Here is a 113,438-nt window from a genome sequence, read left to right as displayed (position 1 = left end):
CGCTCGCGATCGCGCACTGGCCGGTGGCGACGCGCTGGGAGATGATCATCGACCGCTGCATGAGCAGCCGGCTGGTCTCCACGACGTGGCGCGCCTCGAACTCGTCGATCGAGCTGAGGCCCTCGCGACGGCCGACCAGGATCGACGGCGTGACGCGTTCGACCACGCTGCGGATGAAGCCGCCGGGTACCTCGCCGCCGTCGAGCGCGTCGATGGTGGCCTTCACCGCGCCGCAGCTGTCGTGTCCGAGGACGACGATCAGCGGCACGTCGAGCACCTCGACGCCGTACTCGATCGAGCCGAGCACCGAGCTGTCCACCACGTGACCCGCGGTCCGCACGACGAACATATCGCCCAGACCCTGGTCGAAGATCAGCTCTGCGGCTACCCGGGAGTCACCGCAGCCGAACACAATGGCGTGCGGATGCTGGCCGCTGACGAGCTTGGCTCGGTCGGCGGCGCCCTGGCTAGGATGCAGCAGGGTGTCGTTGACGAAGCGCTCGTTGCCTTCGCGCAACGACTTCCAGGCGCTTATCGGATTGGAACCAGGCATACCGATCATTGTGCACAGGCCATGGGTTACCAGCGAGTCCGCCGCGTTACGCGTCGGCAAAGATGGCCTGGCTGAGGCGGAACGGGAACAGTGAGTATCGACGCGGAAGTCTTGGTGGATTGGTTCACCGAAACGGCACGTGACCTGCCGTGGCGCAGGCCGGAGGCGACCGCCTGGCACATCCTGATGAGCGAGATCATGCTGCAGCAGACCCCCGTCGTGCGGGTCGAGCCGATCTGGCGGGAATGGGTGGCGCGGTGGCCGGTGCCCTCGGCGATGGCCGCGTCCTCGCAGGCCGAGGTGCTGCGGGCCTGGGGCAAGCTCGGCTATCCGCGCCGGGCGCTGCGGCTGCACGAGTGCGCGCGGGTGCTGGCCACCGAGCACGGTGACGTGGTGCCGACCGAGGTCGACCTGCTGCTGAGCCTGCCCGGCATCGGTGACTACACCGCCCGCGCAGTGGCCTGCTTCGCCTACGGTCAGCGCGTCCCGGTCGTCGACACCAATGTCCGCCGGGTGGTCGCGCGGGCCGTGCACGGGCGCGAGCCGGGCAACCCGTCCTCGCGCGATCTCGCCGAAACCGCGGCGCTACTGCCGATCCCCGTGCCGCGCGCCGCGAAGTTCTCGGCGGCGTTGATGGAGCTGGGCGCGCTGATCTGCACCGCCCGCAATCCCGACTGCGCGAATTGCCCGCTGCCCGCGTGCGCGTGGGTCGACGCGGGCAAGCCCGCCGCCGCGGTGGTCCGCAAGGCGCAGAAGTACGAGGGCACCGATCGTCAGGCGCGCGGCAGGCTGCTCGACGTCCTGCGCGACGCGTCGGGGCCGGTCGAGCGGGTTCGCCTCGATCTGGCGTGGACCCGCGACCCCGGCCAGCGGGCCCGGGCACTCGATTCGCTCCTGGTCGACGGCCTGATCGAGCAGACCGACGACGGACTGTTCGCGCTGGCCGGAGAAGGCGCGGCGGCGAGCTAGCCACCCGGCTGCGGACCGGCCACGCGCCCTTCGCCCCGCCGAGCACAGCCACGGCTGGCCCGCTTCGGCCGAGCCATCGGGCCCACCGACCGCGCTGACCTCGGGCGATTCAGCCCACCACGCGGCGCAGGAATCGGCCGACGTGGTCGCGGTACACCTCGGGCTGTTCGTCGTGCACCAGGTGCGCGGCCCCGGCGACGAGGACGTACTCCGCGTCGGGGTGCACCTCGGCCATCGTCCGCATCTGCCCCGGCGGGGTGATGGTGTGTTCGCCTTCGATGAGCAGCACGGGGACCGCCAGCGACTTCCACTCGGTCCAGAAGTCCCTGGTCCCCCACTCCTCGGAGATGGCGCGGAAGGTGTCGACCTCGCCGTGCAGCCGGTAGCCGTCGGGGCCCGCGGTGAACGCGCGCAGGAAATACGTGCCGGCGACCGGCCCGAAGTAGTCGAGCACCGCCCGATCGTCGGCGAACGGCTGCGGCCAGGAGTGGACCAGCTCGGCCCAGTGCGCGGCGGTGCGGCCGGTGAAGTCGGGGGCGATGTCCTCGACGACGAGGGCGCGGACGCGCTCGGGGTGGGTGGCGGCGAAGACCCAGCCGTGGATCGCGCCCATCGAATGCCCGACGATCACCATCGGCTCGGTGATCGCGGCGGTGAGCTCGGCGAGATCGGCGACGAACGCCTCGGTGGTGAGCTCGGCGGGCGGCACGCGACCGTGCCCCGCGGCGTCGACGGTGTAGAGGTGGCCGTATTCGCGCAGCCACGGCAGCTGATCGGTCCAGGTGCGCGCGCTGCCCATCAGCCCGTGCAACAGCAGGATCGGGACGCCGGTCCCGCCTTCGTCGTACAACACCCTGCCGATTGTGCCCCACACCGGGATGTTTCCCGCGCGGTCGTATTGTCGGCTCATGGCTGTTGTGAAGATCAATGCGATCGAGATCCCTGAAGGTGCCGGCCCGGAGCTGGAGAAGCGGTTCGCCGCCCGCGCGCACGCGGTGGAGAACTCCCCCGGTTTCCTCGGCTTCCAGCTGCTGCGCCCGGTGGCCGGCGACAACCGGTATTTCGTGGTGACGCAATGGGATTCGGAGGAATCCTTCGCCGCGTGGCGCGACGGTCCGGCTCGCGCCGCGCACGCGGGACACGGTGGCGAGGGCGAGCGCCCGAAGCCGGTGTCGACCGGTGCGTCGCTGCTCGAGTTCGAGGTCGTCCTCGACGTCCCCGCGAAGGCCTGACGCCGGCGTTTCCGCTGGACATACGGATGCGCGTATTGACGTGGGCGCCTGGTGACTGTCACAGTTCGAGGGAACATACGCGAGGGTGCGCGGTAATTCCGGTGAGAGTCCGGAGCGGTCGCGCCACTGTATCCACGTACCGGGTCCCCGGTGCCGGAGAGCCAGACACCGGCACCTTCGCACCACACTTCGACCATGGGACGCGTATCCCTGAGGAGGACCCGAATGGCTATCGCGCATTCACCCAGCCGGTCTACGGGCCTGGACACCCTGGCAACCGTGCTCGTCACGGTCGGTGTCGTTCTGCTTGCACTGCTCGCCCTGTACCTGGTCGGTTTCGACCAGGGGGCCGTCTCGCGTAGCGGGATGTTCCTGCACGAGCTGATGCACGACGGACGTCACCTGCTGGGCGTTCCGTGCCACTGACCGGATCACTCAAGACCCTGCTGTTACGTGGCCTGCTGGCCGGCTTGATCGCCGGCCTGCTGGCCGCGACAGTGGGCTATTTCGTCGGCGAGCCCCAGGTGGACGCCGCGATCGCCATCGAAGAAGCCGCGGCCGCTCCGGCCGATCATCCACACGAGGCGGCCGAGCCCCAGGGCCATTCACACGGCGACGGGGAAGAACCGCTGGTCAGCCGGACCGGTCAGAAGGCGGGTCAGTTCCTCGCTCTCGGCCTGGCCGGGATGGCGTTCGGCGCGTTGTTCGCCTCGGCCGTCAATGTCGCCCGCCGGTTCACCACGCTGTCCGGAGTCCAGTTGTCGCTGGCCTCGGCGGGATTCGCGTGGGCCGCGATCGTCGCGGTGCCGTTCTTCAAGTATCCGGCCAACCCACCGGCGGTGGGCGATCCGGAGACCATCGACAATCGCACCTGGCTGTGGGTCGCCGCCGTCGTGCTCGGCCTGCTCGCCGTCGCGGCGTCGGTCGCGGCGTACCGGGCGCTGGCCGGACAGCTGGACACGCTCCGGCTGATCGCGGGTGTGCTCGCGTTCGTGCTGGTCACCACGGTCGGCTACGTGCTGCTGCCGGGGGTGAACGAGGTGGCCGACGACTTCCCGGCGACACTGCTGTGGCAGTTCCGGGTTGCCTCGCTGGCCGAGACCACCACGCTGTGGGTCGCGTTGGGTCTCGCGTTCGCCGCGCTGACCGAATTCGCTTCCCGGCGTAGCACTCCGGTAGCAGGGCAGGTCGCTACCGCAGGGTGATCCTCGCGGGTATCGCGTCCGGGCAGTGTCGGTGTCATGACCGGCACTGCCTTTTCCGTTTCCGTTCCCGACTCCCGGCCGCGCGCGGTGAGTGTCGCGTTCGGCGGTCTCGTCACCGCGCTCGCCGCCGGTGCCGCCGAAGGACTGCTGCGTGCTGTACGTGGCGGTGGTGAGTTCGCCGCGACCGCGTCGGGGCTGCTGCCGCGGCTGGCCATCTACCTGATCGTCGCGGCGGTGGCGATGTACATGGTGCACGGCAGCCGCGTCGCGCGTGCGCTGCTCACCGTCGGTATCGGGGTGGTCGGCCTGCTCTCGCTGATCATCGAGCCGCTGGCGGTGCTGCTGTCCACCGACGACTTCGGCGCGCTGTTCGCCGGGCTGTCGCCGTCGTCGGCCGTGCTGGCCGGCTGTCGCACCGTCCACATCCTGGCCGTGGTGATCGCGATTCCGGCCATGTACACACCGGCGGCCCACCGCTGGTTCACCCAGCGCTAGCCGGACAGACGCGCCGGTGGGCGGCATCTCGGGAACCAGATGCCGCCCACCGGGGTGATCAGATCAGTTCGGCGTCCAGCTCGACCTCGGCCACGCCCGCGAGGGCCTTGCTGACCGGGCAGCCGTTCTTCGCGGCGGTCGCGGCGGCGGAGAAGCCCTCGGCGTCCAGGCCCGTGGCCACGGCGCGCACGGTCAGCTTGATCTTGCTGATCCGGAAGCCACCGGCCGGGTCCGGACCCAGCGTCACGTCGGCGGTGACGTCCAGGCTCTCCGGCGTACCGCCCGCGTTGGCGATTTCGGCCGACAGTGCCATCGAGTAGCACGACGAATGCGCGGCGCCGATCAGCTCTTCCGGGCTGGTGCCCTCGGCGGTGTCGGCCACTCGGCGCGGGAAGGTCACATCGAACTTGCCCGCACCGGAGCTGACCAGTTCGACCTGCCCGGAACCATCCTGCAGTCCGCCTGCCCAGAGGGTGCGTGCGCTACGAGTCGGCATGCCGATCCTTTCGATTCGTTGGGTGTTGCGTCCGATGACGAACCTACTCGGATCCCGGCCGGTCTCGGCCCGGGTTCACGCCTCAGGCGACGGTGCCGGTGACCTCGTCCAGGCGTTCCAGCATCTCCGGCCACACCTGCTGGTGCAGGTCACGGATGGCGGCGGTGGGGAACCCGGAGTGCCGCAGGCGCAGCCGGATACCGCGGGGCTGCTTGAGGAATTCGGCCGCGACCACGGTCTCCACGCCGTCGGTAGCCGCGGTGACCCAGGTGAACTCGACCCGGCGGTTCTGTTCCAGCAGCAGGATTCGGCCGTAGTGCGGGTTGCGCTTGTCGGCCGTGCCGGTGTCGAAGTACAGGGGTTCGTTGACGCCGGGTCGCCCGAGCACCGATCCGGGAACGGCCAGCCACAGGTCCAGGCCCTGGGTCCAGGCCGCGTAGAGCAGGCTGGGCGAGGCTTTCATCACGCGCTCGACCGTGAGCTCGTGCGGTCGCGCAGACAGGTCCGGGGGGCGAACTGGCTGGTCCATCAGCCGACCTTACCGGCTCGGACCGGCCGTTCGCCGCATCGGGTGCGCGACAGCGTCACTCGGGATTGGTGACCCTGGCCAGCACGATCCCGCCGAGAATCAGCGCCAGCGCCAGCATCCGGCCAGCGCTGAGCGGGTCCTTGTGGACGAGGACGCCGAGGCTGATCGCGCCGAGCGCGCCGATGCCGGTGAACACCGCGTACGCGGTGCCGACGGGCAGGGTGTGCATGGCCCGCGAGAGCAGGTACACCGCGAGCGAACCGAGGGCGATGCAGAGCAGGGTCGGACCAGGTTTGGTGAAGTTCTCGGTGGGCTTGATGGTCTGCGACCAGATGATCTCGACGAGGCCGGCGAGGCCGAGGACTACCCAGCTCATTTCACGTAATCCTTCGCGAGCAGGCGAACGTCGGTCAGCGCCGCGGCAAGCGAGGCCTCGTGCGCGTCGCGCAGGTGGGCCAGGTTCGGATCCTGGACGGCGTTGGCGAGTTCGGCGTTGACGAACACGGTGTCGGTCACGGCGTAGTGGCCGGCGAAGAAGTCGCGCAGGTAGCGCTCCTGATAGTCGAAGGCGGCCTTCGGCGCACCCGCCGAGTAGGCGCCGCCGCGCGCGCTGACCACCACGAACCTGCGCTCCCCCAGCGACATTCGCGGGAAGGTGATCTGGTCGAGCCAGGCCTTGAGCGCGGCGGGGATCGAGTAGTTGTACATCGGGGTGCCGATGAGGATGACGTCGGCGGCGAGTACCTGCGCGAGCAGCGGTTCGACGATCGCCACGGCGGCCAGGGCCGCGGGCGTCACGGCCAGTTCCGGGAGCCGGTCGAGGTCGGTGCTGCCCGCGGCGAGGACGGCGTCGCAGAGCTCGGTCCAGCCCTCGCCGATGAACGGCACCGGCTCGGCGGCCAGATCGCGGTAGGTGTACACGCCGTCCGGCTCCGCGGCGCGCCACGACTCGACGAATTCCGCGCCGAGCCGACGGCTGACCGACCGGGTGCGAGCGCTGGCGTCGAGGTGCAGCAGGTGTGTCATGGTCGAGCCTTTCCAGAAATGGACATCATGTCCGTTTGTCGATACCCCTCGACCATAGGATATAAATGGACACACTGTCCACATAATCGTTTCTGGGCTACAGTCGAGACCATGGAGCCTCGATCCGACCTGCTCACCGGCACGGCGCTGGACGCACCGCAGCCCGCCGAGCGCACCGACGCGGCCCGCAACCGGGCCAAGGTGCTGGCGGCCGCCGCGGAACTCTTCGCCACCCGTGACCCACGCACCGTCACCATGGACGACATCGCCAAGGCGGCGGGCGTCGGCCGCGGCACCCTCTACCGCCGCTATCCCGACCGCACCGCCATCGCCGTCGCCCTGCTCGACGAGCACGAGCGCACACTGCAGGAACACCTCCTGCGCGGCGACCCGCCGCTGGGCCCCGGCGCACCACCGGCCGACCGGCTCGCGGCGTTCTACGCCGCGATGATCGAATTGCTCACCGCCCACGCGCATCTGGTCCTCGGCGCCGAGACCGGCGGGGCCCGCTTCGCGACCGGCGCGTACGGGTTCTGGTCGGCGCACGTGCGGGCGCTGCTGGCCGAAGCCGGTGTCGCCCAGCCGGATTCCCTGGTCGACACCGTCCTGGCGCCGCTGGCCGCCGAGGTCTACCTGCAGCAGCGCGAGCGCGGGTTGTCGGCAGAGCAGATCATCGACGGACTGACCTCGCTCGCCCATCGGCTGCTCGACCGGCCCTGATCTGTCGGCCCCCGCCGCTAATGTCACGCGGGTGACGACACTTCCGACCGACACCGAAACCGCCCGATTCTGGGCCCTGATCGAAACCGCCTGGGAGCGCACCGGTTCCGCCGATGCTCGCGACGCCCTGCTCGGCGGCGATTACGACCACGACCTCCTCGACCGGTTCATCGACGCCCTGCGCTCGTTGAGCACCGATTTCACCAGCGCCGAGCTGACCGCCCTGGACCGGGTCGCCGAGCGGGCGCTCTACGAGATCGACCGCGCCGATATCCAAGCGATCACCGACGGCTCCGACGACGGTTTCCTGTATGCCCGCGGCTTCATCGTCGCCATGGGCCGCGAGCACTACGACGCCGTGCGCGCCGACCCGGAGGTCGCCGTGCCCGACGCCGAGTGCGAGGAGCTGTGCTACTTCTTCGCCCACCTGCACGACAAGCTCTACGACGGGTTCCCCGAGACGGGTTCGGGCATCTCCCGCGAGTCCGCGTCGAACCCGCTCGGGTGGCCCTGAGGGTCAGATCAGGTCGCGGCGCGCCATCAGCCAGATCGTGGCGCACGCGAAGACCAGGACATCCGCGCCGAGCACGGCCAGTGACTCGCCGCGGCCGAGGATGTCGAGGACACCGGGGGTGGCGGGGCCGTCGACCGTGCGCATCGCGCCCGCCAGCGAACCCGCGGCGGTGCCCGGCAGCAGGTCGGTGACCGTCTCGAGCGGACCGAGGATGCCCGCCACCCCGCGCAGCAGGTTCTCGACGACGAGCACCCAGATCAGACCGAGGCCGACGGCGAGCGCCGGACCACGGGCGATGGTGCCGATGAGCGCGCCTGCCAGCGTCCACATACTCAGAATGGCCGCGCCGGAGCCGATGCCGAGCACGGATCGCGTCAGCGACGGCAACACGAGCGGCCGGCCCTCGCTCACCGCGATGAGCGAGGCCACGCCGAGGTCGACGGCGAACGCCACACAGACCAGCGCGACCACCACGACCAGCAGGCTCAGCAGCAGACCACCGACGGCCGCCGGACGGCTCGGGCCCTGGGTGAACACGGTCTTCCAGGTGCCCCAGCCGTAGCCGCTGCCCACCGCGAGCGCGCCGAGGACGAGCATCAGCGCGCCGCCGAACATCGCCATGCCCTGGGTGAAGACCTCGGGAACGGCGGCGGGCAGGAGCTGGCCGAGCAGGACGTCGCGGGGCAGGCCGTCGGACATGGCGCCGCTCTCGCCCGAGGTGTAGGCGAGGTAGTTGAACAGGTAGGCGAAGGTCAGGTTCAGCAGGATCCAGACACCCAGGACGATCCAGAACGCGGGCCAGCGACCCAGCCGCACCGACTCCGCGCGCATGCTCGCCCACAGATCCCTTGTCACACCGGTCATTTCGCTACCTCCACAGCTGTCATCTCGAAGAACACCGCTTCCAGGGATTTCTCGTCGACCCGCAGTTCCAGCAGATCGGCGCCCGCCGCCAGCACCGCGCGCGCCACCTCGGGCGCGGTGGCGGCCGTCGTCTCGACCCTGATGCCGTCGGCGTTCGCCCGGGCGGGCGCGACGGCGCGGATGGCCGTGAGCGCGATGTCCGCGGGCTCGGCGCGGACGACGAGCGTTGCGCTGCCGCGCAATTCGGCCACCGTCGATTCGGCGAGCAGGCGGCCGCCGGAGATCACGCCGACCCGATGGCAGATCTCCTGCACCTCGGCGAGCTGATGGCTCGACAGCAGCACGGTGTGCCCGTCGGCGGCCAGATCGACGATGAGCGTGCGCATTTCGGCCAGCCCGGCCGGGTCGAGGCCGTTGGTCGGCTCGTCGAGGATCAGCAGATCGGGGTCGCCGAGCAGGGCCGCGCCGACGCCGAGGCGCTGTTTCATGCCGAGTGAGTAGGTGCGGAAGCGGTCGTCCGCACGGTCGGCCAGGCCGACGCGGGCCAGCGCCCGCTCGACGTCGGCGGCGCCGTGACCGCGGTAGTGGGCGAGCACGCGCAGGTTCTCGCGGCCCGAGAGGTAGGGATAGAAGCCGGGGCCCTCGATGAGGACGCCGATGCGGCGCAGGACCGCCGGGTCGCCCGGGGCCAGGCCGCGCACCAGGGCGGTGCCCGCGCTGGGCCGGATCAGGCCCGCCAGCATGCGCAGTGTGGTGGTCTTGCCCGCGCCGTTGGGGCCGAGGAAGCCGTAGATCTCCCCCGCGGCGACTCGCATGCTCACCGCGTCCACCGCGAGGTACTCGCCATAGCGTTTGGTCAGCCCGTCGGTGACCACGATCGAATCGTTCATGGGAATCAGAATCCGCGTCACGGGGGTCGCCGGACATCCGTCCCGGAGCGTCTCCCGCACTACGTCGCGCGGACTACCCGAGCCGTCGCCGACGCCCGGAATTCGCCTCGCCGCGCCCGCCGACCGGCCGATCCGGCGCCCTACAGGGGTTCGCACCGGAAATACGGGCGCAGGCCGACGCGGACGGCGTGGCTACGCAATAGGGTGAGGGAGGTGAGAGCGTCTGCGAAGTGGGAGCGTGGCTCGGTCGTTCAGGACTGGGGCCTGGCAGGGGTCGTCGCGCTGATCCAGCTGGCCGGGAGTTCCGGTGCGAACGCGAATCAGACCGGGGTGCGTTCGCTCGACGCGTTCGCGTATCTGCTGCTGCTCGCGGGCCCGATCGCGCTCGGCTTCCGGCGATTGCTACCGGAGCCGGTGCTGCTGGTCGCGCTGCTGGCGGCGGTGGCGTATGTGCTGCGCGATTACGGGTACGGGCCGATCTTCCTGTCGTTGGTGATCGCGTTCGTGAGCGCGGCGGTCAACGGATCGCGCTGGCGTACCTATCCGTTGGTCGTGGTCGGCTATCTGACCATGGTGTGGCCGGTGCCCGCGCTGCTCGGGCGCGAGACCGGTGCCTGGCAGATCTTCGGGCTGCTGGCCTGGATGGGGATCCTGGTGGCGATCGCCGAGGGGGTACGGCAGCGCCGGGCCGTCGTGGTCGCCCGCAGGCAGCGCGCCGAGGCCGCGCGCCGTGACGAAGAGGCGCAGCAGGCCAGGGCCGCCAGCGAGGAACGGCTGGCCATCGCCAGGGAGCTGCACGACGTACTCGCGCACAGTCTTTCGCTGATCAATGTGCAGTCCTCGGTGGCGCTGGAGCTCTTCGACCGCAAGCCACAGCAGGCCGCGGCCGCGCTGGCCACCATCAAGACGACGTCCAAGGAGTCGCTGGCCGAGGTGCACACCCTGCTGCACGCCATCCGCAGCGGTGCCCCGGTCGCGCCGGTGGTGACCGAACCCCTCGATTCCGGTGCCGCCGTGGCCGATTCACCGCCGCCCGGCGCGCCCGCACCGCCGCCTCGGCCCGCGCCCCGCGCGCCGGTGCCGTCGCTCGACGACCTCGACACTCTGCTGGAACGCACCCGAGCGACCGGGCTCGCCGTCGACACCAAGATCATCGGCACGCCCAAGAAGCTGCCCAGTGTGATCGACGTGGCGGCGGCCAGGATCATCCAGGAATCGCTGACCAATGTGGTGCGGCACGCGCCGGGCGCCACGGCGCTGATCACCCTGCGCTACACGCCCGAATCGGTCGACATCACCGTCGACAACACCCGGCCCACCGGCGCCGCGGTCCGTACCGGGGCGGGCGGCAACGGGATCATCGGGATGCGCGAACGGGCGCACGCGCTCGGCGGTGCGCTGACCGCGGGCCCGCGGCCCTCCGGTGGGTTCCGGGTGGCGGCCCGCTTGCCCGCCCGGCCGGCGTCGGCGGGTGCCGCGTCCGGCGGCAAGGAGGCGACGGCATGAGTGAACAGCCCGGCGAGGCGAAGACGCGGGTGCTCGTCGCCGACGATCAGGCGCTGGTGCGCGGCGGGTTCGTCGCGCTGCTCGATGCCCAGGACGACATCGAGGTGATCGGCGAGGCCGAGAACGGCGAGCAGGCCGTCCGGATGACCCGCGCGCTCGTCCCCGATGTGGTGCTGATGGACATCCGCATGCCCATCCTCGACGGGCTGGCCGCCACCAGGATGATCGCCGACGACCCGAAACTCGCCGAGGTCCGCGTCGTCGTGCTCACCACCTTCGAGCTCGACGAATACGTCTTCGAGGCGATTCGGGCCGGCGCGGCCGGGTTCCTGGTCAAACACACCGAACCCGCCGACCTGCTGCGCGCGGTCCGGGTGGTCGCCGCGGGCGACGCCCTGCTCTCCCCCGGCGTCACCCGCCGCCTGCTGGCCGAGTTCTCCACCCACGCCAAACAACCCCCACCCGCCGCCCTCGCCGACCTCACCGACCGCGAACGCGAGGTGATGACCCTGGTCGCCGAAGGCCTCACCAACGCCGAGATCGGCGCCCGCCTCTACCTCAGCCCCGCCACCGCCCGCACCCACGTCAGCCGCATCCTCACCAAACTCGGCGCCCGAGACCGCACCCAACTCGTCGTCCTCGCCTACGAATCCGGGCTGGTCCGCCCGGGCTGGCAATAACCCAAAGGTGGCAGGCTCGCAGAGCGAGCGACCACCCTGGGCGAACCATGGTCACGCAATCTCGGCGACGGAGTGCGCGAGCTGCGCTTCCACCACGCAAACTGTGCGAGTCAGAGCACGATCGAGCCCACACGGATTTCGACAGAGAGGTACCGATCATGGCTGAGCATTCATCGATGGACGACCTTCGGCGTGAACGGATGAGCAGGCCGGATTTCGATGCCGCAGAGTACGAAGCCGGCCGCGCGGAAGCCATTCTGGCGATCGAGCTGGCACAGGCTATCCGCGAACTGCGGCTCGAGCTCGGGCTGACGCAGACGCAGCTGGCGGAGCGTGCCGGGTTGCGGCAGCCCGAGGTTTCGAGGCTCGAATCCGGCGGTGGCACACCGACAATCGGCATGCTCGAGCGATTGGCCCATGCGCTCGAGGTGCGATTCGTCGCTCGGTTCGAGAAGGTCGACGCGGCGTGAGCCGTCCGGCCGCTTACTTGCCCGGGTCGGCCTGGCGGCGTTCGGAGGCGGAGAAACGGGCTCGGCGGGCGGTGCCCGCGGGGGCGGCTTGGGCTCGGGCGGAGTAGGCGGCGAGGGCGTCGAAGGCGCCGCGGACGCCGCCGGCGACCGGGGCGTAGGTGATCGCGGAATCGCGGTCGAAGCCCAGGTGGGCGCCTACTTCTACGGCGTCCATGTTCGCGCCGAGGAAGACGAAGGTCCAGTTGTAGACGTCCTGCTGCTGGGTGATCAGGGACTTCACCGCGGGGTGGGTCCATTCCCGGCTGGAGTTCTCGTGGCCGTCGGTGAGGACGACGACGATCACGGTGCCGGGGCGCTCGTGCTCGGGGCGGGCCGCGAGCTCGGCGCCGACATCGGTGACCAGCTTGCCGACCGCGTCGTAGAGCGCGGTTCCCCCGCGCGGCGACAGGTTCGGCGGCGGCACCTGATCCAGCGGCAGGTTCGCGTAGACCACCTCGTAGGCGGTGTCGAACTGGGCCAGCGTCACCTCGATGGATTTCGGCACCGAGCGCTGCTGGTCGAAATAGGCGGCCAGCCCACCCTCGGTATCGGCTTTGATCGACTGCATCGACCCGGAACGGTCGAGCAGAACGGCGATCAGTGTGCGGTTGGCATCGGTCATGTGAACACCCCCGTGTTGATTATCTGCGACGAACAATTCCCACCGTACGCCGCCGCACCGACCTCGGAATGCCACCGAAAGCCGATGAAAAGCGAACTCCAAGGCGGCGATCATTCACTGCCTACGGCGGTCGGACAGCACCGATAGCCGATCGTCGAAATCATCACGAACAGAGGGGGATTCATGGGCGTAGTCATGTCGTTCACCAGGGTGAGCGCGGCCGATCTGGAACGGCTCGCCGAGGACAGGGAGTGGGCGGCGCGATACGTCGAGCAGATGCGGACTCCCGATACCGAGCCAACCGGCTACCTCGACAAATCCTGGGCGGGCCTGAGGTACCTGTTCGAAGCGGCAAGGACCGGTGTCGATCTGTTCTTCACCGGTCGCCCGCTGGACATCGAGGCGAAGGGCTACAGCACTTGGAGCCCGGACGACGTGTCGTACACCGCCGAGTTGCTGCGCGGCCTCCCTTTCGACGAGCTGGCCGCCCATTACGACCCCGAACGCATGGACACGACCCTGGTATACCCGCACGTCTGGGTGCGCGACGGTGACGACGGCTTGCGCGAGCTCGGCTTCCACTACGCCCAGCTGGTGCGGGTGTTCGACTTCGCCGACCGCCGCGGCTCGGGGTTCATCCAGAGCTTCGCGTGAAGCCTGGTGTTCGAGTCGGCTCCCGTGGCGCACGGGTCAGCTCGGAGCCGGTGCGGCCGTGAAATAGCGCCCGGCACTACGCCCGCAGACGTAGCCGGGATCGGGTCGCGCGGCCGATGTCCGCGGCGGCCGTCGCGAGCACGCTGAAGTCATGAACACCTTCGACAGCGCGACGACGCTCACCTTCTTGGCCGACCACTACGACGGGGGCTGGCATCCCTGGCCGTTCTTCTGGATCTTCCCGCTGCTGTTCTGGATCACCGTCATCGCGGTGCTGTTCTTCGCGCGGCGCCGGTGCGTGGGGCGCGGCGGCGCGATCGGAGCCCTGCGCGCCGGGTTCGCCCGGGGCGAGATCAGCGAGTCCGAGTACCGCAGCAGGCTCGCGGTGCTGAGCGAACCCCGCCGGCGCGAGCAGAAGTAGGAGGTCGCGATGCGATTCGGGATCGTGCTGACGCCCCGGTCCGGGGCACAGTGGACGCGCGCGGTGGTCGACGCCGAGCAGCAGGGGTACGCCACCGTCCTGCTGCCGGACACCCTCTACACCCCGTCACCGCTCCCCGCGCTCGCCGCCGCGGCCGCGGTGACGACGAACCTGCGGCTGCGGCCCAACGTCCTCGCGGCACCCTTGCGCACCACCGGTTCGGCGGTGCGGGAAGTCGCCGCGCTGCAACTACTTTCAGCGGGACGATTCGAACTGGGCCTCGGCACCGGCCGACCCGACGCACACGTCGAAGCCGAAAAGCTCGGTATGCCCTGGGGTTCGGCGGGCGAACGACGGCAGCAGCTGATCGACACCGCGACCGCGGTACGGGCCCAGGTCGACCCGGCCCCGCCGATCGTGATCGCGGCGAACGGCCCGCGCATGCTCGCCACCGCCGCCGCCCACGCCGATCGGGTACTGCTGGCCGCCGCCCCGGACGCCACCGAGGACGAACTGGCGCACCTGGTCACCACGGTCACCGAGCGCACCGATCGCGATGTCCGGTTCACGCTCCAGTTGGTCGGCGTCGGTGAACAATTGCCGGCCTGGTTGAGCGCGGGCCTCGGCTATACCGCGAGCGAACTCCGCGACGCGAACGCCGCCGGACTACTCCCCAGCGATCCCCAGGCGGCGATGGACATCCTCGAATCCCGCAGCGCGCGCTACGGAATCGACGAACTGATCGTCCCCGGCGAACTCGCCGACGCCTTCGCACCGACCCTGGAGCTGGCGCTCAGTAGATGACGCTCCAATACGCCTCGACGACGAAACCTACGATGTAGCACGGTTTCTGCGGGTCGTCGGTCACCGTGACCGTGGCCTTGGACAGGCGCCACATCCGGCCACGGCCACCCCGACGATGATCACTCCGGCGCCGCGCGCCTTCACCCACCCGAACACGCTGCCGAACCTAGCAACTCATTCGAATGAAAGATCGCGCCGCCCAGCCGAATTCGATTCCGGCCGCGCGGTGTCGGTGGCCGCTGATAGCTTCGGCCGACATCCGTGGGAGGAAGAGGAGTTCCGCATGGGGGTGATCATGTCGTTCACCAGGGTGAGCGCCGGAGAGCTGGCGCGGCTGGCGGCGACGGCGGACTGGCCCGACGATTTTCTCGACGGGCTGCAGATCCAGGACGGCGGACCGAGCGGTTACCTGGACAAGGCGTGGGCCGGCTTGGAATACCTGCTGGCTCAGGCGAACATCGGGGTCGATCTCCTCGCCACGGGCCGACCGCTGGCCGATGACAACTATTTCGCGTGGCACCCAGACGACGTGTCCGCCACGGCGAGGGTCCTCGACCGCATCCCGTTCGACGAGCTGGCGCTGTTCTTCGACCCCGTGGCGATGGACGGGGCCGGGGTGTACCCGCACATCTGGGTCCGTGACGGCCAGGACGGACTGCACTACCTGCGACACCACTACCTCGGCCTGGAGCAGGTGTTCCGGTACGCCGCCGAGCGCGGGTCCGGTTTGCTCCAGCACTTCGGCTGACCCGCAGACGAGGAAGCCCGCCCCTGGAATTCCAGGGGCGGGCTTCCTCGGTTCAGCTGGTTACTCGCCGGAGGCGGCCTCGGGTGCGGGGCCCTCGGCGGCGCCGGTCAGGACGACCTCGGGCTTGTCGTCGCCCGCGGGCGCCTTGGTCAGCTTCGCCTTGCCGGTGAAGGTGAACTTGGCGTCCTCGCCCAGGCCCTCGCCGTTCCAGCCCTCGACGTCGACCACGATGGTCTGGCCAGCGCCGATCTCGCCGAAGAGGATCTTCTCCGACAGCTGGTCCTCGATCTCGCGCTGGATCGTGCGACGCAGCGGACGCGCGCCCAGGACCGGGTCGAAACCGCGCTTGGCGAGCAGGCTCTTGGCCTGGTCGGTCAGCTCGATCGCCATGTCCTTGTTCTTCAGCTGCTTGGCGACGCGGCCGATCATCAGGTCCACCATCATCACGATCTGCTCGCTGGTGAGCTGGTGGAAGACGATCACGTCGTCGATGCGGTTGAGGAACTCGGGGCGGAAGTGCTTCTTCAGCTCGTCGTTGACCTTGAGCTTCATCCGCTCGTAGTTCGATCCCTCGGCGTTGGACTGGGTGAAGCCCAGGCCGACGGCCTTGGAGATGTCGGAGGTGCCCAGGTTCGAGGTGAAGATCAGCACGGTGTTCTTGAAGTCGACCGTACGACCCTGACCGTCGGTGAGACGGCCGTCCTCGAGCACCTGCAGGAGGGTGTTGTAGATCTCCTGGTGCGCCTTTTCGATCTCGTCGAACAGAACCACGGAGAACGGCTTGCGGCGCACCTTCTCGGTGAGCTGGCCGCCCTCTTCGTAGCCCACGTACCCGGGAGGGGCACCGAACAGGCGCGACGCGGTGAAGCGGTCGTGGAACTCGCCCATGTCGATCTGGATGAGCGCGTCGTCGTCGCCGAACAGGAAGTTCGCCAGCGCCTTGGACAGCTCGGTCTTACCGACACCGGACGGACCGGCGAAGATGAACGAGCCCGAGGGGCGCTTCGGATCCTTCAGGCCGGCGCGAGTGCGGCGGATCGCCTTGGAGACGGCCTTGACGGCATCCTCCTGGCCGATGATCCGCTTGTGCAGTTCGTCCTCCATGCGGAGCAGACGGGTGGTCTCCTCCTCGGTGAGCTTGAAGACGGGGATGCCGGTCCAGTTGGCCAGCACCTCCGCGATCTGCTCGTCGTCGACCTCGGCCACGACGTCCAGATCACCGGAACGCCACTGCTTCTCGCGCTCGGCGCGCTTGGCGACGAGCTGCTTCTCCTTGTCCCGCAGGCGCGCGGCCTTCTCGAAGTCCTGCGCGTCGATCGCGCTTTCCTTCTCGCGGCGGGCGTCGGCGATCTTGTCGTCGAATTCGCGCAGGTCCGGCGGCGCGGTCATCCGGCGGATGCGCATGCGCGCGCCCGCCTCGTCGATGAGGTCGATCGCCTTGTCCGGCAGGAACCGGTCGTTGATGTAGCGATCGGCCAGCGTCGCGGCGGCGACCAGGGCACCGTCGGTGATGGACACCCGGTGGTGCGCCTCGTAGCGGTCGCGCAGACCCTTGAGGATGTTGATGGTGTGCTCGACGGTCGGCTCGCCGACCTGCACCGGCTGGAAGCGGCGTTCCAGGGCGGCGTCCTTCTCGATGTACTTGCGGTACTCGTCGAGGGTGGTCGCGCCGATGGTCTGCAGCTCGCCACGGGCCAGCTTCGGCTTCAGGATCGAGGCCGCATCGATGGCGCCTTCGGCAGCACCCGCGCCGACGAGCGTGTGCAGCTCGTCGATGAACAGGATGATGTCGCCGCGGGTGTTGATCTCCTTGAGCACCTTCTTCAGGCGCTCTTCGAAGTCACCGCGGTAGCGGCTGCCCGCGACCAGGGAACCCAGGTCGAGGGTGTAGAGCTGCTTGTCCTTGAGGGTCTCGGGGACCTCGCCGTTGACGATGGCCTGCGCCAGGCCCTCGACGACCGCGGTCTTACCGACGCCGGGCTCACCGATCAGGACCGGGTTGTTCTTGGTGCGGCGGCTCAGCACCTGCATGACGCGCTCGATTTCCTTCGAGCGGCCGATGACGGGATCGAGCTTGCCCTCGAGCGCGGCCTGAGTGAGGTTGCGGCCGAACTGGTCGAGCACCAGCGAAGTGGACGGAGTGCCCGCCTCACCACGCGAGCCGGAACCCTCGACGGGCTCCTTGCCCTGGTACCCGGACAGCAGCTGGATGACCTGCTGACGGACGCGGTTCAGGTCGGCACCGAGCTTGACCAGAACCTGGGCGGCGACGCCCTCGCCCTCGCGGATGAGACCGAGCAGGATGTGCTCGGTGCCGATGTAGTTGTGGCCGAGCTGCAGCGCCTCGCGCAGGCTCAGCTCCAGCACCTTCTTGGCGCGCGGGGTGAAGGGGATGTGACCGGACGGCGCCTGCTGGCCCTGACCGATGATCTCCTCGACCTGGCTGCGCACACCCTCCAGCGAGATGCCAAGGGACTCCAGCGACTTCGCCGCCACGCCCTCGCCCTCGTGGATCAACCCAAGCAGGATGTGCTCGGTGCCGATGTAGTTGTGGTTGAGCATCCGGGCCTCTTCTTGGGCCAGGACAACGACACGCCTCGCGCGGTCGGTGAACCTCTCGAACATCGCTCCCTCACTCTCCTGCTCCGACATTCTGGCAACAGACGCCGCAGTGTGCTCGGTACAACCTAGGGCGTCGGACCGACAACTGTCGCCGTCAGCCTGCCATGAAGCCCGGGGGTTGCGGCCCCCGCCTCCACTCTAGTTGGCAGGGGATTCCGCCGCCGCCGGTCCACCCTATTGATGACCGGCGGCAACATGGTCATTCACTCATAACGCGCACGTCGCGGCATTCGTTTCCCGCAGAGTTTTGCCCACAGCGAAATATGTCGAAGCGGTGACGGCGTCAGCCGGTGAAGGGCGGCACGAACTCGCACGGAACCGGGGCCTGACGGGCCGGATCCAGGGCGTTGAGGACGTGACCGGCCGCGCGCGGGCTGCCCGCGATGGCCAGATGCTCGGAGTAGTCCTGGGCGCAGCCGTCCTGGACGACGATCGACGTGGCGTTGGGGCCGGGCACCGTACCCGAGGTGTAGGGCACGACCAGCTCGTCGATCGAGGAGACGATATTGGTGTAGGTGACCTGCGGGCTGTACACCCCGTCGGCGTTGAGGGCGGTCATGAACTCGCCGCCGGTGAGCATCTGCCCGCAGGCCTGACACAGCGAGGTGGCGACCGCGTCGAAGGCGGGGCCGGCGCCGAGCGCGCGACTGTAGGCCGCGATGTCACCGGCGCCGAGCGCGTTGGTGCCGAGCCAGGGCGGGGCGATCCCGACCAGCTTGCCGACCTTGGCCGCGCCGCCGAGCCGCTTGATGTAGTAGTTGCCGACGATGTTGCCCTGCGAGTGGGCGACGAAGTCGACCCGCGCGGCGCCGGTGCTCGCGAGCACCCGGTCGACGAAGGCCGACACCTCCGCCGCGCTCTGCTCGATCGGGCGCATGCCGCCGATCGCCGAGACGGGCCAGGGCAGGCCGTAGGCGCCGTAGGTGAGGGCGAACACGCAGTAGCCCTCGTTGGCCAGCAGCGGGACGTACACGCCCCAATTCGTCTGGGCGGCACCGCCGGTGCCGTGCAGCAGCACCACCGGATCCGGATGCTCGGCCGAGGGGACACACCCCGGGTCGTTCGCGCCGGGCAGCGAACCACCAGGGTTGGTGAGCTCCGGCGCGATCCCGGCGAAGAAGTTGTAGTCGACCGGATACTCCGCGGCGGCGGTGCCCGCGCTCCCCCAGGCCAGCAGCGCGGCCGCGGCCAGTACCAGCAACGATCTCGAACTACGTCGCATGAAACGACTCCTCACTAGAACGTGTTCCGATCATCATGGAACACGTTCTAGTGATGTGTGGGCCCTATTGGCAGATCGCCATCAACGCTGGAACGGCGCGGGTGCGTACCCGCCGGCCAGCGGCGCGCCCATCGCCTGCGGAACCGGCTGTCCGGCCACCGGACCGGCGGCCGACGAGCTCGACTTGCCCTGCTGCGCACCCGCCGCGAACAGCGCGCCGCACAGCACCAGGAACGCCGCCGTGTGCAGCACCGCGCGGACGATGTTCCAGCGCACCCAGGTCGCCTCGAAATCGGCGCGCACGGCCGCGGTGTCCGCGATCGCCGACGGGTCACCCGCCGCCGCCAGCGCGTCGTTGAGCGGCACGTTGAGCCCCGAGGTGACAGCGAAGGCGATCACATTGAGCGCCAGCGCGACCCCCAGCCAGATCAGCGTGGTGCGGTGCTCCTTGCCGAGCGTGAGGGCCGCCGCCAGCGCCGTGAACCCGACCGTGCCGAGGAAACCGAGCATGAACCACGGATTGATGATCACGACGTTGATCTTCTGCATCACGTCGATCAGCGTGCGATCGCCGGTCCGCGCCAGGGCGGGCATCACCGAGATCGCGTAGGCGTAGAACACACCGGCGATCAGACCGGTGCTGAGCAGCGCCAGAACCATGGCGGCCATCCGAAGTGCGAACATGTGATGTCTCCTGACTCGTGTCCGGAGCTCGATCCCTGTGCTCCGGTGTTACGAGTAAGTCAACCGTGTCACGCGACTCGCCGACATGGTTCAGACGCTCACGCACCTGCGCGAGCGTCGCGACCTCACAGATCGTGGTCGGAGATCATCCCGCTCTGCATCGCCAGTGCCGCCAGCCGGGTGCGTTTCTGATTCTGCGGCAGGTTCTCCACCCCGAATTTCGCGAACAACGCGCGCAGATGGGTCTTGATCGCGTCGATGGAGAGGAACAATTCCTCGGCGATCTGCTGATTCGAGGCGGGCGTGGCGAAGCCGGTGCCGTGTTTGTACGGGCGGCACAGCGCGATCAGCACCGCACGCTGGGTCTCGGTGAGCGAGCGCATGGTGGGAATGGAACCGGACGCGGTGTGCGTGGCATCGTCGACGACCCCGCCGAAATCGAAGAAATGCACCAGCGTGGTGCCGACCCGGATCCGGTCGCCCGGACTGAGCCTGCGCCGGCCGATCAGCCGCTCACCGTTGACGAAGGTGCCGTTGCGGGACAGTCCGTCGTCGACGATCGTCCAGTGCGCACCCAGGTATTCGACGGCGGCGTGCAGGCGTGAGACCTCGGCGTCCCAGGCGAGAACGAGGTCGGCCTGCACATTGCGGCCGATGGTGAACCGCTGCTGCTCGGGCTCGAGCGCCAACTCGTGCTGTCGCCCGGTGTCATCGGTATACCGTAAGAACGAACTAGCTATTCCGGTCACTGCGCTGTCCCGCCTCTCTGTCCCGCCTCTCCGCGATTCAGGCCGGACTCATGCGCGTGGACCGAAACGTCGGCGGGCGGCGGTGAGAGCGTGGCCAGCTCGCCCGTACCCGGTGAGTTACCCATGTACTTGCCGGATCGGCTCGGACGGTCGGCCTCTACTGACATGAAAAACCTTGCGCACGAACATCAGTCTATCTCCCCTGGCATCCCCGGGAGACCGCCCACGCATGTCCCGACCTGCGGGTACACCGCCGACAGCAGAGCGGCCCGGGACTGCCGCGTCAGCAACCCCGGACCGCCGTCGAAATTCAGGCCTTGCCGACTTCCTTGTTGTACGCCTCGGTGATGTCGGCCGAGATGCGGCCGCGCGCGGAGACCTTGTGGCCCTTGCGGCGGGCCCATTCACGAATTGCGGCGCTCTGTTCCCGGTCCATGGAAACGCGGCTCTTTCCCTGCGGTGCCGGCGCCCCCGCCGCCTTCACCCGGCGACGGCCACTCACGCGGCGGGCGTTGGCGACCCACTCGTCCAAGCCTTCGCGCAGCCGCGCCGCGTTAGCCTCGGACAGATCGATCTCGTACGACACGCCATCGATAGCGAACTCGATGGTCTCGTCCGCGATGGACTCACCGTCGACATCGTCGATCAGGCTAACGGTGACCTTCTTTGCCATGAGATGAACGTCCTCTCGAAATCGTCAAGCCTGCCTCCAGGCCGAATACCCGAGGCAAGAATACCTCTAATTACGAAAATTCCAACACGAGGTCTTCACCCCGCAAATCGACTGGTCAGCGACTAGTCGGCCGGACAATCGGGAACAGGATCGTTTCCCGGATTCCCAAACCGGTCAGCGCCATCAACAAGCGGTCGATTCCCATACCGGTTCCGGTGGTCGGCGGCATGCCGTGTTCCATCGCGGCGAGGAAGTCTTCGTCGAGCACCATGGCCTCGTCATCACCCGCGGCGGCCAGCCTGGCCTGATCGACGAACCGTTCCCGCTGGATCACCGGGTCGACCAACTCCGAATAGCCCGTTGCCAACTCGAAGCCGCGAACATACAGGTCCCACTTCTCCGTGACGCCACCCTTGCTGCGGTGCTGACGGGTCAGCGGCGAGGTCTCCACCGGGAAGTCGCGAACGAAAGTCGGCGCGTACAGCTTGTCGCCATACGCGTGTTCCCAAAGTTCTTCGACAAGTTTCCCGTGACCGTAGCCCTTGCCCGTCGGAATTTCCAGACCGACCCGATCGGCGAGCGTGAGCAATTCCTCGACAGTGGTTTCCGGAGTGACCTCGACTCCGATCGACTCCGACAGCGAGGGATACATCTCGACCGTCGTCCACTCACCGCCGAGATCATATTCCGTACCGTCGGCCAGGGTCACCACGAGGGTGCCGAATGCCTCCTGCGCGACTTCCTGGATCAATTCCCGGGTCATCTTCGCGGAGTCGTCGTAGGTGCCGTAAGCCTCGTAGGTTTCCAGCATCGCGAACTCGGGCGAATGAGTCGAGTCGGCGCCCTCGTTGCGGAAGTTCCGGTTGATCTCGAAGACCTTCTCCAGACCGCCGACCACACAGCGCTTCAGGAACAGTTCCGGCGCGATACGCAGGAACAACTCCATGTCCAGCGCATTGGAATGGGTGACGAACGGGCGCGCGGCGGCGCCGCCGTGGATGGTCTGCAGCATCGGGGTCTCGACCTCGAGGAAGCCGCGGCGCTCGAGCGCGATGCGCAGCGCACGGACCACGTTCACGCGGGTGCGGGCCATTTCCCTGGCCTCGGGGCGCACGATCAGGTCGACGTAGCGCTGCCGGACGCGCGACTCCTCGTTCATCTCCTTGTGCGCGACCGGCAGCGGCCGCAGCGACTTGGCCGCCATCGACCAGGAATCGGCCATCACGCTCAATTCACCGGTGCGCGAGGAGATGACCTCACCGTGCACGAACACGAAGTCACCGAGGTCCACATCGGACTTCCAGGCGGCCAGCGCGTCGGCGCCGACACCGTTGAGGCTGATCATCGCCTGCAGCTTGGTGCCGTCGCCCTCCTGAAGGGTGGCGAAGCACAGCTTGCCGGTATTACGGACGAAAATGACGCGGCCCGCGATGCCCGCCTGCAGGCCGGTCTGGGTATCGGGCTCCAGATCCGGGTAGGCGGCCCGAATTTCGGCCAGCGTGTGGGTGCGCGGCACCACCACCGGATAGGCCTCGCCGCCCTCGGCGAGCAGCCGTTCCCGCTTGTCCCGGCGAATCCGCATCTGCTCGGGGACATCACTGTCCACGGCGGAACTGACGGCGCGGCCGGTATCGGCGGGGTTAGGGGTGCTCACATCCGCTAACAGTAGCGTGCGCCGGAAATGGATTAACGGCCCGCCCGGGGACGACTCGTCGGTAACCGGACACCGCACCGGCCATTCCTCGGCCGAATGCAATCCACGTCACACCATCGAAACACAATCCCGCCGCCGCGGTCCCCGAATCCGCGCGCGGACAAGCCAACTCACCCCGCCTCCACACCCCCGACGAGCAGTGGCCGGACCGCCGGTCGGGCGGTCCGGCCACCGGCCAGGCGTCGCTACAACGAGGCGAGCGCATTCACCTCACGGGCAAAGTGCGGCGCCCCCACCGCGACAGTCAGCAACCCCGCGGACTTCAGTGCCTGGTAGCCGCCGATGAGATCGGTGGCGCGGTGCAAACCCAACTGCTGCAACGAGGCCGCGGCCAAACTCGAGGTGTAGCCCTCCGAGCAGAAGATGATCCATTCCACGTCGTGGTCGACGGCCAGCGACAAACGCGCCGAGGACGTCGGATCCAGCCGCCATTCCAGGACATTGCGTTCGATGACCAGCGCGCCCGGCAGTGCACCCTCACGAACCCGCTGCGCGGCCGGGCGGATGTCGACCAGAATCGCGCCCCTGGCCAATGCCGCGGACAGGTCGTAGACGTAGAGCCTGCGTAGGTCGGCGCGGGCGTTCTCGAGCATCTGATCAATCGTCAAACGACTCATCACAGGTCACCTTCGGGCTGGTCGGTGAGGACGGTTCTGGTTCGCCGCAAGGTGCCGTGTCCGGTCACCTCGTAATAGGACATCGCCGACAACGGCGGGGAATAGGCGTGCACGCTCAGCGTCGGATCGAGCGGACCGACGGATTCGGCGGCGGCGGGCGCCCGAACCACGTCGTGCACCCAGCCGATCGGGAAGGACGCCTGGTCGCCCGCGGCGAGCGTGCGCCTGCGTAACTCCGAACCATTCCAGCGGAATTCCGAGAGCGCCCCGCTGAGCACCGTGAGGGCGCCCAGCGAACCGGCGTGATCGTGCAATTCGGTGGATTTACCCGGCGTCCAGCTGATCAGCCAGACATCGACCTCGTCGTCGGCGATCAGGCGGGTGGCCCAGCGTTCTTCCGTCGGCCACCCGCCGTCGGCGGGCAGCAGGTGATCGTAGCGACCAGCGAGGACGTCTTCGGCGCCCTCGTCGGTGAGTCGCAGCAGGTCAGCGGGCCGCAGCCGGGTCGGCAACGCCGAAGGCGGGACACGGTCGCGCGCAGAGGAAAGGGAAAGGACAGAAGAACGCATGAGCGAATCTCCAGGAGGTGTGAAACGGTCGAGGGGAAAACGTCAGCCTCGAACGGTCGAGGCAGGTCAGCCTCGACAACACTCCTGGGTGCTCACACGGAAGTACACGAGCGTGAGTTTAGCAGTTGACGCGCGCTACGGCGAAGATGACCTGCGCCACAGCTACTTCTTGTTGCGTTCGTAGACGTGGCGCAGACCGGTCAGCGTCAGATGCGGCTCGTGCTGATCGATGGTCTCCGATTCCGGCACGATCAGCGGCGCGCCCGCACCCGTCGCGACGACGGTGACATCGGTGCCGGAGAAGGCGTCGAACTCGTCGCGGATGCGATCGATCAGGCCGTCGACCAGGCCGGCGAAACCGAACACGGCGCCGGACTGCATGCACTCCATGCTGTTCTTGCCCAGCACCGAGCGCGGGCGGGTCAGTTCCACCCGGCGCAGCGCGCTGCGCTCGACCAGCGCCTCGGTGGAGATCTCCACGCCGGGCGCGATCACGCCGCCGAGGAACTCGCCCTTGGCCGAGACCAGGTCGACACAGATCGCGGTGCCGAAATCGACCACGATCGCGGGACCGCCGAAGCGGCGATAGGCCGCCAGGCAGTTGACGATGCGGTCGGCGCCGACCTCCTTGGGGTTGTCCACCAGCAGCGGGATGCCGGTCCGCACGCCCGGTTCGACCAGCACATGCGGTACGTGCGCCCAGTAGCGCGCGAGCATGGTGCGCAGCTCGCGCAGCACCGGCGGCACCGTCGACAGCGCCGAGACACCGACCACCTGGTCGAGCTCGTCACCGACCAGGCCACGCACCTGCATGGCGAACTCGTCGGCGGTGAGCAGTGGATTGGTGTGGATGCGCCAGTGCCGCGCCAGTGTCGCGTGCTCGCCGCTGCCGGAGAAGAGGCCGAGTTCGATTCCGGTGTTGCGGACGTCGATCGTCAGCAGCATCGCTGTCCCCCCGCCGCGCTCAGGCGAACGACAGCGAGCGCGGGGAGGTCAGGCCGGAACCCTCGGGCGCGTGCGCCGGGTCCGAACCGAGCTCCACCGGGCGGTTGCGGTCGTCGACGAAGACCACCTTGGGGTCGTAGTCGCGCAGCTCCTGCTCGTCCATCTGGCCGTAGGCGATCAGGATGACCAGGTCGCCGGGGTGCACGAGATGGGCGGCGGCGCCGTTGATCCCGATCACGCCCGAGCCGCGCTCACCGGCGATGACGTAGGTCTCCAGGCGGGCGCCGTTGTCGATGTCGACGATGCAGACCTGCTCGCCCTCGAGCAGATCGGCGGCGTCGAGCAGATCCTGGTCGACGGTCACCGAGCCCACGTAGTGCAGGTCGGCGTGGGTCACCGTGGCACGGTGGATCTTCGACTTCATCATGGTGCGCAACATCGTCGTCGCCTTTCTCAGTTCGCCTGCGCGGCAGGCAGGGAGTTCGCGTCGGGGTGCCCGTCGAGCTGGGCGCCGAGAACAATCGGGGCATTGTCGATCAGCCGGGTGTCGCCGACCTTGGCGGCGACGAGCAGCCGGGCATTGCCCGCGGTGGGCGCGGGGCCCAGGTTGCTGTCGCGCAGGTCGAGATAGTCCACGTCGAGGCCGTCGACGGCGTCGAGCACGGCGCGCGCCGCCGCCACCACCGCGTCGGGGCCCAGGCCCGCGGCGTGCCTGCCCGCGGCCAGCGCGGCCGACAGGCCGAGCGCCGATTCGCGCTGGGTGGCGTCGAGGTAGCGGTTGCGCGAGGACAGCGCGAGACCGTCGGGCTCGCGGACCGTCGGGTAGGCGACGATCTTCACGTCCATGTTCAGGTCGCGGACCATCTGCCGGATCAGCGTGAGCTGCTGGTAGTCCTTCTCGCCGAAATACGCCTCGGAGGCGTGCGCGATATTGAGCAGCTTCGCGACGACGGTGAGCATGCCCGCGAAATGCGTCGGCCTGCTGCCACCCTCGAGCTCGGCGCCGATCGAGCCGGGCAGCACGGTGGTGCGCGGGCCCTCGGGGTACATGTCGGAAACCGACGGCGCGAACACCAGGTCGACGCCCTCGTGCCGGAGCAGTTCGAGGTCGGCGTCGAGGGTGCGCGGGTAGGCGTCGAGATCCTCGTTCGCGCCGAACTGCAGCGGGTTGACGAAGATCGAGACGATCACGACCTGATTGGTCAGCTTGGCCTGGCGGACCAGCTGCAGGTGACCCTCGTGCAGCGCGCCCATCGTCGGCACGAAGCCGATCGTGCGGCCCGCGCCGCGCAGCGCCTTGGTCACCGTGTCGACGACCTCGGGGCTGTGGTGGACGGTCAGCACGCCGGGCTTGTACGCGCCGGTCGCCCGCGCGCCGCCCTGGTGGTGGTGCACTTCTCTGGGTTCCATCAGTGGCCTTCCTTGGCGAGCAGGTCCAGCAGGGCCGGATTGGTCTGGGCGAGTTCGGCGGTGCGCAGCGACATCGCGCGATAGGCGGCGGCCAGGCGCCCGTCCGCCGCTTCCAGGGCGGACAGGTGCGCGGCGACCGCGTCGACGTCACCGCGCGCGACCGGGCCGGTCAGCGCGGCCTTGCCCCGGCGCAGCGCGTTGTCGAGCGCGGCGGAGACGAGCGGAGCGAGCAGCCGTTCGGGCAGTCCGTTGGGCTGATCGTCGACCACCGGCTGCCCCAGCAGGCCCGGTCCGTCCATCGCCGCGCGCAACGCGGTGACCGCGTCGACGATGACCGTGACCAGGTGATTGGCGCCGTGCGCGAGGGCGGCGTGATACAGCGTGCGCTGCTCCTCGGCCACCTTGACCGGTTCGCCGCCCATCTCGATGACCAGCGCCTGGCCGATCGCGTAGCCGACCTCGTCGGCGGCGGTGACGCCGAAGCAGGCGTTGGCGAGGCGCTCGATGTCCTCGTCGTGGCCGGTGAAGGTCATCGCGGGATGGATGGCCAGGCCGAGCGCGCCCTGCTCGGTGAGCGGCGCCAGCACGCCGACGCCGTGCGCGCCCGCGGTGTGCACCACGATCGTGCCGGGACGGACGACCCCGGCGCTCGCCAGACCGCGGACCAGCCCGGCCAGCTCGGCGTCGGGGACGGCGAGCAGCAGCAGCTCACTGCGCTGAGCGATCTGCTCCACCGGCAGGATCTGCGAATCGGGCAGCCGCGTCCGCGCCCGGTGCACCGAGGCATCGGAGATCGCGGCGACACCGAACACCACATGACCGGCTCGCTCGAGCGCGACACCGAGGGCCGAACCCACCCGTCCCGCCGAGACGATTCCCACCGTCAGTCGTGCGGGCGCAGGGTCGACACCCACGTTCGCGCCATCGGAATTGACACTTCTCGAGGTCAACACTGTCCTCTCGATTTGCGTTCCAGTCCCGCAGTGCGGGTACCAGACGTTACGGATCGAGAATATCGGGCGGCCCCGGCGCACCGCCACGGGGCCGTCACGTGATCTACGACTCTGTTCCGCCTCGCCGCGACTTCTGGCCGGATTCGAGCACAGGGCCGGATGACGTCGGCAGCCGCCGGTGCGGGACGGAGCTGCTCTCGCCCGCACCCGGCGAGTCACCCATGTTCGTCGCCGAATCAGTGCTCACGGGGACGATCGGTTCGACCGATCAGGTGCGCGAGCTGGACTCCGACTGGAGGTTAGCCATGATGTCGGCGACCGACAGGCGCGGGGCGCCCTCTTCCTCGGCGCGGCGGCGGCGACGGGAGCTGGTGCCGACGGTCGGGGTGGTGTCGGTGGGCTTGGGTGCCGGCGCCTCGGGGTTGTCTGCGACCGGGGTGGCGTCCGCTACGGACGCAGGGGTGCCGTCCGGCGCGGAGCCGTCAGCGGTGGGCTCAGGCGACGCGGGGGCGCTGTCGGTGACGGAGCCGTTCGCGGCGGGCTCAGGCGACGCGGGGGCGCTGTCCGTGACGGTGGCAGTGGGCTCGGCAGCCGCGGCGCTGTCGGCCCGCGCGCCGGTGGAACCGTTCGCGCTGTCGGTGATGGTCGCGCCGAAGTCGTCGACCTTGCGGGTATTCGGGGCCGACAGGCGGGGCGGCGGGGTCTTGCCGTTCGACGGAGCCGGGGCCGGCGCGGCGGGCGCGGGCTGCGCGGCTTCGGCCTGCTGGGCCTCGGCGTAGTCGTCGAGCTGGACGGCGGAGGTCTCGGCGGTGACCGGATCGTCGTAGGGATCGGCGAAATTGGCCGAAACCGGCTGCATGAAGACGGGTTTCAGCGCGCTGGGCGGTTGCTGCCACGGGCCGAACCAGGCGGCATTGGCATCCACCGGGCTATCGGCGAAATCGTGGTCCGCGTCGTCGAACGCGTCGAATCCACCGGCGGGCAGGGCATCGATGCGGACCGCGTCGGCCTGCAGGGCGGGCTGTTCGTCGGGCAGCGGGCCGTCGAAGAGGACCTGCAGGTTCTGGCGAAGCAGGGTGAGCTCGGCGCGCAGCGCGGCGATCTCGGAGGCGTCGGCGCCGACTTCGGCGCGCACCCGGGCCTCGACACCCATCTCGTATTCGCGGCGCGCGTTGATCTCGCGTTCGAGCTGCAACTCGTACACCGTCTGGAGATCGCGCACCTTCGCCTTGTCGACCGCCGCGTCCTTGCGGTAGCGGGTCGCCGCGAGGGCGCCGATCACCGCCGCCCACAGAGCCGCTACCAGGCCTACTCGTACGTATTGGACGTTCTCGCTGAAGATCAGGAAAACGCTTGCCGTCAGGCCGAGGAGAATGAGGGCGCCGATGAAGAGCTTTCCCGCGTCGTCCCGCCGTCGACGGGGCGGAGTGCTACGGGAGGGTGAAACCATGTGGGCCAGGGTAGCCGGAAACTGCTGGTCGGCGCACCGATCCCGGCGGTGATTCCATCCGCAAGTTGCTAGGTGGTAGCGGGTTCGTCCGGCGGTTCCTCGGGGGCCCGGCAGCAATACTCCAGCCACAAAGCCGCAGCAACCAGGGCGGAACCGGCGAGCAGGCCGACCACCGCGCCCGGCGAATCCGCGGCGGCCGCCGTCAGCGTGCCGCGCTGTGGGAATACCCACAGTAGGAAGCCCAGCCACACACCGGCCGCCAGCGAACCCACCTGCATCGAGGCCTTCGCCAGCGCGACCGCGCGGGCCACGTTGATCGGGTGCAGTTCGTTCGGGCCGTCGCCGATCTTCTCATCGGCGATCTTGGCCTTGATGACGAAACCGAGCGCCGCCTCGATCGCGGCCACCGGCAGCAGCGACGCGCCCGCCGCGACCGAGATGGTGGGGAAAGTCGAATACGCGAAACGGGTGGCGACCCAGGCGATCGCCGCGGCGACCACCACGTTCAGCGCCAGATCGAGCACCCTGGTCGGCTTCAGCACGGGCGCGCGCTCTCGTCCCGCAACACCAGGTCGGTTCGCACCACCCCGGCGCGCTCGGCCGGGTCGAGGCCGGCCAGCAGCTCGGCGATCGGCACGTCGACGCCGTCGACCCGCAACCGCGCCGACGGCTCGACATCGAGCCACGGAACCAGCACGAACGCCCGGTTGTGCGCCTGCGGATGGGGCAGGATCAGCGCGGGATCGGTGGCGCGGACCACGGCGGCGCCGAAGTCGTCGGTGCAGGCGACCACGTCGACATCGAGCGTGCGCGCACCCCACCGGACTTCCCTGACCCGCCCCGACGCCTGCTCGAGCTCCTGGCCGAACCGCAGCCAGGCGTACTCGTCGAAGGCCGGATCCTCGGCCACGACAACGGCATTGAGGTAGTCGTCCTGTTCGACGCCGCCCCACGGCGCGGTCGTGTAGACCGGCGAGACCGCGAGCGCCCGCTCCCTCAGCGCGGCCACGACATCGCGCAGGTGCGTGAGCCGGTCGCCAAGATTCGAGCCGATCGACAGGACGGCGCGACTCATCGACGCGGTCCCGGCTCGATCGTGCGATACCGCGTCGCCACCACCCGCACGTCGGCGAAGGTGTGCGGGATCGGCGCGGACGGCTTGTGCACCACGGCCTCCACCGCCTCGATCCGCGGGTCGGTCATCACGTCGTCGGCGATCTCGGAGACCACGGTCTCGATCAGGTCGCGCGGCGGACCGGCGACGATGTTCACCGCGCGTTCGGCGAGCGCGCCGTAGTCGACGGTGTCGGCCAGGTCGTCGGAGGCGGCGGCCGCGGCGAAATCGACCCACACCGTCAGGTCGACGACGAACTCCTGGCCGTCGCGGCGCTCGAAGTCGAACACACCGTGCCTGCCGAACACGCGCAGGCCGCGCAGCTCGATCCGCGAGGTCACGGGCCTGCTCGCGGGCGGGGGCAGCAGCGGTGAGTTCATCGGGTGACTCCTCGGGCGGCAGTGGCTCGGCGCCACGCGTCGACGACGGCGATCGCGTCCAGCGAGGCACGCACATCGTGCACCCGCACACCCCACGCGCCCTGGCTGGCGGCGATCGCCGAGACCGCGGCGGTGGCCGTCTCCCTGCCGTCCGGCGGACGCGGGCCGGACTCGTCGGCCAGCAGCGCGCCGAGGAAACGTTTCCGGGAAGCACCGATCAGGATCGGCAGCCCGCCCGCGACCAGCTCGGGCAGCGCGCCGAGCAGTTCCCAGTTGTGCTCGGCGTTCTTGGCGAAACCGAGGCCGGGGTCGAGGATCAGCCGTTCGGGGGCGACCCCGGCGGCGACGGCCAGGTCGACCTGGGCGGCGAGCTCGGCGCGCACCTCGGCGACGACGTCGTCGTAGTGGTCGGCGGGGCCGGTGTGGCGGTAGTCGGCGCCCGCGCGCCAGTGCATCAGGATCCACGGCACGCCGGACTCGGCGACGACCTTCACCATGTTCGGGTCGGCGCGGCCGCCGGAGACATCGTTGATCACCGAGACACCGGCGTCCAGCGCCGCCTCGGCGACCTCGGCGCGCATGGTGTCGACGCTGGTCGGCACGCCCGCGGCGACCAGGCCGCGGATCACCGGCGCCACCCGGCCCGCCTCGGTGGCCGGGTCGACCCGGTCGGCGCCGGGCCTGGTGGACTCACCACCGACGTCGACGATGTCGGCGCCCGCCGCGTACAGCGCGACACCGTGCGCGATCGCGAGTTCGGGATCGAGATAGCGGCCACCGTCGGAGAACGAATCCCCGGTCACGTTCACCACACCCATGACCACACACGAGCGGCCACCCCGCGGCGCGGTCACGAGGTGCTCGCTCATTTGCGCAGGATCAGGTCCAGCGCCTCGGAACGCGAGGCGGCGTTGGTCTGCAGCAGGCCGCGCACCGCCGAGGTGGTGGTGCTCGCGCCCGGCTTGCGGATGCCGCGCATGGCCATGCACAGGTGCTCGGCCTCGATCACCACGATCGCGCCGCGCGGGTCCAGCCTGCGCATCACCGCGTCGGCGATCTGGCTGGTCAGCCGCTCCTGCACCTGCGGGCGCTTGGCGTAGAGGTCGACGACGCGGGCCAGCTTGGACAGACCGGTGACCCGGCCGTGGGTGCCGGGGATATAGCCGACGTGCGCGACGCCGTGGAAGGACACCAGGTGGTGCTCGCAGGTCGAGAACATCGGGATGTCGCGGACCAGCACGAGTTCCTGGTGACCCTCGTCGAAGGTCGTCGCCAGCACCTCGTCGGGCTCGGTGTAGAGCCCGGCGAACATCTCCCGGTAGGCGCGCGCGACCCGGGCGGGCGTGTCGAGCAGACCGGGACGGTCCGGATCCTCGCCGACCGCGAGCAGCAGTTCCCTGACCGCGCGCTCGGCGCGGTCCTGATCGAACGGACGACCGGTGGCCAGCGCCGTCAGGTCCGTCGGGCTCATCGAGCCGAGTTCGCCGTCGGCGATCGACCCGTTCCCTGTTGGCTCAGCGACCTTCTTGTTGGCCGACACTTCTCCGCACCTCCACATGTCGACGCCGGTGATCGTCCGGCATCCGACGGTCGAGCGTAGTTGGCCGCCGGTCAGCGGCGGCCGTTCGGCCCTTCCCAGTCGTTGTTCTCCGGATCGGTGCCGGGCTGCTGCGGCGGCGCGGCAGGCGGCTCACCCCACGGCTGGAAGCCACCCGCGTGCCGCGGCTGCTCCGGCTGGGCCCAGGCACTGCCCTGGCCCTGCGGAGCCTGCGGCTGCTGGGGCTGCTGCGGCTCGTCGCGCGGCGGCCAACCGGGCGCCGACCAGCCGGCCGGGGCGCCGTAGTCGGGCCGCGAACCGTGCGTGCCCTGCTGCCGCGGGATCGCCTGGGTCGGCGCGGCGGGCAGCGGGTAGCCGGTGGCGGGCGGGGCGGGCTGGCCGTACTGCGGCGGCTGTGCCGGGTAACCGTTGGCCGGTTCCAGCGGCGCACCGGCGGGCACCGGCGTTGGCTGCACCGGCGGCCACGGCTCACCGCGCTCGGCGGCCAGCTCGCCCGGGGTCTTCACCGGGGGCTTGTCGGACGGATGACGGTCACCGAAGTCGTTGAACGCGGTGATCCGCGGCCGCTTCTCGACCCCGGCCAGCACCTCTTCGAGGTCCTTGCGGTGCAGGGTCTCGCGCTCGAGCAGCGCGGTCGCCAGCGCGTCGAGCTGCTCGCGGTATTCGCTCAGGATCGACCAGGCCTCGGTGTGCGCGGCCTCGATCAGGTTGCGCACCTCCTCGTCGATCTCGCGGGCCACCTCGTGCGAGTAGTCCGGCTGCACGCCCATCGAGCGGCCCAGGAACGGGTCGCCCTGCTCCTGGCCGTAGCGGACCGCGCCCAGGCGGGCACTCATGCCGTATTCGGTGACCATGCCGCGGGCGATCTTGGTCGCCTGGTCGATGTCGGAGGACGCGCCGGTCGTCGGCTCGTGGAACACCAGTTCCTCGGCCGCGCGGCCACCCATCGCGAACACCAGCCGGGCGATCATCTCCGAGCGGGTCATCAGGCCCTTGTCGTCCTCGGGCACCGTCATGGCGTGGCCACCGGTGCGGCCGCGGGCCAGGATGGTGACCTTGTAGACCGGCTCGATGTCGGGCATCGCCCAGGCCGCCAGCGTGTGGCCGCCCTCGTGGTAGGCGGTGATCTTCTTCTCGTGCTCGCTGATGATCCGGCTCTTGCGGCGCGGACCACCGATGACGCGGTCGACCGACTCCTCCAGCGATTCACCGGTGATGACCGAACCGTGCTCACGCGCGGTGAGCAGCGCGGCCTCGTTGATGACGTTGGCCAGATCGGCGCCGGACATGCCGACGGTGCGCTTGGCCAGACCCTCGAGGTCGGCGTCGGGCGAGATGGGCTTGCCCTGCGAGTGCACCCGCAGGATCGCGCGGCGACCGGCCAGGTCGGGGTTGCCGACCGGGATCTGCCGGTCGAAGCGGCCTGGGCGCAGCAGCGCGGGGTCGAGGATGTCGGGGCGGTTGGTCGCCGCGATCAGGATGATGCCGGTGCGGTCACCGAAGCCGTCCATCTCGACGAGCAGCTGGTTCAGGGTCTGCTCACGCTCGTCGTGGCCACCGCCGAGGCCGGCGCCGCGCTGGCGGCCGACCGCGTCGATCTCGTCGACGAAGATGATGCAGGGGCTGTTCTGCTTGGCCTGCTCGAACAGGTCACGCACCCGCGAGGCGCCGACACCGACGAACATCTCGACGAAGTCCGAACCGGAGATGGTGAAGAACGGGACGCCCGCCTCACCGGCGACAGCGCGCGCGAGCAGCGTCTTACCGGTACCGGGGGGACCGTAGAGCAGCACGCCCTTCGGGATCTTCGCGCCCAGCGCCTGGTAGCGGGCCGGATTCTGCAGGAAATCCTTGATCTCGTACAGCTCTTCGACGGCCTCGTCGGCACCGGCCACATCGGCGAACGTGGTCTTGGGCATGTCCTTGGACAGCTGTTTGGCCTTCGATTTACCGAAGCCCATCATGCCGCCGCGACCACCGCCCTGCATGCGCGACATCACGAAGATGAACAGGCCGACCAGCAGCACCATCGGCACGATGAACAGCAGCAGCTGCGACAGCCAGCTCTCCTGCTTGACCACCGTGTCGTACTTCGCGCCGGACTTCTGCACCGCGTCGAAGATCTGCGCCGAGGTCTCACCGCCGCCCGGATACTTGGCGACGATCTTGGCGTTGTTGTTCGTCGCCTCGTTGCCATTGTTCAGTTCGATGCGGAGCTGCTGCTCCTTGTCATCGATCTGGACGTTCTTGACGTTGGCTTTGTCCTCCAGCTGGCTGAGCGCCACGGAAGTGTCGACACTCTCCCAGCCGCGCGTGTCATCGCTGAGGAAGCTGAACAGCCAGATCATCAGCATGATGCCCGAGATGATCGCCAAAGTGCGAAACACTGTCTTGCGGTTCATAGAGCGTCGGCCGGACGGCCCAGTCCTTTCCGGTTATTTCTCCGGGTGTGCCTAGCGAAGCGTCGAGATCGGCGGGTTTCGGATGCGGACATGCCACGTTACCGCGTACGGTCTAGTTCGATACATCGCGCAGTTCGGCTGCTGGTGCAGTTGCACTGGTCAACGTTCAGAGCTGGGGAACGGTTCCCGAAAGCTCCGAACGCGTTGTTGCAAGTGGCCACAATCATGTCATGCCCGCCTTATCGTGGGCGACGACACAACTACAGCGCAGGGGGTATGGACATCGTCGAGCTACGAACACCCACAGCGATTCTGCGCCACGGCCGTGGACGTCTCACCGTCCTACGGCCGGGTACCGATGGCGAACGGGTTCTCGATGTTCCCATCGCCGATCTGCTCAAGGTGCGCCTGAACCGGCGCGCCGACGACGCGGTGGTGATCGAGATCTACCTGCGTTATCCCACCCCGGTGCTCACCGGCGTGCCTGCCGACCGCACCCCGCTGCCGGTCCTCATCGCCGAACACGACGTGCCCGCCGCGCTCGGCATCGTCGACCGGATCAACGATCAGATCATGACCACCCAGCGCATCGACGTCGCCGCGCCGGACCTCACCCCGCCCGCGCCCGAGTGGGGCAAGTCGGGGCCGGTCAGGGCCGATGTCGAGCGCGCGGTACGCCGGATGGCGCCGCGCAAGGAGGCCCGCTCGGCGGTCAACGCGCTGCACCGCTACGTCACCGCCGACGAATACGTGCTCGAGACCGCGATCGCGGTCGCCGCACCGCCTGCGGGCAACGGCACCGGTCTGCTCGCGGCGACCACCACCCGGCTGCTGTTCATCTCCATCGGCAGCGGCGAGCGCTACGCCCACGAATTGGCCGTTGCCGCGATTCTCGGTGCCCGCACCGTCGACGGCGCGCGCTCGGCGCCCGGCGAGATCGACACCAGGCACGGCGGCTCGGGCATGGACGTCAGCGACGGCAACCGGACGCTGCATTTCGCGGGCGCCGACCGGGCCGACACCGAACGGGTGACCTGCGCGGTCAACTTCGCCGTCCGCAGGCAGTCCGCCGACGGCGCGGCCGGACCCGCCGACCCCGGCGTCTCCCAGCTCTACGCCGAGTGGGAGCTACTGGTCGAGCGACACTCGCTCGGCATGGTCGACGACACCCAGTTCCAGCGCTACGGCCGCGGCATCCTGCGCAGCCTCTGACCAGCCACCCGGCACTCCCGGCCCCAGGCCACGCCCGGAGTCCGTCACGACCGCACTCCCAGCCCCAGGCCACACCCTGAGTCCGTCACGACCGCACTCCCAGCCCCAAGCCGCACCCGGAGTCCGCCATAACCACCCTCCCCGACCCCGCACGACCCGACCTCGAGGAGGGTCCCGCCGCGCAGCGGCGGGTCGCGGCCGTCCCGCCGGTCAGGCGCCGTTGCGCAAGCGACGAAGGAGCAAGCAACGGTGCCTGACCGGCGGGACAGGAGGGGCCGCGACCTCGAGCGCGCCAGCGCTCCACCAACACAGCGCTCCGACAACTCAATCCTCGGTCTTCTGCTCGGGTTCGTTCAGCTCGATCCGCCGCCACGGGCTGGTCGGGCGGGTCCACAGCCGCAGCAGTTCCATCCGGCGGTCGACGCCGCCGTTCTTGAGCTCGGCGAGGTCTTCGGTGGCCTGCCAGTAGGTCCAGCCGGCCAGGTACGCGTCGCCGAACTGCCGCCAGTTGCGGTAGCGGCGCTGGGCGGGCGTGAGGGCGCGCATGCAGTACTCCCACGCGACATCGGCGTCGATATAGCCGGCGGTGAACGCCATCCGGGCGACCGCGACGACGCGGGCCAGGTCCCAGGCGGAGATGTCGTTGGGCAGTGGGCGGGCCAGGTGATCGGTGAAACCGATCTTGATGGCCTGCGCCCAGATGTCGTAGTCGCGGACCAGCGCCTCGGGGTTGTCCATGCCGCGGAACGAACCGACCTGGCGTAGGAAGGCGCGGTGCCGGTCGGCCCGTTCGCCGAAGCGGTCGCGTTCGCTGGCGTTGATCGAGGCCATCACCAGCGGGTGCACCAGCGCGTAGAGCGGCGCGTGCATGCCGTCGAGGAGCTGTTCCATCGATGCGCGCGCCTCGGTGCCGTCGGTGATGCCCCACGCGCCGGTGAGGGTGTCGATGGCGAGTTCGCGGCGGTCGCCCAGCGGGTGCTCGCGCTCGGGGCCGAGCAGCATCGCGTCGTGGAAGGCGTCCCAGCGGGTGGAGTAGAAGGCGCCGAGCGCCAGCGCGCGAAGTTCATCGTCGCTCACACCGGCTCCGGACCAGTGGTCTTCCTCGCGGCCGTCCAGTTCCGGGTAGGGAAAGGTGGTCAGCGCTGGTACTCCCCTGGCAGGCATGCGGCCGAGTCTAGTGCGGCGGATGCCGTCCTGGGCCCAGGAGCGAATCTCCTTTCTTGGCCTGCCGTGACCTGCCACACAGGTCTATGGTTCTGACATGTGTAGAAATATCACCGTCTTGCGTGGTCTGGAGCCTGCCGCCACCGAGCAGGAGATCTACGCTGCCGCCTTGCAATACGTGCGCAAAGTCGGCGGCATCTCCGGGCTGAGCAGCACCACCAAACCCGCGGTCGACAAGGCCGTCGCGGCCATCGCCGCGGCCACCACGACGCTGCTCGCCGAACTACCCGACCGCCGGGTGCCGCCGCCCACCGAGCCGCCGCTGCGCCGGATCGCGGCCAGGGACGGCGCGGTTCAGGAGACCCCGTAGGCGGCGACGCAGTCCAGCGCCACCTCCAGTGCGAGCGCGCGCTCGGCCACCGGGTGTCCGAGGATCTCCTCCACCCTGGTGATCCGGTAGCGCACCGTGTTCTTGTGCACGCCCAGCGTGCGCGCGGCTTCCTCCGGGCTGCGCTGCGCGCGCAGATAGGCGTGCAGGGTCGCGCGTAGGCGTGTCGCGACCGGGTCGGTGCCGGTGAGCCCGCGCAGTTCGCGCGCGATCAGCCCGCGCATCGCGGCCGTGTCGATTCCGGCCAGATAGGCGATCTCGACCTCGCGGTAGCTGGTGACCGCGCCCGTGCCACGTTCGGCGACCCGCCGCGCCGCGACGGCTTCCCGATGACTGGCCACGAACCCGTCGACGTGCGCGCCCGGCAGCCCGAACGCCAATCGCACCGGCGCGGGCACCTCGCAGCGCGCGATTCGCTCGGCGATCTCGGCGTCGTCCTCGACCGCCGCCCAGGCCCACAGCCCGCTGGCGCTGGCCGCGACGGTGAGCAGGCCGGTGGCACCGAGCGCGGCGGCGATCCGGGTCGCGGTGCGGTCGAGCAGGCCGCCGGGTTCCTCACCGCCCGCGTCGCCGATCCAGAGCAGAAATGCCAGATGACGTTGCGAGAGCCGATACCCGAGGCCGATCGAGGCCTGGTCGATGTCGACCTCCGTGCCCGCCAGCAGCGCGCGGACCAGTTCGGTCCGGGTGTTGAGCGCATCGCGCAGCACGCGTTCGCGTTCGGCCATGAAGGTGCCGGTGAGCTCCTCGATCGACAGGCCCATCCAGGTGGTCGACCGTTCGAACAGCCGCAGCAGGACCGCCCGCTCCAGTTCCGGTGGCACCTGTCCGGCTTCGACGGTCTCGGTCATCACCGCGAGTGTCTCGGCCAGACCGGACTGATAGGCACGCAGCAGCACCCGGACGTCGAGGCCGCGGCGGGCGATGGTCCTGGCTAGGACGTGCACCTCCTCGGGGAGGACGAGGTCGTCGGTGTCGCTGGCGAGGCCGCTGAGCACCACCCTGGCGTGGGCGCGGGTGCTGGCGGCCAGGTCACGACGCAGATCGGGGTCGTCGAGTTCGGGGGAACCGGCGAGCGCGGCCGCGTCGAGGCGGGCCAGGACGCGGTCCATCGTCTGCGTGCGCAGCAGGTCGTAGACGAACTCGGCGAACCAGCCGCGCACCTGTTCGCTGATTTGTTCTCCAGACACCAAAAGACCCGATTTCGTTGACGTGAACGGCCAAGAATCCGCGCCCTCATTGTGCCAGGCTGATAGTTGGTGAACTGATTCACACAACGCAGTGGGGAGCACGACAGTGACCGAACTCGACCAGACCGCCGCGGCGGATGCCCAGGTGATCGCGGTGCACAATCCGGCGACCGGCGAGCAGACCGGCTCGGTGCCGATCGTGGCGCCGGACGAGGTGGCGGCCGCGGTCCGGGAATTGCGCCTCTACCAGCCCGAATGGGAGGCCATCGGGCCCGAGGGCCGCAAGAAGTGGCTGCTGAAGATGCAGGACTGGCTCATCGACAACACCGAGCACCTGGCTGCGGTGCTGCAGTCGGAGACCGCCAAGCCGCGCGTCGACTCGATCATCGACCCGGCCTTCGCGGTCGACATCCTGGGCTACTACGCGCGCCGGGCAGGCAAGTTCCTCGCCGACGAGCACCCCTCCCCGCACAGCCCGCTGGCCCGGGTGAAGTCGCTGACCGTGGCCTACCGGCCGTACCCGGTCGTCGGCGTGATCACGCCGTGGAACTTCCCGCTCGCGATGCCCGCGATCGACGTGTTCCCCGCGCTGGCCGCCGGCGCGGCGGTGATCCTCAAGCCGTCGGAGGTGACGCCGCTGTCGGCGGTCGAGCTGGCCCGCGGCTGGGCCGAGATCGGCGCGCCGCCGGTGTTCAAGGTGGTCACCGGCGCGGGCGCGACCGGCGCCGCCGTCGTGGACAACGCCGACTACATCCAGTTCACCGGTTCCACCGCGACCGGCCGCAAGATCGCGGCCGCCTGCGCGGCGCGGATGGTGCCCTACAGCCTCGAACTCGGCGGCAAGGACCCGGCGATCGTGCTGGCCGACGCCGACATCGATCGCGCCGCGCACGGGATCGCCTTCGGCGGCATGTTCAACGCCGGGCAGGTCTGCATCTCGGTGGAGCGGGTCTACGTCGAAGCTCCGGTCTACGACGAGTTCGTCACCAAGCTGACCGCCGCCGTCGCCGCCCTGCGCCAGGGTGAGGACGGCCGCGAATCCAAGTACGACGTCGGCGCCCTGGCCAACGAGAACCAGGCGCAGATCGTGCAGCGCCACGTCGACGAGGCGATCGCGGCGGGAGCGCGGGCGACCACCGGCGGCAAGCGCACCGGGGTCGGCACCTTCTTCGAGCCGACCGTGCTCGTCGACGTCGACCACTCGATGTCGTGCGTCGCCGAGGAGACCTTCGGCCCGACGCTGCCGGTGATGAAGGTGGCCGACGAGGCCGAGGCGATCCGGCTGGCCAACGATTCGATCTACGGTCTGTCGGCGTCGGTGTGGACCGGCGACAAGGCGCGCGGCGAACGCGTGGCCCGGCAGCTGAACGCGGGCGCGGTCAACATCAACGACGTGTTCTCGAACCTGTTCAACCCGGCGATGCCGATGGGCGGCTGGGGCCAGTCCGGCGTCGGCGCGCGCTGGGGCGGGGCGGCCGGCCTGCGCAAGTACTGCCGCGCGCAGGCGATGACCAAGCCGAAGCTGCCCACCATGGGCAAGGAACTGTTCTGGTACCCGTACGACATGAACAAGCTCGTCATCGCGGTGGCCGCGATGCGGGCCGCCGGTGCGCGCGGCATGCGGCGAATCGACCTGCCGACGGTGTTGCGGCTCAAGAAGAGCGGCAAATGAGCACGACGGTCCGCGATCTCGTCGTCGTGATCACCGGCGGCGCCCGCGGCATCGGACTCGCCACGGCCACGCGGCTGTGCGAGCACGGCGCGCGGGTGGCGATCGGCGACATCGACGAGACGGCGGTGAAGGCGGCGGGCGATTTCGCGCTGTCGGGCGCGCTCGACGTGACCGACCCGGTCTCGTTCGAGGCCTTCCTCGACGAGGTCGAGCGCACCGTCGGCCCGATCGATGTGCTGATCAACAACGCGGGCATCATGCCGACCGGTCTGCTGGTCGACGAGCCCGACCGGGTGACCCGCCGGATTCTCGAGATCAACGTCTACGGCGTGATCCTCGGCTCCAAGCTCGGCCTGGCCCGGATGCTGCCGCGCGGGCGCGGGCACGTCATCAACATCGCCTCGCTGGCCGGCGAGACGCACATCCCCGGGCTGGCGACCTACAACGCCAGCAAGCACGCGGTGCTCGGCTTCACCGACACGCTGCGTGAGGAATACCGCGGGTCGGGCGTGCGGTTCTCGGCGGTGCTGCCGACGCTGACGAAGACCGAGCTCGGCGCCGGGGTGAAGACCAACTGGTTGTTGCAGCCGGCCGAACCGGAGCAGATCGCCGCGGCGATCGAGGGGTTGATCGGGTCGCCGCGTTCCAAGGTGCGGGTGTCGGCGTTCGCGGGCTATCTGTCCAGGTTCGTCAACCTGCTGCCCGAGGCGGTCGGTGACGGACTCGGCCGGGCGCTGGGGTCGAGCACGGTCTTCCTCGGCGATGTCGATACGTCGGCCCGGCGCGCCTACGAGGAGCGCGCTCGCGAGAGCTGAGCATCGGGAATCCGGTCGCGCGCACGGCTCGCGGCGGCCGGATTCCACACACCGAAACCTCTTTGTGACGAAACTCACTGTGCCGCAGCCCGTCCTGCACGGACAGTGGTCAGCGGTCTGTTTTCTCGTCCGCCGCGACCGCCGGGTTGCACGCCACCGCGCGCCGAACCGTGTGAGTCCCGACGCATTTGCGCTGGTCAACCGCCCAGCAATCACGCACCCGCCCGGCCCGCCCGTCGATCGCACACAAATGACGTCTCAATGATGCAGCACACAATGACAGGCCATATGCTGTGCGATACCAACCTGGTGACTGTTTTGATCCACTTACGCGAACTTCCTTGCCCGTTTTGGCTGGAATTTCCCGACCGATTCTGATAGCAAGGTGCTATGGACCCGCATTTGCGCGATCTGCGGTATTTCGTCGCCGTCGCTGAGGAACTGCATTTCACCAACGCCGCTCAGCGGTTGCACATCGCTCAGCCGACGCTGTCACGCCAGATCCGCCAGCTCGAACGCCAGCTCGACGTGGTCCTGTTCGACCGCAACCAGCGCAGTGTCGCCCTGACCGTCGCCGGTAAGGAACTGCTCGAAGGCGCCCGCAAGATCCTGGAGCTGTGGGAGGTGACCAACGTGTCCCTGCAGGAAGCCGGTGAAGTACTGCGCGTGGGCATCCAGTCCGCCCTCGGCCGCGGGCTGCTCAACGACCTGGAGAGTGCCAGCGGCCACCGCCTGGCCCTGCACGCCGCCTCCTGGAACGACCCGTCCAGCGGCCTGGCGGGCAGGCAGGCCGACCTGGCCCTGGTGTGGCTGCCGCTGCCCGACCCCAACCGCTACCGCTGGCAGGTGCTGCGCACCGAGCCGCGCTGGGTGCTGCTCCCCGAGAACCACCCGCTGGCCGAGCAGGAGACGATCGAGTTCGCCGATCTGCTCGACGAGCCGTTCGTGGCCCTGCCGACCGAGGCGGGCGCGGTCCGTGACTTCTGGCTCGGCAACGACGCCCGCGGCGGCCGCGCCGCCAAGATCGGCGCCGAGGCGGCCACCCCCGAGGACAAGCTCGAGGCCGTGAGTCTGGGCCTCGGCGTGTGCCTGCTCGCCGAGAACAACGTCCCGATGTACCGCTGGCCCGGCCTGACCGCGCGTCCGGTCGCCGGCCTCACCCCGTGTGAGCTGGCGGTGGCCTGGCGCGCCGACGACACCCGGCCGACCATCCTGGAATTCGCCGGTCGCGCCGTCGACGGCGGCTTCTCCGAGCCCCAGGCCCAGCCGCAGCCGATCGCGGTCTAGTTCGACAGTTCCAGTTGGGCGGCGAGGCCGAGCAAGGTGGCCTCGCTGCCCGGTGGACCGGCCAGCTGCGCCGCGAGCGGGGTGTGCGCCTCGGGATGGGTGCCCATCGGCACCGACGCGGCGGGCCAGCCGACCAGATTCCAGATGCCGGCGAACGGCGCGTAGCGCGCCGAGGACACGACATTCGCGGTCCAGCCGCGCCCGCTCCACTGTTTGGCCTTGGGCGGCGGCGACGCGAGCATGGGCGTGATCACCACGTCGAAGTTCTCGAAGAAGTCGACCAGCCGCGCCTCGGTCCGGTCGACCTGATCCGGCCGCACCAAGCGCAGCCGCCGGATCAGCCTGCCCACCGCCAGGTGCCGCTTCGTGCGGCGCTGCAGCAGGTCGGGGTGCGGTAGCCGGGCGGCATCGCCCAGACTCGCGGTCGCCCAGCGCAGCAGCATCATCAGCGCCGCGTCGCCATAGGGAAGTTCGACCGGTTCCACCAGGTGGCCGGCCGCCGCCGCGCGCGCACCCGCGGTGCGCGCCGCCGCCGTCCAGTGTCGATCCATCCGGACCAGTCGCGACGGCGGAGCCACGGCAAGTCCGATGCGTAGTCGCTGTGGCGCGCGTAGTTCGGCCAGATCCGACCGGTCCGCCAGCACCGACAGCGCCAGCGCCGCGTCCGACACGGTCGTCGCGAGCACGCCGTTCTCGGCCAGGCCACCCCAGGAGTCGGCGCCGATCTCGGCGGGCACCACCTGTCGACCCGGCTTGATGCCGAAGACACCGCACGCCGCGGCGGGCACCCGGACCGAGCCGAGCCCGTCGTTGCCGTGCGCGATCGGCACCAGCCCGGCGGCGACCGCGGCCGCGGCCCCGCCCGAGGACCCACCGGCGGACCTGCCGACATCACGCGGATTGCGGGTGACGGTCCCGTCCTCGTCGGTCGTCGCCCACAACCCGAGTTCGGGCATCGCCGTCACCCCGACCACAATCGCGCCCGCGGCGCGCAACCTGGCCACCACCGGATGATCGGCGGACGCCGGTTCGGCCGACGTCGCGGCGGACCCCGCCCTGGTCGGCACCCCGGTGACCTCGATGTTCTGCTTCACCGCGACCGGCACGCCCGCCAGCGGCAGCTCGTCCAGCTCGTCGCGGGCGGTCAGCTCGCGCGCCTCGGCGCGCGCCTGTTCCGCGCGCACGACGGTGAACGCGTTGATCTTGCGATTCTCCGAGGAGATGCGGGTCAGTGCCTCGGTCACCACGTCGAGGGGCGTGATGGTGCCAGCGCGAACCCGGGCGGCCAGCGCCGCAGCCGGGCCGCCGATGGGGTATTCGTCGGCGGGGGGGCGGGAAGAGTTCATCGCCACCTCAGCGTCCGTCACGCCGTCGTCGTCGACGGACTCCCATGCTACCGCTGTGAGGTCATCGTGCATGTGCGGATTCGCCCCCGTCGCATGGTCGTCGAAATTCGGGTGATCTGCTCTCGAGGCGCAAAGTATCATTCGGGTACGGCTCGGGGGCCGATGGTGTCGGGTGTGGCGGAAGGAATTTCGCTCCGATCCGCGCGAACCTTAGGTCGGTTTGGATGAGCGATAACACCGCAAGCGGTGACGGGCCCGACACGAGTGCCGGTCCGGCGACGAACGTGCGCGCCGACATGGTCGAAGCGTTCGCACAGGCATGGGGACTGACCGGGCAGCCGCCCGATATCGCCGAGTTCCTGCCCGACGCGATCACCCTGCGCAGGCAGGCGCTGCACGAGCTGATCCGCGTCGACCTGCGGCACCGGTGGCTGCAGCACGCGGGCGAGACCGTCGCCCGCAAGCGCCTCGCCGACTACTGCGCGGAGTTCCCCGAACTGGCGCGCACGACGCTGCCCGCCGGGCTGGTCTTCGAGGAATTCGTCATCCGCCGACACAGCGGCGAACGCGTCGACCCCCGCGATTGCCTGCGCGAATATCCGGAGCAGGCGTCGAGCCTGCGCGGTCTGCTCAACACCGACGAGCTCGAACAGAGCACCCACCGCACCGACGACCCCGACCCGACGGTGAACCAACCGCCCACGTCACGTCGTACTACCCAGGTGACCACGCCCGAGCTCGACCTCACCGCGACTGCGACCGCGGCGGCAACCGCCGCGGCGACCGCCGACGCCTCGGGGCCGGGCGCGTTCGCGCCGTTGGACCGGATCGAGATCGGCGAGCGGATCGGCGATTTCGAGCTGCTGACCGGGCTCGGCGCCGGCGCGTTCGCGCGGGTCTTCCTGGCCAGGCAGACCTCGATGCAGCGGCTGGTCGCGGTGAAGATCTCCGCCGACCGGGGCACCGAACCGCAGACCCTGGCCCAGCTCGACCACGACTACATCGTGCGCGTGTTCGACCAGCAGCTGCTCGACACCGGCGCGGCGCCGTCCACGACCCGCCGCCTGCGGCTGCTGTACATGCAGTTCCTGCCCGGCGGCACCCTCCTCGGCCTGCTGCGCTGGGTCCGCGCGACCCCGCCCGAAGAGCGCAGCGGCAAGTTGCTGCTCGACGCTGTCGACGCGGCGATGGAGGAGAAGGGCGAGATCCGCCCGACCGATTCAAGCGTGCGCGCCGAGCTGGCCGCGCTGACCTGGCCGGAGACCGTCGCCTGGCTGGGCAGGCGGCTCGCCGAGGCGCTCGACTACGCGGCCGCGCACGGCGTGCTGCACCGCGACGTCAAGCCCGCCAACGTCCTGCTCACCGCCGAGGGCGTGCCCAAGCTGGCCGACTTCAACATCAGTTTCAGCCGTACCGTCACCGGCACCAGCCCGGTGTCGTACTTCGGCGGCTCGCTGTCGTACATGTCGCCCGAGCAGCTCGAGGCCTGTCATCCCGGACTCGGCCGCGGCGCCGCCGACCTGGACACCCGCGCCGACATCTACTCCCTCGGCGTGGTCCTGTGGGAGCTGCTGACCGGTGCGAAGCCGTTCGACGACAGCACCGCCGAGGCGGCGGGCGGCGGCGACGAGACCACCCTCGAGGCCATGCTGGAACGCCGCACCGGCGGCGTCGACGCGGCCGCGCTGGACCGGGTGCCCGAGAACTGCCCGGCGGCCCTGCGCCGGGTCCTGCTGACGTGTCTGGAACCCGATCGCTCCCGCCGCTGGCAAGACGGCGCGATCCTGGCCAAGCAGTTCGACCTGTGCCTGGACGAGCGCGCCCGCGACCTGGTCGACCCACCGCAGAAGAGCTGGCGGATGGCATTGCGCCGGATGCCACTGCTGGTGATGGTGATCGCCATCGGCATCCCGAACGCCCTCGCCTCCTGGTACAACATCGTGCACAACCAGATGCTGGTGGTGAGCAGGCTCAGCGAGACCGCGCAGCAGTCGTTCGTGGTGATCACCGCCGGGGTGAACCTCGTGTTCTTCCCCGCGGGCACGGTCGTGCTCGTCTATCTGGCCCGATTCGTCCTCTCGGTGCCGCGGGGCATGCGCCACGGGAAACGCTACGACCCGGCGACGCTACGCCGCACCAGACACGACACGCTGCGTCTGGGCGACCGCGCGGTGGTCGTCGCGTTCTCGCTGTGGGCACTGTCGGGGATCACCTTCCCGATCGCCCTGCAGCTGGCCTCCGGTGACGTCCCCGCGCACGCCGTCATCCACTTCCTGGCGTCGCTGACGGTCTGCGGCGCGATCGCGGTCGCCTACCCGTTCTTCCTGGTCACCTTCTATCTGGTCCGCTGCATCTACCCGATCTTCCTGCGACACGGCGAGATCAGCACCGACGACGCCGTCTGGCTGCGCGCGCTCAGCCGACGCTGCACCTGGTACCTGGCGGTCGCCGCCTCGGTCCCGCTGCTGGCGGTGGCGGGCGTGACCTTCCTGCCGCCGACCGACATCCCGCAGGTGATCGTGGCCGTCCGGGTGCTGTGCGTCGGCGGCATCATCGCCTTCGTCGGCTCCTACCTGCTGTTCCGACAGCTCGAGGCCGACCTGGCCGCCCTGGAGCGGGTCGTCAGCTGATCCCGCGATGAACCCCGGCGCCGTTCGCGGCCGTACCACCTGTCGTGAGCTCGACACGCACCACCGAGGCGACCCGGCCCGCGCCCGAGACCGCGTACCCGGCCGATCGTCGTGGGCTCGACCGGATCGAGGTCGGCGCGCGGATCGGTGATTTCGAGCTGCTCACCGAGCTCGGCGCCGGTGCGTTCGCCCGCGTCTTCCTGGCCCGGCAGCGATCGATGCAGCGCCTGGTCGCGGTGAAGATCTCCGCCGACGCGGGCACCGAGCCACAGACGCTGGCCCAGCTCGACCACGACTACATCGTGCGCGTGTTCGACCAGCAGATACTCGACGACCCCGCCGACGGCTCGCCCCGGCTGCGCATGCTCTACATGCAGTTCCTGCCCGGCGGGACCCTGCTCGACGTGCTCCGCTGGGTCCGCGCGACGCCACCCGCCGAGCGCACGAGCGCACTGCTGCTCGACGCGGTCGACGCGGCCATGAAGGAGAAGGGCGAGATCCGCCCGACCGATTCGGCGGTGCGCGCCGAGATCGCCGGGCTGAGCTGGCCGGAAACGGTCGCGTGGCTGGGTAGTCGGCTGGCGTCGGCCTTGCAGCACGCGGCGGCCAACGGCGTCCTGCACCGCGACGTGAAACCGGCGAATGTCCTGCTCACCGCAGAGGGCGTGCCCAAGCTCGCCGACTTCAACATCAGCTTCAGCCGCTCGACGGGCACCAGCCCGGTGTCGTACTTCGGCGGGTCGCTGGCCTACATGTCACCGGAGCAGCTCGAGGCCTGCCACCCCGGCTACGACCGCACCGCCGCCGACCTCGACACCCGCGCCGACCTCTTCTCCCTCGGCGTGGTCCTGTGGGAGCTGCTGACCGGCGCGAAGCCCTTCGACGACACCACCGTCCCCGACGACGACCTGCACCCCGAGATCGCCCTGGACGCCGCCCTGGCCCGCCGCGCCGACGGCGCCACCGCGACGGCCGTCGACCAGGTGCCCGCCGATTGCCCCGCCGCCCTGCGCCGCATCCTGCTGACCTGCCTGGCCCCCGACCGCGCCGAGCGATGGGCCGACGGCGCGATCCTGGCCGCGCAATTCGACCTGTGTCTGGACCCGCACGCGCGCGACCTCGTCGATCCGCCACCGGCCAGCTGGCGAATCCGCTTGCGTCCATTCCTGTTTCCCATCCTGGCACTGTCGATCGCGATCCCGAACCTGCTGGCCGCCTACTACCAGCGGCAGCTGAACACGGCCCTGATCCACAGCAGGCTCGACCCCGGCACCCGCGCCACCCAGCGCGATGTCGCCGACCTCACCAACCTGATCTTCTTCTCCGCGGGCGGCGCCACGCTGATCTACCTGGGCCGCCGCCTGCTGACCATCCCGCACCGGCTCCGCACCGGCAGACACTGCCCGCCCCGAGCCCTCGAACTGGCCAGACAGGACTGTCTTCGACTCGGCCATCTGGCCATCGCGGTGGTGTTCGTGCTGTGGGTCGCCGCGGGGGTGATCTACGCGATCACCATCGGCGTCGCGGACGGGGCCCTGCCGGTCCGCACGGCGGTGCACCTGCTGCTGGTGTCCGCGATCTGCGCCGCCGTGGCGATGACGTACCCGTTCTTCCTGATCACCCTGTACCTGCTGCGCTGCGTCTATCCGATGTTCCTGCACCACGGCCAGGATTTCCGTGACGACGGCAGATCGCTGACGGCGCTGGCCACCCGGTGCCGCCGGTATCTGGTGGTCGCGGCGTCGATTCCGCTGCTGGTCGTCGCCAGCGCGACCTTCCTGCCGGTCCCGGACCTGCTGACCACGCTCACTCCGCTGCGCACGATCTGTGTGGGCGGGATGATCGGTTTCGTCGGCTCCTACGTGCTGTTCCGGATCATCGAATCCGACATCCGGGCGCTACTGCGGGTCACCGGGTCCGGCTACCCCCGCGCGGGGCCGCCGACATCGCGATGAACCCCGCGACTATCGCGCCCGTACCCCCGGCGTGAGCTCCACACGCATCGCCGAGGCGACCAGGCCCGCACTCGACCGCACCGGCGCGGCGCATCCGACCGATCGGCGCGGACTCGACCGGATCGCGGTCGGGACCAGGGTCGGCGACTTCGAGCTGCTCACCGAACTCGGCGCCGGCGCGTTCGCCCGCGTCTTCCTGGCCCGGCAGCGATCGATGCAGCGCCTGGTCGCGGTCAAGGTCTCGGCGGACAGCGGCAGCGAGCCACAGACCCTGGCTCAGCTCGACCACGACTACATCGTGCGCGTCTTCGACCAGCAGGTGCTCGACGCGCCCGCCGACGGCTCGCCGCGATTGCGGCTGCTGTACATGCAGTTCCTGCCCGGCGGCACCCTGCTCGGTGTGCTGCGCTGGGTCCGCGCGACCCCGCCCGCGGAGCGCAGCGGCAAGCTGCTGCTCGACGCCGTCGACGCGGCGATGGAGGAGAAGGGCGAGATCCGCCCGGCCGATTCGGCCGTGCGCGCCCAGCTGGCCCGGCGGAGCTGGCCGGAGACCGTCGCGTGGCTCGGCAGCAGGCTGGCCGCCGCCCTGCAACACGCGGCGGCCAACGGCGTCCTGCACCGCGACGTGAAACCGGCCAACGTCCTGCTCACCGCCGAGGGCGTGCCCAAGCTCGCCGACTTCAACATCAGTTTCAGCCGCTCGACCGGCGCCAGCCCGGTCTCGTACTTCGGCGGCTCGCTCGCCTACATGTCCCCCGAACAGCTCGAAGCCTGTCACCCCGGCTACGACCACACCGCCGCCGACCTCGACACCCGCGCCGACCTCTACTCTCTCGGCGTCCTGCTGTGGGAACTGCTCACCGGCGCCAAGCCTTTCGACGACACCACCGTCCCCCTCGACGAGCTGCGCCCGGAGATCGCGCTGGACGCCGCCCTGGAACGCCGCGACGACGGCATCACCGCCGCCGCGCTCGCCCAGGTGCCCGCCGACTGTCCGGCCGCGCTGCGCCGGGTCCTGCTGACCTGCCTGGCCGCCGACCGCGCGGACCGCTGGCCCGACGGCGGTGTGCTCGCCGCGCAATTCGATCTCTGCCTGGACGCGCGCGCCCGCGACCTCGTCGACCCGCCGCCGAACAGCCCGCGAATCCGCCTGCGCCCGTATCTGTTCGCCGTGCTGGCGCTGTCGATCGCGATCCCCAATCTGCTGGCCGCGCTCTACAACGCCCAGCTGAATACCGCGCTGATCGTCGACCGGCTCGACCCCGGCACCAGGGAGACCCTGCTGACGGTCGCGGGCATGACGAACGTGCTCTTCTTCTCCGTGGGCGCCGCGACCTTGATCTACCTGGCCCGCCGGCTGTTGATCGTGCCCAGGCGCCTACGCGCGGGTCAGTGGTGCTCGCCCGGCGCGCTCGACCGCGCCCGCCGCGACTCCCTGCGGTTCGGCACGCAGGCCGTCGCGGTGGCCGTCGTCCTGTGGCTGTCGGCGGCCGTCGTCTTCGCCGTCACCATTGCGCTGACGGGCAACGGCCTGACCCTGCGCACGGCCGCGCAATTCCTCATCGCGGCGGCGATCAGCGCGGCCATCGCGATGACGTACCCGTTCTTCCTGATCACGCTCTATCTCACCCGTTGCGTCTATCCGCTGTTCGTGCACCACGGGCAGGACTTCCGCGCCGACGGCGCGGCACTGACGGGTCTGATCACGCGCTGCCACCGCTATCTGATGACGGCCGCGTCGATTCCGCTGCTCGCGGTCGTCAGCGCGACCTTCCTGCCGATACCGGACCTGCTGATGACCACCACCCCGCTCCGCGTCATCTGTGTGGGCGGGGCGCTGGGATTCGCCGGTTGTTACGCACTGTTCAGCGTCATCGAAGCCGATATCCGCGCGCTGTTGCGGGTGGTCGGTACCCGGCCTCAGCCCGCCTGACGGCTGAGGTCCTCCCACTTCGCGAGTTCGGCCGTGCGTGCGGCGACGAGGTCGGCGACCATGTCGAAGGCCGCGTCGCCCAGGATGATCCGCTTCGGCGGCTCGTCCATGTCCACCAGCCGGACGACGACGGCGGCGGCCGAGGCCGGGTCGGCGTCGGTCGACTCGCTCCACATCTCTTCGAGCCAAGCACGGACCGGGGCGTAGGCGGGGTTCTGGTCGGTCATGGTGAGTCCGGTGGTGAACAGGCCGGTCTCGTAGCCGCCGGGCTGCACGATGGTGACGGCGATGCCGAAACGTTCCACCTCCATCGCCAGCGCCTCGGTCATCGCGTCGAGCGCCGCCTTGCCGGCGCTGTAGACGCCGGTCGCCGCGAAGCCGCCCGCCGACCCCATCGAGGACACCTGGAGGATGTGGCCTGACCCCTGCTCGCGCAGCAGCGGCACCACGGCCTGACTTACCCACAGCGCACCGAAGAAGTTGATGTCCAGGTGGTCGCGGGCCTGCTGCTCGGTGAGTTCCTCGAGCATGCCGAGCACCACGCCTCCGGCGTTGTTGACAACCACATCGAGTCTCCCGAACGCCTCGAACGCCCGCCGCACACCGGCGAAGACGGCCGCGCGATCGGCGATGTCGAGCGGGAAGACGACCAGTCGCCCGTCGGCGGCGGCGACCAGATCGGCCAGCGGCGTGACATCACGGGCGACGCCGACGACCCGGTCGCCGGCCGCCAGCGCGGCCTCGGCGAAGGCCCGGCCGAGTCCGCGCGAGGCGCCGGTGATGAACCAGGTGCGGGCTTCGTTGTCTACGCGGGTCATGCGAACCTCCTCCAAGTGCAACGAGACGGTTCGTCTCGCTTGCTGGATACGAACATGGGCCGCAATCGCCCTATTGTCAAGACGGAACGTCTCGTTTCATTTCCCGCTAGACTCGCGCCCATGGCACGAACCCCGGACAGCGCCCGCCGCAGCGAACGGTCCCGGTCGGCGATCCTGAACGCGACCCGCGAACTCGTCGGCGAGACCGCCTACGCGAAGCTGACCATCGAGGCCATCGCCGCCCGCGCCGGCGTCGGCAAGCAGACGATCTACCGATGGTGGCCGTCCAAAGGCGCGGTGGTCTTCGACGCCCTGCTCGCGCAGAGCGAGAACCCCGACGGCGGTGGCATCGACCTGCCGGATACCGGCGACATCGCGGCCGACCTGAAGACCGTGCTGCGCGCGACGGTCGCCGAATTCGCCGAACCCGCGTTCGACGCGCCGATCCGGGCCGTGCTCACCGAGGTCATCAACGATCCGGCGCTGGCCGCGCTCTATCGCGAGAAACTGGAGCAGCCGGTGCACGCGGCCAAGGTCCGGCGACTGGCCGCGGCGCAGCGCGCCGGACAGCTCCGGGCCGATGCCGACCTGGATCTGATGGTCGACCTGCTCTACGGACCGATCACCCAGCGCTGGCTACCGCGCTCCGGCGCGCTGGACGCGTCCTTCGCCGATGCCCTGGTCGAGTCGGTCCTGCGCGCCTTCGCGCCGGTGGACTAGGAATAGACCTTCGGGTCCAGCGTGCCGATGAACGGCAGGTCGCGGTAGCGCTCGGCGTAGTCGAGGCCGTAGCCGACGACGAACTCGTTCGGGATGTCGAAGCCCACGTGGGCGACGTCGACCGGGGTGCGTAGCGCGTCGGGCTTGCGCAGCAGGGTCACCACTTCCAGCGAGGCCGGGTTGCGGGTGGACAGGTTGCGCTTGAGCCAGGACAGGGTCAGGCCGGAGTCGATGATGTCCTCGACGATCAGCACATTGCGGCCTGCGATGTCCTTGTCCAGGTCCTTCATGATGCGCACGACGCCAGAGGACGAGGTGGACGAGCCGTAGGACGAGACGGCCATGAACTCGAGCTGGGTGGGGATCGGCAAAGCCCTGGCGAAGTCGGTCATGAAGAAGATCGCGCCCTTGAGCACGCAGACCAGCAGGAGATCGCCCTCGGGGGAATCCGGCGGGTATCGCTTGGCGACGAGCTCGGCCAGCTCTTCGATCTTGGCTTTGATCTCGTCTTCGGTGATCAGCACCGATGCGATGTCGTCTCCGTACACGGAAGTGGGTTTCCCTTCAGTGGTGTCGATCCCGACCGGGCCGATCCATTATGTGGCATCGTTTCGCGGCTGCGCGCGTACCGTCAGCGTGCCATGCGCGCGCGCCACGACCAACCTGTGGGCCCTGCTACCACCGGCCACGGCCACCCCGCCCTGCCCGCGCCAGTTGCTCACGAGTTCGTCGATCGCTTGTAAATGCGCGTTCAGCACGCCGCCGATGCCCTGTTCGGCGAGCCACGCCCGGATCGTCCGGCGCCGGAGCGCGGGGGCGGCAGTGGCCAGGATCTCGATCGACAGTGCCGGTCGATCACTGTCGGCGAGGCCACTGCCGCCCACGGTCGCCGCGCGCAGCAGGTCGGCGGTGAGCGCATCCAGTACCTCGCCGTCGGCGCGTAGCTGGTCGGCCGTGCGTGCCAGCGCCTGGGCCACGCCACCACCGAGCACGTCCTCGAGCAGCGGGAGCACTTCGGTGCGCACCCGCACCCGGGTGTACGCCGGATCGAGGTTGTGCGGGTCCTCCCACGGTTCGATACCGAGATCGGCGCACATCTGCCGCGTCCGCGCCCGCCGCACCGCCAGCAACGGCCGTCCCCACGGCTCGTTCCAGGCGGCCATGCCCTGGATCGAACGGCCGCCCGAGCCGCGAGCCAGCCCGAGCAGGACGGTTTCGGCCTGGTCGTCGAGGGTGTGCCCGAGCAGCACCGGCCTGCCGTCGCGCGCGGCTTCCAGCGCTTCGTAGCGCGCCACCCGCGCCGCCGCTTCCACACCGCCCGCCCGGCCGACCCGGACCGGGACGACCACCGCGTCGACACACCCGACCGCGATCGCCTGCCGGGCCGCCCGCCGCGCCACCTCCGCCGAGCCGTCCTGCAGCCCGTGGTCGACCACGACCGCCGTCACCGCACCGGTCTCGACCACGGCCGCCGCGGCCAGCGCCAGCGAATCCGCCCCGCCCGACAAGCCGACGACCACCGGCGACGCACCACCCCGGGCCGCCACCCACTCCCGTACGCCCCGCCGGACAGCCAGCACCGCCGAGGTCTGCGGGAGCCGCGCCCCGCCCGTCACCGACCGGCTCCGGGCGGGCCGACCACGCGGCGCGACGCCTCGCCGACGACGACTCGGCAGCCACCCGCCGCACCGCCGCACCGCTGACGACGAGCCGTGGGCGGACCCGCGCAACCTCGCTCCGGCGGACCCGCGGGCGCGCGCCGGTCCGCGGCTGCGTACGCGATCCTCATGCCAGCAGGCTAACCAACAAGCGCTCCCCCAGCGCGCTGCCGCCGCCTAGCCGAGTACCCGGCGGATCCAGCGCTCCGGATCATCGACCTCGTCCAGCCGCGGCAAGGTCTCCGCGTCGGTCCAGACGGTGTTGAACTCCGCGACGCCCACCCGCTCGACCACGGCATCGACGAACTTCTTCCCGCGCACGTACTGGGCGACCTTCGCGTCCACCCCGAGCAGCGCGCGCAGCAAGCGCTGCACCGGGTTGGTCGGCTTCTTGCGGCGCTGGTCGAAGGCGCGGCGGATGTCGGCGACGGTCGGGACGACGGCGGGTCCGACGGCGTCCATGACGTGGTCGGCGTGGCCTTCGAGCAGTGTGCCGAGCATGAGCAGCCGGTCCAGGGCCTCGCGTTGCGGCGGGGCCTGGGCGGCGCGCAGCAGGCCGACGACGCCGCGGCTGTTCGGGTCGTCGACGGTGTCGCCGTTGCGCCGCGAACGCACCTCGGCGAGCAGCCTGCTCAGCATCTCGCTCATCGGCTCCTCGCCGACCTCGCTGAGAATGTCGACGTTGGCGCGCATGTAGCCGGACAGCCACGGCGCCGAGGAGAACTGCACCCGGTGGGTCACCTCGTGCAGGCAGACCCAGAGCCGGAAGTCGGTCGGGTCGACGCCGAGCGCCCGCTCCACGCTGAGGATATTGGGCGCGACCAGCAGCAGGGTGCCGTCCTCGCCGGTGAACGGGTCGTACTGGCCGAGGATCGCGGTGGACAGGAACGCCAGCATGGTCCCGGCCTGCAATCCCGCGGGCTTGCCGACGAGCTTGCCGGTCGTCGAGACGACCTCGGTGCCGGTGAGCACGGCCATCGAATCGGCGGCGGCGGCGATCCAGCCCGGCCGGTCGACGATCCTGGCCTCGGGCACCGGCCGGTCGTCGAGCAGCCCGCTGACCTCACGTACCGGCCCTTCGGCCCGCACCGACGCGCCTGCCAGCTCCGTGACGACCTGTTCGGCGGTCTGCCGGGAGGTACGCGGTCCGGCGGGCGCGAGCACGGCGCCGGTGCGCGCGGCGAGCCGCCAATCCACCGCGCCGCTGAATCCGGAGGTCGTGCGCCCGGTCTTGTCGTCGGTCATCGCCACCCGCTCTCAGGAGCATCCACAGTTGCGCAGGGCACCCGCCACCGCGTCGAGGGCGGGCCTGCTGACCTCCGGCAACCGATCGTTGGACATCAGCGCGAAGGTCAGTACCCGGCCGTCGCGGTCGAGTACATATCCGACCAACGCGCTGGCGACACTCAGAGTTCCGGTCTTGGCCCGCACCCAGCCCGCACCGTTGCGGTTCTGGGTGACGAAGCGCGGCGCCAGCGTCCCGGTGCCGCCCGCGACCGGCAGGTCGTCCAGCAGCGGCGCGAGAGCCGCTGCGCGCGGGTCGTTCTCGGGCCTGGCCTGCGTGCCCGCCGGTGTCACCGCGGCGTCGCCGGTCGGCTCGGCGGCGGTGGCGATGATGGAGTCGAGCAGCCGCGGCGGCACCCGGTCATCGACGGACAGCCCGCTGTTGTCGGCCAGATGCAGTCCGGCGACATCGAATCCGGCGCTGGTCAGCGCGCCGGTGGTGGCGGCGACGGCACCGGCGAAGGACGCCTCGTGCCCGGTCGCGACCGCCAGTTCCCGCCCGATCGTCTCGGCGAGCACATTGTCGGAGTGAATCATCATGTCGTGCAACCGGACTCGCAGCGGTGCCGATTCCACCTTCGCGATCTCGGCACCGTTCTGTACGGCCGGACCGACCCGCACGGCCGCCGGGTCGACGCCGAGTTCGGCGGCCAGCGCGCGCCCGGCGTCGAGCGCGGGCGTGGAGGTGCGCGGCGAGTAGTCGGCCGACGGATCGAACCGCCCACCGTCGAGCATGATCGGCTCGATCGGGGTGATCGAGCCCTCGGGGATGTCGACCGGATCCCAGCCCGACGCCATCGTCGGCCCGCGATAGGCGGAGGTGTCCACGACGATCGCGGTGACCTGCCTGCCCGTCGCCTTGATCTGCGCGGCCAGATCGGCGATCCGGGCGCCGTCGGTGTAGTAGCCGCCCCCGGCCCTGGTGGTCAGGGTCGGATCGCCGCCGCCGACGAGCACCAGCTCCCCCGGCGCACCGGCGACGACCCTGGTCGCCACCCGCTGATCGTCGGGCAGCGTCAGCAGCGCGGCCGCGACCAGCATGACCTTCGCGGTCGAGGACGGGATCATGGCCTTGGCCGGATCCTGGCTCCACAGCACCGCGCCGCTGGTCGGATCGGTCACCTGACCGGCGAAACTGCCCAGGTCAGGGCTGCCGACGACCGGCGCGAGCGCGGCGGCGATCCCGGCGGGCGTCGGCGCGGGCGCGTCCGACCTGGCCGGGTTGACCTCGGCGACGGGCTGATCGGTGGACGGCGGCGGGGCCACGGTGAGCCCGCCGTGCCGGAACTCCGGGGTCCACGGGCGCGCGATGGCGACGAAGCCGCCCGCGATCACCAGCAGGGCGACCACCACCGCCGATACCCAGATCCATGTGGACCCGCGCCGGCGCTGCGCCGTCGCTCCCGGATTGTTCTCGCTCGGACCGATCACGACCGTCGTCTCTCCCTCAACGCCGCCCGACACGCCTCGACTGCGCGCTGAGCCGCCTGCCGCACCGGTGTACCAGGACACCACACTATCCTCGTTGCGCAACGGTTCCCCAGAACGATCTGGCGAGTCGGCAGACTGCACTCGAACGAGCAAGGAGATGGCGTGGAGTTCGACGTCACCATCGAGATCCCCAAGGGCTCTCGGAACAAGTACGAGGTCGATCACGAGAGCGGCCGGGTCAAGCTCGACCGGTACCTGTACACCTCCATGGGCTACCCGGCCGACTACGGCTTCATCGAGAACACCCTCGGCGAGGACGGCGATCCGCTGGACGCGCTGGTGCTGCTGCCCGAGTCGGTCTTTCCCGGCGTGATCGTGGAAGCCCGTCCGATCGGCGTGTACCGCATGACCGACGAGGCCGGCGGCGACGACAAGGTGCTGTGCGTGCCCGCGGGCGACCCGCGCTGGGACCACATCCAGGAACTGGGCGACGTCTCGGAGTTCGAGCTCTCGGCGATCAAGCACTTCTTCGAGCGCTACAAGGACCTGGAGCCGGGCAAGTTCGTCCAGGGTTCGGAGTGGCTGGGCCGCGCCGAGGCCGAGAAGGTCATCGACGAGTCCTTCACCCGCCTGAAGGAAGCCGGCCACTGAGCTGACGGTGCACGAAGAACGGGATGTCCGGAGCAGTTCGGACATCCCGTTCTCGTTGTCCCGGTCCGGGCCGCCGACCCCCCGGCGTCGCCGGATGCCCCTGGGTCGGACGTTCAGGTAGCTCAGTACCAGATGTAGAGATCCCAGCCGTCCCAGTTCTCGGTGCATTCCCAGTAGTAGCCGCCGGTGTAGGACGACTCGCCGTCGGCCCGGCAGGCGGTGAGGGTGGCGTAGGTGCCGTAGTAGGTGCCGTACGGGGCGGCAGCGGCGGCGTTGCCCGCCGCGACCGTCGACACCCCGGCGACGGTCGCGACAGCCAGCAGTCCGGCGGCGATGGTGGTTTTGATGCGCATGTCGTTCGCTCCTCTGTGTTCGTTTCGACGAGATGAACGTTATGGGCACGCGGCCGCCGAAACAGCCACCCCTAGGGGGACTTCCTGCCCCACCATGGGCGTTTCACCTTCCCCACCCCTGGGTCGGTAGTGCTGGCACCACCTCGGATTCGGGCGCGCGCGGCATGGGCGCGATGGCCGCGTCTTCCTACGCTCGAAACAGTCAGGCAGGCACCGTTTCAGCAGGAGGAAAGCGCAGCTCATGACCCTATTTCGCAGCAGGTCCCGCCGCATCGTCGCCGCGGGCACCTGCGCCGTCGCGCTGCTCGCCGTGCCCGCGTGCGGTGGCGAGACCACGCCCCCGGCGCAACCGGCGCCCGAGGTGCGACAGGCCCTCGAAACGCTGGTACGGGCGGGCTTCCCCGGCGCCCAGGCCGTGATCACCACCCCGGCGGGCGAGCGGACCGTCACCGCGGGCGTCGGCGACATCGCCTCCGGCGCACCGATTCCCGACGGCGCGTTCGTCCGGATCGGCAGCAATACCAAGAGCTTCGTCGCGATCGTGCTGCTGCAACTGGTCGCCGAGGGCAAGGTCGAGCTGGACGCGCCCGTCGAGCGCTATCTGCCCGGGGTGGTGCACGGCAACGGCAACGACGGCCATCGCGTCACCGTGCGTCAGCTGCTCCAGCACACCAGCGGCCTGCCCGAGTATCTGGCCGGCGGCGATCCGAGCAGGCCGGCCGATCCCGGCTCCCCACAGCTCGATATCGCCACCGAGGCGGCGCGGTACCAGCACCACAGTCCCGCCGACCTGGTACGCATCGCGATGTCGATGCCGCCGCAGTACGAGCCGGGCACCCGCGCCGTGTACACCAACACCAACTATGTGCTGCTCGGCATGCTGATCGAGCAGGTCACCGACCGCCCGGCGGCCACCGAGATCACCACCAGGATCATCGAACCGCTCGGACTACGCGACACCTACACGCCCGCCTCCGGCGACACCGGCCTGCGCGCCCCACACTCTCGTGGCTACCAGGACATCGACGGCACCCGAGTCGATTTCACCGATCTCGACCCTTCGTGGGCCGGCACCGCGGGCGACATGATCGCGACCGGCGCCGACCTCAATCGCTTCTTCACCGCCCTGCTGACCGGCGAACTGCTGCCTCCCGCGCAACTGGAGGAGATGCGCCGCACCGTGCCGTTCGATCGGATGCCCACGGCCGGTTACGGTTTGGGCCTGGTCCAGCGCACCGCGTCCTGCGGCGAGCAGGTGACCGGGCACGGCGGCAGTATCCCCGGCTTCGGGACCCACACCGGCGTCACCGCCGACGGCGTCGCGGTCACTCTCACGGTGAACGAACTGCCCGACAGCGAGGAGCGGGCGGAACTCGTCGACCAGGCCTTCGACACGATCGTGTGCGCGTCGTGAAACGGCTGACGACGGCCGCGCTCACCGCCGCCACCGCACTCGGATTGCTCACCGCCGCACCGGCTTCGGCCGACCCGCTCGACTCCTTCCGCCAGCAGACGCTGTCCTGGCGATCCTGCGACGACCCCCGCCTCGACCCGGCGGGCGCGCAGTGCGCCGAGGTGACCGTGCCGGTGGACTATTCGGCACCGCGGGGCGAGACGATGACGGTGGCCATCTCCCGCCTCCCCGCCACCGATCCGGCGCGACGACACGGCGTGCTGCTGTCCAACCCCGGCGGCCCGGGCGGCCCCGGCCTGGACTTCACGATCGATCTGCAAGCCGGGATGACACCCGAGGTCCGCGCCCGCTACGACCTGATCGGCATGGACCCGCGCGGCATCGGACGCTCGACTGCGGTGAATTGCCGCTGGCAGGAGGGGTTCTGGATCCAGTCCGCCGGATTGGACGCGGTGGACTTCGCCGCGAACACCGCCCGCCAAGCCGGGCTGGCCGCCCAGTGCGCGGCGACCGAGGGCACCCGCCTGCGCCACATCACCACCCGCAATACCGCCCGCGACATGGACGTCATCCGCTCGGTCCTCGGCGAGGACCGGATCAGCTATTTCGGCACCTCCTACGGCACCTACCTGGGCGCGGTGTTCACCCAGCTCTTCGGCGACCGCGCCGACCGCTTCGTCCTCGACAGCACGGTCGACCCCGAGCGCTACGGCGCGTCCGAGATGCTGCGCGACATGGGCCCGGTCAACGAGGCCGCGTTCGATCTGTGGGCCGACTGGGCCGCCGCCAACGACAGCGAATACCGGTTCGGCACAGATCGTTTCGCGGTGCGCGAGTTCGTCCAGGCGATGGTGCGCCGTGCCAAGGAACAGCCGATCCGGATCGGCGAATTCACCGTCGACCAGCGCGGCCTGCCGACGCTCCTGTTCGCCGAGCTCGACGATCCACGCAAGTACCCGATGCTGGCCGGGCAACTGCGTCAGCTCGCCGATGCCGCCGACGGCGCGACGGTGACACCGGGACCGGAGCTGGCCGCCTCGCTGTCCTTCATACTGACGGCCCAGCCGCGCGACCTCTCCACCGCCACCGCCGTACTCTGCGGCGATGCGGAAGTGCCGCGCGATCCCGCCTGGTACTGGCGCAATATCGAGGCGAGCCGGGCCGACCAGCCGCTGTTCGGCGCGTTCGCGAACAACATCACGCCGTGCGCGTTCTGGGCGCCGCCGGCCGAGCCGCCGACGGTGATCGACAATGCCGTCCCGAGCCTGATCGTGCAGTCCACCGGCGATACCCGCACCACCTACGCGGGCGCGCGGGTCATGCACCGGGCGCTGCGCGGTTCCCGCCAGGTGACCCTGGCCGACGTCCCGATCCACTGGATCTTCGCCCACTACCCGAACACCTGCGTGGGCGACGCGGTCAACGCCTATCTGCTCGACGGCACCCTGCCCGCGACCGATTTCACCTGCCGGGACGAGCGTTGAGGTAGGCGAGCACCGCGAGCACCCGGCGGTGGCCGGACTCGTCGGCGGCCAGGCCGAGCTTGGCGAAGATGTTGCGAATGTGTTTGAGCACAGCGCCTTCGGTGACGACGAGTCCGGCGGCGATGGCGGAGTTGTCCTGGCCCTCCGCCATCAGCGCGAGCACTTCCCGTTCCCTGGCCGTCAGCGTCGACAGCGGGTCGTCGACGCGACGGCGCACCAGCAGCTGCGCGATCACCTCCGGGTCCATCGCGGTGCCGCCGGCGGCGACCCGGTGCAGCGAGTCCAGGAACCGGTCGACCTTGCCGACCCGCTCCTTGAGCAGATAGCCCACCCCGCCCGCGCCGTCACCGAGCAGTTCGGCGGCGTAGCTGTCCTCGACATAGGCCGACAGCACGAGCACCGGCAGGCCGGGGTGCACGGTCCTGGCCCGCACTGCGGCGCGCAGGCCGTCGTCGGTGAAGGTCGGCGGGAGCCGCACGTCGACCACCACCGCGTCCGGGCGGTCGGCGGTGACCACGGTGAGGAAATCGTCGGCGTTGTCGACGGCGGCGGCCACCTCGATCCCGGCGGTCTTCAGCAGCAGGACCAGGCCTTCCCGCAGGAGGGCGTCGTCCTCGGCGATCACGACCCGCACGGCAACTCCACGCGCACCAGCGTAGGCCCACCGGCGGGGCTGCTCAGCGTCATCCGGCCGTCGAGGGCCTCGGCCCTGCGGCGGATGCCCGCCAGGCCACCGCCCTCGGTCACCGTCGCCCCGCCGCTGCCGTCGTCGCGGATCTCGACGTTCAGCAGTTCGGGCGGTCCACTCAGTTCGATCGACAGCGTCCCGGCGCCGGAGTGCTTGGTGGCGTTGGTGATGGCCTCGGCGATGACGAAGTACGCCGCGGCCTCCACGGCCATCGGCCGTCGGGTGATCCCGTTCAGTTCCACCACGCACGGGATCGGGCTGCGCGCGGCCAGGGCGGAGACGGCGCTGGCCAGGCCCCGATCGGAGAGCACCGGCGGGTAGACGCTGCGAACCACGTCCCGCAATTCGGCCAGCGCCGCCGACGCGGTGTCCTGGGCGGTGCGCACCATCCGATCCGCCGCGTCGGGATCGCGGTCGCGCAGTTGCTCGGCCAGCCCGAGCTGCATGATCACCGCGGCGATCCTGGCCTGGGCGCCGTCGTGCAGGTCACGTTCGATGCGGCGCAGTTCGGCGCCGTGCGCGTCGAGAGCGGCGGCCCTGGTCGCGGTGAGTTCGGCGACCCGGTCGGCCAGCAGGGCGTGCTCGTCCGGCGCCAGCAGCGCTCGCGCGACCTTCGCCTGTGCCGTCGCCGCCTCGGGCGAGCGCAGGACGACGGCGGCGAACACGAGACCGATCAGCGCGCTCAGGGCGGCTGTCGGCCAGGAATCCACGATCAGCCCGTTGCTCCCAGGCAATCCGTCCGCCCCCGCCCACCACAGCACGGGGATCGCCAGATGCTGCACCGCGCTCAGCGGCAGTGCCACCGCCAGCGCGGCCAGCGGCAGCCCGATCACGCCGTGCAGGACCAGCCAGGCGAGGTCGCGGCGGTTCGCCGGGTCGGCCGCCAGGGTCGCGAGCCGATCACGCAGGTCACCGGTCAGCGGCCGGTAGGCCGGGATGATCGGGGTGCCGAGTCGCTGCCCCGCCCTGCGCCGTTCCAGGGTGAGCAACGGTCGGATCAGCTTCACCGCCTCCGGCAGCGCCGGGATCCCGATTCCGATCAGGCTCATGGCGGCGACGACCGCCAGCGCGACCACCGCGAACAGCGCCGCGAGTCCGGTCAGCCCGCCGACCAGCAGATAGCCGACAGCGGCGGGCAGCCGACGGATCCGCCGTCCTGCTCCGCCGCTGTCGGTTCGATTCACCCCTAGATCATGCCGGGGGCGCTCCGGCCCGGACCCGGCCACCCGCGTCGTCGTCGCTGCCGTCGGTATCCGCGGCGCTGGACTGCGCCGCCGTGTCGACCAGCGCGCCCGCACCGTCGGCGGCCTTCGTGTCACCGGCCGCCTGGATGCCGCCCTGCATCCGCAGCGGGGCCTCCTTCCAGAACAGCACCAGCAGCAGCGCGATCAGCGCGACCGCGGTCGCCACCAGGAACACCGTCGACATCGAGTCGGCGAAGCCCACCTGGAACGGCTTGGCCAGCTCCGGATTCAGCTGCTGGATGATCGAGCTGTCCTCGAGCACCTGGCCCGCCGCCGAGGTGTCGTGCGCCAGCAGGCCCTTGGCCAGCGCGGCGTCGGCCGGGTTGGTGCTCTGCGCACCCGCGATCACGGCCTGCTGGTAGGTGGGATCGGTGGCCGCCTGCTGCAGCTGTTCGGTGATGTTCGGGGTGAGCAGGGAGAACAGGATCGACAGGAAGACCGCGGCGCCGAGGGTGCCGCCGATCTGCCGGAAGAAGGTGGCCGACGCGGTGGACACGCCCATATCCTCGGGCGGCAACGCGTTCTGCAGCGCCAGCGTCATCGGCTGGAGCAGGTTGCCGAGGCCGAATCCGGTCAGCGCCATGAAGATCATCGCCAGCCACAGCGGGCTGTCCGCGTCCAGCAGGTGCAGCAGGAACAGGCCGATGGTCAGCACCGTCGCGCCGATCACCGGGAAGGCCCGGTAGCGGCCGGTTTTCGAGATCAGCCGACCCGACAGAATCGAGCCGATCATCAGGCCGAGCACCATCGGCAGCATCTGCAGACCCGCCTCGGTGGGACCAGCGCCCCGCACGACCTGCAGGTACTGCGGCAGCAGCAGCATGCCACCGAACATGGCGGCACCGACCACGAACGAGATCACCACGCCGAGCGCGAAAGTGGTGTTGGTGAAGATGCGCAGCGGGATCAGCGCCGCGTCGCCCATGACCTTCTCGACCGCGACGAACCCGATGACACCCGCCGCGCCGATCAGATAGCAGACCACCGACGCCGCACTGCCCCAACCCCATTCCCGCCCCTGCTCGGCCACGATCAGCAGCGGGACCAGACCGATCGCGAGCACCAGCGCGCCACCGAAGTCGATGCGATAGGTGGCGTGCGGCTTGCGCGGCAGCTGCAGCACCCGCGTCACCACGACCAGCGCGAGCAGGCCGAGCGGCACGTTCACCAGGAACACCCAGCGCCAGCCGGTGATGCCTAGGATGGTGTCCTGCCCGGCCAGCAGACCGCCGAGCACCGGCCCGAGCACGCTCGAGATACCGAACACGGCGAGGAAATAGCCCTGGTAGCGGGCCCGTTCCCGGGGGCTGACGATGTCACCCATGATCGCCAGCGCCAGCGACATCAACCCACCCGCGCCCAGACCCTGGAACGCGCGGAAGGCCGCCAGCTGGTACATCGAGGTGGCGAACGTGCACAGCAGCGAGCCGATGATGAACAGCCCGATCGCGGTGAGGAAGAACGGCTTACGGCCGAACATGTCCGAGAGCTTGCCGTAGAGCGGGGTGCTGATCGTCGCGGTGATCAGGTAGGCGGTCGTCGCCCAGGCCTGCAGCGAATAGCCGTGCAGGTCGTCGGCGATGGTGCGGATCGAGGTCGACACGATCGTCTGATCGAGCGAGGCCAGCAGCATGCCGAGCATGAGGCCGGACAGGATGGTCAGGATCTGGCGGTGGGTGAAGCCGGCGGGTGATTCCACCGGGGCCGCGGTTGTCGTCACGAATCGTTCTCCGTCGCGGTAGTGCTCAGTGCGGTCGAGCGGGTCAGCAGGGTCGGGCGGGCCGCGTCGTAGTCGTCGACGAAGCGCGTCAGCAGCGCGGCGAAGGTCGCGCGGTCCTCGCTCGACCAGTCCTCGGTGACCACGGCGACCGACTCGCGGCGGCGGGTCCGGATCCGCTCGGCAACCTCCCGGCCCTGGTCGGTCACCTCCAGCACGGTGGCGCGACCGTCATCGGGATCGGCGACGCGACGCACCAGTCCCCGGTCGACCAGCTGGGCGACCTGCCTGCTCACCGTCGACGCGTCCGAGTGCACGGCCTCGGCGAGCGCGCCCGAGCGCATCGGCCCGTCGCAGACCAGCCGGAACAGCACGACGAAGCCCGCCGGGTCGATGCCGGAGCGGTCCTTGATCTGGGCCAGCGTCCGGTCCCGCAGGCGGTGCAGCCGGACGAGCTGGACCGCGATCGCGTCGATCGCGGGCTCGTTCTCCACCAATTCTCTTCACCTTTACTTGCATCAATCAATTAGTTGTGTGATGCAAGTATGTAGACAGAACGGTCGCCGGGGCAACCGTTTGAACTGCCTTTACTCGCCCTTGAACTCGGGGGCGCGCTTCTGGAACACCGCCGTGATCGCCTCGGTGAGGTCCTTGGACGGCAGGAACGCCGCGTTCCAGGTCGACACGTAGCGCAGGCCGTCGGCCACCGCGGGGGCGGTCCGGTGCTCGAGCACGTCCTTGATGCCCTGCACCACCAGCGGCGGGTTCTCGGCGATCTCGCGCGCCATCGCGTGCGCGGCGGCCACCACGGCCTCCTGGTCGGCGAACACCTCGTTCACCAGGCCGATCCGCTCGGCGCGGGCGGCATCGATGTCCTTGGCGGTGTAGGCGAGCTCACGCAGGTTGCCCTCGCCGATGATGCCGGGCAGACGCTGCAGCGAGCCGATGTCGGCGACGATCGCCACCTTCGCCTCACGCAGGCTGAACTTGGCATCCTCGCTGGCCAGGCGGATATCGGCGGCGGCGATCAGGTCCAGGCCACCACCGATGCACCAGCCGGACACGGCCGCGATCACCGGCTTGGTGCACTCGGCGACCGCGGTCACCGAGTCCTGCATGCCGCGGACCACCTTGAGGAACTCGGTGCGCGGCGCCGCCTTGGCGTCGTCGGCCAGCACCGGGGCGAGCATGCCGCCCATCGCCGCCAGGTCGAGCCCGAAGGAGAAGTGCTTGCCCGCGCCGGTGAGCACCACGGCCCGCACCTGCGGGTCGGCGTCGAGCTCGCGGAAGATCTCCGGCAGCTCACGCCAGAAATCGGGTCCCATCGCGTTGCCCTTGCCCGGCCCGGTCAGTGTGACCTGGGCAACGTGGTCGGCGATCTCGACGGTGAAGGCTTGCCAATCAGTCATGGGCCGAGTCTATTGGCGCGCCGCCAGGGATGCGCGCAGCCCCCGGGGTGAACCCCAAAATCCCGCTCCCCCGGCATATTTCCCGCAATCGTCCTACTCTGGATTTCATGCGCAGGTCGTCTCTTCCGGCGGTCGCATGCCGCGTCGCCGATACGCTCATCGCCCGCGGGCATCACGGCGTCATCGTTTCGCCCGAGACGCCCGCTGCCACCGCGGCCGATGCCGCCCGCGCCATGGGCGCCCATCCCACCGCGATCACCACCTCCCAGGTCTTCCTGCTCGACGACGATCCCGTCCTGCTGCTGGTCGCCGACCACCACCAGGTCGACCTGACGCGCACCGGCAAACGCCTGGAGGGCACCCTCACCCCCGCGCCCACCGCGCTGGTCGAGCGCATCACCGGGCAGCCGATCGACGGCACCGCCCCCGTCGGTCATCCCACCAACCTGCCCACCTGGGTCGACACCGCCCTGGCCGAGCACACCGAGGTGTGGGCCGCGGGCGGTCATCCGAACACGGTGTTCCGCACCAACTTCCGCGAACTGGTCCGGATCACCGCCGGACTGCCGATCGAGGTCGACTGAGCCGCGTCGAGTGTGATGTGCGTCGAACCGGCCGCCCGGACACTGGGCGGCGCTGGGGCACGGGCGTAGTTTGGGGCGGTGAGTGAAGTGCGACGGACTCCGGCCGACCTCGTGGTCCCCGACGATCTGAGCGGGATCACCGCCGAGCAGTACCGCGCCTCGATGCGTCACTACCCGGCCGGCGTCACCGTGGTGACGATCGGTGCCGAGCACGGCCCGGTCGGCTTCACCGCGACCTCCTTCGCCTCCCTCTCCCTCGAACCGCCCCTGGTGTCGTTCAACATCGCCCACACCTCCTCGAGCATCGAGGCCCTGCGCGCCGCCGACTCGGTCGTCATCCATTTCCTCGGCGAACACCAGCACCACCTGGCCCACCGCTTCTCCCGCACCGCCGCCGACCGCTTCACCGACCGCTCCCTGTGGACCACCCTCGACACCGGCGAACCGGTCCTGCACGGCACCCCCATCTGGCTCCGCACCACCCTGCACCAACTCATCGACATCGGCGACCACACCCTCGCGGTAGGCCTCGTCACCCGAGTCCACGACGAAACCCGGGAATCCCCGTCCGCCGCCCCCCTCCTCTACTACAACGGCAAATACCACCGCCCCACCGCCCTCGACACCTGACAGCGGTCGAACTCCGACGAGCGCCGTCCGGTCGAGTGATGTCATCCGCCCGACGGGTCAGCCCCTCTCGCACGCCACGCCGTCACCGTCGCCGTCCAGGCCGGAGCGGTAGCCGGGCTCTCCGCGGTGAAGTGGGGCCACGCCCGCGGCGCGAGCGGCAGCGCAGTTCTTGTAATAGGCGCTGGGAGTGGGTGGCGCTTCCGGTTCGGGCACCACGACGCGTGGCGCCGGTACCGGCACGGTAGTCGTGATCGGCGCGGGGACGACTACTGGTGGCGGCGGGGCGGCAACCGTGGTCGTCGGCACGATCGGAGGCGGCGGAGTTTCGACAACGGTGGTCGGTGCGACAGTGGTCGTCGTCGGCGAGAGTGTTGTGGCCGAGGACGCGCTGGGGCGGATGGTCGACGTCGTCGAAAGTTCCGTCGCCGGAGCGGACCCGTCGTCGGCGAGACCGCCGATCACGGCTAGACCGACAATGCCGGCGACCCCGATCCCGGCCACCAGGGCCAGCGGCGCTTCTTGTCCTGCGGGCGGGGCGGGCGGGCCCACGGATCGGGCGGCTGAATCGGTCGAGGCACTATCTCCCCTTAAGTTCCTGAGCAGTGCTTTTAGGACTCATCGCGACCGGCCGACGGCCTGTTACCCAATTCCGCGGCGCGTCAAACATTTTTTGAGGGAGACATGCCGATGCGGCCGGACCGGAGTCGGCCGCATCGCCGACGACTCAGCCGAGGAGGCAGGGGGCGGCGCGGGTGTCGGGGGTGAGGGGGCGGGTTTCGGGGGTGGGGTTCCAGAGGCCGTCGGTGGCGGCGTAGGTCCAGGTGGGGCCGGATTCGGCGAGGGTGGCGACGGCGGTGATCAGGCGGTCTACGTCGGCGGCGGTGGTGCCGAGGCCGATGCTGGCGCGCAGGGCGGCGTCGAGGCCGAGGGCGGCGAGGAGGGGGTGGGCGCAGAAGCGGCCGTCGCGGACGCCGATGGCGTGTTCGGCGGAGAGATAGGCGGCGACCTCACCGGGGGCGTACCCCGCCACCGTGAAGGCGACGATGCCGACGCAATCCGGGCTGTCGGACCAGATGCGGACCAGGTCGACACCCGGGATGGCACCCAGCCCGGCACGCAGCCGGTCGGCCAGGAAGCGCTCGTGGGCGACCAGTTCGTCCGGGTCGATCGCGGCGAGCGCGTCGCAGGCGGCGGCGATGGCGGCCGCGCCCAGCACATTCGGTGAGCCCGCCTCGTGCCGCTGCGGCGCCGCGGCCCATTCGACCTGCGCCACACCGACTTCGCGCACCGCACCGCCACCGGCCAGGTACGGCTCACCGGCATCGAGCCAGTCCCGCCTGCCGACCAGCACACCGGCACCGAACGGCGCGTACAACTTGTGCCCGGAGAAGGCGAGATAGTCGATCCCGTCCTCGCACAGGGAGATCCGTCGATGCGGCGCCAGCTGCGCCGCGTCGACGAGAATCCGCGCGCCACACAGGTGGGCGATGGTCGCCAACCGCTCCAGCGGCAGCACCTCACCGGTCACATTGGAAGCCCCGGTCACCGCGAGCAAAGCGGCGGGCTTGCTGCACAATTCGGCGACGACCCGGCGAACCGTCTCCTCGACGGTATCGGCGGCCCGCACGACCCGACGCCCGCGCGCGGTCCACGGCAGGAAGTTCGCGTGATGCTCGATATCGAGCACCACGGTCTCCCCGGGCACGCAGCCGGCCAGCAGGTTCAGCGAATCGGTGGTGTTGCGGGTGAAGACGACGACCTGGTCGTCGGCGGCATCGACGAACCGGGCGACCGCACCACGCGAGGCCTCGTAGCACTCGGTGGCGATCCGCGAGGCGTAGCCCGCGCCGCGATGCACGCTGGCGTAGTACGGCAGCAGCCGCGAAATCCGGTCGGTGACCTGCCGCAACGCCGGCGCGCTCGCGGCGTGGTCGAAGTTGGCGTAGGCGCTGGTCCCGCCCTGCACGAGCGGAACCCGCAGGTCCGCACCGGAAACGGCGGCCAGGGCACAGGTGGGGTCGATAACTGCGGTCATGACGAAATCCCGTCGGCTCAGGGACTCGTTCCCGACAAGGGTGCTGCGAGTCCGCGCTTGCCGCGCCCACTGCGGACGGCGGCCTGGTCGTCACCCGGAGCACCCCACCGCGGAGGAGGGTTGCCGACCAGCTAGCCGGGGCTTGTCGCTGGTACTCGTGACCGGTTTCGAGACTGACAGACGATCCCGCGAGCTGTCAACCACCGCGATCGGCCCGTCGGAAACCCGCGACGTTTGCCGCGATCATGACCGCGCCGATCACGCCACCGGCACCCACTGCGGCCGTCCCCGCCGGACGAGGGGTAATCCCCACGGCCACAACGGAATCGGACATCCCGACCGGACACCCGGTTGCCATCGGATTGCCACTTTTCCCCAAACCGCTCAACGATCTGCTTCATCCATGATGGATCACCCAAATGATTGAGTTGCCCCACTATCTGTTAGGGTTGCCGATCATGTCCACGAACTCGAACTCCGTCCGCGGCCTGCCGCGCTACCCGGTGTACGCGCTCGGACGGCTCACCAAGGCACTGCACGCCGAGATCGACGTCCCGTTGCGCGATCACTGGGTGCTCACCTTCATCGCGGAGAACGCCGACCTGACGCAGAAGAAGGTCGGCGACGCGCTCGGCATCGACCGCAGCGAAGTCGTCCGGCTGGTCGACGCGCTGGAACGCGCGGGCCTGGTCGAACGCACCCGCGACGGGTCGGATCGCCGCAAGTACCGGCTGCGGATCACCGACGCCGGACGCAAGCAATGCAAGCGCACCGACCGCCTGATCGCCGACGCCACCGCGCGAGTGCTCGAGCGGCTGGACCCCGAACAACAGCGCACCCTGCACCGCCTGACGCTGATCGCGCTCGGCGAATCACCGCCGTCGCCATCGTGATCGGCGCCGACGGCACGCCTCGCGCTGCCGTCCGGCCACACCTTCTCCGAGTACCGTTGGCATCTGGTGACCATCCTGTTTGCCCTCCGGTAACCCGCCCGTGAAACAACAAACACCACCGATGGGGGTCGACCGATGAGAGGTGGACTGAGCGCCATGCTCGAGCCACGCACTGAGGACCCGGCGAGCCGGTTGCGTGATCCACTACTGCGCGCCGACCTGGCCGCGCCACCGCGCACCCTGGTAGACATCCTGACCAGCACCGCCCTCGCCCACCCCGACGCACCGGCCATCGACGACGGCACCGTCGTGCTCAGCTATATGGAGCTGATCGCCGCGATCGAGGCCAGGATGACCGAGCTGACCGCGGCGGGCGTGCGCCCCGGTGACCGGGTCGGCGTGCGGATGCCCTCGGGCAGCGCCGCGCTGTACGTCACGATCCTGGCCGTTCTGTACTGCGGCGCCGCCTACGTCCCCGTCGACGCCGACGACCCGGAGGAACGGGCCCGGCTGGTCTTCGGCGAGGCCAGGGTCAGTGCAATGGCCACCGGCGCGGGCATCGAGTCGGCGACCGCCGCCGCGGGCCGCACGCCCGCCTCGGACTGGAACACCCTGCCGTCGCCCGCCGACGACGCCTGGATCATCTTCACCTCCGGCTCCACCGGCACCCCGAAGGGCGTCGCGGTCACCCACCACAATGCCGCCGCCTTCGTCGACGCTGAGGCCAGGCTGTTCCTGCAACATGCCCCGATCGGCCCCGGCGACCGGGTGCTGGCCGGGCTGTCGGTCGCCTTCGACGCCTCCTGCGAGGAGATGTGGCTGGCCTGGCGCCACGGCGCCTGCCTGGTCCCCGCCCCGCGCGATCTGGTTCGCACCGGCGCTGACCTGGGCCCGTGGCTGATGCGCCGCGAGATCAGCATCGTCTCCACCGTGCCGACGCTGGCCGCCACCTGGCCCGCGGAGGCGCTGGACTCGGTGCGCTTGCTGATCTTCGGCGGCGAGGCCGTCCCGCCGGAACTGGCCGAACGCCTCGCCGGCGGTGCCGATCGCGAGGTGTGGAACACCTACGGACCCACCGAGGCCACGGTCGTCGCCTGCGCCGCGCTGCTCGACGGCGGCATGCCGATCCGCATCGGCCTGCCACTGGACGGCTGGGACCTGGCTGTCGTCGACCCGCAGGGCAACCCGGTGCCCGAGGGCGAGACCGGCGAACTCGTGATCGGCGGCGTCGGTCTGGCCCGCTACCTGGACCCGGCCAAGGACGCCGAGAAGTACGCCCCCCTGCCCTCGCTGGGCTGGGAACGCGCTTATCGCAGTGGTGATCTGGTCCGCAACGACTTCCAGGGCCTGATCTTCCTCGGCCGTGCCGACGACCAGATCAAGATCGGCGGCCGCCGCATCGAACTCGGCGAGATCGACAACGCGCTGCAGCACCTACCCGGTGTCAGCGGCGCGGCCGCCGCCATCCGGACCACCAAGGCGGGCAACAAGATCCTGGTCGGCTATCTCACCGGCGCGGGCCCCGACTTCGATGTCAAGAAGGCCAGAAAGATACTGGCCGAACAGCTTCCGGCCCCGCTGGTGCCACGCCTGGCGGTCGTCCCCGACCTGCCGACCCGTACCTCGGGCAAGGTCGACCGCGACGCGCTGCCCTGGCCGCTGCCGAGCACCGAGGAACCGGCCGCGTCCGGTCTCGCGGGCACGGCGGCCTGGGTAGCCGGGCTGTGGGACGCCATCCTCGGCGCCGCGGCCACCGATCTCGACGCCGACTTCTTCGATCTGGGCGGCGGCTCGCTGTCGGCGGCCCAGCTGGTCGGCGCGTTGCGTGCGCGGTATCCGCACGTCACCGTCGCCGATCTCTACGACCATCCGCGGCTGGGCTCGCTGGTCGAACTGCTCGACGGCAGCGCGCCGGTCGCGGCCGTCGACGAGCGCGTCGTCACGCCGACGCCGTTGCGTGCGCAGATCACCCAGGTGCTGGCCACCATCCCGCTGACCACCCTCACCGGGTTGCAGTGGGTCACCTGGCTGGCGGTGGTGTCGGCGATCGCGGGGTGGTCCGCCTCGCTGCCGTGGCTGCCGCGCCTGTCCTGGTGGTGGATCGCGCTGGCGTTCGTGCTGTTCATCTCGCCGCTGGGCCGGATGACGCTGTGTGTGGCCGGTGCGCGCGTCCTGCTGGCCGGACTGCGCCCCGGCACCTATCCGCGCGGCTCCTCGGTGCATCTGCGGCTGTGGGCGGCCGTGCGGCTATCGGAGGCCAGCGGCGCCGAAAGCCTGTCCGGCGCACCGCTGATGGTGCCGTTCGCGCGGGCGCTGGGCGCGAAGATCGGCAAGGGCGTCGACCTGCACACCCTGCCGCCGGTCACCGGCATGCTCGACCTCGGTGACGGCGCCAGCGTCGAACCCGAGGTGGACCTGTCCGGCTACTGGGTCGACGGCGACGTCGTGCACATCGGCGGCATCACCATCGGCGACGGCGCGGTGATCGGCGCGCGCTCGGTCCTGCTGCCCGGCACCAAGATCGGTAAGAAGGCCGAGATCGCCCCCGGCTCCGCGGTGTCCGGCAAGGTCAAGGCCGAGCAGGAATGGGCGGGCTCGCCCGCGACGAAGGCGGGCAAGGCGCCGCGCCGCTGGCCCGACCACGCGCCCGAGCGCGCCCGGCACTGGCTGGTCGTCTTCGGTCTGTCCTCGATGGCGCTGGCCGCGATGCCCGTTCTCGGCCTGGCCGTCGGCGGCACCTTCATCGCCTGGTGGGTCCGCGAGGAGACCACCATCGGCGCCGCCGCGCTGCGCGGTTTCGCCATCCTGCCGGTGGCGACCCTGCTCAGCCTCGCCGTGTACGCCGCCGCGACCGTGATCGCCGTTCGCCTGCTCGGCATCGGCCTGCGCGAGGGCTACCACCCGGTGCGCAGCCGGACCGGCTGGCAGGTGTGGGCCACCGAACGCCTGCTCGACTCGGCCCGCACCTTCCTGTTCCCGCTCTACGCCAGTCTGCTGACCCCGCTGTGGTTGCGCCTGCTCGGCGCGCGGATCGGCAAGAACGTCGAAGCGTCGACGGTGCTGTTGCTGCCCAAGTTCACCGTGGTCGCCGACGGCGCCTTCCTGGCCGACGACACCATGATCGCCAGCTACGAACTCGGCGGCGGCTGGCTGCGCATCGGCGAGGCCAAGGTCGGCAAGCGCGCCTTCCTCGGCAACTCCGGTATGACCGCGGTCGGTCGCCGGGTGCCCAAGAACGGTCTGATCGCGGTGCTCTCGGCCGCGCCGTCCAAGGCCAAGGCCGGCTCGTCCTGGCTGGGCAGCCCGCCGGTGCGGCTGCGCCGGGCGGCCGAATCCAGCGACACCTCACGCACTTTCGATCCGCCGCTGCGGCTGAAGCTGGCGCGCGCGATCGTCGAGACCTGTCGCTTGATCCCGGTGATGGTGACCTTCGCCGTCGGCCTCGGCGTGCTGTTCGTGCTGGCCCTGATCGCCCAGCACTCCGACTACCTCGTCGCCGCCCTGATGTCCGGTCTGGTCCTGATGGCGGCGGGTGCGCTGGCGGGTGCCATCGCGGTGGCCGCGAAGTGGTTGCTGGTCGGGCGGATTCGGGCCGTCGAGCATCCGCTGTGGAGTTCGTTCGTGTGGCGCAACGAGGTCTCCGACGCCTTCGTCGAGACCGTCGCCGCGCCGTGGTTCGCCCGCGCCGCCACGGGTACTCCCGTGATGAATCTGTGGCTGCGCGGACTCGGTGCCAAGATCGGCCGCGGGGTATGGTGCGAGTCCTATTGGCTTCCGGAGGCAGACCTCGTGACACTCGGTGACGGCGCGACCGTGGAACGCGGCTGTGTGGTGCAGACCCACCTGTTCCACGACCGCATCATGTCCATGGACACAGTGACACTGGACGCGGGCGCCACCCTCGGCCCGCACTGCGTCGCCCTGCCCGCCGCCCACATCGGCGCGGGCGCCACCATCGGACCGGCCTCGCTGGTGATGCGCGGCGACGTGGTCCCGCCGTCGACCCGCTGGTGGGGCAACCCCATCTCGCCGTGGACCGGTACCGCCTCGACGTCGGAGTCGAGGCAGCGCGGAGCCGCCTGATGCGGAGCAAGTTCTACGAGGAACCGATCGACGCCTACCTGCCGCAGAACGGCAATCGCGGGTACCGCGTGTCCAGGTATGAGCTGGAGCTGGGCTACCGACCGGCCAGCAACCGGCTGGCCGGGCGCGCGGTGATCATCGCGGTCACCACCGCGGTGCGGCCCTGGTTCACCCTCGATCTGTCGCAGGCGCTGACCGTGTCCAAGGTGTTCGTCAACGGGGCCAAGGCCGCGAAGTTCAGTCATCAGCAGGGCAAGCTGGCGCTCACCCCGCAGCAGAAGATCCCCGCGGGCGGCGTCCTGGAGATCACCGTCCACTACGCGGGCACGCCGCGACCCGTGCGCGGGCCGTGGGGCGAGGTCGGCTGGGAGGAGCTCACCGAGGGCGCGCTGGTGGCCAGTCAGCCCAACGGCGCCGCCTCCTGGTTCCCGTGCGACGACCACCCGAGTTCCAAAGCGTCGTACCGGATCTCGATCACCACCGACAGCCCGTTCTACGCCCTCGCCAACGGCACCCTGGTCCGCAAGCAGGCCAAGGCCAGCCAGACCACCTGGGTGTACGAGGCGCCCGAGCCGATGGCCAGCTACCTGGCGACCATCCAGATCGGCAACTACCGCAAGCACCGGATCGGCGCGCCCGGCGAGCCGGTGCCGATGCAGGCCGTCATCCCGCAGCGGCTGCGCGCGAACTTCGACCACGACTTCGCCCGTCAGCCCGAGATGATGGCACTGTTCACCGAGAAGTTCGGCCCGTACCCGTTCGAGAACTACACCGTGGTCGTCACCGACGACGAACTCGACATCCCGATCGAGGCACAGGGCATCTCGGTGTTCGGCGCCAATGACTGCGACGGCAAACGCGGTTCGGAGCGGCTGGTCGCGCACGAACTGGCCCACCAGTGGTTCGGCAACAGCCTGACCCTGAAGCAGTGGCGCGATATCTGGCTGCACGAGGGCTTCGCCTGCTACGCCGAGTGGATCTGGTCGGAGGCCGCGGGCGGACCGACCGCGGATCAGCTGGCCAGGGCGGCACGGGCGAACCTGACCCGCCAGCCGCAGGACATCATCGTCGGCGATCCCGGTCCCAAGGACATGTTCGACGACCGGGTCTACAAGCGCGGCGCGCTCACCCTGCACGCGCTGCGACTGGAGCTGCGCGACCACCTGTTCTTCGAACTCGTCCGGGAATGGACCGCGCGCTACCGCCACGCCTCGGTCACCACCGAGGAATTCGTGGATCTGGCAGGCCATTACAGCGTGTCGCCGCTGCGTCCGTTGTTCGCGGTCTGGCTCGGCACGAAACCGTTGCCGCAGCTACCGCCGCTGGGTGGCCAGGCGCATCAGAACACCAGGTAGCGCTGGGCGAGTTCCTCGACGAGGGGATCGTCGGACGGCACCATCTCGAGCGCCTCGAGATCGTCGGCCACCGAGATGCTGCGGGAGTCGTCGCGCTCGGGGTCGGGGCCGTCCTCGGCGAGCCGGCGCATCAACTTCTGTCGGACTCGATCCTTCAGTGAATCGCGCATGCCTCCAGATTGCCCGCCGATCCGCGGGGGCACCAGTATCAAACGGGCGTCAGCCAGGTTCCCCACGGCGTGTTGCGCACGACGGTATAGACGGCGAGCAGCCCGAAGAACGACCACACCAGCACCGGGCTCAGCCCGGGCACGCGCCAGCGTTGTCCGCGCCGGGCGCGCAGCACCCAGTCGACGACGAACACCGCGAACGCGACAACCAACGGCAGCACCAGCACATTGCTGTGCAGTGAATCGATGATCCGGCCGTCGGTCAGGTTGTGCATCGCCCGCATCCCGCCACAGCCGGGGCAGTACACCCCGAGCAGCGCGTACACCGGGCACAGCCCGTAGGAACCCTCGACGTGCGGATCGCGGAAATGCAGCAACGCGAACGTGCCGACCCCGACTCCAGCGGCGAGCAGCGGCGGGGCGAAGCGCTGCCAGGCCGGGCGTGCCGGTTCCCGGTGCGGGGCGCCGGAGAAATCGGCCATGACGGGCGTGCTGTCCACGCTCCTACGGTAGCCGCGCCCGGTCGGAGCCGCCAGCATGCCCGGGTCGCGCTGCCACGCTGTAATTTTCCGGCGACTTCGGGCGATTTCACACTGACGGTGTCGCCGGTGACCCAGTTCACAACAAATGGGACACTGTGACCCGCTAACACTAGCTAGCACCCCAGCTCGCACTGTACGGTGGCCTACGACACAAAGGAGTGCCGACATGCTTGCAAAGTCGATGATGACGGTAGGCGTACTCACCGCACAGTTCCGTGCCGGGCTGCGTACCCGGAGCTTCGCGACAGCGAAACTCAACGCCCCCACTGTCGAGAACCGGGTCGTCCCGGTGACCACCGCGGACGGCGCCGACCTCCGGGTCCACGTCTACGGTCCCGACGCCGCCCCCACTCTTGTCCTCATCCACGGCTGGGCCTGCAGCATCGAATACTGGAACCCGCAGATCACCGCCTTCGCCGGTGAGTACCGCGTGGTCAGCTACGACCAGCGCGGGCACGGCGAGTCCACCCTCGGTACGGCCGCCCCCAGCGAGCACACCCTGGCGGGCGACCTCGCCGCCGTCCTGGACGCGACGCTGCGCCCGGGCGAGAAGGCCGTCCTGGCCGGGCACAGCATGGGTGGTCTCACCATCCAGGCCTGGGCCAAGCACCACCCCGAGCAGGTCGCCGAGCGCGCCGCCGCCGTGCTGCTGGCCAATACGGCCAACGGCGACATCCGCTGGGAAACCGATCTGCTGCCGGTGCTGAACAAGCAGCTCACCGTCGCCGAGTACCCGGTCACCGTCCTCGGCGCGCCGGTGCGCATGCCGCAGCAGGTCAGCGAGTCGCTGCTGTTCGCGCCGCTGCCGATCCCCGGCGGCTGGTTCACCGAGCAGATGTTCCGCTACCGCATCCTCACCCCGGAGGCCACCGCCGAAGAGGTCGACTTCGCGATCGGCATCATCCGGTCCTGCCGTCCGCTCGCGCGTGGCCGCCACGCCGCCGCGATGGCCGACATGGATCTGTCGGAAGGCACCGCCAACCTGACCGTGCCGACCACCGTTCTGGCCGGCGCCCAGGACCGACTGCTCCCGCAGCGCATGTCCCGCTCGATCGTCGACATCCTGCGCCGCACCGGCAACCTGACCGATTTCCACGTGCTGCCGCACGGGCACCTCAGCAACATCGAGGACACCGCCGCCTTCGACGCGATCCTGCGTCAGATCATGCTGTCGGCCACCAACTCTCGGGCCACCCGCCGCAACGTCGCCGCCCGCTGACCCGAGTCGGTTCTCCCGAGCCGGTCAACGACGCTCGACCCGGGAGTAACTCGAACCGAGGCCCCCGACCACCAGGTCGGGGGCCTTTTTCGCGCCCGGATCGGGTAGTCGACTACGCGGGACCCCACCGATTCTCCGTGCCACAGTCACAACCCCACGGTTGTTTCGACGAGGAGGATCCGATGCATATCCCACCCGACCAAGAACTACACGGCGACGGTCACCACGAAGAATTCGCCCCGGCCGAGGAGCCGGGCTGCGTGATACCCGCGCTGCCGACCCGGCTGCTGGAGCGCGCGGCAGAAGTCGCCACGCTGCTCAATCCGGTGAACGCGCCGCTCACCCAGAGCGCGGCCACCGAAGGCGGCCTGCCGCAAGTCGCCGAACTGGCGGTGCTGACCTCGAAGTACTGGGGCATGCGGCGCCGCACCCTGTCGGTCAGCTACATGGAAGCGACGCCCACCGACCTGAAGCAGCGCATCCTCGGCCACTTGAACGCCTGGGGCATCGGCGTCACCTTCGTCCTGACGAACGGCACCGGCCAGGTACGCATTTCCCGCGCCGGCCAAGGCTATTGGTCCTATCTCGGCACCGACGTCCTGCTGATCCCACAGCACCGCCCGACGATGAACCTGCAGGGCTTCACGATGGCCACGCCGGAGAGCGAGTACAAGCGAGTCGTGCGGCACGAGACCGGCCACACCCTCGGCTTCCCGCACGAGCATCTGCGCCGCGCGCTGGTCGCCCGGCTCGATGTCGCCAAGACGATCGCCCACTTCCGTGACACCTACGGGTGGAGCGAGCAGCAGACACGATCGAATGTCCTGACCCCGCTGGACGAACGCTCGATCATGGCCACGCCCAACGCCGATCAGGATTCGGTCATGTGTTACCAGCTGCCCGGCAAGATCACCACGGACGGGCAGCCGATTCGCGGTGGCCTGGACATCAACGCCACCGACCGGGTGTTCGCGTGGTCCATCTACCCGAGGCTGTGGCCCTTCTTCAGCGAGACGGCGGACTGGGACGAAGGCGAGGACGTCACCGTGGAATCCGCGCTCGCGCAAGCGCATGCCACGGCTGGTTGATCTGCGCGCAGATCCGGTCGGGGCACGGCTGGCGCTCGAACCCGGCGACATCGTGCTGCTGACCGGCGACGCCTTCCACAACACGCCGCACACGTTGTCGGTGACCGTGGCGCGAGGCTGAACAGCGGTCTCGCCGAAGCTGCTCCTGCCTACTGATCGGAACCTCCACGTGGGACATCGTGAACATGAAACGTGTGTTCGTCGGCTCGAATCTGCACAACACGCACACCGTGAACCTGAACCCCTGACCCCGATCCGGAAGGTCCCGACCAGCAGGTCGGGACCTTTCGCGTTTCTCAGGGCAGCAGCAGTCCCCAGTACAGCGCCCACAGCGTGAATCCGGCACCGCCGCAGACCAGCAGCGCCCAGCGGACCCGTCCACCCGTGCCGACACCGTCGAGCAGCCGCCCGCGCCTCGCGACGACGAAGCCGAGCGCGACCACCGCGCACACCGCGATCACCTGCAATGCCACCCAGGGCAGGGTGCGCCCGAACAGCAACGGGCCGAACGACATCGCCTTGGTCGAGGCGACGAACAGGAACAGAGCGATCGTGCCGAGCGTCCCGATCCCGGCCGCCGCCACCAGGATTCGCGCGGGACGGGCTTGTGACAACCGCCAGCTCCGGACGAGACCGGTCACCGCGTAGCCGCCGAGCGCGAGAACCGTCCCGAGCAGCAGCGCCAGCTGGACCGGGGTGGACTCCCACCACGCCAAGGGCGTCAACGGAGTCACCGAATGACCTTGTACCGCAGGTCGATCCACCTGAGCACCCGCCGATCCCGGCAGCCCGTTCACCCAGTCACCCATGAGCTCGGCGTAGCTGGGCGCGAGGTCGGCCCCCTTGTCGAAACCGTCGGTCGTCGTGAAGGCGGCGTGCTGGGCATTCGGCAGGGTCCGCAGCGTGTAGTTCGTCTTGCCGACCCGGTCGAAGGCCACGCGGAAGTCGCGCAGACTGTCGCCGGGTGGGGTCAGCCGGTCCTTGTCGCCCCAGATCGCGAGCACCGGCTGGGTGAGCCGTTCCAGCACCGGCACCGGATCGTACTCGGCCTGGGCGAACTGGCCCGCGCCCGCGAGCTGGCGGATTCCGTTGCGCGCCAGCACATCGATCATCGATCCGCGCACCCCCGCCGCCGCGAATCTGGTCTCGTTGGCCCAGGTCTGCTGGGCGGCGGGCGCGCCGGAATTGGCGCCGATGGTGATCAGGAACGCGACATCGGCCGAGCGAGAGGCGGCCAGCGGCGCGACCCAGCCGCCTTCGGAGAGTCCCCAGAGCCCGACCCGGGAGGGGTCGACCTCGGGCCGATGTCGCAGTGCGGCGATGCCCGACAGCGCGTCATCGGCGAGCAGGGAGAAGTCCCGGTGGGCGGGGGTGTAGTCCTCGACTCGCTTGGTATAGCGGAGCGCGACAATGCCCGCCCGCGCGAAAGCGTCGGCCACCTGGGCATAGTGGGGACTGGGGCTGGTGCCGGAGCCGTGCACGAGCACGACGCCCGGCCGTCCGGTGGCACCCGCCGGTGCGTGGATGGTGCCGGTCGTGGTGGTGCCGTCGGCGCGGGTGACGGTGATGTCGGTAGTGGTGCGGTCCTGGGCGGCGGCCGTCGGCGCGGCCGCGACGAGAGCCGCGGTCATGGCGGCGAGCGCAGCGATACGAAGCAACACGGTGGATCCCTACTGGCTGTCGTTCATCCCCGGCGCGGGGAACGCGATGAACCGGGTCAGCACCCGGCGCGCGCCGGGCCTGCCCTCGGCATGGGCGGCTTGGAAGCGCTTGAGCAGCGCGAGGTACTCCTCGCAGAAGTCGTCGAGTTCCTCGCGGGTCGCGTAGATCGCGCCGCGCGAGAACGGCATCGTGTCGGCCCACTCCCCCAGTTCGGCGCGCTCGGCCCGAAATCGCTGGAACAGCTCGACATCATCGGCGATGTGCTGCGTGACCAGCCCTTCCAGCAGCTCGCGCAGTTCCGGCGACTGGTCCTTGTCCAGCCGGTACCGCAGATCCTTCGGCGGCGACCGCCACCACCGCTCCTTCCCCTTCGCCAGCTCGGGCGCTTCCTCGATGAACCCGTGCTCGGCCAGCTGACGCAGGTGATAGCTGGTCGCCCCGGTGTTCTGGCCCAGCTGCGCACCCAGCGCCGTCGCGGTCGCCGGGCCCTTCTCGGCGAGCGCGCGCAGAATGCGCTGCCGGAGCGGATGCGCGAGCGCGCGCAGCGCGGCGGGATCGGTGATCTCCCTGGGCGGTATCTCGTCGACCATACTTGCACAGTACTCTTTGCATAGATTTTTGTGCAAAGAGAATTGTGCAACTAGGCGGCGTAGCGCGAGTAGACGACCGAGCCGTCCAGCACCCGGGACTCCACCAGCGTCAATCGGGGCGCCACATACCCCTCGGGGAACAGCCGACGACCGCCGCCCTGCACCGTCGGATAGACGAACAGCCGGTACTCGTCCACCAGGCCCGCCTCGATCAGGGCATGGCAGAGCCGAATGCTCCCGGTGACGACGATGTCCCTGCCCGGCTGCTCCTTCAGCGCTGCGACCCGCGCGACCGGATCCCCGGCCAGAATCGTGGAGTTCTCCCACCCCGGGTCGGTCATGGTCGCCGACACGACGTACTTGCGCTGCCGGTTCAGCGATGCGGTGATGCCCGTCCGGTCGTCGGTCTGCGCGGGCCAGAACGCGCGGAAATCCTCGAAGGTGCGCCGGCCCAGTACCAGCGCGTCCGACGCGGCGGTCTGCCGGTGCAGCTCGGCGAGCTGTTCGGCGTTATCGGCCTGCGGGTCGAACCAGTCTTCGAGCATTTCGATCGCACCGTCGGCGGTGCTGTTCTGGGTGATCGCGAGCGTGCGCATGCCAGCCTCCTCGTCTCGACGACTCCTGGTGATTGCGACGGCGTGACCAGGGCGAACTCATCGGCGTGGCGCCATCGAGGCAGCGCTCGACGCGAACGGATCCTCGGCATGCTCAACCTTGCCCCCGGGAAGAGTTTCCGCACCCGAGCCGAGAACCACGAAGGCCCTCCCCGGATTCCCGGAAAGGGCCTGTGACCTTGGAGCCGCCTGGGGGAATCGAACCCCCGACCTTTTCATTACGAGTGAGCCGGAATGCGTGTTCAATCGTCTCCCGAGGTCCCACTAGTCCAGCTCAGAGCCCTTTCTATGTCCCGTTCGTCTCTGTCAGTCCCGATGTTTTTCGGGTGTCTTGGCACACTGTCGGCACACCGGAAACCACTGCGGACCTGCGACGTTCGCGATCGTTCGGCACACCAGGAAACGGACCGAGCAGCCTGCCGTTCATTCGGCGTACCGTGGCACCTGCCCCGCCCCCCGGGCAGGCCGGGGCGCCTACATCGTTGCGCCGAGCCAGTGCGCGAACCCCAGTAAGCTCTCCGACTGCCGACGCTGAGCCGCCGCGATGCCGTACACGGTTTCCCGCACCGACGGGTGCAGGCGCGTCTGCTGCGGTGCGGCAGCGCGCGCCTTGTTCAGCGAGGCCAGTGCCTTGTCCGGCTTGCCTGACATGAGCCATGCGCGGGCGTTGTCCTGCCAGTGATGCGCAATCCTGGTCGGCGGAGCATCCGCGGAGTACGTCAGTTCGACACCGGCGAGCGCGGCCCGGTTCGGGTCGCCGGACTCCAATTCGACTGCGTGCGAATGGATTTCGACGTTCAATGGACCGAACGCAGTCATGTACAGGTCGGTCTCACCGGTCCGGCCGGCCAACTCGCGCGCCGCATCGACGTGGCTCACAGCACCGGAGTAGTTGAGCTTGCGCGCCTCATTGATCGCCCCAGCGAGGTGCGAGTATCCGGCGAGGACCATGCCCGGTTGGGTGTCGTCCGCCGCATTGATCGCACTGTCGATGAGCCGCGCAGCCACTTCCGCTTCGCCGTAGTGGGTGAGGATCCGGGCGCGCGCCAGCGCGGCGAATGCCCCGTAGTTCGGGTCGTCGCCGAGTGGCGCGTACCCGTCAGCAAGGTCGAGCGCTGGCAACGCGAGCATGAGGTGTCCGGTGCGGCGAGCCGACCACTCAGCGAGGATGTAGGCCGACGCGAGCAGCGAGTACGCGCGCGCCTGGTCGTCGCCGTCGAGATCACGTGCCGCGCCGTGTAGACGCCGGATGATCGCCGGTAGTACCTCGATGGTCTGGCGGGTGCGGTCGCTGCGGTACAGGTCCTGCGCCGCGGTGAGGTCTGCCTCGAGTTGCGCCAGCGTCCCGGGCTCATCGGCGCGCGCGTACCGACCTTCGGCGAGCAGCACCGACAGTTCGTTGACCGCGTCGGCGAGGGGCTTACCGTCGTTGAACGGCGCGCCGGTGAGCTGTTCGGGCGTGACCCGCAGGGCGCGCGCCACGGCAGAGATGAACCCTGGCGAAGCGGGTTCGCGCTCCTGCTCCACGGCCTTGATCATGCTGAGGCTGTACCCGGCGCGCGTCGCGAGCTGGCGTTGGCTCAGTCCAGCGATCTTGCGTTCGGCCGCGAGAGCTTGCCCTACGTGTGTCCCCATGTTCCGAGGGTAGATCGATACGTCTCGTGTGTCCCGCGCTGTTCCTGTCCCTTCTCTGTCCCTCGATGCCCTTGCGTGCCGCGAATCTGATTCCAGCCACGTCGCCGGATCGAGAAATCCCCGGCGACGGGGCGCGCCAAAACCCTTGAGAGAGAGGGCCGCCAATGTGGGGGCAGACAACGGCCGTGCCGAAACAGCCGACGGTGTGGGACATCATCGCGCGCCTGGCGCAGGAGGCGGAGCAGCAGGGGCAGCCGTCGCCGGTCCTCGAACACGCCGCGCCGGCCGGACCGCTGACGGCCGGACAGGCACACACGGTGATGCAGACCCATCGAGCGTGCGAGCGGTGGCAGTGCGGGCGGAAGGCTGCGGCGTGGGACGTACTCGTCGCCGCGGGCCGGGTCGTGCCGCGGCCGGCGAACGGGTCGATGTGATCGACGAGCACACCGCGCAGGAGCTGGCGGCGCTGGACGCGGATGTCGCCGCGGTCCTGGCGGCGGTCGAGCCCTCCGACATGGTCGGCCCGATCGTCCTCGCGAACGGCATGTGGGCGAACCAGTGGAACGGCTACTGGCGAGTGACCGTGGACCGCGACGGCGTCGCAGAGCCGATCGGTAGGTACCTGGCACGCACCCTCGACGAGTGCCGCCGGTGGGCGGGCGCACAGCTCAGGGAAGACGGCACCCTGCGCCGAAACGTACATATTCGGCGGGCCAGGTGACACGGGTTTCCTTGTGGCTACGCTTGTCTACGCAGACCGGATCACAGTCAGCCTGAGCACGACACCGGAAGGGCACAGCGCATGGGCGAAGACCGACCGTATTCCGAGATCGAACGCCGCCGCCTGGCAAAGCAACAACGCTCGCCCGAGTTCCGAGCATGGCTCGACCGCGAGGCCGACGACCTCGCCCAGCTCGTCACCCTCGCGCCCGGCCTGGCCGACCTCGACGACCCGTGGACCGTCGACGGCTTCCCTGCGATCGAGGCCGCCGCGATGGCCCGGTTCCCCGACCCCGGCGAGGACGCCACGGACGAGGAGATGGATTACCTCGCGCTGTGCGCCCGCGGCATCGGCCACACCATCCTGCGCACCATGGGTGTCGGCAAGTGGGTGTGGGTCCAGATCTACCAGGGGAATCCGATCGGTCCGGCGATCGAACTTCCCGGGCACGTGTTCTGGTTCGACCCAGGCCAGACCATCCGCGCTGTCATCTTCGACCGAGAACCCGGAGAGATCGCGCGCGAACTCGACCGCCTCACCGCCTGGTCCGAGGAAGCAGCAAACCGCCGCATGGTGCTGTAACCGGCGCCCCGCCCTCAGCGTTGAGGGCGCGCGGTGACCGGCCCCACCGCTGGGGACGAACCGCGCCATGACGTCGTTCCCCGCACTGACCACGGCCTCACCGAAGCAGGGGACAGCGGGCATAAGGCGTACGTGATGGCGAAACTCGCCGAGGTCGCCACCCAGGTCGACAAGATCAGGGCGCCGCTGGACTGGCAAAGGCAAGTCGAGCTGTGGGGTGACCGCAAGCTCCTGCACGACATGATGATGTACGGGAACCAGCACCTGGAGGGTCGCACCGAGGCCCAAGGCTGGGTGCACGAACACCCCCAGGCAACGTCGATGGGTCCGCGGCGTCACGACACCGCCAAAGTCGTCCGCCGCGCCGGCATCCCAATCGTCCAGAAGACCACCGAGTACAAGGCGGGGTGGGTCAGCAAGAAGGAAGGACTACGCCAGCTCTACAAGGAACGCGAGATCCTTACGCGGGGGCTTACCCAGGACGTCAGCGAGTACGTTATCCGGGCCGAACATCCGCCACATCCGGCGGTGCTGCGGGAAGCCCAGCAGATGGAGAAGGACTTTCCCGGAAAGTTCAAGCTCATCAAGATGTCGGAACGTGAGTTCGAGCGGGCGGTGGAAGCGGGCCGCCCCATCGCGCACGCGAAAGCCGTGGAACGGCTTGGGTATCTGATCGAGAAGGTGCGGCAGTCTCCAGAACTGACTACCGCGCCACGCGCCATCGAGGGCCTCATTCAGGAGATCGAGAAGGGCAAGCAGCGGGGCGAGCCGATCGGGCTGCACGTGCTGGTCGGTGCCCGCGTCGAGCTGGCGCAACTGCTGGAGGCCGATTGCCGGATCACCCAGGAAGCCGACAAGGTCGCCCGCGAGGCCGCGCACCTGCGGTTGAAGGAAGCCCAGATCGTCGAGCACGTCCAAGCCCAACGCCGGGAAGAACGCCGCGACCGGCTCTCCCAGATGGTGGCGCGCGTCGACCGCGAGATCGTCGCGTCCGCGGTCACAGCCGTACGCCCACCGAACCCAGCGAAGTCCCCTGAGCGGGCGCAGCTGCTGGAATTGGCCGGCAACGATCCAACGATGATCGCCATGGCGAAGGCGATGGAGAATGCACGCGCAGAAATGCAGCGGCGCGTCAACACCGAGCGGGCACCGCTGGAGCGGGAAGCGCTCGCCAAGCTGGCATTGCCGACGCCGATGCATCACGAGGTGGCGCAGCTGGTGCTGGAGCAGCAGCGCGACAACCCGGGACCGATCACGGTCGAGCGCGTCCAGGCCGCCGAACGCGAGGTACAGGCGAGAGCCCGCGAGGCGCAGGCGCGCGAGACCCGCGAGCGGGAGAACCGGGAGGTCATGGAGCGGGTCGCCGACGCCTACAACAAGCGCCTCGAGCAGGCCGCGCGGGAGCAGGGCACCCCACGCGGCATAGACAAGTCCGAGGACGCGGCAGCCGCACGGCAGGCGGCGCGGCTCGCGAAGGATCTGCGGATGGACCCGAACCGCCTGATAGAGAAGGGTGTCGACGCCCGCGCCGTAGACGAGTTGGTTCGCGGGAACGCCACGACCGACGCCGCGGCACGCGCGTACGTGGTCCAGGTCAGCGACCGCACCATGCACATCGGCCAAGAGAGCCAGGAAGTCGCGATCGCCAAGCAGATCCGCATGGTCGAAATGGGGCTGTCCCTTGACAACGTGGAAGCGCGAGTGCTGCGGGAGCAGGGCCACGCGACTACCAGCGTCGCCAAGTCGCGGGCGGACCTGGAGCGCCAGCGCGAGGAAGCTGGAGCGGAAGCGGCAGCGAGGTCGAGAGCGGCACGGCTCCGGGCGGACAGTCGGTGAGCGGGGGAAGGATGGGCCGGGCCGAGGGCAGGAGCGTGGGCGGTGACACGACGGTCGGTCGCAGTGTGGCGGCTCGGCAGAACTACCTGCCGAGCCGTTCCGCTACATGGCCAGACCCCCGCCCGGCCTGCACGGCCGCGACCACGGGTCGTGGGGATCATCGCGCGCGGGCGGAGCGATCGCCAGCGCTTCACCTACCGCACATGACCGAAGCCCGTCGCGAGCACCGCCGGATCACGTCGGGGGTGGCGGCCGGAACCTACATCCGCCCCCTGGATCTCACGGTGGATGAAGCGTGTGACGAGTAGATCGACGGCCGCCGTCTGCGCCGCCAGGTCACCCGAAACAACTACGTCAACCACCTGTTGCCCGCCCGGTGGTTCATGGGTGGTCGCAAGCTCGCGCAGCTCACGAAGGCCGACGGGGACGCCCTCGTCACATGGATGCTGACGCAGGGCCGCGTGGACCAGCGGCACAAGGTCGACCCCGACTCGCTGTCGTCGCGCGTCGCTGCGTTCGTGGCGCTGCACCCGAACGGTGTGGCAGCCCGCGCGATTCAGGCCGAGTTCCCCGGCCAGGACATCCACACGCAGCTGTCGGCCCTCGTGCGCGCCGAGCGTGTGGCCCGCACTGGCCGGGCTGTCGACACAGCTACGGAGTCAGCCACCGTGGAACGCGGCGTGAAGCCCGTGACCGTGCGATCGACCCTCACCGCACTGAGCATGATGGTGCAGTCGTACGTGGACCAGGGCCGCCTGCCGCGCAATGTGATCGCGCCCGTTGAGCGTCCAGGCGACGAGATCCCGGAGGACGATGACGCGGCCGACGCGGGGGCCGCGCTGTACCAGTGAGCCGCGGGGCGGTTTTCCCGCCGGTTGGCACACTGTTGGCACACTGAAACGAGAAAGGCCCTCCCCGGCGAACCGGAAAGGGCCTCTGAGCTGGAGCCGCCTGGGGGAATCGAACCCCCGACCTTTTCATTACGAGATAGCCAAGTAGCGTCCTGCGTCATATCGCGTAGTACTGGAAACTAGCGCTTCTACGCAGGTGAGAAGGCATTTCCTGCCTTGTTCGTACCGCGTCGTCATACGACGTTCGGTGTCACACTGCGTGACGCACTCCTACGCCCACACCGCCCGTCGTCGCGGGGCGCGAAGGTCACAACTTGCCACGGAGTCCACCGTCATCTGTTCGGACCAGCGCCCGACCTCTCTTACGTTGCTGTCGCACGCCACCAAGGCGACACCGACGAAGGAGACCACGATGACCGCCCCCGCGAAGAAGACCACCACCGAGAAGCTGACCACCAAGCAGGTTGCCGAAGCGCTGGGCACCGACCCGAAGACGCTGCGCGTGTTCCTGCGTGCATCGGACGACTACGAGGCCGTAGGCGCTGGGTCGCGCTACTCGTTCACCACGAAGGACGTCGGCCCGATGAAGACTCGTTTCGCGAAGTGGGCCAAGGATCGCGAGGCCGCGAAGGTCGCCAAGGCAGAAGCCGCGAAGGAATCCACACCCGACGCCGAGTAACGATCGCACGGACGCTCGACCGTCCGACCTCTCAGCCCTGGCCATGTGCCGGGGCTCTTTGGTGAGTTCGCTGGCCCTACCGTCAGCACGTCCGTGCGGCGCTGACGAACGTCGACCATACGATCACTTGAGCGAGCATGTACCAGGCGCTCTGGAGACGACTCAGGGACGGATACGGTAGGTCATCGCGTCATGCGTCGCGCATCGCTGATGACCGGCAGCTCCATCGTTGTCGCAGAGGACATTTCGAAGTGCGCGAAGCTGTGCCGTCCCGGTTGGCGGGGTGTGGAGCGATGGCGGCCCAGCATGAAGCCGAGCACGAATGCCGCGACTACGGCGATACTGAAGGCGGCTACGACCATAGCGACTCGCAGGGCAAGGGCGGCATGTGCTCGCGGACTTCATCGTCTATCAGCACGGGGACGCCGAGCCATTCCCCCACGTCGTGCGCGTACAGAATCGCTGCCTGCCTCGCTGCGCAGTAGTCGAGCACATGAGGACCGAACCTGATGCGTACGTGGCACTGATCGTCTTGCACGCCAGAACCTTTCGGCGAACGATTGGTTCCGAGCCGGGTGAAGGAGTGAACACCTCACCCGACCCGTTGCAGATGAACCTAAGAATCCGAGCGCGAAAATCTGAACGGGTTTGCTACAGTTTGCGAGCGGAGACGATTTTTGTTGACTGGTTGCTCCCGGTCACTGACGATCGACATGCGCAAGAAAACGCGCGCAACTCCTCACGAAGGACAGAACCCATGAAGTTACGGTTCCTCGGACAGAACACGAACAAGAACGGATGCCCGTCTCTGTTCCTGACCGATCGCGGCACGTACATCGTGCAGGGCTGGCGGGTACCGGGACGCCACGACGTACTGGAGATCCCACACCCGCTACTTGCGTTCCTCGAACCTGGGACGTGCCTGGGCGTGCTACTTCAGGACACTGGTCACGGCACGTTCTTACTCTCTGGCGACACAGTGACCGACCCAGAAGCGTTGTCGCAGATGGACATACCGGACCACGAAACTTGCTTCGAGGTTCCCGTAGGACAGGAGATCAGGGGCGATGCAGCTCTTACAAGGTGAGGCGTTCGACGAGTACTTCCACACGTTCGAGCGCACCGCGTATCACCTCGAAGTGCTCGACACCTACGAGACGCCGGAAGAGTCCGAGCCGTTCCAGCGATTTTTGGCCGGCGAGCCCGACGACTACGAGTGGTTCAAGGACTGGGCTGACGACGTTCACGCGGTCACGAGCGCCGGAAAGCAGATGCGACGCGCCCGCGTCATCACTGAGCCACACACCGACTACACCCGGTGGGGCCTCGTTGTTGCAGAACAGAACATCGCCGCGGGCGAGGAAATCCGCTATCTCGCGCGACACCTGATCGACCCATCCGAGCTGACTACGGATGACTTCTGGCTGTTCGATGACAACCTGGTGGCGTTCACCGTCTTCGAACCATCGGGCCAGTTCGTAGGCGGTGCATTCACGCAAGACCCCGTGATCGTTGACCATGTCCGGGCGGTGTGGAATCGGGTGTGGGACAAGGCAGTCCCCCACGCTGAATACGTCAAGGCGTGACGACTACCGCGAAAGAGGCCCGCGAGGCGTTCGGTGAGCGCCTGCGTAACCTCCGTCGGGATGCTGGGCTGACCGGTAGGCAACTCTCTGAGCTTGCCGGTTGGCACAGTTCCAAGGTCTCGAAAATCGAGTACGGCAAACAGACGCCGACCGATGACGACGTGCGCATCTGGTGCATCCACACCCATGCAGCGGATCAAGTGCCCGACCTCATCGCCAACCTGCGCAACGTCGAAACCGCCTACCTCGAACAGAAGCGAATGCGCTTGCCGCACAGGCAAAAGCAATCCATCGCGTCCGAGGGACAGACCAGCCTCATGCGCTGGTATGAGCCTGTAGTCGTGCCCGGCCTGTTGCAGACCCCGCCCTACGCGGAATCGCTGTTGGCTATGGTGCTAGACTTCTACGACGATCCGCCCGCCGACCTCGAACCGGGGTTAGCCGCGCGCCTCGAACGTCAGCAAGTCCTGTACCGAGGCAATCACCGCTTCTACTTCCTGCTCGGTGAACAGGTTCTCCACACCCACGTTGGCACCGCGGATTTGATGATCGAACAGATGGACCGATTGCTCACGGCGATGTCTCTGCCTCGCGTCGTGCTGGGCATCGTGCCGACAGGCAGCGACTACCGCGCGCCGGTGATGAACAACTTCATCATGTTCGACACCCGCATGGTCCAGGTCGAGACCATCTCGGCTGAGCTGACGATCACCCAGCCCAGCGAGATAGCGTTGTACGACAAGGCATTCCACCGGCTCAAGGATCAAGCCATCCACGGACAGGACGCGCGCGCCATGATCGCCGCAGCCATGGACGATCTGCGTTCTGATGACTGACGAGCGTTCGCACAGTCTGCGCACACATGTTCCGACATGCACTGTGGGACAGCGCATCTGATCATTGATCAGGCATCACATTCGTTGTGCTGTCCGGAAGTTCAAAGCGTCGTACTGTTCGAGATACCAGACACGTTTACCCAGTCGCTCCGGCGACATTTGCGCGACGGTCAACCCGGACGCGCGTAGCAGGTCCTCAAGACGACGCTCACGCTCTTTCGCACGTTGCGCGATGAATCTATGCACGCGACGATCACGAGACGCCAGAACGTCTACTGGCAACCCGTCATCCTCGCGCGGCTTGCGGGTGCGCTGGGGAGGCTTCGGTTGGGCGATATCCTGACGCGCCTTACGGATGTCATGCCGGACAGGACGATTCGTGCTGTAACCCAGCGCTTCGCGTATCTCGTCCACACCCGCCCCGCGTTTACGCATCGCAAGGGCTTTCGCTCGGCGTTTCCTGATCTCGGCCCGCTCGGCCATCTGTTCCTCCTCATCTACGGCGAAACCCCGCGACGGTGAATGGGGAAACAAGCCCGTCGCGGGGCTGGGCGGAGCACCTGGGGGCAGTTGGGCACTCCGGGTCTATTGCGCCTTGATCGCGTGCAACTGGAAATGCCCCCGTGGGCGGCGTCACGGGAGCACGGCGTTACTCGCTGTCCAGCGCGTCGTTCAGCATCCGGTCGCGCATCTCGATACCGACCTGCTTCAGGTTCGCGGACGACGGGAGCGAACGAAGCTCTTCCCGGCGTTCGGGGGTATGGAGCACGTGAGTGCCGGTCTTGCCCCTCTGGGATACGAGCCCGGTCTTGCCTTCCCTCACCGCGAGTTCGATGTAGTCCCCGCTCACGTGCTGCTTCCGCCACCGCTCCTCGTCCCCAGGGACAGGTGCGTGGTGGGGCGTCCGTGCTCCCGTGCGGGGATGGTTGTGCAGACCCAGCCTCGAAGCCCTCACCTTGATCTGGGACTGCTTCTTGAGGTGTTCCTCCACGAGGGTGTGGAGATCTGCGACCGCAACCACCAGGGCCGCGTACGCCTCGCGCAGCGGATCAAGGTCCGTGGTCATGAACTCCTCGTACTCTCTGAGGAATTCATCCACCTTGGCCTGGTGTTCGGCGGCTGCCTTCTCCGCAGCCTTGCGCTCATCAGACAGCGCCGTCAACTCGGCCAGCTCATCAGCCGCGCGAGCATCGAGAAGCTGCTTGGGGGTGACCTTCTCGCCCCCGATAACGCGGGCCTTCAGTTCTTCGAGAACGGACATGTCAGTTACTTCCTTCCGGAGAGGTAGCGACCGGTGCCCTGCTGAGCCTGGTCGACGTTGTGCCGCGCGATAACGGCGTTCTTCTGGTCGGTCTCGTGATCTTCGATCGCCTGCTTGAGTTCGGGCGACACGTTGACGAGCAGGAGCTTGGTAACCGCGTCCTCGCTCATGCGGCGGCTGGCCGTCAGGTAGTCGATCGTCTGCGCGATCAACAACGGCTTGACCTCGGCGTCGGCATCCTGGATTCCCCGTGCGGCAATCTCGATCGCTGCACCTACGTCTTCCTTCAGCATCATGGCGCTCTGGAGCTTCGGCCAATCCTGGACGAATACCCGGTCGGCGACTTCCTGTTCCTGCGCTGTGCCGGGCCGCTTGGTCAGCGCGTCCCGTGCCTGCTGCACCATGTCTTGACTTCCGCCCAGCTCGTTGTCGATTCGATCGCGGATCGAGGCATAGTCAGCGCCTCCGCGCTTCGTCTCCTTCAACAAGCCGTCTACATCAATCTTGACCATTTCTTTCCCCTTTCGTTTGGTTTCTTACCTGACATGCCCGGGCTATCCTGTGGATATACGGATGCCTGAATCGCTTGCGCGCCTTGCCGTTCGGCGATAGCGCTATCAGTTTTATCAGTCGATCCTTGCCCACACCCAACAACGTCGGCGCGTGAGCTTCCGCATTCCGGGCGGCTATTTCTTACCTCTGACGATGAAGCACTCGCGGCTTGATCTTCACCTCCTCATCTGCGGTCGGGCAGGTCTCGTCGTGCCATACCCTCGCGGCCTTACCGGATGTCCGGTCGCGGAACTCGATGATGGGTACCGAGCAGTCGTCGCATAGCCGCTTTGCCTCAGCCAAGAACTCATGCTGAACTCCTGGGATGCGATAGACAATATCCTCATCAAGTCCCGCAATGAATGGGCTTCGATTGTCTCGATATGCTCGGTAAGTCATTTCTCTATTCCCTTCCGGGTTTCCTCCGAATGACGCGGCGGCGTGTGCGCCATTGTCGGCATGATATGCACAAAGTCGGGTGAATCCGAACCCCTGAGTTTCACTACCTCGCACGCAGACGCGACAAAGCCACACCGACAGCCCGAATACCTTCCCCGATACCCGAATCGCATTCTCCGCATGTCGCTCATGAATGAGACGACGACATTGCGCTCTAGTAGATCCGTACGGCGACTGTCACACGCTCTCGCGATAAATCACATGGTGGCGCATGTCCAAGACATCAGCGGGCCTACCTCGCGCACGCACACGATGCGGCTCCACACCCACCCAATGCGTAGCATTGCTGAACGTAGTCTGCGTATAGCGAGAGGCCCATGCACAGCGGTGACATACACCGTCCGACCTGCGCATGAGCCCTGCTCACCTGATTGGATATGAAGTTGCGCATTCCCATCGGCGATCAGTCGAGCTTCACCCGAACAATGATGTGATCGCCTTTGCACAGATGGCCGCAGGCATAGCGGTCAATCTGTTCTTCGAAGAATTCCGCCAACTCACGCGACTCGTACAACGTGACCGTTGGAACTCCACACCAAGCGATGAGTGCGTACGGGCCTTCACCTTGCACCCATGCAGCCCGGCGAATCGCGCACTTCATGAACGTCCGAGCTGTGCGGTGTCGTTTCTCGCACCTGTGCCGCCTGTAGATAGGCGTCGGGTCTAACTGAACTAGTGTCATTGCCTTTCCTTCCGTTCCACACCGCCCACGCGATGTGCTTCGTAGTTGTCTTCCTCGCGTACATACGCCGGTATGCGTATGCGCTGGTGCGCAGACTGCGCGCGTGTGTGCGTACGTGGGGTGTATCCAATGCAATCAATGTGATCTATGCATTAAGAACAAAGATGATAAAAACTCAGTTCACGAGTAAGACAGTTCGTGATCATTGTTTATACCTACGTCCCATAGATCGCATACGTTGCATGTTTGTTGCCCCACGCACGCGACACCGGCGCGCGCGAGTAAGGCCACCCGTCAGAGTTCGGGAATGCGCCACATGACGACGCCGCCCTTGCCGAAGCCCTTGCGGGCAGTCTCACCACCGATGCGCTTAAGTGCAGACCGGAGACGGAATTCGGTGTAACCCTTGGCTTCCGCACGTTCGAAGATCGTTGTGGCGGGTGTGGGACCGTTCAACAGCTGGTCGCTCAACCACTGGTCGATCGGGCTGCCGTCCTTGACCTTGCTCGCGATTCCGAGCAGTTGACGCCGCGTGACTTCAGCTTCTCCGTCCCACACCGCAATAGACGTACGGGCCTCTTCCCCGTCGTCCGTCTGCACGAACCGTTCTTCCGTGTGACCGAGCAGTACGGGCACATCACCCGGCGCGTTGTTGTTCTTGCCGTTCAGGAAGAAGAAGCCGTTTTCGTTGTCCGGGTCAGCGATCAGGCCGAGCGTGGCGCGGGCGACCTGTGACCACACCAACGACCCGCTGAGCAGCAATCCCATGTCGCCTTCGCTCCGCTTGTTGAAGTGGGCGATACCCAGGAACGCGCACCGGGTGTCCGCAGCAATGCGGTTGATGGGCTCGAGAGCGCGGCGCAGAATCTGCCCCTTCTCCGCATCGACGTTGTCCGGCAGCACGGAGACGATCGGGTCGAAGATGACCAGGCCAACATCGTTGTACCGCACAGCTTCACTCAGCCCGTCGTTGTCGTTGGGCAACGTCAGACGTTCGCCGTCGTTGTACTCGAAGAACAGCACGCGATCCATATCCGCGTCCGCAGCCTGAAGCCGCGGGGCGATGGTCGTTTCCCATGCGTCCTCCGTCGCGCAGATGATGACGCTCTTCGGGGTACCTCCGTAGTGCCCGTCATTCAGGACGCCTCGCGAGACCTTGGCCCCGATCCCGTACGCGACGGACGACTTGCCCGTGCCCTCACGTCCGGCGAGCAATGACAGCGCGCCCAGCGGGATACGGTCCTGCCACAGCCAGTACAGCTTTTCTGTCTTCACGCTCGAACCTCGCTTCAGTTTGAATCGCCCACCGGGCTGATAGATGCCGTCCCCATCGACCTGCCCACCGTCAGGGGATGGTGCAGGCGCGTCCTTCTTCCGAGATTTGGCCGGCGGGCGTGTATCGCCGTCCCAGCACGCAACAACCTGCTCAGGGAGACGGGCATAACCGAACTTGGCCACAGACGGTTCGTGCCCTTCGAGCACCCACAGCGCCTCGCCCTGCGTCAGCCCCTTCTCATTGCAGAGACGTACAAGCTTCTTGGTCAGCTTGTGGCGGCCTGTCCCGTCGCCTGGGTCGCGTTGCCGCCGCATCGACCGAATATCGCGAAGCTCAACGCGCCGCCAACGGTGCTGAGCGACCTCCTGAGGGACCAGCGTGGTCGGATCGGTACGTCGCCCGCGCGACGATTCGTCAAGCTCGCCATCGAGCGCCCAGCCGACCACGCTGTCGAACCGATCCACACTGAGCGGGAATCGGCGTGACCGTCCAGCCCTGCGCAGACTGACCTGTGTACGAGCCTCGGCCTTGGTGTTGAACGTGCCCATGGGGCGCAGCAATTCGCCGTCGCCGTACTTTCCGCCCGACTCGTGCCCGGTCACCCCACACGCCCGAGCGAGGCGGCGACCGCGTTCCTTGAGTTCGACGCCAGGTAGATCCTGATCGAAGTACAGATTGACGTGCAGGTGTCCCACACGCCCGCTCTCGATGAGATCGGCCCCGAGATGGTTCAACAGTTCCAGCGCATCCACAGTGACGGTGTCCAGCTCGAACGACAGCACATGGGTCGGCACTGTCTCGCCGTCCTTGCGCTGTTCGGTGTGGAACAGGGACGTGGGCACCCACACGCAACGGTTCTGGCTGTTCAGCTCGACAAGACGGTCGATCACCGCCCGGCGCTGCTTCGGCCACATCAGGAACTCGTGACGAAAGTCTTTCTGCCCCTTGGCTTGATCCTTGCTCCCGACGCAGACGAACCCGATGCGCCGCTTGTAGTTCCGGTCGAGATGATCCGCGATTGCTGTGCGGTCGATGTTCTCGGTGACTTCCTTGGTCATGGTCATTTCCGTGCTTCCTGTTCCGCGCGTCGGACGCGCTCGTCCTGTCGCCGCTTGCGTTCGCAGTACGCCCGACCGAGTGGCCCGTGTCGGCAGTCGATGTGATCGAGGTCCACGGGTGCAGGCGCGTACAGCTCGGGGAACTTGATCCGGTCCCGTGGGTCCTCCACGTCCGGCTCGTCGAACTCAGGCGCGGCTATCGGATTCGCGCAGTCCTCGGCGTGGTCGATCTCTACGGCCCAGTTACGCGGACCCTCGAGCAGATCGGCCTTACCTCCACACGCCGGACACACGAACAGCGCGACGAATTCCAGCGCCGACACTGGCGGTTCCGTCACTCCTTGCAGCGGAGGCGGCTCGTACCGGCGGCGTCTCATCCTCGCCCCGCTCCGGGGCGGTGTGGATAGATCAGGTACACCAGCACCGCAAGAGGAATAGCCGCCACATAGGCCGCACTGTTGGCCTGGTCACCCGGTACGGCGACGATGGCGAACACAACGTGATTCAGCACGGCGCACCACGTCCCAGCAGACGCCGTGAGCGCCTGGCACCGTCGTTCGCGCGTGATTCGTTGTCGGCGACGTTCGCAGACGTGAGCGGGCTCATGACGCAACGCCCAACACGCGGGCTATCGCGATGATCTCCGAACCGACGTACGAACGGCCGCCCACCTTGTACTTGTCGTCGGGATGAATCACCTTGCCGCGCTTGGTCTTCACTACACATGAGGCGCCCGGTTCTTCGTTCGACGTAGACGCCGGTGTGTGTGGACGATGCGCAGGCTCGTTCGGGTCGATGCCCAGGTACCGGAGCAACGGCGCTGTCGGCACGCGATACACAGACCCGTACTTGTGGACGGGGACCGGAAACGTCCCGTCGTGCATCCGCCCGTAGGTGGTCGTCTTGGAGAACCCGCACGCTCGGCCTGCGGTCTGCAAGTCGATCGTCGTTGACTCGGACGCGAGCTTGACCGCTTCATCTGGGGTCATCGAGCGCCCCATCTTTCCTGCCATGACCTGCACCCTTTCGTTACTCATCCGTGTGTCGATCACACGCATAACATTCGTAACACGTGGACATTCAAGTTCACAACACACATATGTGTGGTAGATTCACACACATGACATCAGCCACTACCGGCAGAATCGCAGGTGAGAACCTAAAGCGCCTTCGACTCGACAAGGGCGAGACACAGGGCGAGTGCGCACAACGCCTCACGTCGAACGGGTTGCCGTGGACGCGCGATCATGTGGCTTCACTGGAGAGCGGGCGCAAGCCATCCATCACCGTCGATGAACTCGTTCTGATGGCTTGGGCGTATCGCGTACCGCTCGCTGAGTTCTTCCAGGGCGAAGGCGATATTCAGCTATCCCCCGACGCGACGGCGACCAAGGCCACGATGCGCGATCTACTCCAAGGCCGGAGCCGTAAGCCTTCGATCGTCACCATTGACCTCTCCGAGGCAGTTGAGGACGACCCGGTATCTGACCGGATCGCCGATCGGTTGGGTGTGGAGCTGGATCAGGTAATGGAAGTCGCACAACAACTTTGGGGCCACACCGCCACCAAGGAACGCGACGAACGCCTGTTGTCCACACCGCCGAGTGATCCGAAAGCATTGCGCACCTTGCGGGCTGGCATGACCAAGCGCCTGTTGCGAGAGGTCCGTGAGCACATCCAGAAGGGCGGTGAGTGACGACACCACACGAACACGCGCACCGCATCCCGACAGGCGCTCTACGCGCCTCCTAGACACCTGAAATCAACTGAAGGACAACGACAATGACGCTGACCGCTTATCAAGACCCTGATGACCAAAGCCTGGCAATCCACAGCGAGCCGCCAAGCAGGGGGTGGTTCACCTGCGAAGAGTGCGACGCCGAAAGGCCCATGACCGCGATGATCCATGGCGAGATCATCACCGACGAGCATGGGAACCGGGTGTTCGTGGAAAGCTACACCTGCAACGAATGCGTCCACGGCAACGCCACACTGACCAGCGGCCCGACTCTCGAGACCTACGTTCTCGAATGGCTCAGTCTCGCTGAGGGAAAGCGGATCGTCTGGAAGACCGAGGACCACGGACGTACGCCGACCTCATGGTCCGGCCATTTCTACGACATCGCCCCGGGCATGGGTCCCACCAAGACGCTGTTCGTTAGCCCTAGCTCACTTCCCCACTACGCCTACGCGATCGTCAGCGACGACGTAGAGGACTTCTTTCACATGCCCGCTGGCCTCGCCTGGTCGTACTTCGAGGACTGGTTGCAGAACACCCACGGAATCCCGCTCGTCAGTCTCCGCGATGGCTACCAGTCAGCCGCCTGATCCCTCGCCGCACGAAAGAGCCCGAACATGACCACCATCCGCAAATCATCCTCCAATCCACACCGCTACATCGTCCGCAAGCCCGGCCAAGATCCGTACGTCGCGGAGTACTGCATCGGGTGCGAGGAACTGACGAAACTCGACCTCCTGCACGAAGGCGTGTGCTTCCGCTGCGCGCGGATCAAGGTCGCCTGACTCCACACCCACCTACCCCCCGATGGGCCCTGCGCGATGCGTGGGGCTCGTCGCATTTCTCCACCAAGAAAGGCCGGAACGATGGCACAAGGAACGATCACCAAGCGCTGCGGATGCACCTACGTCGATGAGGACGGCACGCGGCGTCAGCTGGGTAAGGACTGCCCAAAGCTCAAGCGCGCGGGTGGAGGCTGGTCCCCGACGCATGGCACCTGGGGCTACATCATCGGAATTACCGATGCCACGGGCAAGCGCCGTCAGCGCACACAGTTCGGATTCGAGTCCAAGCAAGACGCCGTGGATGCCCTCGACGCGCTGAAATCGAAAGCCGCTCGGGGTGTGGACATCTCGGTCCGTATCACCGTCGCGGAGTACATGGAGACTTGGCTCAAGGGCAAGGCGCACGAACTGAAGGGCAATACCCACGACCACTACACCCGGTACTCCGTGCGATGGGGGCTGTACATCGGTCGCGTGAAGTTGGATGATCTTCGCGTCCATCACCTCACCGCGGCTTTCGAGCACATCGAGGAGCGCAACGAAGAGATCCGGCGCGGCAAGATCAAGGCTCGCGTCACCGGACCGTCTGCCATGCAGCGAATGCGCGCGATGCTCCGTAGCTGCCTCAGCGATGCCCTGCGTGAGGGTCTCGTCACAGTGAACGTTGCGAAGCTCGTCAAGCTCCCATCAGGCAAGCCACCCAAGGCGCTCGTCTGGACCAAAGCGCGCGAAAAGGTTTGGCGTGACGCCATTGCCAAGCTGATCGAGGAAGGCCGCACCCCGAGGCAGGCACGACGTGAAGCGCCCACACCCTCCACGGTCATGGTCTGGCGTGCCGATCATTTGGGCGCATTCCTCGATGCCGTCGAAGGTGACCGCCTCTACGCCCTCTGGCACATCCTGGGTACCCGTGGCTTGCGTCGTGGCGAATCGCTCGGCTTGGACTGGCCGGATATCGACTGGGACAACAAGGCCGTGACGATCGAAAGTCAGTTGGTGCACAGTCCATCCGGCGTCATCGAGGACACACCCAAGTCAGACGCTGGCGACCGAACCGTAGCCCTCGGCACTGAGAATGTCTCGCTTCTCAAGACGTACCGCGCAGCGCAGAAACGCGAACAGCTGAAATGGGGCGAGGCGTACACCAAGTCCGACCGCATCTTCACCCGCGAGGATGGGCGCGACCTGGACCCGAACCAGTTCACCAAGCTGTTCAAGCGCCTTGCCGCAGCGGCTGACCTGCCACCGATCCGGCTGCACGATGTTCGCCACACCGCCGGTTCGCTCATGATCGCGTCAGGCTCTGATCCGAAGACCGTTCAGGAAACGCTCGGCCATGCCGACATGAAGCTGACGATGGAGGTCTACGTGTCCATGTTCGAGGACGTAGCCCAAACGAGCGCCGACAACGTGACCGCGTTCATCCCGAGGACGCGCAAGAGCGTCTAGGTTCGTCCGTACGCGCCCGCACGTTCGCACCGACACACACTGTCGCGCGAGTTATCCCCAGACGTTCACAGACGCGCTGAGCGCGGCATCTCCGCCGGTCAAACCCACATTCTTATGATGCGCGCATGACCACGAGCGACGACATCAAACCGGGCCGCAGATTCAAGGGCGGTGTGGAACAGGACCCGCTCAAGCGCATCATCACGGCTTTCGAAGACGCCGATTCCGAACACGCAGCACACGCGAGCCTGGGCATGTCGCCCGCCGAAGTCGTCAGCCAGTTACTCAACAGCCGGATCAGTCACAAGCAATGCGACCACCCGCGCACTACTTCCGCGATGGCGAGATGTCGCGCCGAACGCATGGCCGAGATTCGCGGGCAGGCTGTCCCTGAGCCCTCTCCCACACGCGCCCGAGGCGATCATTCCGGGTGCAGTCACTCGAACACACCTTCGGCTCGCAAGAAGTGTCGAGCACGACGAGTGGTGTCATAGTGGTGACACACCGAATCTTTGTTCGACCAGCAAAAAGGTCCCTGACACACGTTGTGCATGTCAGAGACCCTTTTAATGGAGCCGCCTGGGGGAATCGAACCCCCGACCTTTTCATTACGAGTGAAGCGCTCTACCGACTGAGCTAAGGCGGCGTGCCGTTAGGCGACGCGAGTCTATCGCGGGAACGGCCAGAACGCGAAAACGGGTGGTCAGGTGGAGCGGGCGGAGATGAGGGTGGCGACCATGGCGGCGACGGCGAAGCGGGGTTTCACGTTGAGGTCCAGGGCTTCCCGGCATGCGAGGACGGCGTCGATGCTGCGGAGCAGGCCCTCGGGGCGGACATTGGTGGCGAGATCGGTGATCTCGTCGGCCATGTCCGGGTGGGTGAGGGTGATCGCGACGCCGCGGCCGGCGAAGCGCATGGCGAGGGCGTCGCGGTACATCCCGGCGACGTCGATGAGGGCGCGGTCGAGGGCGTCGCGACCGGTGCGGGTGGCGCGGGACTTCTGGCGGCGCTCGAGTTCCTTGAGCACGCCCGCCGAACCACGGGTGGCCGAGGCCGCGCCCTTGCCGGTGCCGCCCGCGCCGAGGGCGGTGGCGAGTTCGTCGCGTTCGCGGTCGTCGCGTTCGGCGCTCATCTGCTTGGCTTCGTCGTCGGCTGATTTCACCAGCTCGTCGGCGGCGGCGTAGGCCGCGCCCGGGCGTTCGGTGGCGCTGACCAGCGCGAGCGCGCGCTGACGCCGCTTGCGCGCGTCCTCGTCGGTGGCGAGCCGACGCGCCCGGCCGACATGACCGCCGCTCACCGAGGCCGCCCAGTCGGCGGTCTTCGCGTCGAGTTGATCCCGCTCGCGCAGGACCTGCGCGATGGCGGGGACGGTCGGGGTCACCAGGTGCACGTGCCTGCATCGCGAACGCAAGGTGACAGAGATGTCCTCCGGATCGACGGTCGGCGCGCACAGCAGGAACACGGTGCGGTCCGGCGGCTCCTCGACGACCTTGAGCAGGGCGTTGGCCGCGCCTTCGGTGAGCCGGTCGGCATCCTCGACCACCACGATCTGCCAGCGGCCGGTGCTCGGCCGCCGGGACGCGATCTGCACGATCGCGCGCATCTCCTTGGTGCTGATGCTCAAGCCCTCGGGGATGATCCGGCGCACGTCACCGTGTGTACCGGCCATCGTGGTCGTGCACGCATGGCATCGACCACATCCGACGGTGTCGGGGTCGGTGCATTGCAGGGCAGCGGCGAAGCACAGCGCGGCGACCGACCGACCGGAGCCGGGCGGACCTGTGAACAGCCACGAATGCGTCATCGCCCCGGTCACGACACCCGCGCGGGCCGCCGTCGCGGCAGCCGTCAGTTCGGCCTCGACCACGTCCTGGCCGACCAGTCGATCGAAGACACCTGCCACGCGCTACACCCTAGCCGCGAGGTCCGACATCGATCCGGACGGCTGGACCGCCGCGCCCCGGACCTTCTCCCGCCCACCAGCCTCGCGCCCGATCCTGCACCGCCGTGCCGAGGCGGCCGAGGTGCGCGCCCGCGGCGAGCCGGCCAGCCACCGCCGAGTGAGCGGCGCCTCGTCCGTACCCGCTCGGTGTGTCAGTCCGCCTCGGTACCAGCGGTTTTCGCTGCCGCCTTCTTCGCGGGCGCCTTCTTGGCGGCCGTCTTCTTCGCCGCGGTCTTCTTGGCGACCGTCTTCGTGGCCGTCTTGGTCGCGGTGGACTTGGCCGCGGTCTTCTTCGCCGGCGCCTTCTTGGCGGCCTTCTTCGCGGTCGTCTTCTTCGCCGCCTTCTTCACCGGACCACGGGCCCGGCGATCGGCGAGCAGCTCGGAGGCGCGCTCGTCGGTGATCGACTCGACCTCGTCGCCCTTACGCAGGCTCGCGTTGGTCTCACCGTCGGTGACGTACGGACCGAACCGGCCGTCCTTGATCACCATCGGCTTGCCCGTGGCGGAGTCGTTGCCCAGTTCACGCAGCGCCGCCGCGCTCGCCGCCTGCCGACCACGCCGCTTCGGCTCGGCGTAGAGCTTCAGCGCCTCGTCGAGGGTGACGGAGAACAGCTGGTCCTCGGTCGCCAGCGAGCGCGAATCGGTGCCCTTCTTCAGGTAGGGCCCGTACCGGCCGTTCTGCGCGGTGATCTCCTCGCCCGAGGTCGGGTCGTTGCCGACCACGCGCGGCAGCGAGAGCAGCTTGAGCGCGTCGTCGAGGGTGATCGTCGCCAGGTCCATCGACTTGAACAGCGAGCCGGTGCGCGGCTTGACCTCGGCCGCCTTCTTGGTGGTCTTCTTCGCCGGTGGTGTCGCGGCCGGGTCCGGTGCGGGCGGCTCGGGCAGCACCTCGGTGACGTACGGGCCGAAACGGCCTTCCTTGGCGACGATCTCGTGCCCCGACACCGGGTCGACGCCGAGCGAACGGCCCTCCTGCGGCGTCGAGAACAGCTTCTCGGCGACCTCTCGCGTCAGTTCGTCCGGTGGCAGATCGTCGGGCAGGTTCGCCCGCTGTGACACCGGATCACCGTCCGGGTCATCGGGATTGACGATCATCCGCTCGAGGTACGGACCGAACCGGCCGACGCGGACCACGACATCGCGGCCCTGTTCATCGACGAACATCTTGATCGAGTTCACTTCGCGGGCGTCGATGTCGTCGAGCTGCTCGCCGACCATCTTCTTGAGACCACCCGAGCGCGCCACCGAACCCTCGGCGCCGTGATCGCCACCGAAGTAGAAGCTGGACAACCAGTTTCCGCGCTGCTCCCGGCCACCGGCGATCGCGTCGAGGTCGTCCTCCATCGCGGCGGTGAAGTCGAAGTCGACCAGTCGCCCGAAGTAGGCCTCGAGCAGGCCGACCACCGCGAACGCCACCCACGACGGCACCAGCGCGCTGCCGCGCTTGTAGACGTAGCCGCGATCGAGAATCGTCTTGATGATCGAGGAGTACGTCGACGGGCGGCCGATGCCGAGCTCTTCGAGCGTCTTGATCAGCGACGCTTCGGTGTAGCGCGCGGGCGGGTTGGTGCTGTGCCCGTCCGGGGTGAGCTCGACGGCGGTGACGCCCTGGCCCTCTTCCAATGCGGGCAAACGGGATTCGGCGTCGTCGGACTGGCCGCCCGCTTCCTCGTCGACACTCTCGACGTAGGCCTTGAGGAAGCCGGGGAAGGTGATCGTGCGGCCCGAGGAGGAGAACACGCACTCCTCGCCGGTCCGGGCGGTGCCGGTGATCCGCAGCGTCAGCGTGGTGCCGCGCGCGTCGGCCATCTGCGAGGCGACGGTGCGCTGCCAGATCAGCTCGTAGAGCCGGAACTCGTCCTGGTCGACCTTGGCGGCCAGCTGGCCCGGGGTCATGAACGTGTCACCGGACGGGCGGATCGCCTCGTGTGCTTCCTGCGCGTTCTTGACCTTGCGGGTGTACTGGCGCGGCGTCGGCGAGACGTACTCCGCGCCGTAGAGCTGCGTGGCCTGCGAACGCGCGGCGGCGATGGCCGACTCCGACAGCGTGGTCGAGTCGGTTCGCATGTAGGTGATGTAGCCGTTCTCGTACAGCCGCTGCGCCACCCGCATCGTGCGCTCGGAGGTGAAGCGCAGCTTGCGCCCCGCTTCCTGCTGCAGCGTCGAGGTCATGAACGGCGGATACGGCTTGCGCGAGTACGGCTTGGCCTCGGCGGAGGAGACGACCAGATCGGCACCGTCGAGCGCCTCGGCCAGCCGGTTCGCGTATGCCTCGTCCAGCACGACGACACCGGTGGCCGACTTGAGCTGACCGTCGGAACCGAAGTCGCGACCGGAGGCGACCCGGTCGCCCTCGACCTGGACCAGGCGCGCGCCGAACGTGCGCGGGTTGGTCGCATCGGACTTCTCGTCGACGCCGGCGTCGAGCTTGGCGGCGATATCCCAGTACTCGGCGGAGCGGAACGCCATGCGCTCACGCTCACGCCGCACGATGACGCGGGTGGCAACGGATTGCACGCGGCCCGCCGACAGGCGCGGCATGACCTTCTTCCACAGCACCGGACTGACTTCGTAGCCGTAGAGGCGGTCCAGGATGCGGCGGGTTTCCTGCGCGTCGACCAGGTCGTTGTCGAGTTCGCGGGTGTCGGCGGCGGCCGCGAGGATGGCCGGCTCGGTGATCTCGTGGAAGACCATCCGGCGGACCGGGACCTTCGGCTTGAGCGTCTCGAGCAGGTGCCAGGCGATCGCCTCGCCCTCGCGGTCGGGGTCGGTGGCGAGGTAGAGCTCGTCGGCGTCGGCCAGCAGGCTCTTGAGCTCGGAGACCTTGGCCTTCTTATCCGGGCTGACGACATAGATCGGCTCGAAGTCGTGATCGACGTCGACACCGAGGCGCGCCCAGGACTGCCCCTTGTATTTGGCCGGCACGTCGGCGGCGCCGCGCGGCAAGTCGCGGATGTGGCCCACCGAGGCCTCGACCGTGTAGTTGCGGCCGAGGTAGGGCGCGATCTTGCGGGCCTTCGTCGGGGACTCGACGATCACGAGACGACGCAGGGGACGCCCCTGGTCGGCTGAACTGCGGTCTCGTGTTGCCACCGGCGAACACCTTCCTTCTATATCCGCGCGTCGGGAGGTCCGCTCGGTGCGCGGCTGGGGCAGACGGCGCGACGTACGGACATCGCCACCAGTGACGTTTATACCTTGCGCACTTGGGTAGCTGCGTCCACGGCGGCTGGCGCCGCGGGTTTCCGGCCTGCTCGGCCCGGATCACTTCTGGGCGACCTTACCCCTGAAATGGCTCGTCCCCCACCTCCGCATAGGAGGTGGGGGACGGGGGTTGATTCGATTCGCAGCTCAGGAGAGCGCGCGAACGCCGGTGGCCTGCGGGCCCTTGGTGCCCTGGCCGACCTCGAACTCGACCTTCTGGTTCTCCTCGAGGGTACGGAAGCCCGTGCCCTGGATCTCCGAGTAGTGGACGAAGACGTCAGCGGAGCCGTCCTCGGGCGCGATGAAGCCGAACCCCTTCTCCGCGTTGAACCACTTCACAGTTCCCTGTGCCATTCTGTTCCTTCTCTTTCTTACCGGAACGGCGGACAACTGGGTTCGTCCACCGGGTCCGTTCCGACCGCTGTACTGTTGGTCCCCCTGCAAGGAAAGCCTGAGCACGGCGTTCGCAACATCGATCCTGCTGATGGTTTGGACTTTCGATCCGTCCCTCGAACACAGAAGCTTGCGACCGAGACCCAGTGAACCATGTCCACGAGCAATTCAACAGTCGAGTTACCGACAATTTGCAAAATTCTTGATCTTGCGAATGCGCAGGTGAGGGAGAGATTGGGTAAATCCGTACTTCCAGTCTGTTTGCTTCACGATAACCGGGTGAGCTTCCAGCAAACCTGCTGTGACCCAGGTCGCTATTGGGTTACGAAATCGCAGGTAGCGCTCACCGCACACACACGTTTCACACTTCCGGCGTGGCGCGAGAGGGCTATGGGATGAATCCGGCAGAGCGGACCGAGGTCCAGCCGACCGCTACGGGCGAAAGCTACGGGCGATCGTTGCTGAATCGTGTCCTGGTCGAGGCTGCGTCCGGCGGCAACCCGCTGACCCACGTCGCCGAGCTGCCCGCCCGGCCGGCACGGACCACCGAGTGGCCGGAATGGGTACCGTCCGCACTGATCACGGCGCTGGACGCGGCCGGGATCGAGCGCCCGTGGGAGCACCAGACCCGAACCGCCGAGCTGGCGGCGGCCGGAAAACACGTCGTCGTCAGCACCGGGACCGCGTCCGGGAAATCTCTCGGCTACCTTCTGCCGGTTCTCACGGCGCTGCACGACGATCCGCGGGCGACCGCGCTGTACCTGTCCCCCACCAAGGCGCTCGGCGCCGATCAGCTGCGCGCGGTCGGTGGGCTGATCCACGACAACCCCCTGCGTGAGGCCCATCCAGCGAGCTACGACGGCGACACACCCGCCGAGATCAGGCAGTGGGTGCGGGCCAATGCCCGATGGATCTTCACCAATCCCGACATGCTGCACGTCGGGATGCTGCGTTCCCATCAGCGGTGGGCGCGCGTACTGCGCAATCTTCGCTATGTGGTGGTCGACGAATGCCACTCCTACCGGGGCGTGTTCGGTTCGCACGTCGCCCTGGTGCTGCGCAGGCTGCGCCGGCTCGCCGCGTTCTACGGCGCCGACCCGGTGTTCATCCTGTGCTCGGCCACCAGCGCCGACCCCGGCGCGTCGGCGAGCAGGCTGATCGGGGCGCCGGTCGCCGCGGTCACCGAGGACGCCTCACCGCACGGTGCCAGGACCGTCGCCCTGTGGGAACCGCCGCTGAGCACGGCGGTGACCGGCGAGAACGGCGCGCCCGTGCGCCGCACCGCGACCGGCGAGGCCGCCAAGATCATGGCGAGCCTGGTGGCCGAGGGTGCCAGGACACTCACCTTCGTCCGCTCCCGCCGAGGCGCCGAACTGATCGCGCTCGATGCCCGCCGCGTCCTCGCCGAACGGGCCCCTGAGCTGCAGGAACGGGTCGCCGCCTATCGCGCCGGGTACCTGGCCGAGGACCGCCGCGAGCTGGAACGGTCACTCTCGGAGGGCACACTGCTCGGCACGGCCAGCACCAACGCGCTCGAACTCGGTGTCGATATCGCGGGCCTGGACGCCGTGGTCATCGCGGGTTTCCCCGGCACCGTCGCCTCGTTCTGGCAGCAGGCCGGGCGAGCGGGCCGACGGCTGCAGGGCTCGCTCGTCGTCCTGGTCGCCACCGACGATCCGCTCGACACCTACCTGGTCCACCACCCGGACGCGCTGCTCGACCGGCCGATCGAGGCCACCATCACCGACCCGTACAACCCCTATGTCCTCGGACCACAACTGCTGTGCGCGGCCATGGAACTACCGCTCACCGACGCCGAGGTGACCGTGCTCAGGGCCGATGCCGTGCTCGCCGACCTCGCCGAACAGGGATTGATCCGGCACCGTCCCGGCCCCCGCGGCGCACCGGGACGGTGGCACGTCACCGCGCACACCCATCCACACGACGCTGTGGACGTGCGTGGCGGGCTCGGCACGCCGGTGGCCATCGTCGACGCCGAATCCGGGCGCCTGCTCGGTACCGCCGACGCGGGCCGGGCGCCGGCGACCCTGCACAACGGCGCCGTACACCTGCACCAGGGTGAGACCTATCTGGTCGACGAACTCGACCTCGACGGCGGCGTCGCCTTCGTCAACGAGGTGGACCCCGGCTTCACCACCAGCGCGCGCCAGGTCACCTCCATCACCATCGAAGCGGTGCTCGATGAGCGCGTCTTCGGTGCCGTCACCACCGCATCCGCGCAGGTCGCGGTCACTAATCAGGTCGTCGGCTACCTCCGCACGCTGGTCACCGGCGAGGTGCTCGACCAGGTGGAGCTCGACCTGCCCGCCCAGACTCTGCACACCAAGGCCGTCCTCTATACCGTCACGCCCCGGCTGCTCGCCGCCGCCGGAATCTCCGACGACGAGCTCCCCGGGGCGCTGCACGCCGCCGAACACGCCGCGATCGGCCTGCTGCCGCTGGTCGCCGGCTGCGACCGCTGGGACATCGGTGGCGTATCGATCGCCGAGCATCCCGATACCGGTGCACCGACCGTGTTCGTTTACGACGGGCAACCCGGCGGCGCGGGCTTCGCCGAGCGAGGATTCGCCCAACTGGCCGACTGGCTGGCCGCCACGCTCAGCGTCATCCGCAGTTGCGGATGCCAGGACGGGTGCCCCTCCTGTGTGCAGTCACCCAAGTGCGGCAACGGGAACAGCCCGCTGGACAAGGGCGCGGCGGCCCGGCTCCTGGTCGCCGTACTGGGCGAGCTGCGGGCTCACCCAGGCACGGCGGCGGATTCGTAATACCGCCGCGCCGGGGACGTGACCGGCGCTACACCTCACCGCATGGTCGCTGGTCGCTCGACCATTTTTGCGTTGACCAGCGACGACGCCGCCAGGACCCACCCTATCCCGAATAAAAAGGATAACTCTTCTGTTAACTGACTCATTGCCGACATGCGCACAAGAGTAAGCCGCATCATTATTTTCGTTTAGTTCTCTCCTCATAAAAGAATGCGCATGAAATTCAGGGAATAGGGCTCGGCGGAATTGTGGATTAGTTCGGCGCGGAACAACCACCGACCAGTGATAACACTTCTGTGTCACCCACTCTCATCCACCGGCCCAGCACGTGCGGCAGCCGCGATCGTGCGCACGCCGACCACTCCGAATGACGCATTCGCCTCCACCGCGACCACGACATCCCACTGCTCGGCCACACACCGCGCCACTCGCACACCCATCCTTCGTGCGACCTCCGTGGCCTCGGCACACGCTGCCTCGGCTCCTTCGGCCAGCACGCTCGCCGCGCCGAGCGCACCGAGGTCGGCCGCCGCCTGCGCCCGATGCCGGATCACCACCGCCACACCCACCTGACCGATCACCATGGTCAGCGCGATCAGCGCGGCGAGCGCAGTGCACGCGAACACCGTCGCCCCGCCGGCATCCCCGGCGAGCCACCGTGCCCGCGCGCCGGTCATCGACCGACTCCCGGCTCGGTGATCGCGACCGCCTCGGCACGCAATCGCAGACCGGGCAGCAGCGCGGTACCCGCGGTGACCACGGCCACCACGTGTTCACCGTCACCACGGACCTCGACTGTCGCATCGGGCGGCGCGACGGTCCGAGCCGCTGTGACCGCGCGCGCCGCGTCGCCGCGAGCCGCCAACCTCGCTGCCTCGCGTGCCGCGTCGACACAACGCACCTGGGTCGACGCGGCCAGCAGGGCTCCGATGCACAGCACCACCGCGCACACCAGTGCGGCGAGAGCGATGGCGGCCTCGACCGTCACCGCACCCGCGTCGCCACCGAGACTACCTGTGCCGCAACGTTTTACACACTCGTGTTGAGCGCCTTGTCGATGATCTGGGTCAGCGCGTTGACGATGCTGTCGCCCGTCACCACCCCGTAGAGCACCGCACCGAACGCCGCGGCCGCGATGGTGCCGATCGCGTACTCCGCGGTGGACATGCCGTCGTCGTCGATCAGCAGGCGCGTGATCCGCGTCCGCGCTCCTATATATACGGCGCGTACGAACGTCATCGTGATCCCCTCTCCTTCCACACCACACGGCCGATCCGCGTGGTGACGATTCGTCGGCCCCATCGAGGCCGGTCACAACAGGCCGCCGTCGCCGATGACCCGATCCGCCAGGCCGATCACGACCGGGACGATGCCGAGGCAGACGAAGGCAGGCAGGAAACACAGCCCGAGCGGCCCACCGATCAGCACGCCCGCCCGTTCCGCCCGTGCAACAGCGGCGTCCTCGACCGCCTCGCGTCGCTGGTCCGCCAGCTCACCGACGGCAGCCGCGAGGGAGGAGCCGGAGCGGGCGGAGCGCCGCGCCAACCTCGCCAGTGATTCGACCTCGTCCGCGCCGGCCGACCCGACCGCGTCCGCCGCGGCCCGCTCCCACGCCGTTGCGGCATCCGCACCGAGAGCCAGCAGATCGGCAGCCCGGAGCAGCGCGGCCCGCAGTACCGGTGGCGCTGTCCCCGCACTGGCCCGCGCGGCCGCGGCCACCGGCAACCCCGCCCGGAGACACGCCGCCAGCAGATCGAAAGCCGACGCCGACCCCAGCGGATCGGCCTTCGCCTTCCCTCGCCCCACCTCCGGCACCGCCGTCGGCGCCCGCCCGAGCGCGCGCACCCGCCGACTCACCGCCACCCGTCCCGGCAGCAGCGCCACTGCCATCGCGGCTACCAGCAGCGCAGTAGGTGGTAGCGGCGCTTCCAAGTAGTACACAGCAGTCCCTCCCACGCCGTTTTCGGAATCGTCCAGAGTTGAAGTGCACCGAACACGCACGCCAGCAATGCATTACGCAGTAGTTCCGGGCGTGCCCGGCGGGGTCCGGATGCGGCGACCTGTCGAGTCGCTGGACCAGGCTCGGCCGGGTCGCACTGTTGTCGCGAGCGATCTCACGGGTTGGGCTGTTCGGCTCAGGCCAGGTACACCACTCGGTGTCTGGCCCGCTTCCTGCCGCATCGAGGACCGCCCCCCACTCCCGATCTCGCCGTCCTCGGCACCGCCACCGAGACCCGACCGAGCTCACCTGCCCCGCCGACAGCCGACGGATCGGGTCTGGCGCGCGGTGCGATTCCACCGTTCGACGATCCGGGCATGGCGACCAGTTCTCGCGGAGGTGCGGCAATCGATGCCTCTGATAGCGGACCGGAGGCAGGGCGATCATGCGGTTCCCCGGCGGGTGATCACATCTGTCCACAGCAATCCACAGCAGGCCAGGCCGGCGCCGAGTGGCAGAAGCAGTTCGCCGGCGGCGGAGCCGAACAGCACCGACAGTGGTGACGCGCCCATCAGCTGGCCGAGGCCGATGCCGACCAGGGGTAGACCGGCCAGAACAGTGGCCGAGGCGCGAGCCCCCGCGAGGGCTGCCTCGGTGCGGTCGCGGAAGCGGATGCGCCCCAGGAGGTCGGTCCTGGCCGCGGCCAACAGCTCGGCCAGGGCGAGGCCGTGCTCTTCGGCCACCCGCCAGGCGGTGGCGACCCGCGACAATTCCTCGGCGACCGGCGACTCCGGGTGCAGCCAGCCGTCGGCCCCGGAGCCGCCGAGCCGGCTACGCCCCGCGCTGATCGCCAGCACCCGGGCCGCTTCCCCCCGGGACTCCGCGGCCGCGGCTTCGGCGGCGGCACTCGGATGCGCGCCGACCCGCAGTTCACCGACGACCACCTCGAGCCCGGCCAGGAGATGGCCGCACTCCGCTCGGCGAATACGCTCACCACGACCGCGCCGATTCCGCACCGCGACGGTGACGCCCACTATCAGCACCGCCAGTCCCGTGCCGACCCCCAGTGCGAATGCCATGCACCCCACACCGATTCCCACACCCGACCCCACCGGCATCCGTCGCGCCACACGCGCACCGCCCGCGTCGAACAACCGCCGAAAGCGCCGCCGATCGCCCGCAGCGGGAAGCATCAGCACCGCCACCGCGCAACAGAGCAGTCCGACCACCATCGCCACCTCCGTGCTGTCCTGTCGAGTTGCACCGCAGACTGTTTCGCGTCGATCCCGCCTCGGACACCGACACCACTTCGCCAACCGACCTCGAAAGCAGTTCCTGCAGTGACACTCTGGTGATCACCCGAACCACGCGTGACATCAGCTCGCGCAGCCGAACCGATCGCGGCAGCCCACCGACACCGCCTGCCGCCTGCACCCCTCGATCCCCATCCCGCACGCATGCGCTATCGCTACGAACCGGCCACACACCGGCACCTGTCGCGTGCGATCCAGACGCACGACGAGAGCCGGCCACGCCGCGAACCCGAGCCACCCCACGATTCCGCACCGAACGGTCACCGACCTGCGGGAACGCACCTTTTGCGCGGACCGGTTGCCTGTCGGCACGCACACCTGCCGATTCATCGCCTTGGAGACTTCGAGCCGAGCTCGCGCCGCCGGCCTGCGAAGAATCGCCGTTGAGGCGGACCGGCCATGCCCCTGCGCCGGTGGTTCTCATCCGAGTCGCACCTCGATCAAGCGGGCGAGTCCGGTGGCGGCGGGGGTGGGGGCGTTGTCGGAGCGCCAGGCGGGGGTGATGCGGATGCCGGTGGTGGCTCGTTCCAGGACGCCGATTTCGCGGAGGCCGCGGGTGCCGTCGGAGCGGCGGTGGACGTGCAGGATGACCTGGACGGCGGCGGCGAGCTGGCTGTGCAGGGCGGTGCGGTCCATGCCGCCGAGGGCGGCGAGGGCTTCCAGACGGGCGGGGACTTCCTGCGGGGAGTTCGCGTGGACGGTGCCCGCGCCGCCGTCGTGGCCGGTGTTGAGTGCGGTGAGCAGGTCGACGACCTCAGCGCCGCGCACCTCGCCGACGACGATGCGGTCGGGGCGCATGCGCAGCGACTGGCGGACCAGGTCGCGTACTGTCACCGCGCCGACGCCCTCGACATTGGCGGTGCGGGCGACAAGCCGCACCACATGGGGATGGACGGGGGCGAGTTCGGCGGCGTCCTCGACGCAGATGATGCGCTCGGCTGGATCCACCGCGGCGAGGAGTGCGGAGAGCAAGGTGGTCTTGCCCGCGCCGGTGCCGCCGACGACGAGGAAGGCCAGTCGGGCGCGCACGATGTCGGTCAGTAGCCGGAGCGCGGCGGGCGGGACCGATCCGGCGGTGGACAGGGCGGTCAGGCCCTGAGTGGCCGGGCGGAGGACGCGCAGGGACAGGCAGGTGCCGTCGTGCGCGACGGGTGCGAGGACCGCGTGCAGGCGGACCCCGAACGCGTCGCCGAGCGTCGCCTCGGTACCGGCGAGCTTGCCGTCGACCCAGGGTTGCGCGTCGTCGAGCCTGCGGCCCGCGGCGAGGGCGAGCCGCTGGGCCAGCCGGCGCACCGCGGCCTCGTCGGCGAACTCGACATCGGTCCGCTCGAGTCCGTGACCACGATCGATCCACACCGAGTCGGGTCCGGTGACGAGCACATCGGCGACCCGGGGATCGTGCAGCAGGGGCTCGAGCAGACCCGCCCCGGTCATCTCGGTCTGCAGCAGACGCAGCGCACGCAGCAGGTCGGTGTCGGCGAGCACGCCGCCCGCTTCGGCGCGGATCGCGGCGGCCAGCTGCGCCGCGTCGGGCACACCCGTGTGCTCGGCGAGCCGTTCCCGCACCCGCTCGAGCAGCTCGACGGTGACGAAGGTGGTCATCGCGCCGCCCCCACCATCGCCAGCACGGCATCGGCCGCATCGCGCAGCGGACCGCGCCTGCGCACACTGAGCCCACCCCGTTCGAGGCGCGCCGCCAGGCCGGCCTGCCCACGCACCGCGGCCAACAGCGGCAGTCCGAGCACCTCGGCGACTTCGGCACCTCTCAGGCCGCCTGGCGCCGGACCGCGAACAACCAAGCCCCGATTGGGATTTCGCTCGCCGAGGTAGGCGGCCACCACCTCGGCCGCGGCGACAGCGCGCAGCCGTGCCGGGACGACGAGGACCACCAGATCGGCGGCATCGACCATCGCGTCCGCCGCCGGACCACGCTCGCCGGAGACATCACACACCACCAGATCACCTGCGGCCCTCCCGGATTCGATCACCGCGCGGACCGCGGCCGGCGTGAGCTCGGTCGATGGGCGCCCGACACCGTGCCGACCACAGGACAGCACCGCCAACCCGGCCGCAGCCGCAGGCAGCGCGTTGTGCAGCGCCGACGCGGAGACCCGACCGTCTTCGATGACCAGATCCGGCCAGCGCAGCCCGGCGACGTTCTCCATCCCCAGCACCAGGTCGATGCCACCGTCGAGCGGCGCGCCGTCGATCAGCACCGTGTCCGGCCGTAGCCTTCGTGCGGCCGCGCGCAGGGCGATGGCGGCCGAGAGCGTCGACGCACCGGCGCCGCCGCCGGCTCCGGCGACCGCGACGACCACGCCTTCACCCGTCCTGGACTCGGCGTGCTCGGCGAACTGCTCGACCAGCGCGACCGCGCAGGCAGGCAGCGCGACGACCCGCTCCGCACCGACCGCCGTGGCGGCTTGCCAGTCCGGTACCGCGGGTTCGCCCTCGGTGACCAGCACGATTCCCGGTCTGCGCGGGCACCCCGAGGCGGCGGCCGCGACCGCGGCGGCGGTGTCGAGGATCACCAGGCCCGCTCCCGACCACGCATGACGCCCGACGGGCATGCTGCGTTCATCGGTGACGCGCTCGGCGGCCGCCGCGACCCGGCGCACTTCGGCGCGCAGCCGGGGGTCGCGCACGAGCACCAGCGCGGGAGCGAGTCCGATGGCGGAGGGTGCGGCGAGGAGGTTCATGCAGCTCAGCGTGGCCGAGCCCGGAACATCTCAACAGCCGTCACGCGGCGATTGTGGATAACTCGGGGGTGTGGAGAACTTGTGCGATCTACCCCGGAATAGAGGACGGCCCCAGCCGGGGGGGAGGAGGCTGGGGCCGTCGGGTTCAGCCCCGGGGGGTCGGGCTGAACGCGCCTGGACCATGTCCAGGTGCCAGCAATACTACACCCATCCCCCGGCGCGGGCGCAAGTAGCGTTCGCCACCATCTTTCGGCGATTCGCGGCCTCCGGCGTCCCCGGGGCAAACTCTCGAAGGGCCCCGGACGGGCGGTTCCTGCGCGCCGCGCGCGGGGTGCCTATTCTGTTGTCGTGACGGCCGAACGTGACCAGACTCCGCTTCCGGACACAAGACTCGCCCCTTCGGGCCGAGCGGCGGTGCCGGGCGGACGCGTCGCGGCCTTCTTCGATCTCGACAAAACGGTGATCGCGAAGTCGAGCGCGTTCGTGTTCAGCAAACCGTTCTACGCACAGGGTCTGCTCAACCGCCGCGCCGTGCTGGAGAGCAGCTACGCGCACTTTTTGTTCCTGCTTTCCGGGGCCGATCACGACCAGATGGAACGAATGCGGGCAAACCTCGCCAACATGTGCGCGGGCTGGGATGTCGAGCAGGTGAAATCCATTGTGGCCGAGACACTTCACGATCTTGTCGACCCGGTGATCTACGCCGAGGCCGCCGATCTGATCGCCGACCACAAGATCCGCGGACAC

The 113,438-nt window shown here is 68.8% G+C and carries 115 protein-coding genes, 1 tRNA gene, 1 pseudogene and 1 riboswitch (2 of these 118 only partly in view); of the genes and pseudogenes, 50 read left to right on the top strand and 67 right to left on the bottom strand.

Annotated elements, in window-relative coordinates; all coding sequences use genetic code 11:
* On the bottom strand, positions 1–553 hold the 5' portion of the coding sequence (locus NV348_RS18625; RefSeq protein WP_447148027.1) for a carbonic anhydrase. Its footprint begins 71 nt before the window's first position; only the first 553 of its 624 coding nucleotides appear in the window; it begins with the start codon at positions 551–553; its stop codon lies off the left edge, out of view.
* Between the two features lie 90 nt (positions 554–643).
* On the opposite strand from NV348_RS18625, the gene NV348_RS18620 reads away from it, so the two are divergent.
* Positions 644–1,522, top strand: a complete 879-nt coding sequence (locus tag NV348_RS18620) for an HhH-GPD family protein (protein ID WP_447148026.1) — start codon at positions 644–646, stop codon at positions 1,520–1,522.
* 109 nt (positions 1,523–1,631) lie between these two features.
* Here NV348_RS18620 and NV348_RS18615 read toward each other — a convergent pair whose 3' ends face one another.
* A complete protein-coding gene (locus NV348_RS18615) occupies positions 1,632–2,375 on the bottom strand; it encodes an alpha/beta fold hydrolase (protein WP_447148025.1) in 744 nt (247 codons plus the stop codon).
* A 55-nt stretch (positions 2,376–2,430) separates the two neighbouring features.
* Here NV348_RS18615 and NV348_RS18610 point away from each other — a divergent pair, with 55 nt between their 5' ends.
* The 4 genes from NV348_RS18610 (at position 2,431) to NV348_RS18595 (ending at position 4,454) form a co-directional block, all read left to right on the top strand.
* Positions 2,431–2,754: an antibiotic biosynthesis monooxygenase family protein gene (locus NV348_RS18610; RefSeq protein ID WP_189029711.1), complete on the top strand. Its 324-nt coding sequence runs from the start codon at positions 2,431–2,433 to the stop codon at positions 2,752–2,754.
* Positions 2,755–2,979: 225 nt separating this feature from the next.
* Complete coding sequence (locus NV348_RS18605; protein WP_019044677.1) at positions 2,980–3,180, top strand: CbtB domain-containing protein; 201 nt, start codon at positions 2,980–2,982, stop codon at positions 3,178–3,180.
* Positions 3,171–3,959, top strand: a complete 789-nt coding sequence (locus NV348_RS18600) for a CbtA family protein (RefSeq protein WP_447148024.1) — start codon at positions 3,171–3,173, stop codon at positions 3,957–3,959. Before NV348_RS18605 ends, NV348_RS18600 begins: the two co-directional genes overlap by 10 nt.
* Positions 3,960–3,995: 36 nt before the next feature.
* Positions 3,996–4,454 carry a hypothetical protein gene (locus NV348_RS18595; RefSeq protein ID WP_447148023.1) on the top strand — a complete coding sequence of 153 codons (459 nt, stop codon included), beginning with the start codon at positions 3,996–3,998 and terminating at the stop codon, positions 4,452–4,454.
* A gap of 58 nt (positions 4,455–4,512) precedes the next feature.
* On the opposite strand, the gene NV348_RS18590 is transcribed toward NV348_RS18595, so the two are convergent.
* The 4 genes from NV348_RS18590 to NV348_RS18575 form a co-directional block, all read right to left on the bottom strand.
* Positions 4,513–4,950, bottom strand: a complete 438-nt coding sequence (locus NV348_RS18590; RefSeq protein WP_447148022.1) for an OsmC family peroxiredoxin — start codon at positions 4,948–4,950, stop codon at positions 4,513–4,515.
* 82 nt (positions 4,951–5,032) lie between these two features.
* Positions 5,033–5,479 (bottom strand): SRPBCC family protein, encoded by a 447-nt coding sequence (locus NV348_RS18585; RefSeq protein ID WP_255588351.1) that lies wholly within the window; start codon positions 5,477–5,479, stop codon positions 5,033–5,035.
* A gap of 55 nt (positions 5,480–5,534) precedes the next feature.
* Positions 5,535–5,855: a DMT family transporter gene (locus tag NV348_RS18580; RefSeq protein ID WP_379311091.1), complete on the bottom strand. Its 321-nt coding sequence runs from the start codon at positions 5,853–5,855 to the stop codon at positions 5,535–5,537.
* Positions 5,852–6,505, bottom strand: a complete 654-nt coding sequence (locus NV348_RS18575) for an FMN-dependent NADH-azoreductase (RefSeq protein ID WP_447148021.1) — start codon at positions 6,503–6,505, stop codon at positions 5,852–5,854. The genes NV348_RS18580 and NV348_RS18575 overlap by 4 nt, the downstream gene beginning before the upstream one ends.
* Positions 6,506–6,616: 111 nt before the next feature.
* Between NV348_RS18575 and NV348_RS18570 the strand changes: the two genes are divergently transcribed.
* On the top strand, positions 6,617–7,225 hold the full coding sequence (locus tag NV348_RS18570) for a TetR/AcrR family transcriptional regulator (protein WP_447148020.1): 609 nt from the start codon (positions 6,617–6,619) through the stop codon (positions 7,223–7,225).
* A gap of 31 nt (positions 7,226–7,256) precedes the next feature.
* Positions 7,257–7,739, top strand: a complete 483-nt coding sequence (locus NV348_RS18565; protein WP_447148019.1) for a DUF4240 domain-containing protein — start codon at positions 7,257–7,259, stop codon at positions 7,737–7,739.
* A gap of 3 nt (positions 7,740–7,742) precedes the next feature.
* Here NV348_RS18565 and NV348_RS18560 read toward each other — a convergent pair whose 3' ends face one another.
* Together NV348_RS18560 and NV348_RS18555 are read right to left on the bottom strand one after the other, a co-directional pair.
* Entirely contained in the window at positions 7,743–8,603 is an 861-nt protein-coding gene (locus NV348_RS18560; protein WP_447148018.1) for an ABC transporter permease, read from the bottom strand.
* Positions 8,600–9,493, bottom strand: coding sequence for an ABC transporter ATP-binding protein (locus NV348_RS18555; protein WP_447148017.1), 894 nt, complete (start codon positions 9,491–9,493; stop codon positions 8,600–8,602). Before NV348_RS18555 ends, NV348_RS18560 begins: the two co-directional genes overlap by 4 nt.
* Positions 9,494–9,706: 213 nt before the next feature.
* On the opposite strand from NV348_RS18555, the gene NV348_RS18550 reads away from it, so the two are divergent.
* From NV348_RS18550 to NV348_RS18540, 3 genes are all read left to right on the top strand, one after another.
* Positions 9,707–10,999 carry a sensor histidine kinase gene (locus tag NV348_RS18550; RefSeq protein ID WP_447148016.1) on the top strand — a complete coding sequence of 431 codons (1,293 nt, stop codon included), beginning with the start codon at positions 9,707–9,709 and terminating at the stop codon, positions 10,997–10,999.
* Complete coding sequence (locus tag NV348_RS18545; RefSeq protein WP_447148015.1) at positions 10,996–11,679, top strand: response regulator; 684 nt, start codon at positions 10,996–10,998, stop codon at positions 11,677–11,679. Before NV348_RS18550 ends, NV348_RS18545 begins: the two co-directional genes overlap by 4 nt.
* Before the next feature lie 176 nt (positions 11,680–11,855).
* On the top strand, positions 11,856–12,149 hold the full coding sequence (locus tag NV348_RS18540) for a helix-turn-helix domain-containing protein (protein ID WP_447148014.1): 294 nt from the start codon (positions 11,856–11,858) through the stop codon (positions 12,147–12,149).
* 13 nt (positions 12,150–12,162) lie between these two features.
* Here the strand turns inward: NV348_RS18540 and NV348_RS18535 are convergent, their stop codons facing one another.
* Positions 12,163–12,810, bottom strand: a complete 648-nt coding sequence (locus NV348_RS18535; RefSeq protein WP_447148013.1) for a vWA domain-containing protein — start codon at positions 12,808–12,810, stop codon at positions 12,163–12,165.
* Between the two features lie 183 nt (positions 12,811–12,993).
* On the opposite strand from NV348_RS18535, the gene NV348_RS18530 reads away from it, so the two are divergent.
* The 4 genes from NV348_RS18530 (at position 12,994) to NV348_RS18515 (ending at position 15,437) form a co-directional block, all read left to right on the top strand.
* Positions 12,994–13,464 (top strand): DUF1877 family protein, encoded by a 471-nt coding sequence (locus NV348_RS18530; protein WP_447148012.1) that lies wholly within the window; start codon positions 12,994–12,996, stop codon positions 13,462–13,464.
* 151 nt (positions 13,465–13,615) lie between these two features.
* A complete protein-coding gene (locus tag NV348_RS18525; RefSeq protein WP_447148011.1) occupies positions 13,616–13,885 on the top strand; it encodes an SHOCT domain-containing protein in 270 nt (89 codons plus the stop codon).
* A gap of 9 nt (positions 13,886–13,894) precedes the next feature.
* Positions 13,895–14,689: an LLM class flavin-dependent oxidoreductase gene (locus NV348_RS18520; protein WP_447148010.1), complete on the top strand. Its 795-nt coding sequence runs from the start codon at positions 13,895–13,897 to the stop codon at positions 14,687–14,689.
* Between the two features lie 283 nt (positions 14,690–14,972).
* The gene (locus NV348_RS18515; RefSeq protein ID WP_447148009.1) at positions 14,973–15,437 is read left to right on the top strand and encodes a YfbM family protein; all 465 of its coding nucleotides are present in this window, start codon (positions 14,973–14,975) and stop codon (positions 15,435–15,437) included.
* A gap of 60 nt (positions 15,438–15,497) precedes the next feature.
* Here NV348_RS18515 and NV348_RS18510 read toward each other — a convergent pair whose 3' ends face one another.
* The 19 genes from NV348_RS18510 to ftsH all read right to left on the bottom strand — a co-directional run bounded on the left by NV348_RS18510 (position 15,498) and on the right by ftsH (position 34,499).
* Entirely contained in the window at positions 15,498–18,062 is a 2,565-nt protein-coding gene (locus NV348_RS18510) for an ATP-dependent Clp protease ATP-binding subunit (RefSeq protein WP_447148008.1), read from the bottom strand.
* Positions 18,063–18,342: 280 nt separating this feature from the next.
* The gene (locus tag NV348_RS18505; protein ID WP_447148007.1) at positions 18,343–19,281 is read right to left on the bottom strand and encodes an esterase/lipase family protein; all 939 of its coding nucleotides are present in this window, start codon (positions 19,279–19,281) and stop codon (positions 18,343–18,345) included.
* 81 nt (positions 19,282–19,362) lie between these two features.
* Positions 19,363–19,965: an anthrone oxygenase family protein gene (locus NV348_RS18500; RefSeq protein WP_447148006.1), complete on the bottom strand. Its 603-nt coding sequence runs from the start codon at positions 19,963–19,965 to the stop codon at positions 19,363–19,365.
* 125 nt (positions 19,966–20,090) lie between these two features.
* Complete coding sequence (locus NV348_RS18495; protein ID WP_447148005.1) at positions 20,091–20,714, bottom strand: FHA domain-containing protein; 624 nt, start codon at positions 20,712–20,714, stop codon at positions 20,091–20,093.
* A gap of 310 nt (positions 20,715–21,024) precedes the next feature.
* On the bottom strand, positions 21,025–21,387 hold the full coding sequence (locus tag NV348_RS18490) for a histone-like nucleoid-structuring protein Lsr2 (protein WP_019044650.1): 363 nt from the start codon (positions 21,385–21,387) through the stop codon (positions 21,025–21,027).
* 115 nt (positions 21,388–21,502) lie between these two features.
* The gene (gene lysS / locus NV348_RS18485) at positions 21,503–22,969 is read right to left on the bottom strand and encodes a lysine--tRNA ligase (RefSeq protein WP_447151085.1); all 1,467 of its coding nucleotides are present in this window, start codon (positions 22,967–22,969) and stop codon (positions 21,503–21,505) included.
* A 317-nt stretch (positions 22,970–23,286) separates the two neighbouring features.
* On the bottom strand, positions 23,287–23,709 hold the full coding sequence (locus NV348_RS18480) for a rhodanese-like domain-containing protein (protein WP_447151084.1): 423 nt from the start codon (positions 23,707–23,709) through the stop codon (positions 23,287–23,289).
* A gap of 8 nt (positions 23,710–23,717) precedes the next feature.
* The gene (locus tag NV348_RS18475; protein WP_447148004.1) at positions 23,718–24,287 is read right to left on the bottom strand and encodes a cysteine dioxygenase; all 570 of its coding nucleotides are present in this window, start codon (positions 24,285–24,287) and stop codon (positions 23,718–23,720) included.
* Between the two features lie 162 nt (positions 24,288–24,449).
* Positions 24,450–25,232 carry a type III pantothenate kinase gene (locus tag NV348_RS18470; RefSeq protein ID WP_447148003.1) on the bottom strand — a complete coding sequence of 261 codons (783 nt, stop codon included), beginning with the start codon at positions 25,230–25,232 and terminating at the stop codon, positions 24,450–24,452.
* Between the two features lie 19 nt (positions 25,233–25,251).
* On the bottom strand, positions 25,252–25,671 hold the full coding sequence (gene panD / locus NV348_RS18465) for an aspartate 1-decarboxylase (RefSeq protein WP_110041391.1): 420 nt from the start codon (positions 25,669–25,671) through the stop codon (positions 25,252–25,254).
* A gap of 14 nt (positions 25,672–25,685) precedes the next feature.
* A complete protein-coding gene (gene panC / locus NV348_RS18460; RefSeq protein WP_447148002.1) occupies positions 25,686–26,642 on the bottom strand; it encodes a pantoate--beta-alanine ligase in 957 nt (318 codons plus the stop codon).
* Positions 26,642–27,556, bottom strand: a complete 915-nt coding sequence (locus tag NV348_RS18455; protein WP_447148001.1) for a Rossmann-like and DUF2520 domain-containing protein — start codon at positions 27,554–27,556, stop codon at positions 26,642–26,644. The genes panC and NV348_RS18455 overlap by 1 nt, the downstream gene beginning before the upstream one ends.
* A gap of 307 nt (positions 27,557–27,863) precedes the next feature.
* Positions 27,864–29,045 carry a DUF6779 domain-containing protein gene (locus tag NV348_RS18450; RefSeq protein ID WP_447148000.1) on the bottom strand — a complete coding sequence of 394 codons (1,182 nt, stop codon included), beginning with the start codon at positions 29,043–29,045 and terminating at the stop codon, positions 27,864–27,866.
* A gap of 68 nt (positions 29,046–29,113) precedes the next feature.
* Positions 29,114–29,587, bottom strand: a complete 474-nt coding sequence (locus tag NV348_RS18445; protein WP_447147999.1) for a DUF3180 domain-containing protein — start codon at positions 29,585–29,587, stop codon at positions 29,114–29,116.
* Entirely contained in the window at positions 29,581–30,120 is a 540-nt protein-coding gene (folK, locus tag NV348_RS18440) for a 2-amino-4-hydroxy-6-hydroxymethyldihydropteridine diphosphokinase (RefSeq protein ID WP_447147998.1), read from the bottom strand. The genes NV348_RS18445 and folK overlap by 7 nt, the downstream gene beginning before the upstream one ends.
* Positions 30,117–30,539, bottom strand: coding sequence for a dihydroneopterin aldolase (folB, locus tag NV348_RS18435; RefSeq protein ID WP_447147997.1), 423 nt, complete (start codon positions 30,537–30,539; stop codon positions 30,117–30,119). Before folB ends, folK begins: the two co-directional genes overlap by 4 nt.
* A complete protein-coding gene (gene folP / locus NV348_RS18430) occupies positions 30,536–31,408 on the bottom strand; it encodes a dihydropteroate synthase (protein ID WP_447147996.1) in 873 nt (290 codons plus the stop codon). Before folP ends, folB begins: the two co-directional genes overlap by 4 nt.
* Positions 31,405–32,010, bottom strand: a complete 606-nt coding sequence (gene folE / locus NV348_RS18425; protein WP_447151083.1) for a GTP cyclohydrolase I FolE — start codon at positions 32,008–32,010, stop codon at positions 31,405–31,407. Before folE ends, folP begins: the two co-directional genes overlap by 4 nt.
* 140 nt (positions 32,011–32,150) lie before the next feature.
* The gene (ftsH, locus tag NV348_RS18420) at positions 32,151–34,499 is read right to left on the bottom strand and encodes an ATP-dependent zinc metalloprotease FtsH (protein WP_447147995.1); all 2,349 of its coding nucleotides are present in this window, start codon (positions 34,497–34,499) and stop codon (positions 32,151–32,153) included.
* 276 nt (positions 34,500–34,775) lie between these two features.
* Between ftsH and NV348_RS18415 the strand changes: the two genes are divergently transcribed.
* Positions 34,776–35,711 carry a hypothetical protein gene (locus NV348_RS18415; RefSeq protein ID WP_447147994.1) on the top strand — a complete coding sequence of 312 codons (936 nt, stop codon included), beginning with the start codon at positions 34,776–34,778 and terminating at the stop codon, positions 35,709–35,711.
* A 324-nt stretch (positions 35,712–36,035) separates the two neighbouring features.
* Here NV348_RS18415 and NV348_RS18410 read toward each other — a convergent pair whose 3' ends face one another.
* Positions 36,036–36,875: a DUF1266 domain-containing protein gene (locus NV348_RS18410; protein WP_447147993.1), complete on the bottom strand. Its 840-nt coding sequence runs from the start codon at positions 36,873–36,875 to the stop codon at positions 36,036–36,038.
* A gap of 97 nt (positions 36,876–36,972) precedes the next feature.
* Between NV348_RS18410 and NV348_RS18405 the strand changes: the two genes are divergently transcribed.
* On the top strand, positions 36,973–37,245 hold the full coding sequence (locus NV348_RS18405) for a DUF2277 domain-containing protein (protein WP_189029638.1): 273 nt from the start codon (positions 36,973–36,975) through the stop codon (positions 37,243–37,245).
* On the opposite strand, the gene NV348_RS18400 is transcribed toward NV348_RS18405, so the two are convergent.
* Complete coding sequence (locus tag NV348_RS18400; protein WP_447147992.1) at positions 37,230–38,453, bottom strand: PucR family transcriptional regulator; 1,224 nt, start codon at positions 38,451–38,453, stop codon at positions 37,230–37,232. The genes NV348_RS18405 and NV348_RS18400 overlap by 16 nt on opposite strands.
* Before the next feature lie 106 nt (positions 38,454–38,559).
* Between NV348_RS18400 and NV348_RS18395 the strand changes: the two genes are divergently transcribed.
* The 3 genes from NV348_RS18395 (at position 38,560) to NV348_RS18385 (ending at position 42,227) form a co-directional block, all read left to right on the top strand.
* On the top strand, positions 38,560–40,125 hold the full coding sequence (locus NV348_RS18395) for an aldehyde dehydrogenase family protein (protein WP_447147991.1): 1,566 nt from the start codon (positions 38,560–38,562) through the stop codon (positions 40,123–40,125).
* Positions 40,122–40,940 carry an SDR family oxidoreductase gene (locus NV348_RS18390; RefSeq protein ID WP_447147990.1) on the top strand — a complete coding sequence of 273 codons (819 nt, stop codon included), beginning with the start codon at positions 40,122–40,124 and terminating at the stop codon, positions 40,938–40,940. Before NV348_RS18395 ends, NV348_RS18390 begins: the two co-directional genes overlap by 4 nt.
* A 390-nt stretch (positions 40,941–41,330) precedes the next feature.
* Positions 41,331–42,227 (top strand): LysR family transcriptional regulator, encoded by an 897-nt coding sequence (locus tag NV348_RS18385; protein ID WP_447147989.1) that lies wholly within the window; start codon positions 41,331–41,333, stop codon positions 42,225–42,227.
* Here the strand turns inward: NV348_RS18385 and NV348_RS18380 are convergent.
* On the bottom strand, positions 42,224–43,573 hold the full coding sequence (locus tag NV348_RS18380) for an amidase (RefSeq protein WP_447147988.1): 1,350 nt from the start codon (positions 43,571–43,573) through the stop codon (positions 42,224–42,226). The genes NV348_RS18385 and NV348_RS18380 overlap by 4 nt on opposite strands.
* Positions 43,574–43,797: 224 nt before the next feature.
* On the opposite strand from NV348_RS18380, the gene NV348_RS18375 reads away from it, so the two are divergent.
* From NV348_RS18375 to NV348_RS18365, 3 genes are read left to right on the top strand one after another with little or no spacing between them, the layout of a single operon-like run.
* Positions 43,798–46,203 (top strand): serine/threonine-protein kinase, encoded by a 2,406-nt coding sequence (locus tag NV348_RS18375; protein ID WP_447147987.1) that lies wholly within the window; start codon positions 43,798–43,800, stop codon positions 46,201–46,203.
* A 44-nt stretch (positions 46,204–46,247) separates the two neighbouring features.
* Entirely contained in the window at positions 46,248–48,158 is a 1,911-nt protein-coding gene (locus NV348_RS18370) for a serine/threonine-protein kinase (RefSeq protein ID WP_447147986.1), read from the top strand.
* A 31-nt stretch (positions 48,159–48,189) separates the two neighbouring features.
* Positions 48,190–50,091: a serine/threonine-protein kinase gene (locus NV348_RS18365; protein WP_447147985.1), complete on the top strand. Its 1,902-nt coding sequence runs from the start codon at positions 48,190–48,192 to the stop codon at positions 50,089–50,091.
* On the opposite strand, the gene NV348_RS18360 is transcribed toward NV348_RS18365, so the two are convergent.
* Complete coding sequence (locus NV348_RS18360; RefSeq protein WP_447147984.1) at positions 50,079–50,909, bottom strand: SDR family NAD(P)-dependent oxidoreductase; 831 nt, start codon at positions 50,907–50,909, stop codon at positions 50,079–50,081. The two genes, NV348_RS18365 and NV348_RS18360, sit on opposite strands and share 13 nt — an antisense overlap.
* 120 nt (positions 50,910–51,029) lie before the next feature.
* Here NV348_RS18360 and NV348_RS18355 point away from each other — a divergent pair, with 120 nt between their 5' ends.
* Positions 51,030–51,629, top strand: a complete 600-nt coding sequence (locus NV348_RS18355; protein ID WP_447147983.1) for a TetR/AcrR family transcriptional regulator — start codon at positions 51,030–51,032, stop codon at positions 51,627–51,629.
* Here NV348_RS18355 and hpt read toward each other — a convergent pair.
* The 4 genes from hpt to dacB form a co-directional block, all read right to left on the bottom strand.
* On the bottom strand, positions 51,626–52,177 hold the full coding sequence (hpt, locus tag NV348_RS18350; protein WP_019044626.1) for a hypoxanthine phosphoribosyltransferase: 552 nt from the start codon (positions 52,175–52,177) through the stop codon (positions 51,626–51,628). The two genes, NV348_RS18355 and hpt, sit on opposite strands and share 4 nt — an antisense overlap.
* A 48-nt stretch (positions 52,178–52,225) precedes the next feature.
* Entirely contained in the window at positions 52,226–53,245 is a 1,020-nt protein-coding gene (gene tilS, locus NV348_RS18345; RefSeq protein ID WP_447147982.1) for a tRNA lysidine(34) synthetase TilS, read from the bottom strand.
* 219 nt (positions 53,246–53,464) lie between these two features.
* Entirely contained in the window at positions 53,465–54,532 is a 1,068-nt protein-coding gene (locus NV348_RS18340; protein ID WP_447147981.1) for a zinc-dependent metalloprotease, read from the bottom strand.
* A 12-nt stretch (positions 54,533–54,544) separates the two neighbouring features.
* Positions 54,545–56,002 (bottom strand): D-alanyl-D-alanine carboxypeptidase/D-alanyl-D-alanine endopeptidase, encoded by a 1,458-nt coding sequence (dacB, locus tag NV348_RS18335; protein WP_447147980.1) that lies wholly within the window; start codon positions 56,000–56,002, stop codon positions 54,545–54,547.
* A 162-nt stretch (positions 56,003–56,164) separates the two neighbouring features.
* Between dacB and NV348_RS18330 the strand changes: the two genes are divergently transcribed.
* Positions 56,165–56,653, top strand: a complete 489-nt coding sequence (locus tag NV348_RS18330; protein WP_218720728.1) for an inorganic diphosphatase — start codon at positions 56,165–56,167, stop codon at positions 56,651–56,653.
* 122 nt (positions 56,654–56,775) lie between these two features.
* Here the strand turns inward: NV348_RS18330 and NV348_RS18325 are convergent, their stop codons facing one another.
* Positions 56,776–57,006, bottom strand: coding sequence for a hypothetical protein (locus NV348_RS18325; RefSeq protein WP_447147979.1), 231 nt, complete (start codon positions 57,004–57,006; stop codon positions 56,776–56,778).
* Positions 57,007–57,247: 241 nt separating this feature from the next.
* On the opposite strand from NV348_RS18325, the gene NV348_RS18320 reads away from it, so the two are divergent.
* Entirely contained in the window at positions 57,248–58,420 is a 1,173-nt protein-coding gene (locus NV348_RS18320) for a serine hydrolase domain-containing protein (protein WP_447147978.1), read from the top strand.
* Complete coding sequence (locus NV348_RS18315) at positions 58,417–59,904, top strand: alpha/beta hydrolase (RefSeq protein WP_447147977.1); 1,488 nt, start codon at positions 58,417–58,419, stop codon at positions 59,902–59,904. Before NV348_RS18320 ends, NV348_RS18315 begins: the two co-directional genes overlap by 4 nt.
* Here the strand turns inward: NV348_RS18315 and NV348_RS18310 are convergent.
* The 5 genes from NV348_RS18310 to NV348_RS18290 all read right to left on the bottom strand — a co-directional run bounded on the left by NV348_RS18310 (position 59,882) and on the right by NV348_RS18290 (position 64,962).
* Positions 59,882–60,538 carry a response regulator gene (locus NV348_RS18310; RefSeq protein ID WP_447147976.1) on the bottom strand — a complete coding sequence of 219 codons (657 nt, stop codon included), beginning with the start codon at positions 60,536–60,538 and terminating at the stop codon, positions 59,882–59,884. The genes NV348_RS18315 and NV348_RS18310 overlap by 23 nt on opposite strands.
* Complete coding sequence (locus tag NV348_RS18305) at positions 60,526–61,776, bottom strand: sensor histidine kinase (protein WP_447147975.1); 1,251 nt, start codon at positions 61,774–61,776, stop codon at positions 60,526–60,528. Before NV348_RS18305 ends, NV348_RS18310 begins: the two co-directional genes overlap by 13 nt.
* A gap of 7 nt (positions 61,777–61,783) precedes the next feature.
* On the bottom strand, positions 61,784–63,556 hold the full coding sequence (locus NV348_RS18300; protein WP_447147974.1) for an MDR family MFS transporter: 1,773 nt from the start codon (positions 63,554–63,556) through the stop codon (positions 61,784–61,786).
* Positions 63,553–64,047 (bottom strand): MarR family winged helix-turn-helix transcriptional regulator, encoded by a 495-nt coding sequence (locus NV348_RS18295; RefSeq protein WP_447151082.1) that lies wholly within the window; start codon positions 64,045–64,047, stop codon positions 63,553–63,555. The genes NV348_RS18300 and NV348_RS18295 overlap by 4 nt, the downstream gene beginning before the upstream one ends.
* 93 nt (positions 64,048–64,140) lie before the next feature.
* The gene (locus NV348_RS18290) at positions 64,141–64,962 is read right to left on the bottom strand and encodes a crotonase/enoyl-CoA hydratase family protein (protein ID WP_355280860.1); all 822 of its coding nucleotides are present in this window, start codon (positions 64,960–64,962) and stop codon (positions 64,141–64,143) included.
* A gap of 107 nt (positions 64,963–65,069) precedes the next feature.
* Here NV348_RS18290 and NV348_RS18285 point away from each other — a divergent pair, with 107 nt between their 5' ends.
* Together NV348_RS18285 and NV348_RS18280 are read left to right on the top strand one after the other, a co-directional pair.
* On the top strand, positions 65,070–65,546 hold the full coding sequence (locus NV348_RS18285; protein WP_355280861.1) for a YbaK/EbsC family protein: 477 nt from the start codon (positions 65,070–65,072) through the stop codon (positions 65,544–65,546).
* 162 nt (positions 65,547–65,708) lie between these two features.
* Positions 65,709–66,176: a flavin reductase family protein gene (locus NV348_RS18280; protein ID WP_447151081.1), complete on the top strand. Its 468-nt coding sequence runs from the start codon at positions 65,709–65,711 to the stop codon at positions 66,174–66,176.
* A gap of 57 nt (positions 66,177–66,233) precedes the next feature.
* On the opposite strand, the gene NV348_RS18275 is transcribed toward NV348_RS18280, so the two are convergent.
* The gene (locus tag NV348_RS18275) at positions 66,234–66,389 is read right to left on the bottom strand and encodes an excalibur calcium-binding domain-containing protein (protein ID WP_447151080.1); all 156 of its coding nucleotides are present in this window, start codon (positions 66,387–66,389) and stop codon (positions 66,234–66,236) included.
* A 511-nt stretch (positions 66,390–66,900) separates the two neighbouring features.
* On the bottom strand, positions 66,901–68,211 hold the full coding sequence (locus NV348_RS18270) for an aminotransferase class V-fold PLP-dependent enzyme (RefSeq protein ID WP_447147973.1): 1,311 nt from the start codon (positions 68,209–68,211) through the stop codon (positions 66,901–66,903).
* A 48-nt stretch (positions 68,212–68,259) separates the two neighbouring features.
* Positions 68,260–68,374, bottom strand: a riboswitch (SAM riboswitch).
* A gap of 295 nt (positions 68,375–68,669) precedes the next feature.
* Here NV348_RS18270 and NV348_RS18265 point away from each other — a divergent pair.
* The 3 genes from NV348_RS18265 (at position 68,670) to NV348_RS18255 (ending at position 74,542) form a co-directional block, all read left to right on the top strand.
* Positions 68,670–69,104, top strand: coding sequence for a MarR family winged helix-turn-helix transcriptional regulator (locus NV348_RS18265; RefSeq protein WP_447147972.1), 435 nt, complete (start codon positions 68,670–68,672; stop codon positions 69,102–69,104).
* Positions 69,105–69,260: 156 nt separating this feature from the next.
* Positions 69,261–73,187: a Pls/PosA family non-ribosomal peptide synthetase gene (locus NV348_RS18260; protein WP_447151079.1), complete on the top strand. Its 3,927-nt coding sequence runs from the start codon at positions 69,261–69,263 to the stop codon at positions 73,185–73,187.
* Positions 73,187–74,542, top strand: a complete 1,356-nt coding sequence (locus NV348_RS18255; RefSeq protein ID WP_447147971.1) for a M1 family metallopeptidase — start codon at positions 73,187–73,189, stop codon at positions 74,540–74,542. Before NV348_RS18260 ends, NV348_RS18255 begins: the two co-directional genes overlap by 1 nt.
* Here NV348_RS18255 and NV348_RS18250 read toward each other — a convergent pair.
* Together NV348_RS18250 and NV348_RS18245 are read right to left on the bottom strand one after the other, a co-directional pair.
* Positions 74,527–74,712, bottom strand: coding sequence for a hypothetical protein (locus tag NV348_RS18250; RefSeq protein WP_447147970.1), 186 nt, complete (start codon positions 74,710–74,712; stop codon positions 74,527–74,529). The two genes, NV348_RS18255 and NV348_RS18250, sit on opposite strands and share 16 nt — an antisense overlap.
* 38 nt (positions 74,713–74,750) lie before the next feature.
* Positions 74,751–75,212, bottom strand: a complete 462-nt coding sequence (locus NV348_RS18245) for a DUF2752 domain-containing protein (RefSeq protein WP_447147969.1) — start codon at positions 75,210–75,212, stop codon at positions 74,751–74,753.
* A 208-nt stretch (positions 75,213–75,420) separates the two neighbouring features.
* Between NV348_RS18245 and NV348_RS18240 the strand changes: the two genes are divergently transcribed.
* The 4 genes and pseudogenes from NV348_RS18240 to NV348_RS18225 form a co-directional block, all read left to right on the top strand.
* Entirely contained in the window at positions 75,421–76,473 is a 1,053-nt protein-coding gene (locus NV348_RS18240; protein ID WP_447147968.1) for an alpha/beta fold hydrolase, read from the top strand.
* Positions 76,474–76,655: 182 nt separating this feature from the next.
* On the top strand, positions 76,656–77,561 hold the full coding sequence (locus NV348_RS18235; protein ID WP_447147967.1) for a zinc metalloprotease: 906 nt from the start codon (positions 76,656–76,658) through the stop codon (positions 77,559–77,561).
* On the top strand, positions 77,545–77,682 hold the full coding sequence (locus NV348_RS18230) for a hypothetical protein (RefSeq protein ID WP_447147966.1): 138 nt from the start codon (positions 77,545–77,547) through the stop codon (positions 77,680–77,682). Before NV348_RS18235 ends, NV348_RS18230 begins: the two co-directional genes overlap by 17 nt.
* Positions 77,683–77,704: 22 nt before the next feature.
* Positions 77,705–77,809 (top strand): annotated as a pseudogene (locus tag NV348_RS18225) (DUF1036 domain-containing protein); the annotation flags it as partial.
* Positions 77,810–77,857: 48 nt separating this feature from the next.
* Here the strand turns inward: NV348_RS18225 and NV348_RS18220 are convergent.
* From NV348_RS18220 to NV348_RS18205, 4 genes are all read right to left on the bottom strand, one after another.
* Positions 77,858–79,222, bottom strand: a complete 1,365-nt coding sequence (locus NV348_RS18220; protein ID WP_447147965.1) for an alpha/beta hydrolase family protein — start codon at positions 79,220–79,222, stop codon at positions 77,858–77,860.
* Positions 79,223–79,231: 9 nt separating this feature from the next.
* Positions 79,232–79,813: an ArsR/SmtB family transcription factor gene (locus tag NV348_RS18215; protein ID WP_447147964.1), complete on the bottom strand. Its 582-nt coding sequence runs from the start codon at positions 79,811–79,813 to the stop codon at positions 79,232–79,234.
* Positions 79,814–79,863: 50 nt separating this feature from the next.
* On the bottom strand, positions 79,864–80,409 hold the full coding sequence (locus NV348_RS18210) for a dihydrofolate reductase family protein (RefSeq protein ID WP_447147963.1): 546 nt from the start codon (positions 80,407–80,409) through the stop codon (positions 79,864–79,866).
* Between the two features lie 492 nt (positions 80,410–80,901).
* Entirely contained in the window at positions 80,902–82,062 is a 1,161-nt protein-coding gene (locus NV348_RS18205; RefSeq protein ID WP_447147962.1) for a helix-turn-helix domain-containing protein, read from the bottom strand.
* 185 nt (positions 82,063–82,247) lie between these two features.
* Between NV348_RS18205 and NV348_RS18200 the strand changes: the two genes are divergently transcribed.
* The 8 genes from NV348_RS18200 to NV348_RS18165 all read left to right on the top strand — a co-directional run bounded on the left by NV348_RS18200 (position 82,248) and on the right by NV348_RS18165 (position 89,153).
* Entirely contained in the window at positions 82,248–82,496 is a 249-nt protein-coding gene (locus NV348_RS18200) for a hypothetical protein (protein ID WP_447147961.1), read from the top strand.
* Positions 82,493–82,783, top strand: coding sequence for a hypothetical protein (locus tag NV348_RS18195; protein WP_447147960.1), 291 nt, complete (start codon positions 82,493–82,495; stop codon positions 82,781–82,783). Before NV348_RS18200 ends, NV348_RS18195 begins: the two co-directional genes overlap by 4 nt.
* Before the next feature lie 81 nt (positions 82,784–82,864).
* A complete protein-coding gene (locus NV348_RS18190; protein ID WP_447147959.1) occupies positions 82,865–83,365 on the top strand; it encodes a hypothetical protein in 501 nt (166 codons plus the stop codon).
* Between the two features lie 135 nt (positions 83,366–83,500).
* Positions 83,501–85,201, top strand: a complete 1,701-nt coding sequence (locus tag NV348_RS18185; RefSeq protein ID WP_447147958.1) for a hypothetical protein — start codon at positions 83,501–83,503, stop codon at positions 85,199–85,201.
* A gap of 383 nt (positions 85,202–85,584) precedes the next feature.
* On the top strand, positions 85,585–86,052 hold the full coding sequence (locus NV348_RS18180) for a hypothetical protein (RefSeq protein WP_447147957.1): 468 nt from the start codon (positions 85,585–85,587) through the stop codon (positions 86,050–86,052).
* Between the two features lie 412 nt (positions 86,053–86,464).
* On the top strand, positions 86,465–86,731 hold the full coding sequence (locus NV348_RS18175; RefSeq protein ID WP_447147956.1) for a hypothetical protein: 267 nt from the start codon (positions 86,465–86,467) through the stop codon (positions 86,729–86,731).
* A gap of 1,067 nt (positions 86,732–87,798) precedes the next feature.
* Complete coding sequence (locus NV348_RS18170) at positions 87,799–88,317, top strand: DUF6879 family protein (RefSeq protein ID WP_447147955.1); 519 nt, start codon at positions 87,799–87,801, stop codon at positions 88,315–88,317.
* Positions 88,314–89,153: a helix-turn-helix domain-containing protein gene (locus NV348_RS18165; protein ID WP_447147954.1), complete on the top strand. Its 840-nt coding sequence runs from the start codon at positions 88,314–88,316 to the stop codon at positions 89,151–89,153. The genes NV348_RS18170 and NV348_RS18165 overlap by 4 nt, the downstream gene beginning before the upstream one ends.
* A gap of 75 nt (positions 89,154–89,228) precedes the next feature.
* Here the strand turns inward: NV348_RS18165 and NV348_RS18160 are convergent, their stop codons facing one another.
* The 6 genes from NV348_RS18160 to NV348_RS18135 all read right to left on the bottom strand — a co-directional run bounded on the left by NV348_RS18160 (position 89,229) and on the right by NV348_RS18135 (position 95,454).
* Positions 89,229–89,636, bottom strand: a complete 408-nt coding sequence (locus NV348_RS18160) for a hypothetical protein (protein ID WP_447147953.1) — start codon at positions 89,634–89,636, stop codon at positions 89,229–89,231.
* 166 nt (positions 89,637–89,802) lie between these two features.
* Positions 89,803–90,414 carry a hypothetical protein gene (locus tag NV348_RS18155; RefSeq protein ID WP_447147952.1) on the bottom strand — a complete coding sequence of 204 codons (612 nt, stop codon included), beginning with the start codon at positions 90,412–90,414 and terminating at the stop codon, positions 89,803–89,805.
* 5 nt (positions 90,415–90,419) lie between these two features.
* Complete coding sequence (locus NV348_RS18150; RefSeq protein ID WP_447147951.1) at positions 90,420–90,926, bottom strand: hypothetical protein; 507 nt, start codon at positions 90,924–90,926, stop codon at positions 90,420–90,422.
* A gap of 1,475 nt (positions 90,927–92,401) precedes the next feature.
* Positions 92,402–94,447 carry an AAA family ATPase gene (locus NV348_RS18145; protein ID WP_447147950.1) on the bottom strand — a complete coding sequence of 682 codons (2,046 nt, stop codon included), beginning with the start codon at positions 94,445–94,447 and terminating at the stop codon, positions 92,402–92,404.
* Positions 94,444–94,779 carry a hypothetical protein gene (locus NV348_RS18140; protein WP_447147949.1) on the bottom strand — a complete coding sequence of 112 codons (336 nt, stop codon included), beginning with the start codon at positions 94,777–94,779 and terminating at the stop codon, positions 94,444–94,446. The genes NV348_RS18145 and NV348_RS18140 overlap by 4 nt, the downstream gene beginning before the upstream one ends.
* A gap of 264 nt (positions 94,780–95,043) precedes the next feature.
* A complete protein-coding gene (locus NV348_RS18135; RefSeq protein WP_447147948.1) occupies positions 95,044–95,454 on the bottom strand; it encodes a hypothetical protein in 411 nt (136 codons plus the stop codon).
* Between the two features lie 107 nt (positions 95,455–95,561).
* Here NV348_RS18135 and NV348_RS18130 point away from each other — a divergent pair, with 107 nt between their 5' ends.
* The 5 genes from NV348_RS18130 to NV348_RS18110 all read left to right on the top strand — a co-directional run bounded on the left by NV348_RS18130 (position 95,562) and on the right by NV348_RS18110 (position 98,907).
* Positions 95,562–96,137: a helix-turn-helix domain-containing protein gene (locus NV348_RS18130; RefSeq protein ID WP_447147947.1), complete on the top strand. Its 576-nt coding sequence runs from the start codon at positions 95,562–95,564 to the stop codon at positions 96,135–96,137.
* Positions 96,138–96,223: 86 nt separating this feature from the next.
* Positions 96,224–96,769 (top strand): hypothetical protein, encoded by a 546-nt coding sequence (locus NV348_RS18125; protein ID WP_447147946.1) that lies wholly within the window; start codon positions 96,224–96,226, stop codon positions 96,767–96,769.
* A gap of 27 nt (positions 96,770–96,796) precedes the next feature.
* Positions 96,797–96,964, top strand: a complete 168-nt coding sequence (locus NV348_RS18120; RefSeq protein ID WP_447147945.1) for a hypothetical protein — start codon at positions 96,797–96,799, stop codon at positions 96,962–96,964.
* Between the two features lie 81 nt (positions 96,965–97,045).
* The gene (locus tag NV348_RS18115; protein WP_447147944.1) at positions 97,046–98,413 is read left to right on the top strand and encodes a tyrosine-type recombinase/integrase; all 1,368 of its coding nucleotides are present in this window, start codon (positions 97,046–97,048) and stop codon (positions 98,411–98,413) included.
* Positions 98,414–98,538: 125 nt separating this feature from the next.
* Positions 98,539–98,907 carry a hypothetical protein gene (locus NV348_RS18110; RefSeq protein ID WP_447147943.1) on the top strand — a complete coding sequence of 123 codons (369 nt, stop codon included), beginning with the start codon at positions 98,539–98,541 and terminating at the stop codon, positions 98,905–98,907.
* A 76-nt stretch (positions 98,908–98,983) separates the two neighbouring features.
* Here NV348_RS18110 and NV348_RS18105 read toward each other — a convergent pair.
* From NV348_RS18105 to NV348_RS18090, 4 genes are all read right to left on the bottom strand, one after another.
* Positions 98,984–99,059 (bottom strand) — tRNA-Thr (locus NV348_RS18105).
* A gap of 57 nt (positions 99,060–99,116) precedes the next feature.
* A complete protein-coding gene (locus NV348_RS18100; RefSeq protein WP_447147942.1) occupies positions 99,117–100,316 on the bottom strand; it encodes a DNA polymerase III subunit delta' in 1,200 nt (399 codons plus the stop codon).
* Between the two features lie 191 nt (positions 100,317–100,507).
* Positions 100,508–103,450 carry a type I DNA topoisomerase gene (gene topA, locus NV348_RS18095; RefSeq protein WP_447147941.1) on the bottom strand — a complete coding sequence of 981 codons (2,943 nt, stop codon included), beginning with the start codon at positions 103,448–103,450 and terminating at the stop codon, positions 100,508–100,510.
* Positions 103,451–103,708: 258 nt separating this feature from the next.
* On the bottom strand, positions 103,709–103,915 hold the full coding sequence (locus tag NV348_RS18090; RefSeq protein ID WP_019044597.1) for a cold-shock protein: 207 nt from the start codon (positions 103,913–103,915) through the stop codon (positions 103,709–103,711).
* A gap of 434 nt (positions 103,916–104,349) precedes the next feature.
* On the opposite strand from NV348_RS18090, the gene NV348_RS18085 reads away from it, so the two are divergent.
* On the top strand, positions 104,350–106,740 hold the full coding sequence (locus tag NV348_RS18085; protein ID WP_447147940.1) for a DEAD/DEAH box helicase: 2,391 nt from the start codon (positions 104,350–104,352) through the stop codon (positions 106,738–106,740).
* Between the two features lie 299 nt (positions 106,741–107,039).
* Here NV348_RS18085 and NV348_RS18080 read toward each other — a convergent pair whose 3' ends face one another.
* The 7 genes from NV348_RS18080 to ssd all read right to left on the bottom strand — a co-directional run bounded on the left by NV348_RS18080 (position 107,040) and on the right by ssd (position 112,691).
* Positions 107,040–107,417 (bottom strand): Rv3654c family TadE-like protein, encoded by a 378-nt coding sequence (locus tag NV348_RS18080; protein ID WP_447147939.1) that lies wholly within the window; start codon positions 107,415–107,417, stop codon positions 107,040–107,042.
* The gene (locus NV348_RS18075; protein WP_447147938.1) at positions 107,414–107,728 is read right to left on the bottom strand and encodes a TadE family type IV pilus minor pilin; all 315 of its coding nucleotides are present in this window, start codon (positions 107,726–107,728) and stop codon (positions 107,414–107,416) included. The genes NV348_RS18080 and NV348_RS18075 overlap by 4 nt, the downstream gene beginning before the upstream one ends.
* 41 nt (positions 107,729–107,769) lie before the next feature.
* The gene (locus NV348_RS18070) at positions 107,770–107,979 is read right to left on the bottom strand and encodes a DUF4244 domain-containing protein (protein WP_447147937.1); all 210 of its coding nucleotides are present in this window, start codon (positions 107,977–107,979) and stop codon (positions 107,770–107,772) included.
* 72 nt (positions 107,980–108,051) lie between these two features.
* On the bottom strand, positions 108,052–108,630 hold the full coding sequence (locus tag NV348_RS18065; protein ID WP_447151078.1) for a type II secretion system F family protein: 579 nt from the start codon (positions 108,628–108,630) through the stop codon (positions 108,052–108,054).
* Between the two features lie 492 nt (positions 108,631–109,122).
* Entirely contained in the window at positions 109,123–109,758 is a 636-nt protein-coding gene (locus NV348_RS18060) for a type II secretion system F family protein (protein WP_447147936.1), read from the bottom strand.
* A gap of 654 nt (positions 109,759–110,412) precedes the next feature.
* Positions 110,413–111,594: a TadA family conjugal transfer-associated ATPase gene (locus tag NV348_RS18055; protein WP_447147935.1), complete on the bottom strand. Its 1,182-nt coding sequence runs from the start codon at positions 111,592–111,594 to the stop codon at positions 110,413–110,415.
* The gene (gene ssd / locus NV348_RS18050) at positions 111,591–112,691 is read right to left on the bottom strand and encodes a septum site-determining protein Ssd (RefSeq protein WP_447147934.1); all 1,101 of its coding nucleotides are present in this window, start codon (positions 112,689–112,691) and stop codon (positions 111,591–111,593) included. Before ssd ends, NV348_RS18055 begins: the two co-directional genes overlap by 4 nt.
* Positions 112,692–113,105: 414 nt before the next feature.
* Here ssd and NV348_RS18045 point away from each other — a divergent pair, with 414 nt between their 5' ends.
* A protein-coding gene (locus NV348_RS18045) for an HAD-IB family hydrolase (RefSeq protein WP_447151077.1) crosses the window boundary here: on the top strand, positions 113,106–113,438 show its 5' end (the start). 462 nt of this gene lie beyond the right edge of the window; 333 of the gene's 795 nt are visible here — the first part of the coding sequence; it begins with the start codon at positions 113,106–113,108; its stop codon lies beyond the right edge, outside the window.

The organism is Nocardia fodinahabitans (genome assembly GCF_052983615.1).
Note: the sequence above shows the minus strand (reverse complement) of the source record. Positions and strands in the feature narration are given on the sequence as shown.

Bases quoted from the DNA above. Each gene is read 5' to 3' on its own strand.
- NV348_RS18610 (WP_189029711.1), top strand. From the start codon at position 2,431: ATGGCTGTTGTGAAGATCAATGCGATCGAGATCCCTGAAGGTGCCGGC.
- NV348_RS18605 (WP_019044677.1), top strand. From the start codon at position 2,980: ATGGCTATCGCGCATTCACCCAGCCGGTCTACGGGCCTGGACACCCTG.
- NV348_RS18595 (WP_447148023.1), top strand. From the start codon at position 3,996: ATGACCGGCACTGCCTTTTCCGTTTCCGTTCCCGACTCCCGGCCGCGC.
- NV348_RS18590 (WP_447148022.1), bottom strand. From the start codon at position 4,950: ATGCCGACTCGTAGCGCACGCACCCTCTGGGCAGGCGGACTGCAGGAT.
- NV348_RS18585 (WP_255588351.1), bottom strand. From the start codon at position 5,479: ATGGACCAGCCAGTTCGCCCCCCGGACCTGTCTGCGCGACCGCACGAG.
- NV348_RS18580 (WP_379311091.1), bottom strand. From the start codon at position 5,855: ATGAGCTGGGTAGTCCTCGGCCTCGCCGGCCTCGTCGAGATCATCTGG.
- NV348_RS18575 (WP_447148021.1), bottom strand. From the start codon at position 6,505: ATGACACACCTGCTGCACCTCGACGCCAGCGCTCGCACCCGGTCGGTC.
- NV348_RS18570 (WP_447148020.1), top strand. From the start codon at position 6,617: ATGGAGCCTCGATCCGACCTGCTCACCGGCACGGCGCTGGACGCACCG.
- NV348_RS18560 (WP_447148018.1), bottom strand. From the start codon at position 8,603: ATGACCGGTGTGACAAGGGATCTGTGGGCGAGCATGCGCGCGGAGTCG.
- NV348_RS18555 (WP_447148017.1), bottom strand. From the start codon at position 9,493: ATGAACGATTCGATCGTGGTCACCGACGGGCTGACCAAACGCTATGGC.
- NV348_RS18545 (WP_447148015.1), top strand. From the start codon at position 10,996: ATGAGTGAACAGCCCGGCGAGGCGAAGACGCGGGTGCTCGTCGCCGAC.
- NV348_RS18540 (WP_447148014.1), top strand. From the start codon at position 11,856: ATGGACGACCTTCGGCGTGAACGGATGAGCAGGCCGGATTTCGATGCC.
- NV348_RS18535 (WP_447148013.1), bottom strand. From the start codon at position 12,810: ATGACCGATGCCAACCGCACACTGATCGCCGTTCTGCTCGACCGTTCC.
- NV348_RS18530 (WP_447148012.1), top strand. From the start codon at position 12,994: ATGGGCGTAGTCATGTCGTTCACCAGGGTGAGCGCGGCCGATCTGGAA.
- NV348_RS18525 (WP_447148011.1), top strand. From the start codon at position 13,616: ATGAACACCTTCGACAGCGCGACGACGCTCACCTTCTTGGCCGACCAC.
- NV348_RS18520 (WP_447148010.1), top strand. From the start codon at position 13,895: ATGCGATTCGGGATCGTGCTGACGCCCCGGTCCGGGGCACAGTGGACG.
- NV348_RS18515 (WP_447148009.1), top strand. From the start codon at position 14,973: ATGGGGGTGATCATGTCGTTCACCAGGGTGAGCGCCGGAGAGCTGGCG.
- NV348_RS18510 (WP_447148008.1), bottom strand. From the start codon at position 18,062: ATGTTCGAGAGGTTCACCGACCGCGCGAGGCGTGTCGTTGTCCTGGCC.
- NV348_RS18505 (WP_447148007.1), bottom strand. From the start codon at position 19,281: ATGCGACGTAGTTCGAGATCGTTGCTGGTACTGGCCGCGGCCGCGCTG.
- NV348_RS18500 (WP_447148006.1), bottom strand. From the start codon at position 19,965: ATGTTCGCACTTCGGATGGCCGCCATGGTTCTGGCGCTGCTCAGCACC.
- NV348_RS18490 (WP_019044650.1), bottom strand. From the start codon at position 21,387: ATGGCAAAGAAGGTCACCGTTAGCCTGATCGACGATGTCGACGGTGAG.
- lysS (WP_447151085.1), bottom strand. From the start codon at position 22,969: ATGCGGATTCGCCGGGACAAGCGGGAACGGCTGCTCGCCGAGGGCGGC.
- NV348_RS18475 (WP_447148004.1), bottom strand. From the start codon at position 24,287: ATGCGTTCTTCTGTCCTTTCCCTTTCCTCTGCGCGCGACCGTGTCCCG.
- NV348_RS18470 (WP_447148003.1), bottom strand. From the start codon at position 25,232: ATGCTGCTGACGATCGACGTCCGCAACACCGGAATCGAACTCGGCCTC.
- panD (WP_110041391.1), bottom strand. From the start codon at position 25,671: ATGTTGCGCACCATGATGAAGTCGAAGATCCACCGTGCCACGGTGACC.
- panC (WP_447148002.1), bottom strand. From the start codon at position 26,642: ATGGAACCCAGAGAAGTGCACCACCACCAGGGCGGCGCGCGGGCGACC.
- NV348_RS18450 (WP_447148000.1), bottom strand. From the start codon at position 29,045: ATGGTTTCACCCTCCCGTAGCACTCCGCCCCGTCGACGGCGGGACGAC.
- folK (WP_447147998.1), bottom strand. From the start codon at position 30,120: ATGAGTCGCGCCGTCCTGTCGATCGGCTCGAATCTTGGCGACCGGCTC.
- folB (WP_447147997.1), bottom strand. From the start codon at position 30,539: ATGAACTCACCGCTGCTGCCCCCGCCCGCGAGCAGGCCCGTGACCTCG.
- folP (WP_447147996.1), bottom strand. From the start codon at position 31,408: ATGAGCGAGCACCTCGTGACCGCGCCGCGGGGTGGCCGCTCGTGTGTG.
- folE (WP_447151083.1), bottom strand. From the start codon at position 32,010: ATGAGCCCGACGGACCTGACGGCGCTGGCCACCGGTCGTCCGTTCGAT.
- ftsH (WP_447147995.1), bottom strand. From the start codon at position 34,499: ATGAACCGCAAGACAGTGTTTCGCACTTTGGCGATCATCTCGGGCATC.
- NV348_RS18415 (WP_447147994.1), top strand. From the start codon at position 34,776: ATGGACATCGTCGAGCTACGAACACCCACAGCGATTCTGCGCCACGGC.
- NV348_RS18410 (WP_447147993.1), bottom strand. From the start codon at position 36,875: ATGCCTGCCAGGGGAGTACCAGCGCTGACCACCTTTCCCTACCCGGAA.
- NV348_RS18405 (WP_189029638.1), top strand. From the start codon at position 36,973: ATGTGTAGAAATATCACCGTCTTGCGTGGTCTGGAGCCTGCCGCCACC.
- NV348_RS18390 (WP_447147990.1), top strand. From the start codon at position 40,122: ATGAGCACGACGGTCCGCGATCTCGTCGTCGTGATCACCGGCGGCGCC.
- NV348_RS18385 (WP_447147989.1), top strand. From the start codon at position 41,331: ATGGACCCGCATTTGCGCGATCTGCGGTATTTCGTCGCCGTCGCTGAG.
- NV348_RS18380 (WP_447147988.1), bottom strand. From the start codon at position 43,573: ATGAACTCTTCCCGCCCCCCCGCCGACGAATACCCCATCGGCGGCCCG.
- NV348_RS18375 (WP_447147987.1), top strand. From the start codon at position 43,798: ATGAGCGATAACACCGCAAGCGGTGACGGGCCCGACACGAGTGCCGGT.
- NV348_RS18360 (WP_447147984.1), bottom strand. From the start codon at position 50,909: ATGACCCGCGTAGACAACGAAGCCCGCACCTGGTTCATCACCGGCGCC.
- NV348_RS18355 (WP_447147983.1), top strand. From the start codon at position 51,030: ATGGCACGAACCCCGGACAGCGCCCGCCGCAGCGAACGGTCCCGGTCG.
- NV348_RS18340 (WP_447147981.1), bottom strand. From the start codon at position 54,532: ATGACCGACGACAAGACCGGGCGCACGACCTCCGGATTCAGCGGCGCG.
- NV348_RS18325 (WP_447147979.1), bottom strand. From the start codon at position 57,006: ATGCGCATCAAAACCACCATCGCCGCCGGACTGCTGGCTGTCGCGACC.
- NV348_RS18320 (WP_447147978.1), top strand. From the start codon at position 57,248: ATGACCCTATTTCGCAGCAGGTCCCGCCGCATCGTCGCCGCGGGCACC.
- NV348_RS18290 (WP_355280860.1), bottom strand. From the start codon at position 64,962: ATGACTGATTGGCAAGCCTTCACCGTCGAGATCGCCGACCACGTTGCC.
- NV348_RS18285 (WP_355280861.1), top strand. From the start codon at position 65,070: ATGCGCAGGTCGTCTCTTCCGGCGGTCGCATGCCGCGTCGCCGATACG.
- NV348_RS18280 (WP_447151081.1), top strand. From the start codon at position 65,709: ATGCGTCACTACCCGGCCGGCGTCACCGTGGTGACGATCGGTGCCGAG.
- NV348_RS18270 (WP_447147973.1), bottom strand. From the start codon at position 68,211: ATGACCGCAGTTATCGACCCCACCTGTGCCCTGGCCGCCGTTTCCGGT.
- NV348_RS18265 (WP_447147972.1), top strand. From the start codon at position 68,670: ATGTCCACGAACTCGAACTCCGTCCGCGGCCTGCCGCGCTACCCGGTG.
- NV348_RS18260 (WP_447151079.1), top strand. From the start codon at position 69,261: ATGCTCGAGCCACGCACTGAGGACCCGGCGAGCCGGTTGCGTGATCCA.
- NV348_RS18255 (WP_447147971.1), top strand. From the start codon at position 73,187: ATGCGGAGCAAGTTCTACGAGGAACCGATCGACGCCTACCTGCCGCAG.
- NV348_RS18250 (WP_447147970.1), bottom strand. From the start codon at position 74,712: ATGCGCGATTCACTGAAGGATCGAGTCCGACAGAAGTTGATGCGCCGG.
- NV348_RS18240 (WP_447147968.1), top strand. From the start codon at position 75,421: ATGCTTGCAAAGTCGATGATGACGGTAGGCGTACTCACCGCACAGTTC.
- NV348_RS18235 (WP_447147967.1), top strand. From the start codon at position 76,656: ATGCATATCCCACCCGACCAAGAACTACACGGCGACGGTCACCACGAA.
- NV348_RS18230 (WP_447147966.1), top strand. From the start codon at position 77,545: ATGCCACGGCTGGTTGATCTGCGCGCAGATCCGGTCGGGGCACGGCTG.
- NV348_RS18215 (WP_447147964.1), bottom strand. From the start codon at position 79,813: ATGGTCGACGAGATACCGCCCAGGGAGATCACCGATCCCGCCGCGCTG.
- NV348_RS18210 (WP_447147963.1), bottom strand. From the start codon at position 80,409: ATGCGCACGCTCGCGATCACCCAGAACAGCACCGCCGACGGTGCGATC.
- NV348_RS18205 (WP_447147962.1), bottom strand. From the start codon at position 82,062: ATGGGGACACACGTAGGGCAAGCTCTCGCGGCCGAACGCAAGATCGCT.
- NV348_RS18190 (WP_447147959.1), top strand. From the start codon at position 82,865: ATGGGCGAAGACCGACCGTATTCCGAGATCGAACGCCGCCGCCTGGCA.
- NV348_RS18185 (WP_447147958.1), top strand. From the start codon at position 83,501: ATGGCGAAACTCGCCGAGGTCGCCACCCAGGTCGACAAGATCAGGGCG.
- NV348_RS18180 (WP_447147957.1), top strand. From the start codon at position 85,585: ATGGGTGGTCGCAAGCTCGCGCAGCTCACGAAGGCCGACGGGGACGCC.
- NV348_RS18175 (WP_447147956.1), top strand. From the start codon at position 86,465: ATGACCGCCCCCGCGAAGAAGACCACCACCGAGAAGCTGACCACCAAG.
- NV348_RS18170 (WP_447147955.1), top strand. From the start codon at position 87,799: ATGCAGCTCTTACAAGGTGAGGCGTTCGACGAGTACTTCCACACGTTC.
- NV348_RS18160 (WP_447147953.1), bottom strand. From the start codon at position 89,636: ATGGCCGAGCGGGCCGAGATCAGGAAACGCCGAGCGAAAGCCCTTGCG.
- NV348_RS18155 (WP_447147952.1), bottom strand. From the start codon at position 90,414: ATGTCCGTTCTCGAAGAACTGAAGGCCCGCGTTATCGGGGGCGAGAAG.
- NV348_RS18150 (WP_447147951.1), bottom strand. From the start codon at position 90,926: ATGGTCAAGATTGATGTAGACGGCTTGTTGAAGGAGACGAAGCGCGGA.
- NV348_RS18145 (WP_447147950.1), bottom strand. From the start codon at position 94,447: ATGACCATGACCAAGGAAGTCACCGAGAACATCGACCGCACAGCAATC.
- NV348_RS18135 (WP_447147948.1), bottom strand. From the start codon at position 95,454: ATGGCAGGAAAGATGGGGCGCTCGATGACCCCAGATGAAGCGGTCAAG.
- NV348_RS18130 (WP_447147947.1), top strand. From the start codon at position 95,562: ATGACATCAGCCACTACCGGCAGAATCGCAGGTGAGAACCTAAAGCGC.
- NV348_RS18125 (WP_447147946.1), top strand. From the start codon at position 96,224: ATGACGCTGACCGCTTATCAAGACCCTGATGACCAAAGCCTGGCAATC.
- NV348_RS18120 (WP_447147945.1), top strand. From the start codon at position 96,797: ATGACCACCATCCGCAAATCATCCTCCAATCCACACCGCTACATCGTC.
- NV348_RS18115 (WP_447147944.1), top strand. From the start codon at position 97,046: ATGGCACAAGGAACGATCACCAAGCGCTGCGGATGCACCTACGTCGAT.
- NV348_RS18110 (WP_447147943.1), top strand. From the start codon at position 98,539: ATGACCACGAGCGACGACATCAAACCGGGCCGCAGATTCAAGGGCGGT.
- NV348_RS18090 (WP_019044597.1), bottom strand. From the start codon at position 103,915: ATGGCACAGGGAACTGTGAAGTGGTTCAACGCGGAGAAGGGGTTCGGC.
- NV348_RS18085 (WP_447147940.1), top strand. From the start codon at position 104,350: ATGAATCCGGCAGAGCGGACCGAGGTCCAGCCGACCGCTACGGGCGAA.
- NV348_RS18080 (WP_447147939.1), bottom strand. From the start codon at position 107,417: ATGACCGGCGCGCGGGCACGGTGGCTCGCCGGGGATGCCGGCGGGGCG.
- NV348_RS18070 (WP_447147937.1), bottom strand. From the start codon at position 107,979: ATGACGTTCGTACGCGCCGTATATATAGGAGCGCGGACGCGGATCACG.
- NV348_RS18065 (WP_447151078.1), bottom strand. From the start codon at position 108,630: ATGGCAGTGGCGCTGCTGCCGGGACGGGTGGCGGTGAGTCGGCGGGTG.
- NV348_RS18060 (WP_447147936.1), bottom strand. From the start codon at position 109,758: ATGGCATTCGCACTGGGGGTCGGCACGGGACTGGCGGTGCTGATAGTG.
- NV348_RS18055 (WP_447147935.1), bottom strand. From the start codon at position 111,594: ATGACCACCTTCGTCACCGTCGAGCTGCTCGAGCGGGTGCGGGAACGG.
- ssd (WP_447147934.1), bottom strand. From the start codon at position 112,691: ATGAACCTCCTCGCCGCACCCTCCGCCATCGGACTCGCTCCCGCGCTG.